The organism is Buchnera aphidicola (Mindarus keteleerifoliae) (genome assembly GCF_039392895.1).
GTDB classification, from domain to species: Bacteria; Pseudomonadota; Gammaproteobacteria; order Enterobacterales; family Enterobacteriaceae; genus Buchnera_A; species Buchnera_A aphidicola_A.
In genome coordinates, this window is record NZ_CP135027.1 from 1 (window position 1) to 115,343 (window position 115,343).

Genomic DNA, 115,343 nt, shown 5'->3' on the forward strand with positions numbered 1-115,343 from the left:
TTGTTTTTAAAAAAATATGACGTTATTGTTATTGGCGGAGGACATGCAGGCACTGAAGCGTCTTCAGCTTCTGCTAGAATGGGTAGAAAAACTTTGTTAGTAACACAAAATAAAAATTCTATAGGATTTTTATCTTGTAATCCAGCTATTGGAGGTATTGGAAAAGGGCATTTAGTTAAAGAAATAGATGCTTTAGGTGGATTGATGGCGAAAATTTCCGATAGATCAGGAATTCAGTTTAGAATCCTTAATTCAAAAAAAGGCCCAGCTGTTCGTTCTACTCGAGCTCAGATAGATCGGAATTTATATGGAATAGAAACAAAAAAAATTTTGAAAAATCAAAAAAATTTATTTATTATGGAAGGTGAGGTAACTGATATTCTGATTAAAAATGAAATTGTTATTGGAATTAATGTAAATTTAAAAGATATTTTTTATGCTAAATCTGTTATTTTAACTACTGGGACATTTTTAGGTGGAAAAATTTTTGTAGGTGAAAAATATTCTGAAGGAGGAAGAATGAATTCTTTTTCTTCCAAATTTTTAAGCGATAAATTAAAAGAATTTTCTAAATTTCATGGCAGACTAAAAACAGGAACACCTCCTAGATTAGATTTAAAATCAATAAATCTTTCAAAATTACAGATTCAAAAAGGAGACATTCCAGTCCCTTTTTTTTCTTTCATAAATGAAAAAACTGAACATCCTCGGCAAATTTTATGTCACATTACACATACAAATGAAAAAACGCATTCTATAATTAGATCAAATATTTCAAAAAGTTCAATGTATAATGGATTGATTAAAGGAATAGGACCACAGTATTGTCCTTCAATAGAAGATAAAGTAGTGAAATTTGCTCATAGAACTAGTCATCAAATATTTTTAGAACCCGAGAGTTTATCAACAACTACTATTTATCCTAATGGAATTTCCACGAGCTTTCCCTTGTCCATTCAAAAAAAAATTGTTACTTCAATATATGGATTAGAAAAAGCAAAAATTTTAGTTCCTGGATATGCTGTCGAATATGATTTTTTTGATCCTAGAAATTTAAAGCTTACATTAGAAAGTAAAGTTATTAAAGGTCTATTTTTTGCAGGTCAAATAAATGGAACAACTGGATATGAAGAAGCTGCTTCTCAAGGTCTACTTGCAGGATTAAATGCAGCACTATATGCTGTTGATTTAGATGGTTGGTTTCCTAGAAGAGATCAAGCTTATTTAGGAGTTCTGGTAGATGATCTTTGTACTAAAGGTGTTACAGAACCTTACAGAATGTTTACTTCTCGAGCTGAATATAGATTGCTTTTAAGAGAAGATAATGCTGATATTAGATTAACAAAAATTGGAAAGAAATTAGGACTTATTGATTTAGTTCGATGGAAAAAGTACAATGAAAAAATGTTATTGATTGATTTTGAAAAAAATCGACTAAAAAATATAGTTATTAATTCGGATTCTAAAGAATCTGCTGATTTGGAGAAAATTTTAAATAAAAAATTAAAAAAAAATAGTACAGGAATAGATTTGCTAAAAAGACAAGAAATAAATTACGAGTTATTAACTTCATTAAAATATTTTTCTCCAAACATACAAAATAAAAAAGTTTCAGAACAAATTGAGATTCAATTGAAATATCAGGGCTATATTAAACGTCAACAAAAAGAAATTTCCAAACAATTATATTATGAAACAATGTCTTTACCAATAAATTTTGACTATAAAAAAATTCGTAGTCTTTCAAATGAAGTAATTGATAAATTAAATAGACGAAAACCAATGACTCTTGGACAAGCGTCTCGAATCTCTGGAATTACTCCTGCAGCAATATCTATTTTATTAATAAATTTTAAAAGGTATATATAATTTAAATAAGAAAATTATTAACTAGTAGTTTTATTTACAAATAGAAAAAATGTTTTTTTTTGTACATAAATATTTAAAGTTTAGTAAATTTATTTTTTTTTTTAAATACGTTTTGTTTAAATTTTTTCAAGAACAGAAAATTCAAAAAATATATATATTTAAAAAAATTTTTTTATAAGGTAAAAGTTTAAAAATGAATTTAGAAAAAATAATTACTCCTAAAGATTATATTTTGCATCATTTACATCATTTACAAATAGATATACGTACATTAAAATTAATTGATCCTAAAAATGTTCCTTCTGCTTGTTGGATAATGAACATTGATACAATATTTTTTTCATTTTTTTTAGGTTTATTTTTTTTAAGTATTTTTTATCAAGGTAGGAAAGATGCTAAAAAAGTACCAACTCGAATGCAAATTTTGATTGAATTTGTAGTTAATTTCGTTAATAAAAATATAAGTGATGTTTACTGTTTTAAAAATAAAATAGTAGCACCGTTATCTTTAACAGTTTTTGTTTGGGTTTTTTTAATGAATTTAATGGATTTAATTCCTGTTGATTTTTTTCCTTTTATAAGTAAATTATTTTTGGGAATTCCTAATTGTAGAATTGTACCTTCAGCAGATATCAATGTGACATTATCAATGTCATTTGGAATATTTTTGCTTGTAATTTTTTATAGTTTAAAAGAAAAAGGCGTAATTGGTTTTTCTAAAGAATTATTTATGCAACCTTTTAAACATCCTTTGTTTTTCTTATTGAATTTTATTTTAGAAAGTATTAGTTTACTTTCAAAACCTATTTCGTTAGCATTGCGGTTGTTTGGAAATATGTATGCAGGAGAAATAGTTTTTATTTTAATTTCAGCTTTAATTCCTTGGTGGTTTCAATGGTTTTTAAGCGTTCCTTGGGCTATTTTCCATATTTTAATAATTTTATTACAATCTTTCATTTTCATGGTTTTGACAATAGTATATTTGTCTATGGCTTTTAAAAAACATTAAAATTTTTTTTTAAGATTTAATCTTAACGTACAGGAGAAAAAAATGGAACATATAAACGTAGAAATATTATATTTTTCTGCAGCAATAATGATGGGTTTAGCTGCCATTGGAGCTGCAATAGGAATTGGAATACTTGGAGGAAAATTTCTAGAAGGAGCAGCTAGGCAGCCAGACTTAATTCCTTTGTTAAGAACACAATTTTTTGTTGTTATGGGTCTGGTAGATGCTATTCCAATGATTGCTGTAGGTATAGGACTATATTTATTATTTTCAGTAGCGTAAGAATCAATATTTAAAAAAATGATTTATTCGATTTGGAAAAAATTATGAGTTATAAAAAAAATAATTTTGGAAAATAAAGAGGAAAATAAAATGGACTTAAATGCAACGATTTTAGGTCAAACTATTTCATTTATTTTTTTTGTTTGGTTCTGTATGAAATACATATGGCCTCCAATTATTGAAACAATAGAAGAAAGAAAAAAAGAAATTCAAAATGGTTTAATATATTCAAAAGAAGCAAAAAAAAAGTTATTAGCAATTAAAGAAAACAAAAAAAAGAAAATTTTTCTTGCTCAAGAAAAGGCAAATATTATTTTGAAAAAAGCCAATGAAGAATATAGAAAAATTTTAGAATTTGCTAAAAAAAAAGCAGAAAAAGAAAAACAGAAAATTATTAAAGAAGCTTCTTTAACAATAGAAATAAAACAAAAAAAAATTTGCGAAGAATTAAAAAATAATGCAAGTACATTAGCTATTACTATAGCAGAAAAGATAATTAGGAAATCTATGAATGAATCTAAAAACAATATTTTCATAAAAAAATATATTTCAAATTTAAAAGGAGAGTAGAAATAATATATGGTTAATGGAGATACTATTTCTAGACCTTATGCAAAAGCAATTTTTGAATTTTCTGTTGAATCAAATCAAATTGATTATTGGGAAAAGAAATTGTTTTTTTTTTCAAAAGTATCGGAATCGAAAATAATAAAAAAGATTCTTTTAAGCGGATATTCATATAAGTATATAATAAAAGTATTTTCTATTGCTTGTGAAAAAAAATTGGGAAAAATTGAAAAAAAAATAATTTATTTATTAGCTATCAATAAACGGTTGATTTATTTAAAAAATATTTTTTCTTTTTTTTTAAAATATAAAAATCAACATAATAACATTATTAAAGTTGATTTAATTTCTCCTTTCAATTTATCTAATAGCAATATGAATAATATTTCGAATTTTCTTAAAAAAAAATTTTCTAAAAATATTACTTTAAATTTAATTGTAGATATCTCTATCATTGGAGGGATAATAATTAAAGTAGATGATCTTGTTATAGATAATTCTTTGCAAACGTATTTAAAGCAATTAAAACATATTTTACATGCTTAATTAATATTTAAGAGAAAAATAGTATATGGAATTGAATTCTACTGAAATCAGCGAATTAATTAAAAAAAGAATAACTAATTTTGAAATCAGCAATATCACTCAAAATGAAGGCACAATAATTTCTGTAAGTGATGGGATAATTCAAATTTATGGTTTATCTAATGTTATGCAAGGGGAGATGATAGAAATAGCCAATTGTCAATATGCCATAGCTTTGAATTTAGAAAGGGATACTGTTGGAGCAGTTGTATTAGGTAGTTATTTAGAAATTACTGAAGGAATGAAAGTTAAAAGCATAGGAAAATCATTAGAAGTGCCCGTAGGGGAAAATTTTTTAGGAAGAGTTGTTGATGCTTTGGGAAATCCGATAGATGGGAAAGGGAAAATTTCTTTTTCTTCTTTTTTACCTGTAGAAGCTAACGCACCAGGAGTAATCGATAGAGAATTTATCAATCAACCTATACAAACAGGATATAAGTCGATCGATACCATGGTTCCTATTGGACGTGGACAAAGAGAATTAATTATTGGAGATAGACAGACAGGAAAAACAACATTAGCTATAGATACGATAATTAATCAAAAAAAATCAGGTGTTAAATGTATTTATGTAGCGATAGGGCAAAAATTTTCAACAATAGTTAATGTTGTAAGTAAATTAAAAAAATATGATGTGTTAAAAAATACTATTATTGTGGTAGCTTCTGCTTCAGAATCTCCTGCCCTACAATATTTATCACCTTATTCAGGATGTGCAATGGGTGAATATTTTAGAAACAAAGGAGAAGATGCATTAATAATTTACGATGATCTTTCAAAACATGCTGTTGCTTATCGTCAAATTTCTTTGTTATTAAAACGTCCTCCAGGTAGAGAAGCATTTCCAGGAGATATATTTTATTTGCATTCAAGATTATTAGAAAGATCTGCTAGAGTTAATATTAATTTTGTAAAAAAAATGACTTTAGGAAAAGTTAAAGATAAAACAGGATCTTTAACTGCTTTACCAATTATTGAAACTCAAGCAGGAGATGTTTCTTCTTTCGTTCCTACTAATGTAATTTCTATTACAGATGGACAAATATTTTTAGAAACTAATTTATTTAATAACGGTATTAGACCAGCGGTAGATCCAGGTATATCTGTTTCTCGTGTTGGAGGTTCTGCTCAAACGGAAATTATAAAAAAATTATCTTCTGGAATAAGAACTTCATTAGCTCAATATAGAGAGTTATCTTCTTTTTCGCAATTTTCTTCGGATTTAGATGAAATAACTCGAAATCAATTAATATATGGACAAAAATTAACAGAATTATTGAAACAGGATCAACATAATCCAATGTCAATTGCTGAACAATCTTTAATTATTTTTTCAGCGGAATTTCATTATTTTGATGATATTTCATTAGAAAAAATTTCTTCTTTTGAAAAATCTTTATTAGATTATTTTAATAAATTTCATTTTAAATTAATTGTTGAAATTAATAAGACTGGAATTTACAACGAAAAAATAAAAAATATGTTCATAGATATAATACAAAACTATAAATGCAAAAGGATTGATTTATCTTAGGTAAGCACAATATTATTAGTAGAGATTATTAAATGGCTTGTAAAAACGAAATACGTCAAAAAATAGATAGTATTAAGAATACTAAAAAAATTACTCAGGCTATGCAAATGGTTTCTTTTGCTAAAATGAAAAAATCTAAAGAAAAAATGTACGCTAGCAGACCATATTTACGAATTTTATCTCAAATTATAAATAATATTTTAGAAAGTTCTTTAGAATATCAGCATTCATATTTTAGTGATAGAAAAACCAGAAATATTGGATGGATTATCGTATCTACTGATAGAGGTTTGTGTGGGAGTTTAAATACTAATTTATTCAAAAAAATTTTAATTAAAATGAAAAAGTATTCTGACAGGAAAATTTTTTCTAATATTTGTATATTTGGATCTAAAGCGCTTTCTTTTTTTAAATTTTTCAACGAAAAAATAATCTCAAAAATTATAAATTTAGAAGAGAAATCTATAAATGTTCAATTTATTGAACCTCTTAAAAGAATGTTGCAAGAATATCAAGAAGGTAAAATAGATAAGCTTTATTTAGCTTTTAACTTATTTAAAAATAGTATGTTTCAAATTCCTACTGTACTTAAATTGTTACCCTTAAATTTTAAAAAAAATAATAATCAAAAAATAAGCAAATGGGATTATTTATATGAACCAGATCCTATGTTTTTATTAAATATATTATTAGATAGATATATTGAATTTCAAGTGTATCAAGCTATATTAGAAAATATAGCTAGTGAGCAAGCAGCTAGAATGCTAGCGATGAAAACAGCTACAGAAAATAGCGATGATTTGATCAATGAATTGCAATTATTATATAACAAAGTTCGTCAAAGTAGTATTACACAGGAATTAACTGAAATTATTTCTGGAGCTTCTTCAGTTTCATTAAATTAAAAAAGTTAGAGATCTAACGATGACTATTGGAAAAATTATTCAAATTATAGGTGCTGTAGTTGATGTAGAATTTTTACATAATGAAACTCCTAAAATCTATCATGCTTTAGAAGTAAAAAATAATAATAATATTTTGGTATTAGAAGTTCAACAACAGTTAGGAGGGGGAGTTGTTAGAACTATTGCAATGGGGAATTCGAATGGGTTAAAGAGAGGTGCTTTAGTTAAAAATTTAAAGCATTATATTAGAGTACCTGTAGGAAAATTAACTTTAGGAAGAATACTAAATGTCTTAGGAGAACCTATAGATGAACAGGGGCCTTTGAATAAAAATAAAGATGATTTTGTAGAATATTGGGATATTCATCGAATGCCTCCTTCTTATGTAGAACAATTAAATTCTAAGGAAATATTAGAAACAGGAATTAAAGTTATTGATTTAATATGTCCTTTTGCTAAAGGAGGTAAAGTTGGGTTATTTGGAGGTGCAGGAGTTGGAAAAACTGTAAATATGATGGAGTTAATTCGAAATATTGCTATAGAACATTCTGGATATTCAGTGTTTACAGGTGTAGGAGAAAGAACCAGGGAAGGTAATGATTTTTACAATGAAATGAAAGAATCTAAGGTTTTAAACAAAGTGTCTTTAGTTTATGGTCAAATGAATGAGCCACCTGGAAATAGATTAAGAGTTGCTTTTACGGGATTAACATTAGCTGAAAAGTTTAGAGATGAAGGAAAAGATGTATTATTGTTCATAGATAATATTTATAGATATACCTTAGCAGGTACCGAAGTATCGGCTTTATTAGGAAGAATTCCATCAGCTGTCGGATATCAACCAACATTATCTGAAGAAATGGGAAAATTACAAGAACGAATTACGTCAACAAAAAAAGGTTCTATTACATCGGTTCAAGCTATCTATATTCCCGCAGATGATCTCACAGATCCTTCTCCAGCTATTACATTTTCGCATTTAGATTCTACGATTACGTTAAGTCGACAAATAGCTTCTTTAGGAATATATCCTGCTGTTGATCCACTAAATTCAACTAGTCGTCAATTAGATCCTAATATAGTAGGAAAAGAACATTATAATGTTGCTCGTTCTGTTCAAAAAATGTTACAAAGATATCAAGAATTAAAGGATATAATTTCTATTCTTGGAATGGATGAATTGTCAGAAGAAGACAAACTTTTAGTAACAAGAGCAAGAAAAATTCAAAGATTTTTATCGCAACCTTTCTTTGTAGCTGAAATTTTTACTGGATTTTCTGGAAAATATGTTTCTTTGAAAGAGAATATTTTAGGATTTAAAGAAATAATAGAAGGTAAATATGATCATATTCCTGAGCAAGCTTTTTATATGGTAGGATCCATTAAAGAAGTACTTAATAAAGCAAAAAAATTTAAATAATTTTTTTAAAAAAAATAATTTTTGGATTTTTATCATGGATTGTCAATTAGAAGTAGTAAATATTAAAAAAATAGTTTTTTCTGGATTTATTAAAAAAGTTAAAGTTTGTGGAATAGAGGGAAATTTATGCATTTATCCTAATCATGCTCAACTATTAACTTTTATAAAACCAGGTTTATTATCAATCACTGATATAGATAACAAGATAGAAAATTTATACATATCAGGTGGAATTTTAGAAATTCAACCAAAAAAAATATCAATTTTAGCAGATTCTATTATTCGAGCTGTTGATTTAGATCGTCAAAATATATTAAAAAATAAAGAAAGATTGGAAAGAAATATTAATTTTAGTGAGAATATAAAGAAACAATCAAAAATTATAAAAAAATTGTCAAAAGAAATAGCAAAATTAAAAATAATTGAAATGATGGAGAAATCTAATTTATAAAATTTAATTGATATATTTATCGGCAGGTTTTTCCCTGCCGTATTATAAAAAATATATTTTTTAAAAGATGAAAAAATTGAGTTTAAAAATCCACTTTATTAGCATACATAGCATTTTGTTCTATAAAATTTCTTCTCGGTTCAACTGAATCTCCCATAAGAGTATTGAATGTTAAATTTGCTTTTTCAGAATCATTTATTAAAATTTTGGACATATTTCTTGTTTTAGGATTCATAGTTGTATTCCATAGCTGTTCAGGATTCATTTCTCCTAATCCTTTATATCGCTGTACAAACATACGTTGTTTATTTTTTAAAAGTAAAAATTTCCAGTTCTTTTCAAAGTTTGAAAAAAAATACTTTTCTTTTTCTTTTAAAATATAGCTTTTTCTTTTAATTAAAGAGTTAAAAATCTTTCCTAAATTACTAATATTTTGATATTCATAGTTTTTAAAAAAATCTTCTTCAAGAGTGAAATCAAAAGAATTTTCTTTTAAACTATATTTAACTGTTAGAAAAAAATTTTTTATTTTTGATTGAGCATTGAATTCTATCAAAGAATATTTTTCTTTTAAATTTTTATTTAATTTTTTTATTAAATTAGAAATCCAGATTTTAATATTTTTTTTGTTTTTAAAATCAGATAAAATTGGATGATAAATTAACTCATTTAAAAAATTTTTAGGATATTTATCTTGAATTTTTTTAATAGATTCTTTAACTTGATAGTATAAAAGAATTATTTTTTTTAAAGTTTTAAAGCTTGATAGATTTTTTTTGTAAATTAAGGTATTTTTTTTATTATTTTTTATTTTTTCTTGTGTAAATAATTCCATATCTTTTAAAGTTGTTAGTATTTGGTAATTGAACATTTCTTCTTCATCTTTTATGTAAGATTCTTTTTTTCCTTTTATAATCCTATATAGGGGAGGTTGAGCGATATATAAATGTCCTCTAGTAATTAATTCAGGCATTTGACGAAAAAAGAAGGTCAATAATAAAGTACGAATATGAGAACCGTCAACATCTGCGTCTGTCATTATGATGATTCTGTGATATCTTAGTTTATCAGGATTAAATTCGTTTTTTCCTATTCCACATCCCAAAGCAGTGATAATAGTAGCTATTTCTTGAGAAGCGAGCATTTTGTCAAATCTAGCTTTTTCAACATTTAATATTTTTCCTTTTAATGGTAAAATAGCTTGGTTTTTTCTGTTTCTACCTTGTTTTGCTGACCCCCCTGCTGAATCGCCTTCGACTAGGTAAATTTCAGATAAAGAAGGATCTCTTTCTTGACAATCTGCTAATTTTCCTGGCAAATCAGCAATTTCTAAAGCACCTTTTCTTCGAGTCATTTCCCTTGCTCGTTTTGCGGCGTTTCTTGCTCTTGCAGCATCTATTATTTTGTTTACTATTGATTTTGAATCAATAGGATTTTCTAATAAGTATTCTATTAAGTGTTCATTCATTAACGATTCTACAACTGATTTTACTTCTGAGGAAACCAATTTATTTTTTGTTTGAGAAGAAAATTTTGGATCTGGAACTTTAACTGAAATAATAGCCATTAGTCCTTCTCTAACATCTTCTCCTGTAGTATGAATTTTACTTTTTTTTACGTATCCTTCTTTATCTATGTACGAGTTTAAGGTTCTTGTGATAGCTGCACGAAATCCAGCTAAATGAGTACCTCCTTCTTGTTGAGGAATATTATTGGTAAAACAATATATATTTTCTTTTATTCCGTTATTCCATTGCATGGCAACTTCTAAAATAATTTTTTCCTTTTCCGAAGAAAAGTAAAATATTTTTTGATGTATTGGTTTTTTGGAAAAATTTAGCAGTTTAATAAAAGCTTTTATTCCACCTTTGTATTGATATAAATCTTTAATATTTTTTCGATTATCATTTAAAACTATCGTAATTCCTGAATTCAAAAAAGAAAGTTCTTGCAATCGTTTAGATAGAATTTCATATTTAAAAATAATAATATTGCTAAATATTTTGTGACTTGGCCAAAATCTAATACAAGTTCCACTATCTTTAGTTTTACCTACAGAAATTAATTTTTTTATAGGTATACCATTAGAATATGTTTGTTTATAAATTTTTTTATTTCTGTAAATTGTTAGTTCTAGTTTTTCCGAAAGTGCATTTACTACAGATATTCCTACTCCATGTAATCCCCCTGAGATTTTATATGAATAACTATCAAATTTACCCCCTGCATGTAACATCGTCATAATAACTTCTGCAGCTGAAATTTTTTCTTCAGGATGAATATCTACTGGAATTCCCCTTCCATCATCTTTAATTGAAACAGAGTTATCTGAATGAATAGTAACTATAATTTTTTTACAGTAACCAGCGAGAGCTTCATCTATAGCGTTGTCTACAGCTTCAAAAACCATATGATGAAGCCCTGTTCCATCATCTGTATTACCAATGTACATACCTGGTCTTTTTTTAACGGCATCTAAACCCTTTAAGATTTTAATGTTTGACGAATCGTAATTATTTTTTTTCATTAATTTTCCTCATAAATTTAATAGATATAGAACTTCTTTTATAAAAAACATAAATTATGAGAAGTTATACAGGATGATTTTAAATTAATTTAAAGATTCATAATTATATAAATTTCATAATCGTAATGGCATTATTATATAGTGAATTGAAAACTCATCTTTTTCTTTAATTTGAAGATTGGTGACTGGATTAGCAAATAGAAGAAAAATATATTTTTTTTGTATAACATTTAAAATATCTAACAAAAAATTTATATTAATAGAAATTTTTATGTTATCTGATTGATAATCAGTATTAATTTCAGTTTTTGCTGATTCATCTTCTTGATTACTGGTTGTTAGTTTTATTTTTCCTGCTGAAATGTATAGAGTTACATTATAAAGTTTTTCATGAGAAAGAATAGAAACTCTTGATAATGCTTCTTTTAATGAGAAAACATTAACTTTTACTTTATTTTTATTTTTCTTAAATAGTACATTTTTATAATTTGGGAAATCTCCTTCGACTGTTTTCGTTATAAATATAGTATCTTCTAATTTCATCAAAATATTTTTTTTTCCAATAAAAATTTTTAGATTTGATTCTATATCATTAAGTAATCGTATTAATTCAATTATTCCCTTTCTAGGAATTATTTTTGAAAAATTTATAGATTCAGGTAATTTTTCTATAATAAAACTTGAAGCAATTGCCATACGATAACCATCGGTAGCTATTGTTTCGATTACTTTTTCATTAACTTTTAATAAAATTCCATTTAGATAATATCTAATATCTTGATTTCCCATACTAAAATAAATATGCAATAACATTTTTTTAAATATTTTTTTAGAAATTAATATTTTTGAAGTACATTTAAAACTTAAAATTTTTGGAAAATTTTTTGTTGATGCGGTAGATAATATAAAAGAGCAATCATTAGTAACAATGTACATTTTTTCTTTAAACAAAGAAAAAGTAATTAAAGTTTCTTTTGAAATTTTTCGGCAAATGTTTAATATTTTTTTTCCTGAAATAAGTATTTCTCCTTTTTTAAAAATTTTAACTTTGTTAATTTTAATTGTAATTTCAATTTCTAAATTAGTTGCTGTTAATGAAAGAATATTTTTTTCGTTAATACTAATTAAAATATTTGAAATGATTGGAAAAGACATATTTTTAGTTAATATTCCATTTATTTTTTGTAACGGTATGATTAAATTTTTTTGGTTTATAGAAAATTTCATAGTTCTGATGAAGATAAAAGTTTTATTAAGTTAGAATAGTCTTCCTTTATAGAATTTGTATTTTTTTGAAGTTGATATATTTTTCGACAAGCATGTAATACGGTGGTATGATCTCTTCCACCAAATGCTTCTCCAATTTCAGGAAGACTGTGATTAGTTAATTTTTTAGCAATTATCATTGCCATCTGTCTCGGTCTAGTTATTGATCTAGAACGCTTTCGAGAGAAAATATCAGATATTTTTATTTTATAATACTTAGCAACTGTTTTTTGAATATTTTCTATAGTGATAACTTTTTTTTGTAGTGATAAAAGATGTTTTAAGGCATCTTTAGCAAATTCAACTGTAATTTTTTTGTTGCTAAAATTAGCATTAACAATAATTGTATTTAAGGCTCCTTCTAATTCTCTAATATTAGTTTTTAATTTTTTAGCTATAAAAAAAGCTACTTCATTTGGTAAATAAATATTTTTTTCTTCAGCTTTTTGCATAAGAATTGCCACTCTTGTTTCTAATTCTGGTGGTTCAATCAAAATTGTTAAACCCCAACTAAATCTTGATTTTAATCTATCTTCAACTCCATTAATTTCTTTAGGGTAACGATCTGAAGTTAATATAATTTGTTGATTTTTATCAAAAAGAGCATTGAAAGTATGGAAAAGTTCTTCTTGAGAACGTTCTTTATTAGCAAAAAATTGAATATCGTCTATTAATAAAGTGTTAACAGAACGATAATATGCTTTGAATGTTTCTATTTCGTTATTTTTTAAAGCTTTAACCATATTTTGAACAAAAGATTCGGAGTGCATATAAATTACTTTAGCATCGCAAGTTGTATTTATAATCCTATTTCCAACTGCATGTAAAAGATGAGTTTTTCCTAATCCTGTTTTTCCATATAAAAAAAGGGGATTATAAGATTTTCCTGGGTTTTTGGCAATTTGAAATGCTGCTGCTCTTGCTAATTGGTTAGATTTTCCTTCTATAAAATTTTTAAAATTATATTTAGTATTAATTTTACAAGTTTTTAAAAAAGAATGAAAAGAGGAATAAATATCCCATTTTTTATGGAAAAAAAAGTTTTCTTCTTTATTTATTTTTTTTTTTTAATGTTATTGTAACGTTTTTTGGAGTTATCTTGAAGTTTAATATAGGAGAATTGCTTTTAGAAAAATTATTTAATAGTTGATACAAAACTTTTAGATATTTATCTTTTACCCAATCTAATACGAATTTGTTAGGAGCATAAAGTTCCAGAATATTATTTTTTAATTTAGCTTTTAAAGGACGTATCCACATACTAAATTCTGTAGGAGATAATTCATTCTGTAATTGAGTAAGGCATTTTTTCCAGATTAAAAGAGACATAAAGTAAGTTACTCGTATATAAAATAAAATAGAAAGGTTTAAATATTAAAAAACATTTTTGAAAATTTTTTTATGAATAAAAATATTTTATGTTTTAAAAAAGTTGATTTTTTCATCTTGTATAAAAAGAAATACATAGATGATTAATATCGTTAAGTTGTTTATTTTCATAATAAATATATTTTTACAATTAATTAATTTAAAAATTGTTAAAAGATAATTGACTCTATATTTTAGAATTATTATTCTTTATATATGAAGTTGGGTTTTTAACCTATAGTATATACAATTATATTTATAATTTTAAAAAAGGATTAATTATGAAAAGAACTTTTCAGCCTTCTGTAATTAAGCGAAATAGATCTCATGGTTTTCGTTTTAGAATGAGTACAAAAAATGGACGTCATATTTTATCTCGTAGACGATCTAAGTTAAGAACTCGTTTAACTATTTCTTCAAAATAAAAAAACAAGTGACTAAGTATTTTTTCAACAAAGAAATGAAGTTATTAAATTCGTTTCAATTTAAAAATGTTTTTCGAAAACCTTTTTATAGAGTTGAGATTTCAAAAATAACGGTATTTAGTTGTTTAAATTTTTTAATAGTTCCTAGGTTAGGAATTAGTATAGCACGGAAACAAATAAAATTATCTCATGAAAGAATTAGAATTAAAAGATTGGTTAGAGAAACGTTTCGTATGTCACAACATAAATTAGTAAAAATGGATTTTGTCGTTGTAGTAAAAAAAGAAGTTATGTTTTTAAAAAATGATCTATTAAATAAAATTTTAAGGAATTTATGGTATCGTCATTATCAATAATTTCTAGGATCTTGATATATATCATATATTTTTACCAACATTTTGTTAGTAGTTTGATGTTTCCATCATGTCGATTTTATCCAACTTGTTCAGAGTATGCGAAAATTGCAATATATCGATTTGGATTAATTAAATCTATTTTTTTAATTATAAAAAGAATTTTAAAATGTCATCCTTTTCATGTTGGTGGTTTTGATAGAGTTCCAATTTATCATAAGGAAGTAAAAAAAAATCATGGATCTAAAACGTAATTTTTTTGTGTTTTTATTTTTTATTTTTTCATTTTTTGTTTGGAAAGAATATAAGAAAGAAACTTTTACACAATTAGATATGAGTAAAGAAAAAACAAATGTTTCTAATTTAATTGAATATAGAAATAGTTTTTCTAAAAACATCTTAGTTAAAACAGATGTTTTATCTTTAAAAATTAATATGAGAGGAGGAGATATAATTGAAGCTAATCTGAACAATTATAAAAAAGATTTAAATTCTAAAAAACCAGTTCGATTGTTAGATACTAAACCATCATTTTTATATCATGCTAAAAGTGGCTTAATAGGGAAAGATGGATCTGATAATTTTTATTATAATAAAAGACCTATATATCAAACAAATAAAACTTTTTTTCAATTAAAAAAGAATGAAAAAGTACTAAAAGTACCAATGTGGTGGTTTTCAAAAAAAAATATTTTATACAAAAAAACTTTTATATTTAAAAAAGGACAATATGATATTTATGTCGAATATGATGTTTCAAATTTAAGTAAAAAGAAGTTAGAAGTGCAGTTGTTAAATGAATTACAGCAAAATGCAAATGAACTTAAAATTCAGAAAAGTAAGTATAAACATAATTTTATGCTTCATACTTTTAGAGGTAGTGCTTATTCTTCAATTCAAAATAGATTTAAAAAACATAAATTCGAAGATATAGATAATAATAAGCAGATAAAAATAAGTACTAAAAATGGATGGATAGCTATGGTTCAGCAGTATTTCAGCACTGCTTGGATTCCTAAAGAGAAAAATATTATTAATTATATTTACACTTCTAAATCAGAAAGAAATTTAGTTAATATAGCTTACATTTCAAAAAAAATATTTATTAATCCAAACTCTCATAAGAAAATTAGATCTGTATTGTGGATCGGTCCAAAAATTCAAGAAAAAATGAAATTAGTTGCACCTAATTTGGATTTAACAGTAGATTACGGTTGGTTATGGTTTATTTCTCAACCATTATTTAAATTATTGAAATATATATATCAGTTAGTTGGAAATTGGGGTTTTTCTATTGTATTAATCACTTTAATTATTAAATTGTTGATGTATCCTTTAACTCGAGCCCAATATAAATCTATGATTAAAATGAAAAGTTTTCAACCTAAAATTGATATGATAAAAGAAAAATTTAATGATGATAAAAAGAGATTAAGTCAAGAAATTATGATGTTATATCAAAAAGAGAAGATTAATCCTTTTGGAGGATGTTTACCAGTTTTGATACAAATGCCAATTTTTTTAGGTTTATATTATATGTTAATGTCTTCTATAGAATTAAGACATGCACCTTTTTTATTATGGATAGTTGATCTATCTTCTTATGACCCTTATTACATTTTACCAATATTGATGGGTTTATCAATGTTTTTAATTCAAAAAACATCTTTGAATGATATTTCAGATCCAATTCAGAAAAAAGTAATGTATTTTTTACCCTTTATATTTGTTTTCTTTTTTTTATGGTTTCCATCAGGATTGGTTCTTTATTACATTTCTAGTAATTTGATCACTGTAATTCAACAAAAGTTTACTTTTAAAAATTAATTTTAAGAAATATGTTTCAAGAGAAAATTTTATATGTTTATAGAAGATGATACCATTGTTTCACAAATTACTCCAAGAGGCACATCGGCAGTTGGGATTATACGTGTTTCTGGAATCAAAACAAAAAGCATAATTTTAAAGGTGTTAAAAAGAGAAATTAAGCCTAGATATGTTTATCATTTAGATTTTTTTGGAGAAAAAAATGTTATTTTAGATAGTGGTGTAGCAATATGGTTTTTGGGACCAAGTTCATTTACAGGAGAAGATGTATTGGAGTTACAGGGTCATGGAAATCAGATAATATTAAACTCTATTGTTCAAAGAATACTTTCGATAAAAGGAGTTAGAATAGCAGAACCTGGTGAATTCTCTAAAAGAGCATTTTTAAATGGTAAAATTGATTTAATTCAAGCTGAGGCAATTTCAGATTTAATTAGTTCTAATTCTCAATATGCTATTCAAGCATCATTAAATTCTTTGAAAGGCATTTTTTCAAAATATCTTCAAAAAGTATTAAAGTTGATATTAGAATTATGTGTTCATATAGAAACAGAAATTAATTTTTCTGAAGAAGAAAATATAATTTTTGATTCAAAAATTGATTCTAAATTAAAAGATATATCTTTAAATTTTTTAAAGTTTGATAAATTTTCTTTAAAAAATAACTTTGACAGAGAAGGAATAAGGGTAGTGATAGCTGGTCATCCAAATGCCGGAAAATCTAGTCTATTTAATTTGTTAACTCTTCGGGATCGATCTATAGTAACTAATATTAAAGGGACTACCAGAGACGTAGTATATGAAAATATATTGATAAAAGGAACAAATATTAAACTTGTTGATACAGCTGGAATTCACAATACTAGAAACAAAATTGAAAAAATTGGTATCAAAAAAGCATGGGAAGAAATTAAATTAGCAGAACACATATTTTTTGTTATAGATGCAAGTTTGGAAATAAAAAAACAAAAAAAATATTTTAAAAATTTTATCTCCTTTTTTTCAAAAAGCACTAAAAATATTTCTATAATTTTAAATAAAATTGATCTTGTTAAAAATGAACAGAATTTCTTTGCTTTTAAAAATTTTAAAATATTAAAAATATCGGTTAAAAAAGAAATAGGTATAGAATCTATTTGGAAAATATTTAAAGAAAATATTTTTTTTAACGAAAATATTGAAAATAAATTTTTAGCTCGTTCACGTCATTTAGATGCTTTAGAAAAAGCTAATAAACAACTTTTGTTAGGAATTAAAAATTGGAAAAGAAAAAAAAACATTGAACTGTTAGCAGAAGATTTAAAATTAATTCAAAACACATTAAACAAAATTACTGGAAATGTGACATCTGATGATGTTTTAAAAAAAATATTTTCTGATTTTTGTATTGGAAAATAATTTTTTTAAAAAAGTAAAATGTTTTTAAAATTTATTAATTATCAAAACACTTCTTATTTCAAAGAATTAATAATAGTAATCTTTAGATTTGCCCGAAGGCGGAATTGAACCACCGACACGGGGATTTTCAGTCCCCTGCTCTACCGACTGAGCTATTCGGGCTATCCTCTCTATTTAAGCATTATTTAGATGCTGATGTCAAATTTTTTATTTATAGTTAATTTATTACTAGATGTCATTTAGAATAAGATTTAAAAATGTTAAAAAATATTTTAAAATAAACGTCAATATCCCCCTTGAAAGTTTACTTATTCATCCCTATATCAAATATAGGAAACTTATTAAAAATTTTAATTTTTTTATTAAAAGTTAATTTTTTAAAATTTTGAAGGAGAAGTTAAAGAAATGAAAATTCGTCCATTACATGATCGTGTAATAATAAAACGAAATGAAGTTGAAACAAAATCAGCGGGTGGAATCGTTTTAACTGGTTCTGCAGCCGGAAAATCTACTAGAGGGACTATCACTGCTGTAGGTAATGGAAGAGTGTTAGAAAATGGAAAAATTAAACCTTTAGATGTAAAGGTAGGTGATGTTGTAATTTTTAATGAAGGATATGGAGCAAAAACTGAGAAAATCGATAATACGGAATTATTAATTTTGACAGAAAGTGATATTTTAGCAGTTGTTGAAGAGTAAAATTAACCAGAGTATTTACTGATAAAACACTTTACTTGAGGGAAATTTCTAATGGCAGCTAAAGATGTACGATTTGGTAACGAAGCTAGAGTAAAAATGCTTCGCGGAGTCAATGTATTAGCAGATGCAGTAAAAGTAACGTTGGGACCAAAGGGTAGAAATGTAGTTTTGGATAAATCTTTTGGAGCACCTAGTATAACTAAAGATGGTGTTTCTGTTGCTCGAGAAATTGAATTAGAAGATAAATTCGAAAACATGGGCGCTCAGATGGTAAAAGAAGTAGCTTCAAAGGCTAATGATGTAGCAGGCGATGGTACAACAACAGCAACTTTATTAGCTCAAGCAATAGTTAATGAAGGTTTAAAGGCTGTTGCAGCTGGAATGAATCCTATGGATTTAAAAAGAGGAATTGATAAAGCGGTCATTAGTGCTGTTCATGAACTAAAAAAAATGTCAGTACCTTGTTCCGATGCTAAAGCGATTACTCAAGTAGGGACAATTTCAGCTAATGCGGATGAAAAAGTTGGTTCATTAATTTCTGATGCTATGGAAAAAGTAGGTAATGACGGTGTAATCACTGTAGAAGAAGGAACAGGATTACAAGACGAACTAGAAGTAGTAAAAGGAATGCAATTTGATCGAGGATATTTATCTCCTTATTTTATAAATAAGACTGAAACAGGAATAGTAGAATTAGATAATCCTTATATTTTAATGGCAGACAAAAAAATATCTAATATCAGAGAATTGTTACCTTTGTTAGAAGCTGTAGCTAAATCTGGAAAACCAATGTTAATTATTTCCGAAGATTTAGAAGGAGAAGCATTAGCTACATTAGTGGTAAATTCGATGAGAGGAATTGTAAAAGTTGCTGCTGTTAAGGCTCCTGGTTTTGGTGATCGAAGAAAATCCATGTTGCAGGATATTGCAATATTAACAGGTGGAACAGTAATATCTGAAGAATTAGCAATGGATTTGGAAAAATCAAGTTTAGAAGATTTAGGTCAAGCTAAACGAGTAGTTATTAGCAAAGATACTACTACGATTATAGGCGGTATTGGTAAAAAAGAATCAATAAAAAATAGAATTAATCAAATTAGACAAGAAATTTTTGAATCTACTTCTGATTATGATAAAGAAAAATTAAATGAAAGATTAGCTAAATTATCAGGTGGTGTTGCAGTATTGAAAGTAGGCGCAGCAACAGAAGTTGAAATGAAAGAGAAAAAAGCACGTGTAGAAGATGCTTTACATGCTACTAGAGCAGCTGTAGAAGAAGGAGTTGTTGCAGGTGGAGGGGTAGCATTAGTAAGAGTTGCAGAAAAGATTTCTGGAATGTTAGGTCAAAATGAAGATCAAAATGTAGGGATTAGAGTTGCTTTAAGAGCTATGGAAGCTCCATTGCGTCAAATTGTTTCTAATTCAGGAGAAGAACCATCTGTTGTAACAAATAATGTAAAAGATGGAAAAGGAAATTATGGATATAATGCAGCAACAGATGAATATGGTGATATGATTCAATTTGGAATATTAGATCCAACAAAAGTAACTCGTTCAGCATTACAATATGCTTCTTCAGTAGCTGGTTTAATGATTACTACAGAATGTATGGTAACTGATTTACCAAAAGAAGAAAAATCTGATTTAGGTGGTGGAGCACCTGCAGGTGGAATGGGTGGTATGGGCGGAATGATGTAATTTTTCGAATTAATTTTATTTTCCCTAAATATAAAATATTTAGGGAAAATTTTAAAGGTTTAAATCAATTAAAGTTTTACTTTGTTCATTAGATTTTTCTAAAACTAATTTAGGAACTAAAAATCCAGAAATTTTTTTTGTTAGTTTTCTCATTATTTTTTTTGCTTTTGATTTTTTAACATAGAAGTGTTTTGTTCCATAAACTGGGTCTAACATGTGTAAATAATAAGGTAGAATATTAGCTTCGAATAATTTATTACTTAAATTTAATAAGTCGGTATAAGTATCATTTACACCACGTAGTAAAACACTCTGATTTAATAAAAAAATTCCTGTTTTTTTTAGTAAATTCATACTGTTTTTAACTTCTTTATTTATTTCTTGAGCATGATTTATATGTGTAACAAGTAAAATTTTTATTTTTATTGATTTAAAAATTTTACAAAGTTTTTCTGTTATTCTAGAAGGTATTACTACAGGTAATCTACTATGAATTCTAATTCTTTTAATGTGCTTAATCTTCTGAATTTTTTTAAGCAACCAATTTATTTCTTTGTCTTTTGCCATTAAAGGGTCACCTCCCGATAAGATTATTTCTTTTAATTGTTGATTTTCTTTTATATAATTTAGAGAATTGTGCCAATTTTTTTTGTTTCCTAAATTATTTTTGTAAGGAAAAAATTTTCTGAAACAGTACCTACAGTTAATTGCACAATTAGTTTTTACTAATAATAAAACTCGATCAGAATATTTTTTTATCAAACCTGGAAAAATAATATTTTTTTCCTCTTTTAAAGGATCTTTGTTAAACCCTAAAAAATTAAAAATTTCTTGTTTTTTTATTAAAATTTGCAATAATAAAGGGTCTTTTAAATTATTTTTTTTCATTCTTTCAACAAATTTTAAAGGTACTCGTAACGGAAATGATTTTAATATTTTATTTTTAGTGTAAAAGTCAGTGACATCTTTAATATTTAACAAATTGAATAATTTTTTAACAGAAGTAACATTTTTTGAAAGTTCATTCATCCATAATTCATTTTTTTCATTTTTCATTTTTTAATTCTTTTTAAAAGGAAACTATGACTATATATAATAGCAATTATTTTAGATCAGGATTAAAAATTATTTTTGACAAAGAACCATATGTAATTGAAAGTAGTCAATTTATTAAACCTGGAAAAGGACAATCTTTTGTTAGAGTAAAATTAAGAAGATTATTAACAGGAAAGTTGATAGATAAAACTTTTAAAGCTACTGAAACGTTGCAAAGTGCTGATATTATAGAAGTAGCTGCTTCTTATTTATATAACAATAGAAAATTTTGGTTTTTTATTAATAAAAAGACATTTGAAGAAATTTCCGCGAAAGAAGAAGTATTGAAAGATGTTAAAAAATGGTTAGTAGATCTAACAAATTGTACCTTAATGTTATGGAACAACGAAGTGATATCAGTAACATTAAGTAATTTTGTAGAATTGAAAGTAATTGAAACAAGTCCTAGTTTAAAAGGAGATAGCATAGGAACTACTACAAAAAAAGCAAAATTAATTACTGGAGCTTCAATAAGAGTTCCTCTTTTTATAAAAGAAGGCGAAATAATTAAAGTTGATACTAGATCAGGAGAATATGTAGCACGAGTGCGATAATATTTTCAAACATAGTTTAATACTCATTTCCTTTAACGTTTTTTCTGTAACTATTCCATTCAAAAGTTAACCATAAACTTTTACCTAATTTCATTCTATCTATGACTCTTTCTCCTAATAATAATTTCATTCCTCTATGATCTAAATTTGATAACATTCCAGTTGATTTTTTAGAAGAAGATCTTCTATCTACAATTTGATTAATAATGACTTTTTCGTATCTAGATTCTGTTTGCATACCTATTTCATCTATCATCAGTAAATCAACTGAACTTAATTCGTTTAGTAAACGTTCTTCTGTCATGATGTTATTGGTGTTGAATGTACTTTTTATATTTGACATTAAATCTGCTACAGTGACAATAAGAACACTGTTTCCATTTAAAATTAAATAGTTTCCAATTGCTGAAGCAAGATGATTTTTTCCTGTTCCAGGTCTTCCTGAAAAAATGAAACTAGCTATATTAGAATGAAATTCTTCAGCATATTTTCGGGTTGCTTTAAGAACTTTCCGATGTCCTTCATGTTCGATTTTATAATTATCAAAAGAACAATTTATATATAATTCCTTAATTCCGGATCTTCCTAAAATTTTTTGCATTTTCATTGCTTTGTTTTTTCTAATTATTGATTCAGAATCAATTTTTCCTTGTTCTTGATTCCAATTTAGCAAGTCTATTTCATTTTCAAATTTAGGTTGAATATGATCGGGTATTAATTTTTTTATTCTTTTAAAAATACCAGTATAATTTTTCATAACTATCTCAACAATTTATTTTTTAAAAAAAATTAAAAATTTTTTTATGATTCTATTTAAAAGGAATAATTATTTTTTATGTAAAAAATAATTTTTAAATCATATTAGAAAATATTTTATGAAGATATATTCTATCATTTTTTATAAAAAGTTAATAAGATAATTTAAACAAATAAACTTTATTTCAGTTTAATGAAGATTAAATATTTATTTTTTTACATAAAGAAAATATTCGTTTTTCTTATTTTCTGCATATTTTTTTAACATCCAATTTTTTGGTATATTTAAAGTATTAAATTTTTTTGATTTTTCTATGTAAATAATAGAACTATTTCTTATCCAGTTATTTTTTTTCAATAAAAAAATTGTTTTTTGCAACAAATTAAGTTTAAAAGGAGGATCTAAAAATATGATATCAAAAGGATTTCCTTTTTTTTTTAACCATAATAAAGCATTAGTATTAATAATGAATATATTGGGTACATTAGATATGTTTTTATATAAATAAGGAATTATTAATTTATTTATTTCTAATAATAAAGATTTTTTAGCTCCTCTGGATATAGATTCTATTCCTAAAGCCCCGGTCCCTGCAAAACAATCAAGACAATTGGAATTTTTGATATCATGTTTTAGCCATTCAAACAAAGTTTCTCTTTTTTTGTTAGTTGTCGGTCTATTATGTAAAGAATTTTTTACATTTAAAATTTTATTTTTTAAAAATCCTCCAATAATTTTAATTTTTCTTTGTGTATTTTTTTTCATACTTAAAGTAGACTATTTGGTTTAAGTTTATGTCGATTATTAATAAAAGACATTGTTTACTTACAATGCATAATAATATAAAGTTATAATAACAAGATATTGAAGAAATTAAAAATTTTTATCTGGTTAATTTATGTCAAACAGAAAAGAAAATAGATTTTTTTCTTGGTTTAAGAAAAAAGAAAACAATAAAGATGCAGTTACTTTAATTAAAAATGATAAAGAAAATAAAAAAAAAAGTCTTTTAAGTCCTAAAAATAAAGACATGACAAAAATTATTATTAATAAAAAAGAAATAAAAACTTCTATTTTAGGATCTCTTAGAAATTGTTTTAATAAAACTAAAATAAGTTTTAGAAACAAAATCAAAAGTATTTTTTTTAGAAAAAAAAATGTTTTTAATCTTGAAGAATTAGAAGAACAATTATTGTTATCTGATGTAGGGTTAAAAACTACAGATCAAATTATTAATGAAATAAGAAAAGAAACAAATTACTTAAATCAAAATAATAATATATTTTTATATAATTTATTAAAAGAAAAAATGTTGAATATTTTAAAAGTAGTAGAAAAACCGTTGGATATTAATGTTGACAAACTTTTTGTCATGTTAATAGTTGGAGTAAATGGAGTAGGAAAAACTACTACAGTTGGAAAATTAGCTTATTTTTACAAAAGTATAGGAAAATCAGTAAGTGTGGTGGCAGCAGATACTTTTAGAGCTGCAGCTATAGAACAACTACAAGAGATAAGTAGTAAACATTCTATTCCTATAAGTTTTGACTCGTATAAGACAGATCCAGCTTCTTTAGTTTTTAAAGCCATTCATGAAGCTAAAAAAAGTAAAATAAATATTTTAATCATTGATACTGCCGGAAGATTACATAATAAAGTTCCTTTGATGGAAGAATTAAAAAAAATTAAAAGAGTAATAAAAAAAATAGAAGGCATCATTTTTAATGAAACAATTGTAGTAATCGATGCTTCTATAGGACAAAATAGTATAAATCAAGTGAAATTATTTAATGAATATTTGGGATTAAGCGGTATTATATTAACCAAATTAGATGGTACATCAAAAGGTGGAATTATTTTTAATTTAGCTAATAAATTTAAAATTCCAGTACAATATGTAGGAACAGGTGAAAAAATAACAGATTTATCTTATTTTAAAAGTTCAGATTTTGTTAAAGAAATTTTTTGATTTTTTAAAATATTTTAGTCTTTGATTTTTTTTAATAATTGAAGTAGTATATTATTAATTCAAGTAATTTAATATTTAACGAAAAAATATATCTGGATTTACATGATAAGTAAGGTTCAAATTTTATCTATTACTCCTTTAGGAAATTTAGATGCTTACATTAGAAAAGTGAATTCTTGGCCTATGTTGTCAAGTAAAGAAGAAAAATTTCTTTCTGAAAAATTATACTATCATGGAGATCTAGAAGCTGCTAGAATATTAATTCTATCGCATTTAAGATTTGTCATTCATATTTCAAGAAACTATTCTGGTTATGGTCTATTACAAGCTGATTTGATTCAAGAAGGTAATATAGGATTAATGAAATCAGTTCGTAGATTTAATCCTAATTTAAATGTGCGTCTTGTTTCATTTGCAGTTCATTGGATTAAGTCTGAAATACATGAATATGTATTGCGAAATTGGAGAATAGTAAAAGTAGCCACAACTAAATCTCAGAGAAAATTATTTTTTAATCTTAGAAAAAATAAGCAGAGATTAGGATGGTTTAATAATCAAGAAATTGAAACGGTTGCTAAAGAACTTGGAGTAAGTGTTTCAGATGTAAGAGAAATGGAATCAAGAATGTCTGCACAAGATGTAGCATTTAATTTATCATCTGAAGATGATTCTACTAATGGAGAAGGAAAATTTTTCAAAGTAAAGCCTTATTTAAAAGATCAATCTTCTAATTTTGCAAATCTTTTAGAAGAAGCAAATTGGGAAAAACATGCAACAAACAAATTAAGTAATGCTTTATTAAAACTAGATGAAAGGAGTAGACATATTATTAATCTTAGATGGTTGAATGAAAATAATAAAATTACTTTGCAAGAAATAGCAAATAATTATGGAATTTCTGCTGAAAGAGTTAGGCAATTAGAAAAAAATGCTATGAAAAAGTTAAGAGTTGCAATTGAATCATAATGCAATAGTTAAAAAAAAAATTTTTTGGTAGTTTTAAAAGAAATTCATTATTATTGCAACAATATGTAAAAAATATATATTTTAAAATAAAAGCTAATTTTATTTTAGTTAATTTTCTTTAGGATTTTGTTTTATGAATTATACAGTTATTTCTGATTTAGATGGAACATTACTGAATGATGATTATCGGTTTTCTAAATTTACCAAATTGGTAATAAGAAGATTAATTAACATGAAAATAAGATTTATAATAGCAACTGGCAGGCATTATATTGATGTTATAAAATTTCAAAAAAAGTTAGATATTAATTGTATTTGTATTACTTCAAACGGATCAAGAATTTACGATTCTTTAGGAAATTTAATTTTTAATCAAAACTTTTCATCTGATATTTCTAAAGAATTACAAAATATAAGAGCTTTTGATAAAGATATTTTTACGCATGTATATAAAGATGATCGTTGGTATGTTAATGGTATTTTAGTTAAAGAAAAAAATAATATAAAAAACATTTCTACTTTCTTTGATTTTAAAAAAAGAAAAATTTTATCTTCTAATATAAGCAAGGTGTATTTTACCTCTACAAGTAAAAAAAAAATACTAATTTTAGAAAAAGATATTTTAAATAATTTTAAAAATCACGTAATAACAACTTATTCTTCTCCTTTTTGTTTAGAAATTATGCCAAATAAAATATCTAAGGGTTTTGCATTGAAATTTTTGTCTAGTTATTTTAAATTTCATTTAAAAAAATGTATATCTTTCGGAAATTCTATGAATGATAAAGAGATGTTAGATATTTCTGGTAGAGCATATATGGTAAATAATGCTGATAAAGATTTAAAGCAATCTTTACCAAATTTGAGTTTTATAAAAAATAATTCTGAAGATGGAGTTGCAAAGTTTTTAGTTAACTTTTTTAATATTTAATTCAAAATTATTTAAAAAAAAATTAAATAGCTGATTTTGAGTTTAAATTTACACAAATATTTTTCAAAGATGTATTTTTTTTAAAAAATTTTACAAAGATTATATTTTTTAAAATTTTAAATAAGGTTTATTTTATGAAAATTTTTAATCACATACTTGGATTTCCAAGAATTGGATCAAATCGAGAATTAAAAAAAGCTCAGGAAGATTATTGGTCTGGAAAGATAACAAGAAATGAATTGTTATTAGTAGGTAAAAGATTACGAAAGGAAAATTGGAAACAACAAAAAAAATATGGAATTGATTTTTTACCAGTAGGTGATTTTGCCTGGTATGATCATGTGTTATCAACCAGTATGTTATTAGGAAATATACCTGATCGACATAAAAATATTGATTCTTCTATTGATATAGATACAATGTTTAGAATTGCACGTGGTTCAGCTCCAAAGGGAAAGCCGGTTTTTGCTTCTGAAATGACAAAATGGTTTAATACTAATTATCATTACATTGTTCCTGAATTTTGTAGAAATCAAGAATTTTCTTATTCTTGGAATCAATTATTAGAAGAAGTAGATGAAGCATTGTTGTTAGGATATAAAATAAAGCCAATTTTATTAGGACCATTAACTTATCTTTGGTTAGGCAAAATTAAAGGTGATTATTTTAATAAAATTGATTTATTGCATAAAATGTTACCAATTTATAATTATGTTTTAAAAGAATTATCTAATCGAGGAATTAAATGGGTTCAAATAGATGAACCAATTTTAGGTTTAGAACTTCCAAATAAATGGAAAGAAGGGTTTAAATTTGCTTATCGTTATTTAGGTAATAATAAAAATTTATTATTAACAACTTATTTTGAAGATATACATCTTAATTTAGAAACAATAGTGCAGTTACCTGTTTCTGGAATACATATAGATTTATTATCTGGAAAGTATAATTTGTCTGAATTAAATTTGAATATACCAAAAGATTGGTTATTATCTCTGGGAATAATAAATGGAAGAAATGTTTGGAAAACAGATTTAGTTTATTGGTTTGATAAAATTCGTCCTATAATAAATAAGAGAAAAAATATTTGGATTGGGTCATCGTGTTCCTTATTACATTCTCCTATTGATTTAAATCTTGAAAAAAATCTAAATCAAGAAATAAAAAATTGGTTTTCTTTTGCTTTGCAAAAGTGTTTTGAGCTTTCTATGTTTACTCAAGCCTTGAATAATGATGATAAGAAAGATATTAAAGATTGGAGTAATTTTATTCATATTCGAAATAATTCAAAATTAGTTCATAATAGAAAAGTCCAAAATAGATTAAAGAAATTTAATTTTCAAAATTTAGATAGAAAAAGTTCATATTCAGTTCGATTTGATCAGCAAAAAAGAAAATTGAAGTTACCGATACTTCCGACTACAACAATAGGATCATTTCCTCAAACTAAAGATATTAGAAAAGTAAGAAGAGATTTCAAGAATGGACTATTGTCAATAGAAGATTATAACAAACATATTGAAGATAACATAAAAAAAGTAATTTTGGAACAGGAATCGTTAGGATTAGATGTGTTAGTTCATGGAGAAGTAGAACGTAATGATATGGTTGAATATTTCGGGGAAAATTTAAATGGTTTTGTTTTCACTGATTATGGTTGGGTTCAAAGTTATGGTTCTCGTTGTGTAAAACCTCCTATAATTATAGGGGATATTTATAGATCAAAAAATATTACTGTTAAATGGTCTAAATACGCTCAGTCTTTAACTAATAAGTTAGTTAAAGGAATGTTAACAGGACCAATAACCATTTTATGTTGGTCTTTTATTAGGGAAGATATTTCAAAAGAGTTAATAGCTAAGCAAATTGGTTTAGCTTTAAGAGATGAAGTGTTAGATTTAGAATCTTCAGGTATTAAAATTATTCAAATTGATGAACCTGCTTTAAGAGAAGGGTTGCCATTAAGAGAAAAAGATTGGGATAATTATTTATTTTGGGCTGTTCAAGCGTTTAAATTGACTTGTTTTGGTGTAAAAAATACTACTCAAATTCATACTCATATGTGTTATTGTGAATTTGAAGATATAATGAATGCAATTGTAAAATTAGATGCAGATGTTATTACAATTGAAACATCTCGTTCCGATATGCAGTTATTAGAATTTTTTAAAAATTTTAAATATCCTAATGGTATCGGACCTGGAGTATATGATATACATTCTCCTAATGTCCCAGAAATTGAAAACATTAAAAATTTATTAAATAAAGCTTTAACTTATATTTCTAAAGAAAATTTATGGGTTAATCCAGATTGTGGTTTAAAAACAAGAACTTGGATTGAAACAAGAAGAGCCTTGAAGAATATGGTGATTGCTACCAAGCAAATTCGATTGAATGTAGGAGCATCGTAGTCTTTTTTGTCAGGTGGATGGGAAGGAATGGTCAAAAAGAAGGCGCTTTTTTTAAAAAAGCGCCTTCTTTTTGACCATTCCTTCCCATCCACCTGACAAAAAAGACTACGATGCTCCTACATTCAATCGAATTTGCTTGGTAGCAATCACCATATTCTTCAAGGCTCTTCTTGTTTCAATCCAAGTTCTTGTTTTTAAATTAAACTAAAATATTTACTTTATATAAAAAATAACAATTTTTAATGTTTGAAATGACGGTAATTAGTAAAAATTATTGACATCTGATATTTTTCTGCTTCTTTTATTACTTTAGAATCCCTAATAGATCCCCCGGGCTGTATGATCGTTGTTATATTTGATTTGTTAGCTTCTTTAATTGAATCAGAAAAAGGTAAAAAAGCATCAGAAGCCATAACTATATTCTTATATGATTTTCTATTTTTATTTGACAATTTTTTATTAGCTATTTCTATTGAAGATAATCGATTGGGTTGCCCAGATCCTATAGCAATAGTTACTGAATCATTTACATAAACAATTCCATTTGACTTAACGAATTTAACAACTTTCCAAGCAAAAATAGCATCTTCTTTTTCTTTTTTAGTTGGATTTCTTTGAGTTACTATTTTCCAATTTTTACTATTAATTAAAATTTGATCTTTTTCCTGTATTAAAAGCCCATTACTTACAGATTTAAAATCTAGAGATTTTTTTTCATCTTCAAAGTGACCAACGGAAAGTAATCGTACATTTGGTTTATTTTTAAAAACTTTTATAGCATCTAAAGTAATATCTGGAAAAACAACAACTTCTACAAATTGTTTTTTTATTATTTCTGAAGCTGTTTCAAAATCTAAAATTTTATTAAAAGCAATGATTCCTCCAAAAGCAGAAATAGAATCACTTTCATAAGCTAATATATAAGCTTTTCGTAAATTTTTATTAGTAGCTACTCCACAAGGAGTACCATGCTTAACTATTACACAAGTAGGTTGATCGAATTCTTTAACACATTCTATAGCTATATCTGCATCATAAATATTATTTAATGATAGTTTTTTTCCTTGTATCTTTTTTATATTTGCAATAGATCCTGAAAGAATTTTTTTTTCAGTATAAAATGCTCCTTTTTGATGTTTATTTTCTCCATATAAAAAATCATTTTTCTTAAAAAATTGCATATTTAATATTTTCGGAAATTTTTTTTTTGTTTTGTTTAGGTTATTAACTCTTTCATTAAAAAAATTAAATATTTTTTGTTCATATGAGAAAGTATATTTAAAAGCTTTCATAGCTAATCGCATTCTTTCATTAAAAGATAACTTATTATCATTTAAATTTTTAACAAAAGAAGAATAATCTTTACTATCAACTAGTATCGAAACATACTTAAAGTTTTTTGCAGCAGCTCGAACTATTGCAGGTCCTCCTATATCAATATAATTTAATACATTTTCAATATCTCTATCCTTTACATTTTCTTTTTTAGAAAAAGGATAAAAGTTAGCTACTACTAAATCGAAAGGAATAATAGAATAACGTTTTAAAATGGAGTCGTCTATTCCTTTTTTATATAAAACTCCTGCGTAAATTTGATAATGCAAAGTTTTTAATCGACCTTCCATTATTTCAGGAAAGTTAATATAATTAGATATGTTATAAACTTTTATTTTATTTTTTTTTAATAGATTTGCTGTTCCTTCAGTAGAAAATAATTTAATATTGTTTTTAACTAATTCCCGAGCAAATTCAACAATTCCTGATTTTTCAAAAACACTAATTAAAGCTGTTTTAATATTTTTTAATTCCATAATTTTTACTCTTATAAACGGTTTCAAAAAAATCAATAAAAGAAAAATATTTCTATAAAATAAGAGGGCTAAATGCCCTCATTTTTTATTAATTATTTAACTGCTTCTTTCAAACTTTTCCCTGAAACAAAACTTGGTATTTTTGTTGCAGAAATTTTAATTTCTTCTCCAGTTTGAGGATTTCTACCTATTCTCTCTGATCTATAATTGACTTTAAACGTTCCAAATCCGACTAATTGTACGATTTCTCCTTTTTGAAGAGATTTTGTAATTGTTGATAAAGTAGTTTCAAGAAAATTTTTGGTAGTAGTTTTAGGCAAATTGGTGATTTCAGAAACAATATCAATTAATTGAGCTTTGTTCATTTTTTTTCCTTAATTAAATATATTATTTTAAAAATTAAAATTTTAATACTCCTTTAATTAACATTATATTTCATAAAGTAAATTTTTAATTAAATATAGATAAAAGTGAGATGTAAAGTATATATTTTTTGTATGTTTATTTTTTAAATAATTTAGAAATTTTAAAGAAAATATTTTTATAAAAAATCAAACGTTAAATTTTTGATAAATTTATTAAAATTGTTGAAGAAAACAAAAAATTATTAACTCGTAAGAAGTTTATTAAATTTTTTATTTTTTTATAGAAATAAATTATTAATATTTTAAAAAAATGTAAAAAAATATAATTTGCTGTATAATTAACACTCTATACTAAAATTTTTTTTAAAAGTTAATATTCATATTATTTTGCGTAGTAATCAAAAACCTATCATAGTATAATTATATTAACTTTAAAAGTTTTAAAAAAATAATAATTTAATTAATTTTAATTTTTTATGAAAAAAAATAGAGAAAAAAATGGATATTATTAAAAACAGAAAACGATATTTTGCCAGAAAAGAAGCAAAAAAATTTATTGATAAAATCAAAATTATTAATTTTCCAAATTCTGAAAAAATTTATCTTTCTGATAATGAAAAAAAAATATTTGTTCCAATGAAAAAAATTAATTTGAATATAAGTCCTAATGAAAAAAAATTAAACAAAAAAGGTAAACTAAAAAAAGAAGAAAACTATGTTTTAATTTATGATACTTCAGGCCCATATGGAGATCAAAAAGAAAAAATTGACATATATAAAGGAATAAAAAAAATAAGAGAGAAATGGATTTTTGATAGAAACGATAGTACTTTACATAACAAAGAAGTTATTAAGAACTGCATAAATAAAAAAACAGAAATTTTTGCTACATTGAATTCTAATACCTACAAAAAAGTAAAACCAAAAAAAAAATTAACTCAAATGTATTATGCTAAAAAAGGAATGATTACATCAGAAATGAAATTTGTTGCTATTAGAGAAAATTTAAATCAACAAAAAATATTTGATAAAAATTTAAAAAAACAACATTTAGGTGATAATTTTGAAAATAAAAGGTATAAGAAAATAACACCTGAATTTGTCCGAGATCAAGTTGCTCAAGGGAGAGCTATCATTCCTGCTAATATTAATCATCCTGAATGTGAACCTATGATCATAGGACGAGATTTTTTAGTTAAGATAAATGCAAATATAGGAAATTCTTCACTTTCCTCTTCTATTGAAGAAGAAATTGAAAAATTAGTATGGGCAACTGTTTGGGGTGCTGATACAGTGATGGATTTATCAACAGGAAGATACATAAAAGAAATAAGAGAATATATACTAAGAAATAGTCCGGTTCCTATAGGTACAGTTCCTATATATGAAGCTTTAGAACGTGTTAATGGAGTACCGGAAAATTTAACTTGGAAAATATTTAAAGAAACTATAATCAATCAAGCAAAACAGGGTGTTGATTATTTTACAATTCATGCAGGATTAAAATTAAATCATATAGCCATGACAGCTGATAGACTAACTGGAATAGTATCTAGAGGGGGTTCAATCATTGCTAAATGGTGTTTATTTCATCAAAAAGAAAATTTTTTATTCACTAATTTTGATGAAATATGTGAAATATGTTCAGAATATGACGTTTCTATTTCTTTAGGAGATGGTTTAAGACCGGGTTCAATTCATGATGCTAATGATCAAGCACAATTTTCTGAATTAAAAGAGTTAGGTAACTTAGCTAAAATAGCTTGGACTAGAGATGTTCAAGTAATGATTGAAGGTCCTGGACACGTACCTATTCAGATGATCAAAGAAAATATGTTAAAACAAATTAAATACTGTCAAAATGCTCCTTTTTATACATTAGGTCCGTTGGTAACAGATATTGCTCCAGGTTATGATCATATTACTTCAGGAATTGGAGCAGCTTTGATAGCTTGGTACGGTTGTGCAATGCTTTGCTACGTTACTCCTAAAGAACATTTAGGTTTACCTAATAAAGAGGATGTAAAAGCAGGATTAATAGCGTATAAGATAGCAGCCCATTCAGCTGATTTAGCTAAAGGACATCCTGGAGCTCAAATTCGAGATAACTTTTTATCAAAAGCACGTTTTGAATTTCGATGGGAAGATCAATTTAATTTATCTATTGATCCTAATACAGCTAAAGCTTTTCATGATGAAAACATACCTAATAAATCAGGAAAAACAGCTCATTTTTGCTCTATGTGTGGACCTAAGTTTTGTTCTATGAAAATTAGTCAAGAAATTAGGAGTGGTAGTATCAAAAAAACTAATTTAAATAGTTAATATTAACTATTTTTTTAATGTAATAATAATTATTAATTCATTTGGAATAAAATATTGAAAAACTTTCCAAAAATCAAAAAGAAAATAGGGTTATATCCTATAGTAGACAGTATAGATTGGATTAAAAAATTATCTAAATTTAATATTCGAAATATTCAACTTAGAATCAAAAAAAAGCTTGATATTTATGTAGAAAAAGATATAAAAAAAGCAATAAAAATTTCTAAATTAAATAATTTTAATTTATATATTAATGATCATTGGGAATTAGCTATAAAATATAAATCATATGGAGTTCATTTGGGTCAAGAAGATTTAAAAAAAGCTGATCTCAAATTAATTTTAGATTCAGGTATAAAACTTGGTATTTCAACAAAAAATCAATTTGAATTTAATCAAGCCAAATTACTTCAACCTTCTTATATAGCAATAGGACATATTTTCCCTACTTTTAGTAAAAGAATGAAAGATATGCCTCAAGGATTAAAAAAAGTTGAAAAATATATACAAGAAAAAGATAATTTTCCAATAGTAGCAATTGGTGGAATTACATTAAGAAGATTACCATTAATATTAAATTTTGATATAGATGGAATCTCTTTAATTAGCGCTATAACAAAATCAAAAAATTGGAAAATTAGTGTTTTAAAATTTTTAAAAATGATTAAAAAACATTGGAAATAACATGCATGTTAAATAGTAATGATTTTTTACGTTATAGCCGTCATTTTTTGTTGAAAGAAGTAGGCATTAAAGGACAAAAAAAAATTCGGAAAAGTAAAATTTTAATCATTGGATTAGGAGGATTAGGTTCTATCGCTTCGATATATCTCTTTTCCTCTGGAGTAAATACAATTATTGTTGCTGATGGAGATATTGTAGAACTGAGTGATTTGCAAAGACAAATTATATATAATTTAAATCAATTAGGTGAATTAAAAGCTAAATTGGTGAAAAATTACTTAAAATTAATAAATCCTGATTCTCAAATTACAGCAGTATCTAAATATCTTGATAAAAACAATATGTTTCCTTTTATTAAAAAGGTAGATATTGTTTTAGATTGTACTGATAATTTAAAGTCAAGAAGAATAATTAATGAACTTTGTATAAAAGCAAACAAACCTTTAGTTATTGCTTCAGCAATAGGATTTAAAGGTCAAATAATAGTTATTAAACCACCTTGGAAGTTCGGATGTTATTCATGTTTATGGTCTACTGATGTTGTAGAAAATCATAATTGCGAATCATTAGGAATATTTTCTCCTATTACTGGAATAATAGGAACGTTTCAAGCATTAGAAACATTAAAATTAATCTTGTATGGAAAATCCTCAATAAATGGAAAAATACTGTTATTCAATGGTTTTAATTTTTTAATTAATCAAATAAATTTAAAAAAAAATACATTTTGTTTAGTTTGTGGAGAAAAAAATGAAAATAACAGTAAATGAAAAAGAACAGTTTATTGAATCTTCATCATCCCTTTTGAAGTTAATTAAGAAATTCCCAATTTATTCTAAAAACTCAGCTGTATCTATTAATAATAATATAATTCCTAAAGAAACTTGGGAAAAACATATTTTAAAAAAAGGCGATAAAGTTATTTTTTTTCATATTATAGCAGGCGGTTAAAAAAATGTTTAAATTATCAAATAAAAAGTTCCAATCAAGACTAATTTTAGGTACAGGGAAATTTTCCAGTTCATCTATGATGTTAAAATCAATTGAGAGTTCTAAAACAGAAATGGTAACATTAGCTATAGCTAGAATTGATTTTAATAAAAAACAGGAAAACTTTTTAGATCCTTTAAAAAAATTGAATGTAAAATTTTTACCTAATACTTCTGGAGCAAAAAATGCCGAAGAAGCAGTTTTTGCTGCTTCTTTAGCCAAAGAAGCACTAAATACTAATTGGATTAAATTAGAAATTCATCCTGATACCAATTATTTAATGCCAGATCCAATAGAAACATTAAAAGCAGCTGAAATATTAGTAAAAAAAAAATTTATAGTAATGCCTTACTGCAGTGCTGATTTAGTTTTATGTAAACGATTAGAAGAAGTCGGTTGTGCGGCTGTTATGCCATTTGGGTCTCCAATTGGAAGTAATAAAGGATTAAAAACTATTGAAATGCTGAAAATTATTATTGAACAATCTAACATTCCAGTAATAATTGATGCAGGAATAGGTGCTCCTAGTGATGCAACTAAAGCAATTGAAATTGGAGCAGATGCAGTACTAGTTAACACGGCCATTGCTGTTTCTAATGATCCTATTACTATGGCTAAAGCTTTTTATTTTTCAGTTAAAGCTGGAATATTAGCTAGAAAGGCTAAATTAGCCGAACAAAAAAAATATGCTGAACTAACAAGTCCTCTAACTTCTTTTTTAACGAACAAGAGATTGTAATTTATGAAAAATAATTTTGTTCAAGAATTTGAAAAATATAATTGGGAAAAAATAGTCAATCAAATTCAATCTAAAAAAGATTTAGATATTAAAGAAGCATTGTTTTCTTCAAAAGTTAATTCTAACAATTTTATGTCTTTATTATCCCCAACTGCTAATAATTATGTTGAAGAAATTGCTCAAAAAGCAAAAAAAATAACTCGTCAAAGATTTGGAAATACAGTTTCATTGTATATACCTTTATATCTTTCCAATTTATGTTCTAATGTTTGTACTTATTGCGGGTTTTCTGCTAACAACAAAATTAAAAGAAAATTTTTAACTACTAAAGAAATAATAAAAGAATGTAAAACTATCAAAAAATTAGGATTTGAAAAAATATTATTAGTTAGTGGAGAACATGAAAAAAAAGTTGGTATGAATTATTTTCGAAAAAACATACCTTTAATTAGAAATAATTTTAGTACTCTTACAATAGAGTTTCAACCATTATATACAGAAAATTATAAAGAATTAAAAAAAATAGGTGTAGATGGAGTTTTAATATATCAAGAAACATATGATTATAAATCATATTTAAAACATCATCTTAAAGGGAAAAAAAAAGATTTTTTTTTTCGATTAGCTGCTTTAGAAAGAGTAGGAGAATCTAAAATAAGCAATATGGGATTAGGAGTTTTATTAGGCTTGTCAGAAAATTGGAGAGCGGATTGTTATCTTATGGCTATGCATCTTTTATTCCTTAAAAAAAAATACTGGAGGAGTAATTTTTCTGTTTCATTTCCTAGAATACAGCCTTGTGTAGGAGGAATCAAATCATCTAATTTTATCAATGACCAAGAACTATTTCAACTAATTTGTGCATTTAGATTATTTTTTCCTGATGTAGAATTTTCTCTTTCTACAAGAGAAAGCTCTTTCTTTAGAGATAAACTAATTCCTGTTGCAATAAATTCTATTAGTGCTTATTCTAAAACATATCCTGGTGGATATTCAAAAGAAGAAAATAAAGAAAAAAAAGAAAAAAAATTGAAACAATTTGAAACGAAAGATGTTAGAACTCCAAAAGAAATAGAAAAAACATTAAAAAAATTGGGGCTAAATCCGATCTGGAAAGATTGGGATTCTTATTTAGGAAGAACACTGTGATGTCCAAAACTTTACGTAAAATTTTTTTCAAGAATATCTACTATTCTAGATATTCTTGAATATTTCATAAATTTTTAATGCTAATTTATTCTTGATGCAGAATTCAACAGTTCTGAAAGATTGGCAGAAGCTTCTTCAACACTAATCTTAGATTGATGAGAAGTATCTGTTTTTTCAGTAGATTCTTTTCGATTAGTTCTGTTTTTGTGGTAAGCGTATCCAGTTCCAGCTGGAATTAATCGACCAACTATAACGTTTTCTTTTAAACCTCTTAATTCATCTCGTTTCCCTGCTACTGCTGCTTCAGTTAATACTCTAGTGGTTTCTTGAAAGGAAGCAGCTGAAATAAAGGATTCTGTTGCTAAAGATGCTTTAGTAATCCCTAATAAATCTCTCAAAAAGGTAGCAGGTTCTTTTCCTTTTAAGGTTAATTCGTCATTAATTTTTTTAACTTTAGAGTATTCTACTTGTTCTCCTGTTAAAAAGTTTGAATCTCCGGAATTTAAAATTGTTGCTTTTCTAAGCATTTGACGTATTATAACCTCAATGTGTTTGTCATTTATTTTAACACCCTGAAGACGATAAACATCTTGTACTTCATTGACAATATATCGAGTAACTGATTGTACCCCTCTTAATCTAAGAATATCATGAGGAGATTCGGGCCCATCCGATATAACGTCTCCTTTTTCTACTTTTTCTCCTTCAAAGACGTTTAGCTGTCTCCATTTAGGAATCATTTCTTCATATAAATTTTCATCGTTCATAGGGTTAATTATTAATCTTCTTTTTCCCTTTGTCTCTTTTCCAAAAGAAACTAATCCACTAATTTCTGCTAGAATAGCTAATTCTTTTGGTTTTCTGGCTTCAAAAAGATCAGCAACTCTAGGAAGTCCTCCAGTAATATCTTTTGTTCCGCCTGACTCTTGAGGAATTCTTGCTAATGTATCTCCGGAACTAATTTTTGCTAAATTCTCGAGTTGGATTATAGCTTTTCCAGGTAAAAAATATTGTGCTGGAACATCTGTTCCTGGAATTAGAATATCATTTCCATTTAAGTCAATGATTTTTAAAGAAGGTCTTAAATCTTTTCCTAAGGCAATTCTTTCAGATATGTCTAATACAACTATAGAAGAAAGACCAGTTAGTTCATCAGTTTGTCTGATAATACTTTGACCTTCTATCATGTCAACAAATTGAACAAATCCCTGAACCTCACTTATTACCGGAATTGTATGGGGATCCCATATAGCAACAGTTTCTCCTCCTTTTACCTTTTTTTCATTTCCTTTAGTAAGAATAGTTCCATAAGGAACTTTATAACTTTCTTTAGTTCGACCATAAGAATCGATCATATTTAGTTCAACATTTCTTGATAAAATAACAATTTGTCCTTTAGAATTTATAATAGATTTTGCATTATTTAGTCGAATAGTTCCTTTATTTTTTACTTGAATACTAGATTCAGCGGCAACTCTGGAAGCAGCTCCTCCGATATGAAAAGTTCTCATGGTTAGTTGAGTACCCGGTTCTCCTATAGATTGAGCTGCAATTACTCCTATAGCTTCTCCTTTGTTTACTAAATTTCCTCTAGCAAGATCTCTACCGTAACAATATGCACATACTCCAAAACTAGTGTTACAGTTAACAACCGATCTAACTTTAACATTATCTATAGAATTTTGCTCTAAAACATTACACCATTTTTCATTTAATAAAGTGTTTCTAGAAATTAAAATACTAGCTGTATTAGGTTTTAAAACATTTTCTGCTGTCACTCTACCTAAAACTCTTTCTCTTAAAGGTTCTTTTACGTCTCCACCTTCTATAACAGGAGTCATAATTATTCCTTCATTGGTATTGCAATCATTCTCTGTAACTACTAAATCTTGAGCAACGTCTACTAAACGACGAGTTAAATATCCAGAATTTGCTGTTTTTAAAGCAGTATCTGCTAGTCCTTTTCTTGCACCATGCGTTGAAATAAAATATTGTAATACATTTAATCCTTCTCGAAAATTAGCAGTTATCGGAGTTTCAATTATAGATCCGTCTGGTTTTGCCATTAAACCTCTCATTCCTGCTAATTGTCTAATTTGTGCTGGTGATCCTCTTGCTCCTGAATCTGCCATCATAAATATGCTATTAAAAGATTTTTGAATCTTTTTTTCTCCTTTTTTATTCCATACGAATTCAGCAGATAAATTTTTCATCATTGCTTTTGAAACCCGTTCATTAGCAATAGCCCATATGTCAATAACTTTGTTATATCTTTCTCCTGCTGTTACTAATCCAGATTGAAATTGTTCTTGAATTTCTACAACTTCTGTTTCTGCTGCTGTAATAATTTCTGTTTTTTCTTTAGGTATAACCATATCGTCAATTCCGACTGATACACCAGATCTAGCGGCGTAGGAAAATCCTGTATACATAATTTGATCAGCAAAATTAACAGTATCTTTTATACCTAAAATTCGATAGCATGTATTTAACATTTCAGAAACACTTTTTTTTCCTAATGTTTTGTTCACTATATCAAAAGAAAGTCCTTTAGGAACTATCATCCATAAAATAGATCTTCCAATGGTTGTATTTACGATCTTTTTGCTTTTAATAAATTCATTATCTTTAATTTTTTTATATTCTGAAATTCTTATTTTTATCGAAGAATGTAAATCAACTAGTCCTAAATGATAAATTCTTTCTGCTTCTTTAGGATTACTTAATAACATACCCTCTCCTTTTCCGTTAACAGTTTTTCTTGTCATATAGTACAGTCCTAAAACTACATCTTGAGAAGGAACTATAATAGGGTCTCCATTAGCGGGGGAAAGAATATTATTAGTAGACATCATTAATGCTTTTGCTTCTAGTTGTGCTTCCAAAGTTAAAGGAACATGCACAGCCATTTGATCTCCGTCAAAGTCTGCATTATAAGCAGCACAAACTAAGGGATGTAGTTGAATTGCTTTTCCTTCAATTAACATAGGTTCAAATGCTTGAATACCTAATCTATGTAAGGTAGGGGCTCGATTTAGTAAAACAGGATGTTCTTTAATGACTTCATCTAAAATGTCCCAAACGACAGATTCTTCTCGTTCAACCATTTTTTTTGCTGATTTTATCGTAGTAGCTAATCCTCTAACTTCTAATTTTCCATAAATAAATGGTTTAAATAATTCTAATGCCATTTTTTTAGGTAAACCACATTGATGCAAATGAAGGTATGGACCAACAGTAATTACAGATCTTCCAGAATAATCTACTCTTTTCCCTAATAAATTTTGTCTGAATCTACCTTGTTTTCCTTTAATCATATCAGCTAATGATTTGAGAGGTCTTTTATTTGAACCAGTTATAGCTCTACCTCTTCTTCCATTATCTAATAAAGCATCAACAGCTTCCTGCAGCATTCTTTTTTCATTTCTTACTATAATGTCTGGAGCAGATAATTCTAATAGTCTTTTTAATCGATTATTCCTATTAATAACTCGACGATATAAATCATTTAAATCAGAAGTAGCGAATCTTCCTCCATCTAAAGGAACTAATGGGCGAAGGTCAGGAGGTAATACAGGAAGAACTGTTAGAATCATCCATTCTGGTTTATTATTAGATTGTATAAAAGATTCTATCAACTTAATTCTTTTTGTGATTTTTTTTCTTTTTGTTTCAGAATTTGTTTCTTTTAACTCTTTTCTTAAATTTTTACATTCTTCTTTTAAATTCATATTAATTAAAAGTTGTTGTATAGCTTCTGCACCCATTTTTGCATTAAATTCATCTCCAAATTCTTCTAAAGAATCCAAATACTGATCTTCTGTTAAAATTTGTTTTTTTTCAAGAGACGTCATTCCTCCATTAATTACTACATAAGACTCGAAATATAAAACTCTTTCTATATCTCTTAAAGGCATATCCAATAGAAGACCTATTCTAGAAGGAAGTGATTTCAAAAACCAAATGTGAGCGGTTGGAGACGATAATTCGATATGTCCCATTCTATCTCTACGAACTTTGCTTTGAGTAACCTCTACACCACATTTTTCACAGATAACTCCTCTATGTTTTAATCGTTTATATTTTCCACATAAACATTCATAATCTTTAACAGGACCAAAAATTCTAGCACAAAATAATCCATCTCTTTCTGGCTTAAAGGTTCGATAATTTATCGTTTCGGGTTTTTTAACTTCTCCGAAAGACCAAGAACGAATCATATCAGGTGCTGCTAAAGCAATTTTTATTGCATTAAATTCTTCTGTTTTAGTTTGTGATTTTAAAAATTTTAATAAATCTTTCACGGATTGATTCCCGTTGAGGTAAAGAGTTGCAATGTTAGTAACTAATATTTTTTTATTTTTCTTCTAATTCTATATTAATTGCTAATGATCTTATCTCTTTTAATAATACATTAAAAGATTCCGGCATCCCAGGTTCCATTTGATGATTGCCATCAACAATATTTTTGTACATTTTAGTTCTTCCATTTACATCATCTGATTTTACAGTTAACATTTCTTGAAGAGTATAAGAAGCACCATAAGCTTCTAATGCCCACACTTCCATTTCTCCAAAACGTTGTCCTCCAAATTGCGCTTTTCCTCCTAAGGGTTGTTGAGTTATCAAACTATAAGATCCAGTGGATCGAGCATGCATTTTATCATCAACTAAATGATTTAATTTAAGCATGTACATATAACCAACTGTTACGGGTCTTTCAAATTTTTCTCCAGTTTTTCCATCAAAAAGACTAATTTGTCCGGAGGAAGGTAAATCAGCTAGTGATAATAATGCTTTTATTTCTGTTTCTTTAGCTCCATCAAAAACTGGTGTAGCAATTGGCATTCCTTTTTTTAAATTATTAGCTAGAGTTAATATTTCTTTTTCTGTAAATTTATTAAGGTTTACTTTTTGTCTAACATTATCACCTAAATCAAATACTTTTTGCAGAAAAATTTTTATTTTTTCTACTTTTTTTTTGGTTTTTATCATGTGATTGATTTTATCTCCTATTCCTTTAGCTGCCATTCCTAAATGAGTTTCTAATATTTGTCCAATATTCATTCTAGATGGTACCCCTAAAGGATTTAAAACAATATCCACTGGAATTCCATTTTTATCGTAAGGCATATCTTCAATGGGATTAATTTTAGAAATTACTCCTTTATTTCCGTGTCTTCCAGCCATTTTATCCCCAGGTTGTATTTGTCGTTTAACGGCTAGATATACTTTTACTATTTTTAAAATTCCAGGAGCTAAATCATCTCCTTGGGTAATTTTTTTTCTTTTTTCTTCCATTTTTTTATCAAATTTTATTTTTAGTTCGTAATATTGATTTGATAAATTTTCAAATTGTTTCTTTTTTTCTTTTATTGAAACATTTAAGAGTTCTTCGTAAGATAGTGTAAAAATTTTTTCTTTTTTGAATCCAACTGATAATAGCAAATTTTTTATTCGGCTAAATAATCCGAATTCAAAAATTTTAAACTCTTCGGTTAAATCCTTTTTAACTTTTTCCAAATGCATTTCTTCAATTTCTAATGTTCTTTTATCTTTTTTGATTCCGTCTCTGGTAAAAATTTGAACGTCAATAATTGTTCCTGAAATTCCATTAGGAACTCTTAATGAAGAATCCTTTACATCAGAAGCTTTTTCTCCAAAAATAGCTCGTAACAATTTTTCTTCTGGTGTAAGTTGAGTTTCTCCTTTAGGCGTAACTTTTCCAACTAAAATATCTCCTTCTGCTACTTCAGCTCCGATATATACTATTCCAGATTCATCTAATTTAGATAAAGCAGATTCTCCAACGTTCGGTATATCAGAAGTGATTTCTTCTACACCTAGTTTTGTGTCTCTTGATATACAAGATAACTCTTGGATATGAATGGTAGTAAACCGTTCGTCTTGAACAACTTTTTCTGATATTAAAATAGAATCTTCAAAGTTGTATCCATTCCAAGGCATAAAAGCAACACGCATATTTTGACCTAATGCCAATTCTCCTAAATCCGTTGAAGGTCCATCAGCCAATACGTCTTTTTTTTTCACAATTTCTTTAGGTTGAACACAAGGTAATTGATTAATACAAGTGTTTTGATTTGAACGAGTATATTTAGTTAAGTTATAAATATCTATTCCTGCTTCATCTAAAAGTGTTTCTGAATCATTTACTTTTACTACAATTCTAGATGCATCCACATATTCAACTATTCCTCCTCTTTTAGCAATTACCGTTACACCAGAGTCTACAGCAACAGCTCTTTCCATACCAGTTCCTACTAAAGGTTTATCTGATTTTAATGTTGGAATAGCTTGTCGTTGCATGTTAGCTCCCATTAAAGCTCTATTAGCATCATCATGTTCTAGAAAAGGAATTAAAGATGCACCAACTGAAACAATTTGTTGAGTAGAAACATCCATATAGTTAACTTTGCTTTTATGAAATAAACCAGATTCTCCTTTATTTCTACAAGTAACTAATTCTTCCAAAAAATTTCCATTTTTGTCTAAATTAGTATTTGCTTGTGCAATGATAAAATTTCCTTCTTCAATAGCTGATAAATATTGAATTTCGTTGGTTACGATAGAATCTTGAACTTTTCGATAAGGTGTTTCTAAAAACCCGTATTCATTAGCACTAGCATATACAGATAATGAATTAATTAAGCCTATATTAGGCCCTTCAGGAGTTTCTATAGGACAAACTCTCCCATAATGAGTAGGATGAACATCTCTGACCTCAAAGCCTGCTCTTTCTCTAGTTAATCCTCCTACTCCTAAAGCTGAAATTCTTCTTTTATGAGTAATTTCTGATAAAGGATTATTTTGATCCATAAATTGAGATAGTTGGCTTGATCCAAAAAATTCTTTTACGGCAGCAGAAATTGGTTTGGCATTGATAATGTCTTGCGGCATTAGTGTTTCTAAATCTCCGAGCGAAAGTCTTTCTTTAACTGCTCTCTCTACTCTAACTAAACCTATTCTAAATTGATTTTCAGCCATTTCTCCTATAGATCGAATTCTTCTGTTACCTAAATGATCTATATCATCTACTTCACCCTTTCCGTTTCGGATATCAATTAGCTTTTTAATAACATCTATAATGTCTAATTTTTCTAAAATATTTTTCCCAGATATTTTTTTTCTTCCTAAAGATCTATTAAATTTCATTCTTCCTACAGAAGATAGATCATATCTGTCTTCTGAAAAAAATAAATTTAGAAATAAATTTTCTGAAGCTTCTTTGGTAGGAGGTTCTCCTGGACGCATCATTCTATAAATTTCTATTAAAGCATTATTTTTATCTATCGTAGAATCGATTTTTAAAGTTTCGGATATGTATGGTCCGTGATCTAAATCATTGGTAAATAGTGTTTTAATTTTAGAAAATCCTGCATTTTTAATTTTTTCAAATAGTTCAAAGGTTATTTCTGTATTAGCTAAAGCAATGATTTCTCCGCTTATAGTATCAAAATAATCTTTTGATAAAATTTTTCCGATAATATATTCAATAGGAACTACTAAATTTTTAACTTTATTATTTATTAATTTTTTTATATGTCTAGCGTTGATTCTTCTTCCTTTTTCGACGTATAAAATATTTTTTTTACATTTTAAGTTGAATGAAGCCGTTTCTCCTCTCAGTCTTTCTGCAATTAATTGCATTTCAATTTTTTTGTTTTTAATTAAAAATGTATTAGTTTTAAAAAATGTATTTAAGATGTCTTTAGAAGAATAATTTAATGCTTTTAGTAAAATAGTTACAGGTAACTTTCTTCTTCTGTCAATTCGAAAAAATAAATGATCTTTAGGATCAAATTCGAAATCTAACCAGGATCCTCTATAGGGAATTATTCTTGCATTGTATAAAACTTTTCCAGAAGAATGAGTTTTTCCTTTATCACTGTCAAAAAAAACTCCAGGACTTCTATGTAATTGAGAAACAATAACTCTTTCAGTTCCATTTATAATAAAAGTTCCATTTTCTGTCATTAATGGAATTTCTCCCATATAGACTTCTTGTTCTTTTATATCTTTAACAATCGATTTGAAAGCATCTTTTTCATAGATTATTAATCGTAATTTTACTCGTAGAGGTGCTGAATATGTCGTTCCACGAATATGACATTCTTTAACATCAAAAATAATTTTTCCTAGTCGATATCCAACATATTGAAGTTCAGCATTTCCATTGTAACCTTTAATTGGAAAAATTGATCGAAATGCTGCTTCTAGTCCATAAATTCCTTTTTTGTCCTTTTTAATAAATTTTTTAAAAGAGTTTATTTGTATAGAAAGAAGATAAGGTATATCTAATACTTTCGGACGTTTCCCAAAATCTTTTCGAATTCTTTTTTTTTCGGTATAAGAGTAAACCATGGAATTCCTCAACTAACCAATGATCAAGTTTTTTCTCATTAATAAAAATTATTATTTTTTATACTTTTGTATTTATAAAAATATGTCATCATAAGAAAAAATTTTTTGTAAAAAACGTTAGTTTAACTCAAAAAGCTGGTGATTAGTAAATCACCAGCTTAAACATTAATTTAATTATCATTAAAAACATTTGTTGATATTTTATAATAAAATTTATATTTATTTAATTTCAACTTCAGCACCAGCATCTTCCAAAGCTTTTTTAAGAGATGAGGAATCGTTCTTATTGAGATTTTCTTTAATTATGACAGGCGCAGATTCTACTAAATCTTTTGCTTCTTTTAGGCCTAATCCAGTAGCACTTCTAGCAGCCTTAATAACAGCAATTTTATTTTTTCCTATAGATTTTAGAAAGACAGTAAATTCTGTTTTTTCTTCTATATTAGGTGAATTTTGATTGTTTCCAGAGTTACTTTGAACTGCAGCGGAAACATTAAATTTTTTTTCCATATCAGAAATGAGATCAATTACATTTGTAACTGTCATGTTAGAAATTGCTTCTATAATTTGTTCTTTTGTAATAGGCATGAAAATTTTTCCTGAAATAAATTTAGAAACTGTTCATAGAATATTCAACATTAGCTGAATTTATTTGTAAAAATATTTTTTTAGAAATTATTTATTTTTTATAGCTATTAAAATTCGAAGAAGTTTACCTAAAGTTATTTCCTTCATAATTGTAATTATTTGAATTATACTTTCTTTATAAGTTGGCATAGCTGCAAGTAGATCAATTTTAGAAGAAGATAAAGATTGAGAATTTAACGCGGCTCCAATTATTTTAAATTTTTTATTTTTTAGAGAAAAGTTTTTAAAAATTCTAGCAGCACTTCCTGGATGTTCCATGGAATAAGCAATTATTATAGGTCCTGATAATTTTTTTTTTAAACATTCAAATTGAGTATTTTTAAAAGCTAATTTAAGTAAATTATTTCGAACTACATTAATAATAACTCCATTCTTTCTTGATTTTTTTCTAAGATAATTAATTTTATTAGCAATTATTCCCCTAGAATCTGCAATTATTGCTGATAATGCTAAATTAGCCATTTTATGCATGTTAGTAACAATTGTTTTTTTTTGTTGAAGGTTTAATCCCATTTGTTTTATACTCCTATATTTTTAATATTAAAATAATTTAATTTAGAGTTTTTTAAACTAAAAGGATGATAAATATATTTTTTTGATTCTTATTTTTTTATAGAAACAAACGAATAAAAAATGCTTTATTTTTAAAAAAATATTTAATGTAAGTATTAGCATTATTATTTATTAAAGTTTAGTTAATAAAATTAATTCACTTAAAAGTATAAAGATAAAAAGTATTTAGGATTAACATTATAGAATTATTTATTAATCGATAATTTCTTTTAAACTAGATAGATCTATTGTTAATCCTCCTCCCATGGTACTTGACAAAGTAATTTTTTTAAAAAATGTTCCTTTAGATTGTCTTGGTTTCAATTTTTTTACTGCCTCTAAAAGTTTAAATAAATTTTCTTTTAAATTAATAATAGAAAAATTAATTTTTCCGATTGAGGCATGTAAAATTCCATTTTTATCATTTCTAAAACGAACTTGACCTTTTTTTGCATTTTTTACCGCATTAAATATATCATCTGTAATAGTACCTAATTTAGGATTAGGCATTAATCCTTTAGGTCCTAAGATCGATCCAATTGAAGTTAATTTCCCCATACTTTCAGGAGTAGCAATAGAGACATCAAAATTTGGTCCTTCTTTTTTTATTTTTTGAATTAAGCTATTTAAACCAATAAAATCTGCTCCTGCTAATTTTGCTTGTTCAACATGAGAACCTTGAGCGAATACTGCTACTTTAATTAATTTTCCAATTCCATGAGGTAGAATTACGGAACCCCGTATGTTTTGATCAGTTTTTTTTGGATTTATATTTAAGTTGATAGCGATTTCTACAGTTTCTAAAAATTTAACTGTTGACAGTTCTTTCAACTGTTGAATAGCAAAATCTATTTTAAAAGTATTTTTTTTATTAATTTTATCCTTGATTTTTTTAATTCTTTTACTAATAAACATTTGTTCCTTACTCCGTAATTACTAAACCCATTGATTTTGCTGTTCCTTCAATTGACCTACTAAGTTTTTCGATGTTAGAACCAGTCATGTCAACTTTTTTAATTTTTGCAATTTCTTTAATTTGTATTTTACTAATATTTCCTACCATTTCAGTTTTCGTTTTTCCTGATCCAGATTTAATGCCAGAAAATTTTTTTAATAATATAGAAGCAGGCGGAGTTTTAGTAATAAAAGTAAAAGATCGATCTGAATACACTGAAACAATAACAGGTATAGGAATTCCTTTTTCCATATTTTTTGTTTTTTCATTAAATAATTTACAAAATTCCATAATGTTAACTCCTTTTTGTCCTAAAGCAGGACCTATAGGAGGACTAGGTGTAGCAGATCCAGCAGATACTTGAAGTTTTATATAAGATTGTATTTTTTTTGTCATTGTTTTTCTCACGGTAGTTATATAAATATACTTTATTAAGTAAAACTGCAATTTTGGATAAAAATTAATTTTTTTCAACTTGTGAAAAGTCTAATTCTACTGGGGTAGCTCTTCCAAAAATTGATACTGAAACTTTTAATCTATTTTTATCATAATCCACAGTTTCTACTACTCCATTAAAATCTGAAAATGGTCCGTTTTTTACTCTTACTGTTTCCCCTGGATCAAAAATTATTTTAGGTCTAGGTTTATTTTCAACTTTTTTTACTCTTTCGATTATAATTTGAACTTCTTTATCGCTAATAGGGGAAGGTTTTTCAGAAGTTCCTCCTACAAAACCCATAACTCGAGGAACATTTTTTATCAAATGCCAACTCAAGCTAGTCATTTTCATATGTATAAGTATATATCCTGGAAAAAATTTATGTTCACTTTTTTTTCTTTTTCCTTTTTTTATTTCTACTACTTCTTCTGAAGGAACCATGATTTTATCAAATAAATTTTCCATTTTCTTTAATTCAATATGTTCTTTAATAGAGTTTACGACTTTAGATTCAAAACCTGAAAATGTTTGTAGTACGTACCACTTTTTGTTTTTATCCATTTCATATTCTTAGTTTAGTAATCGTTGAAATTATATAAAATAAGATATTATCTAATCCCCACACTAAAATGGAAGTTAAGAAAGTAACTAGAACTATAACGAGAGTCATGTAAAAAGTTTCTTTTTTTTTTGGAAAGATAATTTTATTAAATTCTGTTTTAGCTTCTTTTATTAAAAGAAATATTTTTTTTCCTTTTTTTGTAGATTGAATAAGTAAAAATATTATTGTTATTGAGGTAATAAAATTTATAAAGTAGTTAAATATCGATGTCTTTTTAAAAATAAAATTATTTAAAACAAATGAAAATAATACAAATAACATTACGATCCATTTTATATATTTTATAATAAAAAAACATTTTTTAAATCGATTTACTTTTTTCATAAAGCATCTCAGAAAAAGTTTATTAAAATCTTTTAATTTTAATATAAATTATGAAAATTTGTTTTACTGTATTTTAAGTTCGGTTTCTATTATAAAATTTTAATTTTTGTCAGAAGTATTTTTTGGAAAATAATTTTTTTATAAACAAGATTTTTTTAATTTAAAAGATATGTATCTTAATAATGCTTATATGGGTTGTATCAGAAATGATTATTAAAAATATTTTATTTTAAATTTTTTATGATTTTTACAAAAATACTATATTTGCTGATACCCAGAATTGAACTGGGGACCTCACCCTTACCAAGGGTGCGCTCTACCGACTGAGCCATACCAGCTCTTTTTTTTTGAGCGGACATCGGGAATTGAACCCGAATCTTCAGCTTGGAAGGCTGAGGTAATAACCTTTATACCATGTCCGCTTTTAAAAGTTACAATTTTGTAATATTAAAAATATTTATTCTTTTGGTGGGAGAAGGATTCGAACCTTCGAAGTCAATGACGGCAGATTTACAGTCTGCTCCCTTTAACCACTCGGGAATCCCACCTAGTAATGTATCTATTATGCCGGCTACCGGAATCGAACTGGTGACCTACTGATTACAAGTCAGTCGCTCTACCTACTGAGCTAAGCCGGCCAATACATAGTATATAATACGGATAGAATTGTTCTTATGCAATAAAAAATTTTAAATTTGTTGACAAATTTTTAATTTTTAAAATATATAAAAATGTTTTCGATAATTTTAATCTAGGCAAATATAAAAAATTTTTTCTTTAACATTAATTAATTAATTTAAAATTTTTTTTAAATTAATAAATTTTACTTCTGTTTTTGAATCAATATCAATTTTGATTGAACAGAAAAATATATTTTTTTTACTAATTTGAGTATATCATTTTAAATTAGTTTTATTTTTATTTATTAAAATAAGTAAATTTTTTTATATAAAGCAGTGTCGTTAGAGCTTTAATGTTGTAATTTACATTTTTTAATTAGTTATCAAGTTAAAATTTCTATATTTCTATTTTTTTTAATTGTAATAAAAAGCATTATTATTTTTTAATAAAGATTTTTTTGAATTTTAGATATTAAGCATGGAATTTTTAAAAAAAATATCTGTATTCGTTATTTTTTAAGATTTGGTATTTTATTTTTTCCAATGTTATGTATTAGAAAAAACGTTTTTTACTGTAACACTTTTAGGATTGATATGATTCAAACATCCATAGGATAATTTTGGTTTTCATATTTTTGATATTATCATTGTAATAGAAAGAATAAAACATTCATGTTGATGTTTCTTTTTTTGAAAAATATTGATTTTATAGTCGAATTGATAATTTGTTTTATTTAATCTAATTTTTTTATTTCTTGTTGAGGTTTTGTTAGAGTATGAATAGAAATTTTTGTTTCTATATCATATATTCTAATATTTTAGATAGGAGTAATACCTACTAATCCAGCAATAAAGGTTAGATTGTCAAGTCTCAATAATCTATTTTTTACAGAACATTTTACTAATTTATGTTATTTTTTACTTTATTTTATATGTAAAATCCATTTTTTAAAGTTTTTTTTAATTTTTATTTCTTATCTGATTAAAAATGATTATTTTCCTATAATTATTTAAAAAAAAATATCATTAGCTTTTCTTAAAATCATTGTATTAAAAGATGAATTTTTGTAATTTTTCAAGTTTTAATTATATTTTTTAAAGTATAAGTAAAGTTTTTTTAGTTTAAACATTTAGTTTCTAACTATATGAGTTTTTTAAGGAAGCAGTATTATTTTTTGTTTGGTTTTTTTAATTTTTATCATTTAAGATTTTAAGTATGTAAAAAAATAAAAATAATATTTAATTTTATTAAAATGTAAATATTCAGTGTACAATATTTTTTGTATTTTAGAAAATTCAAACTTTTTCCGGATAAAATCTATGAATAATTTAATGCTATATAAAAAAAATATTTTTCTTGAGAAATTTTCAAAGATAGCGAAAGATATTCAAATTTCGTTTGAATTATTTCCACCTAAAAAAAGTTTTTTAGAAGAAAAATTATTGAATGTTGTTAAAAATTTCAAGTTATTTAAACCAAAATTTTTTTCAGTTACGCATGGAGCAAATAGCGGTAAGGAAAATTTAACTTATAGTTTAGTTAAAAAAATAAAGAAAAAAACTGGTATTAATACAGCTCCTCATCTGACATGTTCAGATTTTACTAAATTTGAATTGAAAAATATTGCTAAAAAGTATTGGAATAATAAAATTTATCATATTGTTGCATTGAGAGGAGATGAATTTAATAATAGCAGTCGATCAAAAATGGGTGCTATTGATTTAGTATATTTGTTAAAAAAAATTGCTAACTTTGATATTTCAGTAGCTGCTTATCCAGAAGTTCATCCTAAAGCTGAAAGTGCTTACAAAGACTTAATGAATTTAAAGAACAAAATGGATGCAGGTGCTAATCGTGCTATCACTCAATTTTTTTTTAAAATAGAACATTATTTACGCTTTCGAGATAAGTGTTTTTCAATAGGAATTAAGAAAGATATAGTACCAGGAATACTACCTATATACAGTTATGATCAACTAATTCGATTTTCTAAATTAGGTAAGGTAGCTATTCCTAAATGGATAAAAAATACTTTTAAAAATTTTAAAAATGATGTAGACATTTGTAAAATTATAGGTTCAAATATAATGCTAGAAATGGTTTATGGATTATATCGAGAAGGAGTTAGAAATTTTCATTTTTATACTTTGAATCGTCTAGAGATCGTTTATTCTATTTGTTGCATATTAAATCAAACATCATTTTAAATAATTAAAAAAAATATTTTTTTATTAGCAAAGTTAGATTTTTAAGTCTAATTAAATGAATAGTTTAATCTAACCAAAAGTTATTTAAATTTATTAAATTCCTAAAAAATAAATAATATTATTAAACTTTTTGATTTTTCGTTAAAAATATTTTTAAAGAGTTTTGAAGATATTAAATATAAAAAATAATTTTTTAAAATTATTGTTCTTTTTAATAGATAAACTATAAAAAAATTTAAAAGATTATTGATATTTACGTATCAGATTTTTTTTAAAATTTTCAACTTTTATTTTTTTATAGATTTTTTGGAATTTTTTTTGAATAAAATGTTGAGTTATTAAAATGAATAAAAATCCTTTGGTAATAAAATTGGGTGGGTTGTTATTAGATAGTGAAGAAGCAATGAATCGTTTGTTTAAAATTTTTGTTTCGTATCGAAATTTGTGTAATAGAAAAATAATAATTGTACATGGAGGTGGAGGAAGTATAGACAATTTAATGAAACGATTATCTCTTCCTATAAAAAAAAAACAAGGATTAAGAATTACTCCAATTGACCATATTAAAATCATTACCGGAGTACTAAGTGGAACAGTTAATAAAATGTTATTAGCTTGGACCAAAAAGTATAATATAGACGCTGTAGGTTTATGTTTAACAGATGGAAATAGTACATATGTAACTCAACTAAGTTCTTCTCTTGGATATGTAGGTACTGCTAAACCAAGATCTTCTAAATTTTTAAAGCTTATATTATCTCAAAATATGATTCCTATTATTAGTTCAATAGGAATTACCGAAGATGGAATTTTAATGAATGTTAACTCAGATATTGCTGCTACGGCTATATCTTTGGTTTTGGATGCTGACTTAATATTACTTTCTGATATAAGTTCTATTATAGATGGAAAAGGAAAACCAATTACTAAAATTGATTTTAATTTAGCTCATAAATTAATTAATAGAGGAATTATTACCGATGGAATGATTGTTAAAGTTAAAGCTGCTTTGGAAGCTGCTCAAACTTTAAACAAAATTGTTGATATAGCAAGTTGGCAAAATGAAAAAGAATTAAAATTATTATTTAAAGGTAAATCAATAGGAACACAAGTCTTACCTAATTAACATAAAAGGATTGAAGTATGAAAGTAAACGAAGTTAAAACAGTAGTTTTAGCATATTCTGGTGGAGTTGATACTTCTGCTATTATTCCATGGATAATAGAAAAATATGGGTATAAAGTAATAGCCTTTGTAGCAGATGTAGGACAATCTCGTGAAGACTTAAAAGGTATCGAAAAAAAGGCAATGCAGTCAGGAGCTAAAAAATGTTATGTTTTTGATTTAAGAAAAAAATTTGTAGAAAATTATGTTTATCCCATGGTCAGGATGGGAGCGATGTATGAATGGAATTATTTGTTAGGTACAGCAATAGCTAGACCTATTATAGCAAAAGCTCAAGTTGATTTAGCTACTGATTTAAAAGCCTATGCTCTTTGTCACGGAGCAACAGGAAAAGGAAATGATCAAGTAAGATTTGAGATGGCATATGCTGCTTTAGCTCCTAATTTGAAGGTGATTTCTCCTTGGAGAGAGTGGAAATTTAGATCAAGAGAAGAATTAATTACATATTTAAATAAAAAAAATATTCCTGTTACTGCGACAAAGAAAAAAATTTATAGTCGAGACGAAAATTTATGGCATCTTTCAACAGAAGGAGGAGATTTAGAATGTCCATGGAATAAAGCAAAAGAAGATTGCTGGATTTGGACTATAGATCCAAAATTAGCTCCTGAAATTCCCGAAAAGCTTTCTGTTTTAGTTAAAGAAGGAAATGTAGTTCAAGTTAATGGAAAGAATTTAACTCCCGTAGAATGTTTAAACTTGTTAAATAAAATAGCTTCCCGTCATGGAATTGGTCGAGTAGATATGGTTGAAAATCGATTAGTAGGGATTAAGTCAAGAGGATGTTATGAAACTCCTGGTGGAACATTAATGATGCATTCTATAAGAGCAGTAGAGGAACTAGTATTAGATAATGATTGCTTTAAATGGAAACAAAAATTATCTTTAAAAATGGCGTCTATAATATATGAAGGAAAATGGTTTACGCCTCTTAGAAAATCTTTGCAAGAAGCTAATAATGTTTTATCAAAGGATGTAACAGGAGAAGTAGTATTAGAATTATATAAAGGAACTGTTAGAGTACTACAAAAAAAATCAATTAATTCCTTATATTCTATAGAATATGCGACTTTTGGGAAAGATCAAGTTTACGATCAAACAGATGCTAAAGGATTTATAAATTTATATTCTTTATCTTCTAAAATTAGAATGATAAAAAAGTCTTTTAATAAAAAATCTTAAATTAAAGCTATTTAAAAAAAAATGAAATATACCTTTAAATTTTAAATTTATTTGTTAAATAAGGTAACATTATGTCTCTTTGGGGTGGAAGATTTACTCAAAAATCTAATAAGTTTTTTGAAAAATTTAATAAATCAATAAATGTTGATTATAAATTAGTGAAAGAAGATATTTTTTCTTCAATTCAATGGTCTAAAGCTTTAAAAAAAATTGATGTTTTAACGTCAGAAGAACAAAAAAATATTGAAGAGGCATTAAAAAATATATTAAAAGAAGTAGAAACAAATCCTAAGGTAATGTTTTTGAGCAAAGAAGAAGATATTCATAGTTGGATAGAAAAAAAATTAATTATTTCATTGGGTTCATTAGGAAAAAAATTGCATACAGGTAGAAGTAGAAATGACCAGGTAACAACTGATTTAAAATTATGGTGTAAACGAAAAATTAAAAATATTTTGAATAAAATTTATTTTTTTAAAAGACAACTAATAAAAGTTGCTGAAAGAAATCAAAAATCTATCATGCCAGGATATACTCATTTACAACGTGCTCAACCTATAACATTTGCTTATTGGTGTCTTGCTTATTTAGAAATGTTTAAAAGAGACGAATTAAGATTAAAAGATGCTTTATATCGATTAGATCAAAATCCTTTAGGTTCTGGTGCTTTAGCAGGAACGGCTTGGGAGATAAACAGAGAATTTTTGTCTGTTCAATTAGGATTTAGAACTGCTACTAAAAATGCTTTAGATAGTGTTTCTGACAGAGATTATGTTATGGAATTACTCTCTGTTGCTTCAATTAGTATGATTCATTTATCTAGATTTTCTGAAGATTTAATTTTTTTTAATTCAGGAGAAGTTGATTTTATAGAACTATCTGATTCGATCACCTCTGGATCTTCTTTAATGCCTCAAAAAAAAAATCCTGATGCTTTAGAGTTAATTAGAGCTAAATGTGGAAAAGTTTGTGGAAATTTAATTAGTAGCATGATGTTATTAAAAGGGTTACCATTATCGTATAATAAAGACATGCAAGAAGATAAAAAAAGTTTATTTGAAACGATAGAAATTTGGAATGATTGTTTAAAAATGTCTATTTTAGTTTTGAAAAATATTTCTATTAATGTTAAAAATTGTAAAAATTCAGCTCAAAAAGGATATACGAATTCTACCGAAATAGCTGATTATCTGGTTAAAAAAGGAATTCCTTTTAGAGATGCTCATCATATTACAGGAAAGATTATTTTGTATGCCAGTAAATCAAATTTATCTTTAGAACAGATACAATTAAACACTTTTAAAAAATATAGTAATTTTATTGAAAAAGACATATATGAACATATTAGTTTAGAATCTTCGTTAAAAAAAAGAAATTCTTTGGGAGGAGTTTCTTTTTCGAAAGTATCTGAAATGATAAAGTTAGAAAAAAATGTTTTGAATATGTGATATTTTAAAGAATTAATGTTTAATTTCAGGTTTTATAAAAAAATAAAATAAATATTTAAATATTAATTTAAGTATTTATTTTATAAGTTTTTTATGAAGATATATTCTGTATCTATTTTTTTAAAAGTAATAAATTTTGTAAATATTGGAATCAGGAGGAAAAATTTTGTATAGAAAAATAGATAAAGTATGGAAAAAAATAAGATATGAAGCAACTAAGGTAATTAAAAAAGAACCTTTTTTATATAAATATTACTATTTTTATTTATTGAAACATAATTCTTTTCAATCAGCTTTATCAACCATTTTATCTAATAAGATAAAAAGTTCTTTTTTTTCAAGTAAAGAAATTTCGAATGTAATTAACAAAGTTTACGATTCTAATTTTTTTATTGTAAAAGATGCAATTAAAGACATTCAAGCAATATATTCAACTGATCCAGTTGTAGATTTTTTATCTATTCCATTATTATATTTTAAAGGATTCCATGCATTACAGTTATATAGAATTTCTCATTTTTTTTGGAATTCTTCTCAAAAACTATTAGCATTTTTTTTTCAAAATAAAATTTCTACGATTTTTTCAGTAGATATACATCCTGCTGCAAAAATTGGATCTGGAGTTATTTTAGATCATGCTACAGGTATTGTAATTGGCGAAACAGCGATTATTGAGAATAATGTTCAAATTTTGCATTCAGTAACATTAGGTAGCGTAGGTTTAACAAAAGGAGATAGACATCCTAAAATAAAAAGTGGAGCTATGATAGGAGCTGGAGCTAAAATATTAGGAAACATTGAAATAGGAAACAATTCAAAAGTAGGAGCTAATGCAGTAATTTTAAGATCCATACCTTCAAATTCTACAGTTGTAGGTATTCCAGGAAAAGTTGTTTAGTCAGATATTTTATTTAGAAAAATTTATTAGCGTATTTATTAAACTTTATTAGAGTTAAAGTCATCAAAATTGGACTTACAAGTCTAATAAATACACTATATTTTAGATTTTTTTTAAAAAATATTACTGTAAAATCAATAACATAAAAAGTTAATCATCCAAAAAGCTTCGAAGAACTTCCGATCTGCTAGGATGTCTTAATTTTCGCAAAGCCTTGGCTTCTATTTGTCGAATTCTTTCTCTAGTAACATCAAATTGTTTTCCTACTTCTTCTAAAGTATGATCAGTATTCATATCAATACCAAATCGCATTCTTAAAACTTTTGCTTCCCTAGGAGTTAATCCTGATAAAATATCATGGGTTACGGAACGAAGACTTTCAGAAGTAGCTGATTCTAATGGAAGTTCCAGAGTAGTGTCTTCTATAAAGTCTCCTAAATGAGAATCATCATCGTCTCCAATTGGAGTTTCCATTGAAATAGGTTCTTTGGCTATTTTTAAAACTTTTCTAATTTTATCTTCTGGAATGAGCATTTTTTCTGATAATTCTTCTGGTGTAGGTTCTCTTCCCATTTCTTGTAACATATTTCTAGAAATTCTGTTAAGTTTGTTGATAGTTTCAATCATATGAACAGGAATTCTAATAGTTCTCGCTTGATCAGCTATTGATCGAGTAATAGCTTGCCTTATCCACCAAGTTGCATATGTTGAAAATTTATATCCTCTTCGATATTCAAATTTATCGACTGCTTTCATTAATCCTATATTTCCTTCTTGAATTAAATCTAAGAATTGCAATCCTCTATTAGTATATTTTTTAGCAATTGAAATGACTAATCTTAAATTAGCTTCTACCATTTCTTTTTTAGCTCGTTTTGCTTTTGCTTCTCCTATAGACATTCTTCTATTTATATCTTTAACTTGCTTTATAGTTAAACCAGTTTCTTTTTCAATTTTTTGTAGTATTTTTAATATAGATAATATTTTTTCTTTTATTTTACAAAGATTCTTAGACCAAGGTTGGTTCATTTTTTTTGCTTTATGAAACCAATTTAAAGTTGTTTCTTGTCCAACAAATAGATTAACAAATTTTTTTTTAGGCATTTTACATTTTTCAACACATAATTGCATAATGATACGTTCTTGAGTACGTATTTTTTTCATCATATTTCTCATATTATTAACTAAATAATCAAATTGTTTAGGAGCTAATCTAAATTGTTTAAATATTTCAGATAAATTATTTATTTCTGCAATAGTGTCTTTATGGCTTCTTTTTTTTGATTTTATAGTATAATAAGTTATTAAGTATTGATTTTGTAAAGCAAAAAATTTTTCTTTTGCTACTTCTGGATCAATAGAGTTATCTTCTTCGGTTTCGTTTTCTCTATCTATGTTATTTTCTTCATGGTGAAGTTCTTCTTCAGTGTTATTTGGAATAGAAGAAACATAATCTTCTATATTGGGATCAACAAATCCTATAATTAAATCAGATAGTCTCATTTTTTTATTTTTTACATGTTCATATTGTTTTAATAAATAAGTAATTGCTTCTGGGTATTCTGCAACAGAAGATTGAACTTGATTTATTCCCTCCTCTATTCTTTTAGCTATATCTATTTCACCTTCTCTTGTAAGTAATTCAACAGTTCCCATTTCACGCATATACATGCGAACAGGATCAGTCGTACGACCTAATTCTGACTCAACATTAGATAACACTTGTGCTGCAGCTTCTACAGCATCTTCATCTGTATCTGTTTGTGTTTCATTTAACATAAGTTCATCAGCATCTGGGGCTTTTTCCACCACTTGTATTCCCATATCGTTAATCATTTGAATGATATCTTGAATTTGATCTGAATCAACAATATCATTTGGTAAATGATCATGAATTTCAGAATAAGTCAAGTAGCCTTGTTCTTTCCCATATGTAATTAGTAGCTTGAGCTGAAACTGCGGATTTCGCTGCATAATACTGTATCCATACTTCAGTTGATTAAATTTATCGTTTGATATAATTATTATTTACCAATAAATATTTTAAATAGGTCAAAAATTAATTTTGATAATACATTTTTAAATTATAACATTTTAATTACATTGTAAAAATTCTTTATTTTGTTATTTTTTATTTGAAAGTTATATTTCAAAATTTTTATATATTTCTTACATATTACAAAAATAGAATAATCTAGTTAATTAACAAGTTCTTTATTTATTAACCATAATTCTTTTTTTTCGGAAACATTTAAATTTTTAATTCGATCTTTTAGAATTAATAACTCCTGTCTATTTCTTAGAGCAGTATTATATAGATTAATTAAATTATCCAAAAATACATTTTTTATTTCTTTTTTAATAATCATATTATCCCATTGGATTAACTTTAATAAAATATTCTTTTTCTTCGAATTTCTATATAATTCTATTAATTGTCCAGTATTTATATTTTTATTTTTTTTGCAATTATAAAGAATATCCAGAAATAGAGATATTCCAGGTAATTTAATTAACTTTAATTCAGATAAATTAGGAATTATTTGACTTATTGCAGGGTTTTGGATTAATAAAGAAATTAACATTCTCATTGTAGTTTTTTTAATTTTTTTTATTTCTTTTTTTTGTTTTTGAAAGATTGGAACTATTTTTTCTAATTGGTACTCTTCTATAATTCCAATTTTTTCCCCTAACTTTTTTCTTAAATAAATTTTTGTAATTTGACCAGGAATTTTATCAATTAGAACTTTCGATCGAATACAAAATTTTATTTTTTCTTCCATTGAAATAATTTTTTTATTATTAAGTAATTTTTGGAATAAATATTTTGATATGCTTAAAGCATTTTTAATTCTTTTTTTGAATTTTTTTTCTCCTTCTTTTCTAATGATAGAATCAGGATCTTCATTTTCTGGAAGCAAAATAAATTTTACAGTTTTTTCGTCTGTTAAATAAGGTAAAGTTAACATTAGGGCCTTCCATATTGCTTCTTGTCCTGCTTTATCACCATCAAAACAATAAATAATTTTTTTTGTTACTTCAAAAAGATTTGTAATTTGAAAATTAGAAATAGCAGTTCCCAATAAAGAAATTGAATAATTAATATTGAATTGAGATAACATAATTACATCCATATAACCTTCAACAACAAGAACATACTTTGGATTTTTTGTTTTTTTGTATATTTGATATATACCATACAAATTATTTTTTTTATGAAAAACACTTGTTTCAGGAGAATTAATGTATTTGGGAAAATTGTTAAAGATATTTCTTCCTCCAAACCCATTTATTTTTCCTTTTTTATCTTGAATAGGAAATGTAATTCTTCTATAAAATCGGTCATACATTTTTTCTTTAGATTCAATAATCATTCCTGAAGGTGTTAAATATTCTTCATATTGTTTAAAATGTTCTGATAGAAAGCATTTTTTATTACCGGCATAACCAATAGAAAAACGCTTTATCGTTTTTTTACTTAATCCTCGGTTTAAAAGGTAATTATAAATATTTTTAAATTGAGTGAGAAATATATTTTTTTTGTACAAAAAAGAGATTTTTTCTAATACAAAATGTATGTTTTTTTTTAATAAATAGGATTTATCAAAAAAAATTTTTTTTCTTTGAAAGGGTAATTTCAATCCATTTTTTTCAGATAATTCTTTTATACTTTCTATAAAACTTAATTTTTCATAATTCATCAAAAAGTCGATAACGTTTCCATTTTCTTTACATCCAAAACAATAAAAAAATTGTTTTTTAACGTTAACAGAAAAAGAAGGAGTTTTTTCATCATGAAATGGACAGAGAGAATAATAATTCTCTCCTTTTTTTTCTAATTTTATTCGGCTATTAATAAGTTCTACTATATTTGTTCGAATAATTAGTTCTTGGATAAAATCTTGAGGAATTCTAGTATTCATATAGTATTTTTTATTTACGATATAATTTTGACCGAACAGTTATGAACGGTCTTTTTTAAAAAATGTAGATGTTAATTTTTAAGTTATTTGAGATGTAATTAGTATAATCTTATTTTTTTTAAATTTTCTCTAGATAATTTTTTTGAAAGTCGTTTTACAGCAGAAGATTTAGCTCTTTTTCTTTCTGTAGTTGGTTTTTCATAAAATTCTCTTCTTCGAATTTCAGCTAAAATCCCAGCTTTTTCACAAGATCGTTTAAATCTTCTTAAAGCTATATCAAATGGTTCGTTGTCTCTAACTTTTATTATTGGCATAATTTAAACCTCATAATATACTTATCTCTATAATTTAGTTAAAATCGGTAGTTTTGAATTGACGATTTTTAATCGTACCTTAATGAAGGTAAGTTTGTAAAGAATCATTTTTTAAAAATAAAAATAGGAAAATATGAAAATATTAGGAATTGAAACATCATGTGATGAAACTGGAATAGCAATATACGATACAAAATTAGGATTAATTGTAAATAAATTGCATTCTCAAAGCAAGATGCATTCTAAATATGGAGGAGTAGTTCCAGAATTAGCAGCTAGAGAGCATAGTTTAAAAATTATTTCTTTAATTAAAGATGCATTGAAGGAGATAAATGGAAGAAATAGTAATTTTATTGATGCAATAGCATATACAGCAGGACCGGGTTTAGTAGGTTCACTATTAGTTGGAACTAGTGTTGCAACTAGCTTAGCTTATGCTTGGAAAATACCTAGAATATCTATAAATCATATGGAAGGACATCTTTTATCTCCTATGCTAAATAATTGTTTTATAAAATTCCCAGTTTTAGCTTTGTTAGTTTCTGGAGGACATACGCAAATAGTTCAATGTAACGAAATAGGAAAATATACGATTTTAGGAAACTCATTAGATGATGCAGTTGGAGAAGCATTTGATAAAGTTTCTAAATTGTTAGGTTTAGGATATCCGGGTGGGAAAAAAATATCTGATTTAGCTAAAAATGGAAAAATTAGACATTTTTCTTTTCCTAGACCTATGACTAATGTTCCAGGATTGGATTTTAGTTTCTCTGGACTAAAAACTTTTACATCAAATGTTTATTTTCGTTCTTCTAAAGATTATCAAGCTAAAGCAGATGTAGCTAAAGCGTTTGAAGAAGCTGTAATTGATACATTAATTATTAAATGTAAAAGGGCTATAGAGCTTACCGGTATAAGAAAATTAATTATAGCAGGTGGTGTTAGTGCAAATACAAAGTTAAAGCAAGAAGCAAAAAAGATGATAAATTTTTATAAAGGATCTCTATATGTTCCATTAAAAAAATATGCCACTGATAACGCAGCTATGATTGCATACGTTGGTTCATTAAGATATAGAAAGTTTAAAGATTTCTCTTTGGATGTTTCAGTGAATTCTAATTGGTCAATTTCAGAATTAAATAGCATTTAGTTTAAAAACTTTTTTTAAATAAATTAAGTTACTTAGCTAAGTAACTTAAAATAAAAAAAAATTAAAAATATAGTTTAGAATTAATTGTTTCTAATTTAAAAAAACTCAAATTTTTTGTTTAAATAGGAGATATAAAGTTAATTATATCTTTGATAGTAAGAACTTTTATGTTTTTTTTCTTAGAAAAATTTATAATGTCAGGAATTTTTGCCATGGATCCATCTTTGTTAGTTAGTTCTGATAAAACAGCAGTTGGATTAAATCCAGCTAATTTAATTAATTCAATAGAAGCTTCAGTATGCCCATTTCTACCTGATAAACCATCTTTGTGAGCACATAAAGGAAAAACATGTCCAGGTCGATTTAAATCTTCAGGTTGTGCTTTTTTTGATATCGCAGTTTTAATGGTTGTAATTCTATCTTTTGCTGATACTCCAGTAGATACACCTTTAGCTGCTTCAATGGATACGGTAAATCTGGTTCCGTAAGAACTAGTGTTATTTTTAACCATCATAGGTAAATGTAATTTTTTTCTTTTTTTTTCTGTGATACATAAACAAACAATTCCACTTCCATATCTAATAGATAAAGCCATTTGTTCAACGGTCATCATTTCACCTGAAAATACTAAGTCACCTTCATTTTCTCTATTTTCATTATCTAGTAAAATAATTCCATTTCCATTTTTCAGTTCTTTGATGGCGTTTAAAACTCTATTTCTAGAATTTCCGAATGCTTTTAGTAGATTTTTTTTCATAAGTTCTCCTGTTTTTTTAAAAAAAATAGAAAAAAATTTATTCTTTAGTAGTAAAAACTATTTTATTTAGTATTAGTTATATTTTATAAAATAATGTTTTTTACAAAATGTTTAATTACTATTGTTATTATAAAATGTTTGAGAATTTTATGTAGAATTAAATTCTCGTATAAATTTAGATATTCTACTGGAATTATTTAATGATAGAACTCATTTTAACATTTTTAAAAGATTTAATTTTTTTAAGGAGTTCTTTTTGACCAACAGTTGCAGTACCTAGTTTTTTAACAACTATGCTTGCAGCTACATTGGCATATAAACAAGCTGTTTTAAAAGATTTTTTTAATGATAATATAAGACCTATCATTGATACAACAGTATCTCCTGCCCCTGTTGGATCATTTACATTTTTAGATAAAGCTTGAAAATGAATGGGATTTTTTTTGTTTTGTATTAATGTCATACCTGATTCGGCTTGTGTAATTAGTAAAGCGGATAATTTTAATTTAGAGATTAAATTTTTTCCTTTTTTAATTAAATCTAATTTATTTTTACATTTTCCAACTATACTTTGAAATTCTTCTAAATTAGGTGTTAATAATGTTGCTCCGAGATATTTTAAAATGTTTTCTTTTTTAGGATCAATTATCACTGGAATAGATAGTTTTTTTGCAATTTTAATTATAGATGAAGTTTCTTCTAGAGTTCCCTTGTTATAATCTGATATTATAATTACATCATAATTTTTGATTATATTAAAAGTAATATCCAGTATTTTTCTTTTATTTTTAATAAAATATTTTTCTTCTAAATCTAATCGGATTAATTGTTTTTTTTCAGAGATAATTCTTATTTTTTTTATTGTCGTTGCATTGGAATTAATAATTAAATTATGTTTGATATTGTTATCATTTATTAAATTTTTTACTATAGATCCTTCTAGATCATTTCCTATAATGCCTATTAAATGAACATTTCCTCCCATTTTAGAAATGTTTTTTGCAACGTTAGCGGCGCCTCCTGCTCGATTTTCTATTTTTTTTATATTTTTAATAGGCGCAGATTTTTCAAATTTTTTTTTTTGATTTTTAACATACCAATATTGGTCTAAAATAATATCTCCAATAATTAATATGTTTGATTTTTTAAAATTAGAAATTATATTATCCATGATATACCTAAAATTTAAGATGTATAATTAGTTCTTTATATCATATATTTTTTGAGCATAAAAAAATATTTTTTTTTAAAAAATCAAATTTTTTAAAAGAATTGATTTATATTAATTTAATTAATAAGTTTAATTTTTTATTTAAAATTGATAGTTTTGTTAAATTAATTAATAAAAACTTTTTTTGGAATTTTTTATGAAAATATATTTGGTAGGAGGAGCAGTAAGAGATAAATTGTTAAATCTACCTATAAAAGATAAAGATTGGGTAGTTGTTGGAGCTACTCCTGAAATTTTGTTAAAAAAAAAATATCAACAAGTAGGAAAAAGTTTTCCAGTTTTTTTACATCCAGAAACTAGCGAAGAATATGCATTAGCAAGAGTGGAAAAAAAAGAAGGATTAGGATATTCGGGATTTAGTACATTTTTTTCTCCTAATATTTCATTGAAACAAGATTTAAAAAGAAGAGATTTAACGATTAATGCTATAGCACAAGATATAAAAGGAAATTTGATTGATCCTTTTAATGGTATTAAGGATTTAAAAAATAGATTGTTAAAACATGTATCTTCTGCTTTTTGTGAAGATCCTTTACGGATATTAAGAGTTGCAAGGTTTGCTGCAAATTTAGCGCATTTAGGTTTTATAGTTTCAGAAGATACTATGAAAATTATGTCAAAAATGGTTGATAGTAAAGAGTTGATGTATTTAAGTTCAGAAAGAATTTGGATTGAAACAAAAAAGGCATTGAAAACAAAAAATCCTCATGTTTTTTTTGAAATTTTAAAAAAATGTAAGGCACTTTCAATTATTTTTCCAGAAATAGATAAGGTGGCTAAAATTCATTATTTTTTTTCGAGTGTTTTAGTTAAAAACTATCAATTTAATTTATTATTAATTTTAGCGAAAATTTCAAAAAATACAAAAGATATTTCTATTAAGTTTTCTTGTATTTTTTCATTGTTAAATAATATTATTTATTCAGAAAATTTATTTTTTTTTCAAAAATTTGATTTTTTTTCAGCTACATTAACTAAAAAAATGTGCGATCGATTAAAGATTCCAAAATATATTCAGGATTTTTCAGTATTAATTTCTGGTTTTTTTGGGTTTTTAAGAAATTTAAACTTACAAAAAGAAGAAAAAATAATTTATTTTTTAAATCGAATGGATGTTTGGAGAAAACCAATTCGAATAAAACAAATTTCATTTTTGATTAAAAGTGGTTTTATTTTTTTTGAGTTAAATAATTTTAAAAGCAATAATTATTGTTTTTTTTTAAGTAAATATTTATATGAAATATTTATTATTTCTTCAAAAGTATCAGTAAAATCAATAATAGAAAAAGGAATTACTGGTTCAGATATTAGTATTGAATTGAATCGATTGAGAATTGCTAAAATTAAAAAATGGAAAAAAAAGAATTATCAGAAATATTTTTTCTAATCTTATATAATATAAAGAAGAAGCTGACATTGAATTATTAGCGAAAAAACAATGAATTAATTTTTTTTTAAATTTATTCAAAAAAATTTTATGTTTATATAAGTAATTAAGAAAGTTATGAAAAATTCAATCATTAAAATAGGTATGATAGTATAAAAAATAAGATTAAAATTTTTTGTTAAGTTCAATAGAGAAGCGTTTGTGATAACAATAGAATCTATGAAAATAAAAAATAATAAAAGAGTTTTTTAGGAATTTTTATAAACATAGTTTCAGAAATATTTAAACTTAATTTAGAAAACTTGTTTTATAAAGATAAACATTGAGAAATATTAATGATTAATAATTTTATTACAGTTATTTTTTTTTTAAAAAATTTATTTTTGTTGTTATTAACAGTGTAATACTGCTTATTAATGAGGGAAACATGGTAAATTTTACAGAGAAAAACTCTTTTATATTCTTGTAAAGAATTAATCCAATTGTTGAATTTAGAAAATTTTTGAAAATAATGCTTTTAATGAAAAATTTTTTCTTTAAAAAAAATGCGTAAAAATATATTTCGCTATTTTTTTTTGAAATAAAATAGATAAACTTGAACTTATTTAGGTGATTAGTTAGAATAAATTCGGTTATTTCTTATCATAATATGTTAAATAATCTGTTAATATTATAGATCCAGTTGAAGAAAATCGAAATATTTTAGTTGTACTTTAAACAGTAAAAAAAATTGTTTTTATATAAAGTTCGTATAAATTTATTAAACTTTTTTCCTTATTTTAAAATATGTTATAGAATCTAAACCTTACAGTTTAAACGGTAAAAATTTCCGTTCAAACTGTAAAGAACTATTTTGTTATAGTCATAATTTTTGTTTTTCCTGCAATAATTTTTCCTGAAAATTTTTTTATTTTATGTATTTCTTCCATATTAGAAATAATTATTGGAGTTATTGTTGAAACTGCGTTTTTTTTTAAAAATAGCAGATCTAAACCGATAATTGGTTCTCCTACTTTAACCCTGGTTTTTTTTTTAATTAAACGGTTAAACCCTTTTCCTTTTAGTTTTACCGTATCAATACCAAAATGTACAAATAACTCTATATTTTCATCAGATTTTATAGAAAAAGCATGTAGTGTTTTAAATATTTTTCCAATAGTTCCAGAAAAAGGAGCAACTAGTTGATTTCCTGATGGTTTGATGGCTACACCATCCCCAACTATTTTTTTTGAGAAAACTTCATCAGGTACTTTTTCAAGTTCTATTATTGTTCCTGACAAAGGTGCGAAAATATCAATTTTTGTATGTTTTTTTTTAAATAGTTTAGAAAAAAAATTCATTTTTTCCTCTTTAGCTTGATCAGTTTAACAATTTTTTTGAGCATTTTTAATTAAATTGTTGAATTATTTCTAAAATTTCTTTGGATGTGGATTTTTTCAATGCCAAATTAGCAATTTCAGAAGATTTTTTAAAGGTTGTTTTTCTGATAATGTTTTTAACATAAGGAATTGAAGTAGAGCTCATACTAAATTCATTTATACCCATACCAATTAATAAAACTGTTGCATTTTTATCTGCTGCTAATTCTCCGCAAATTCCAGTCCATTTTCCTTCTGAATGAGAAGCATCAGTAACTCTTTTTATTAAATTTAAAACTGATGGACTCATAGGGTCATATAAATGTGAAATTAAATCATTTCCTCTATCAACTGCTAAAGTATATTGAGTTAAATCATTAGATCCTATGCTGAAGAAATCAACTTCTTTTGATAAGTGATTGGCTATTATTGCAGCAGCAGGTGTTTCAATCATAATTCCAATTTTTATTTTTTCATCAAATTTATATTTTTCTTTTTGTAGTTTATTTTTGACAAATTCCAATTCTTTTTTAAGAAATTTTATTTCTTCTACAGAAATAATCATAGGAAACATAATTTTTATTTTTCCAAATGCCGAAGCTCTTAATAATGCTCTTAATTGAGTATGTAAAATATCTTTTCTATCAATTAAAATTCTAATTGCTCTCCATCCTAAAAATGGATTTTCTTCTTTAGGAAGATTCATATAAGGAATATTTTTATCTCCTCCAATATCTAAAGTTCTAATAATAACAAATTTTCCTTTCATAGATTTTGCTACAGATTTATAAGCAGAAAATTGTTCTTCTTCAGAAGGAAGTGAGTTTCTTTCCATAAATAGAAATTCTGTTCTATATAATCCTATGCATTCGGCTCCATACTTTTTAGCATTGTAGATATCTCTTATGCTGCTAATGTTAGCACCAATTTCTATTTTGTGATTATCTAATGTGATAGCCGGATATTTTTTTAGTTTGAGTAATTTGTTTTTTTCTAATAAAAAAATTCTTTTTTTCTTTTTGAATTTTTTTATTAATAAAGAATCGGGATTAATAAAAATTTGATTATTAATACTATCTAAAATTAAAAAATCTCCATTTTTAACTTTTTTAGTAATATTAGTTGTTCCAACAATAGCTGGTAATTCTAAAGATCTAGCTATGATGGATGAATGCGATGTTTTACCTCCTAAATCAGTAATAAATCCTATTATTTTTTTTATGTTAATTTGTGTTGTTTCTGAAGGTGTTAAATCTTTAGCAATTAGAATTACTTGATCTGATATATTTTTTAAATCAACAATCTTAAATTTTAAAATATTTTTTAATAATCTATTACTAATATCTTTGATATCGATAGCTCTATTTTTTAAATATTCGTCATTTAAATTCTCTAGTTCATCTACTTGTTTTTTAAAAATTGTATAAACTGAAAATTCAGCAGAAGCATTATTCCGTTTTATATAAGAAACGATTTCTTTAGTTAATTCTTCATCTTGAAGTAACATAATGTGACCTTCAAAAATAGATTCTTTTTCTTTTCCAAGATTTAATGCTGTTTGTAACTTTATTTGCTCTAATTGTTTTATTGATTTTTTTTTAGCAATAATGAATTTTTCTATCTCTTTGTTTAATTCATTTAGAGAAATTTTTTTTTGATTAATAACAATAGGTTCTTCTTTGATTAGTAATGCTTTACCAAAAGCGATACCTGGAGATGCTATGATACCAGAAATCATAATATTACCTTAAATATAATGATAGCTTATTTTGGGGAAATTGAACTTTAATATTTTAATATTCTTTTTTTTAAAAAGAAAATTTATTCTTTCAGTTCAGAAATTAATTTAACTAAAGATTCAACAGCTTTTTTTTCATCTTCTCCTTCTGCGGATATATTAATTTTAGAACCTTTGATTAAGCCTAATGTTTGTAGTTTAAACAAACTTTTTGCGTTTACAATTTTTTTATCTTTTTCTACAGTAATGTAGGATTTAAATTTTTTTGCTTCCTTTACAAACTGAGCTGCTGGTCGGATATGTAATCCATTGGATAACTTTATTTCTACTATTTTTTGAAACATAATTGTTTCCTTAAAAGAATTAATGATTGATTTTTTATCAAAGCTAATTTTTATTTTAAACACAAAAATTTTTGAAACTATTTTAAAAAATTAAGCAAATAAAGCAGTGCTTAAATATCTTTCTCCTGAAGAAGGTAAAATTACCACTATTTTTTTTTCTTTAAATAAAGGGTTTTGATTAATTTTTACAGCAGCAGCTACAGCAGCTCCTGAAGAAATACCAGCTAAAATTCCTTCTTTTTTCATTAATTTTCGAGCGAATTTTATTGCTTCTTCATCGCTAATTAATACGATCTTATCGATTAAATTTAAGTCTAAATTTTTTGGAATAAATCCTGCTCCAATTCCTTGAATTTTATGAGAAGTAATAGGATAATTTTTATTATATTTTACATTGGTAATTATAGGAGAATTTTTTGGTTCTACAGCTATACTTAATATTTTTTTGTTTGTTTTTTTATTAAAAAATCGATTTACCCCTGTAATGGTACCTCCAGTTCCAACACCTGAAACAAAAATATCTATTTTTCCCTTCATATCTTTCCAAATTTCAGGTCCTGTAGTTTTTTCATGTATTTTAGGATTGTCAGGATTTTCAAATTGTTTTGTATGAAAGTATTTTTTAGGATTTAATGAAATGATTTCTTTTAATTTTTTAATAGCTCCTTTCATACCTTGTTTTCCATTAGTTAAAATTAAATTAGCTCCTAACATTTTAAGTAAATTTATTCTTTCTTTTGACATAGTTTCAGGCATAGTCAGAGTTATTTTGTAATTTTTTGAAGCCGCAACACAAGCTAAAGAAATTCCTATATTTCCGCTGGTTGCTTCTATTAAATGGTGATTTTTTTTAAGTTTTCCTCGTTTTTCTGCATTTTTGATTATATTTTCGCTAACTCTACATTTTACACTAAAACCAGGATTTCTAGATTCTATTTTTGCAAAAATATTTCCATTTCCTATATGATTTAATTTAACAATAGGAGTTTTTCCGATAGTTAAAGAGTTATTTTCGTATGTTTCGTACATAATTTTTCGTTTATCTTTAATATTTATTTGAAATGCGTAATTTTACCGTTTTTTTTTAAAAAAGAATGCAAATTAGCAAATTTTCTTTCAAAATTTTTATAAAAATATTTATTTGATTTAGTTAAAAAAAATTTAATAATTTTTTTTAAAAGAAATTATTATTTTTATAAATAAAATTTTATAAGTATTTGTTTTTTAAAAAATGTTTAATAAAAATTTTTTTATAAAATTAAATTTTATGACATTTTTTTTGATAAAAATTAGGGCTTTTTAAAAAATTTTTTATATTTAAAATTTTTTAATTGAAAGAGTATGTTAACATTAAAATAATAGAAAACAAGCGATCTAACGTATAAAAGTTAGAATTAATATATCAATTAAAAAAAATTAATGTTTAAAATTTCTTTTAAACATTAATTTTTTTAATATATTTCAAGTAAGGATATTTATGAAAAAAATTAGAGAAGAAATTTCTATGTTAAAAAAAAAATTACCTTTTATAATTATAGATATCATACATTAAATGAATCAGTTATATCTGACGTAAAGTATGATTTTTTAGTAAAAAAATTGTGCTTTTTAGAAAAAAAGTATAATTTTTTAAAAGATAAAGAGAGTGTAACTTCAAAAATAGGAGGCCCGTTATTATCAACTTTTAAACCTATTAGACATATTTTTCCAATGCTTTCATTGGAAAATGTTTATAATAAGAAGGAATTTTTATCGTTTATACAGAAAATAAAAAGTATAGATACAAAATATTTAAATAGAAAAGATTTTTTTTGTTGTGAGTTAAAATTAGATGGTTTAGCATTAAATATAATGTATGAGAATGGTGTTCTCAAATGGGCAACTACGAGAGGAAATGGAACATATGGAGAAGATGTTACACAAAATGCGAAAAAGATTAAGTCTATACCTAAAAAATTGTCGGGAAAAAACATACCTAAAAGAATAGAAATAAGAGGGGAGGTTTTTATTCCTTTAAAAAGTTTTTTAGAATTGAATAAAAAAATGTTATTAAACAATCAAAAAATTTTTTCTAATCCAAGGAATGCCGCAGCAGGTTCTTTAAGACAACTCAGTTCTTCTGTTATTACAGAAAGAAATTTGACGTTTTTGTGTCATGGATATGGTGTTTACAAAGGAGAAAAAGAAACCAAAACTCATTATGAAAGATTAAATTTGTTCAAAATTTGGGGAATACCTATTAATGAAATGAAATTATGTTCTACGATTTCAGAAATTTTTTCTTATTATGATTTTAATAATAAAAATAGAAAACTATTAGATTTTGGTGTTGATGGAATCGTAATAAAAATTAATTCATTATCTTTTCAGAATTTGTTAGGAAATACAAGAAAGTTTCCAAAATGGGCTATAGCATTTAAATTTCCAGCAGAAGAGCAAAATACTACATTAATTGGTGTTGATTTCAAAGTAGGAAGAACGGGAGTGATTACACCTGTAGCAAAAATAAAACCTATATATCTTTCAAATGTGTTGATTAAAAATGTTTCTTTATATAATGAAAATCAAATTAAAAAATTTGATTTACATATAAATGATCAAATAACCGTTTGTCGTTCAGGGGATGTAATTCCTAAAATAGTAAATGTGTTGTTTAAATGTAGAACAAAAAATTGTAAAAAAATAATTTTTCCTAAAAATTGTCCTATTTGCGATGCAAAAATTAGAAAATTAAATAAACAAGGTTTATCTTATTGCATTGGAGGGATGAAATGTTTAGCACAATTTAAGAAATCAGTTTTTCATTTTTTTTCAAAAGATGCATTGAATGTTACTGGATTAGGATATCGGACCATAGATATTCTTTTTAATTCCGAAATTATTAAAAATATTTCGGATTTCTTTTTTTTGGATGTTAATATTTTATCGAAAATAAAAAATTTTGGAAAAAGATCTGCAAATAAACTTATTTTGAGTATTTCAAAATCTAAAAAAACAACCTTATCTCGTTTTTTGTATGGTTTAGGAATTTTTGATGTGGGAATAGTAACAGCTAAAAGAGTTTCTTTTCATTTTAAATCTATAAAAAAAATTCTGATTTCTAGTTTAGAAGATTTCAAATTCATAAAAAATATAGGTTTAGAAATTTCTTTAAATATATATAGTTTTATGCAAAATCAAGCAAATAGAAATTTGATTTTTAGTTTACTAGAACATTTATCATTCGTAAAAGAAGAGAGTCTTATAGATATAAGTAATAAAAGTTTTAAGGGTTCTATTTTTTTTAATAAGAAAATTGTTCTTACTGGTAAATTCAAATTATACAAAAGAATTTGGATAGAAAATAAATTAATTCTTTTAGGCGCTAAGGTAAATAAATGTTTGTCAAAGAAAACCGATTTTTTAATTTTTGGAAAAAAACCAGGTAGGAAAATAGTTCAATCTGAAATCATGAATATTAAAAGAATTGATGAAAATGAGTTGTATTTGGAGTTGAAAAAATATTTTTAATAATTTTATATTTTTTGGGTCGTGCAGGATTTGAACCTGCGACCAATTGATTAAAAGTCAACTGCTCTACCAACTGAGCTAACGACCCATTTTTAATAAGTTGATATTTTAATTGTTAATTTAATAATAGGTGATGACAGATTCGAACTGCCGACATCCTCCGTGTAAAGGAGGCGCTCTACCAACTGAGCTAATCACCCAATAAGACTATTATAAATGCAAAAAAAAATGAGTCAATGATTATTTTAGATATAGTAATTTTATATATGTACATACTTTTTAAAATGATGTAAATTTTTTAAAAAATGTAGAAAAATTTTTTATATTTTGTTTTTTTTGAGGATAGTATTATGAAAATAAGAACAAGGTTTGCTCCTAGCCCGACAGGACTTTTACATATTGGAGGAGCTAGAACAGCGTTGTATTCTTGGCTGTTTGCTAAAAGACATAAAGGATCCTTTATTTTAAGAATAGAAGATACAGATGTTAAAAGATCATCGTCAAAAGCAATTAAGTCCATTACAGAAGGTTTAATTTGGTTAGGTATAAAATGGGATGAAGGTCCATTTTTTCAAGTTGATAAATTGTCTTATTATCAAAGAATTATAAAATCAATGATTTTAAATAAAATGGCATACAAATGTTATTGTTCAAAGGAAAGATTAGAAGTTCTTAGAAAATCTAAAATGTTAAAAAAAGAAAAACCTAAATATGATCGAAGATGCAGAAAAATAAAACAATTATATGAAGATAATCGATCATATGTTGTTAGATTTTGTAATCCATTAGAAGGTTCTGTAATAGTTGATGATCAAATAAAAGGAAAAATAATATTTCAAAATAAGGAGTTGGATGATCTTATTATTCAGCGTGTAGATGGTATGCCAACATATAATTTTTGTGTCGTTATAGATGATCGAGACATGAAAATCTCTCATATAATTAGAGGAGAAGATCATATTAATAATACTCCTCGACAAATAAATATTCTAAAATCTTTAGGAGCCGATATCCCTGTTTATGCGCATTTACCCCTAATAGTTGATAAAAAAGGGAAAAAAATTTCAAAAAGAGATAATTTGATAGATATCATAGAGTATAATAAGAAAGGGTTTTTACCTGATTCATTAGTAAATTATATGCTTAGATTAGGTTGGTCTAATGGAGATAAAGAAATTTTTTCTATAGAAGAGGTGAAAAAAATTTTTAATTTAAAGGATATTAGTACTTCATCTAGTACATTTGATATAGAAAAATTATCTTGGTATAATCGTTTTTATATAAGAAATGCGTCGGTAGATTATTTGGAAGATATTTTAAAAAAACAATTTTCAATTATGAAAGTAAATTTAGATAATAATCCTCGTTTGAAAGATTTAATTCAATTTTTAAGATTTAGATTTGATACAATAAAAGATATGGCTTTAGCCTGTAGTTTTTTTTATGAAGAGCACATTGTTATTAAAAATATATATAAGAAATATTTTTTTGTAAATACGAAAGAAATTTTACTTTATTTTTTCAAAAAAATAAATTCTGTTAAAAAATGGAATGTTAAAGAAATTTCTTTGATTTCAAAAAAAATCTTAGAAAAATTTAAAATAAATTTTAAAGATTTAGCTATTCCTTTAAGAATAATTTTAATAGGAAAAGATAGTTCTTTTCCTATAAATGTAATAGTTTTTCTTTTAGGAAGAAAAAAAGTGTCATTAAGAATTAAAAAAGGATTAGAATTAATAAATTGAAATAATCATTATTACTTTTAATATTATTTATATTTGATTTCATAAAAAAGGGACTATAGCTCAATTGGTTAGAGCATTTGCATGGCATGCAAAAGGTTGCTGGTTCGATTCCAGTTAGTTCCAAAATAAAATTAATTATAATTATTTTTAATACAGTAGTTAAACTACTTGATAAAAAAAATTTTTAATTAACAATTTATAATTGTAAATTCATAATTTCTTGATAAATTAAGATTAATTTGTTGGCAATTCTCATTGCTGCTTCAGTAGAAATTTCAGATTTTTCTAATTTAATAATAGAATCATTAAAAGATAACTTTTCTTTTTTCTTTTTTATAAAATTGGATTTATTTTTTTCATTAATATTAATTTTTTTATTTTTTTCTTGAGGAAAGGTGATAAATTTTTTAAATTTGATAGTTTCTTTTATTTTTAGATTTTTTATTTTATCAGTGTAAAGTGATTCACAATTGTTATTTGTTGTAATCAACATTGTTTTTTGAAATTATTTTTTAGTTTATTCAAGATTATAATTTGTAAGAAAAATTTTTCAACTTTTTTTTGGTAAATGATAAGAAAAATTTTCTTGATTCTAAAAAATAAATCGAATAAATAAAAAAAATAGTTTAGTTATAGGGTGATTTTTATGAAAATAAATCATATTCAAGATATGTACCAAAAAATTAGACAAAAAATAAATTTTATTACAAAAAATTTAATTAATGACTATAGGATTTTATTTTTTATTGCTTTTTTAATATTATCAGGAATGATCATTTTTTTTTTGTGGAATAATTCTTCTAAATATTCTGTAATATATTCAAATTTGTCTAATGAAGAAAAACAAGTTTTCATAAATAAGTTGGAAGATTCTAAAATTCCGTATAGATTTTCAAAAGATTCTAATAGTTTATTAGTTCCTACAGAAAAACTAGAAAACACGAAAAATTTTTTGTTTAAAAACTCTTCTTCTGAAAAAAAAGAAGTAGGATTTGAATTATTAGATAATCAAAAATTTGGAATTAGTCAATTTAATGAAAGAATTAATTATGAACGCGCCTTGGAAGGAGAACTCTCTAAAACTATTCAAAAATTAATTTTGGTTAATAATGCTCGAGTTCATATAGCTTGGCCTAAATCTTCTTTATTTATGGAAGAAAAAAAAGAACCTTCAGCATCAGTTTTTTTAGAACTTAAACCAAACTTTTCATTGAATTTAGAACAAATAAATGCTATTAAAAATTTAGTTTCGAATAGTATAACAGGGTTATCTGTCAAAAAAGTTATGATATTAGATCAGTTTGGAAGATTATTAGATGATTCAAATGCACAGCTAAGTTTTTTTGATGATTTTAAAAATAAATATATTTCAAATATAGAATCTAAATATAAAAAAAAAATAAAGTCTCTTTTGATTCCTATTTTTGGGTCTAAAAATATACAAGTTGAAGTTACAGCACAAATAGATTTTAATGAAAAAGAAAGAACAAACGAAAGTTATTCCCCAAATTTGGAAAAAGGTCATCAATCAATTAGATCAGAAGAAAATTCTATTGACGAAAAAGTCATTTCAAAATATCTTGAAGCATTAAAAGAATTAATTTTATCAACAAGAAAACTTTCGTTACATAATTCTGAAAAAGATGTATTTAGTCGAAAAGAATTAGAAAAAAATGTTATTTTTCAGAAAAAAAACAATATTGATTTTTTAAATTTTTTAAATGTTCGTGATTTTAATAATAAAATTATTAATTATGAATTAAATCGTTCAATATCACATATTAGAGTAAGCACTGGAAAAATTAAGAAATTATCAATAGGAGTAGTTATTAATTATTTAAAAAATGGACTTAATAAAAAAAAATCAATCTCTGATTCTGATTTAAATAAAATAAAAAAATTAATTTCTGGTGCTGTAGGATATTCCTTGAAAAGAGGCGATCAGATTAATATCGTTAGTGCTTTATTTTCAAATAATGATTTAAAAGAATCTAAAATAACGGTCCATCCTTTAAATGGATTTAATTTTTTTTTAGAATATAAGAGTATAGGATATATATTTCTTTTTTTACTTTGTTTAATTTTATTAAATTTATGTTTTCTTATAAGAAAAAGATCATAATTTTTTTTAAAAAAATGCTAAAAGAATTTTTTTTTAAATTATTAATAAAAAAAGAAATAAATTTTTAGTATTTGATTTTCAACAACGATTTTATAACTTTATTTTTTTTTAAAATTAAATTTAAATTAAAGAAAATATTTTTTTATTGAATGGGTTTTTTTACATTTGAATTTTTCATAATATTAAGAAGTTGAGTTCAACATAAATTTTACTTCTTTCAGTTTTTGATTAGAATAAAAATTATTAAAAATTTTTTTTAAATATAACGTTAAACATATTTATTGAATAAAATATTTAGAGATATAATTTTAAGATTTTCATAAAAATGTTTTCATAAATTCAGTATTTTTTTAAAAAAGTTTTAAGTAAGTTAAATTTTTTAAAGCATTATTTTAATCAAAAAACATTAATAAATTAGTTATTTAACATAATAAAAGATGAAGATAATAGATTGTTAGAAAGATTAATATATAAAATTTTTTCACTTAAAAAATTATGATTTTTAAATTAAAAATCATCTTTTAAAAAAAGAGTTATTGAATAAATAATTAAAAAAATTAATTTTTTTTTGAAATTTATATTTAAATTAGGTAAGTTATTCATGCAAAAAATAATACATTCATTAGAAAATTATTTGTTTTTTCAAAACAAGATTATTCAACCTAAAGATTTTTTATTATTAATAGTACTAATGCTTTTAGCAATGATAATTTTTTTATTTTTGTTGAAAATTAAAAATATACTTAAATTTAAAAATAATAAACATATTCAAATTATTGCTAAAACTTTTATAGGACCAAGTGAATATATATTAATAATTAAATATAATCAAATATTATTAATATTAGGTATAACCAAAAAAAGTATTACTTGTTTACATAAAATTTTACCTCAATATCGAATATGTAATAAGAAATCATTTCTTCAAGGTGATAAAAATGCTAAAAAAAAATAATTATTTTTTTTTTAAAAAAACTAATATTTTCCAATTATTTTGTTTTTTTCCTTGTTTTATTTCATCAACAGCTTATGGAAATACCCAAAGTTCATTTTTTAATGATATATTGAATAATAAGTATGAATATTTTCCGTCTTCTCTTAAAACATTCATATTGATAGCTTTATTAACATTTTTACCGGCATTTTTATTAATGATGACTAGTTTTACAAGAATTATCATAGTTTTCAGTTTATTAAGAAATGCTTTAGGAATACCAAATTCTCCTTCTAATCAAATAATAGTAGGTCTTTCACTTTTTTTAACTTTTTTTATTATGTCTCCGGTTTTGAATGAATCTTATAAAATAGGGTACGTTCCTTTTTCAGAAAATAAAATCACAATAAAGGAAACTATAGAAAAAAGTATAAATCCTTTTAAAAAATTTATGTTAAATCAAGTGAAAGAATCTGATCTTATTGCTTTTTCTAATCTTTCTCATGAATTTACTTTTCAAAAAAAAATAGATGTTCCTATGAATATTTTATTACCTTCTTTTATTATAAGTGAATTAAAAGCTGCTTTTCAAATTGGGTTTACTATTTTTATTCCTTTTTTAATAGTAGATTTAGTAGTAGCTAGTGTTCTAATGTCATTAGGCATGATGATGGTTCCTCCATCAACTATTTCCCTACCATTGAAATTAATGTTATTTGTTTTAGTTGATGGTTGGCAATTGTTAGTTTTTTCATTATCAAATAGTTTTCATATTTAATTTTTACTATATTTTTAATGCAAAATTTTTACAAAATAAAATTATTAAAAAAAGGAATTATATGTCTTCTGAATATGTTGTAACAATTTTTAAAGAAGCTTTAAAAGTAACATTAATGTTATCTTTACCGTTATTATTAGTATCGTTAATAACGGGTTTGGTAGTTGGGGTTTTTCAAGCTGTAACTCAAATTAATGAACAAACGTTATCTTTTATACCTAAGATGATTTCGGTTATTATAACTTTATTTTTTTTAGGACCTTGGATGTTAAGAATAATTAAAGAATTTTTTTATTTTTTGTTCAATGGTTTTCAGTTGAATAATTAAAAATGTTAGATGACAATTTATATAATTTTTTACAAGATCTAAATTTTTATATTTATTCTGTAATTAGAATTTATTCATTTATTATGACTGTTTCAGTATTGAATAATAGAATTATAAGTTATAAAACTAAATTTTTGTTTTCAATATTAACTAGTTTTATCTTGAAATCAGGCCAATTTTCTGAAGATATTGTTTTTTTTTCGTTAAAAAGTTTTTTAATTATATTAGAACAAATTGTCATAGGAATGATGATAAGTCATGTTTTAAATTTAATTTTTTCAGTTTCTAAAATAGCAGGAGAAATCATAAGTATACAAATGGGACTATCTTTCTCTGCTATGTTTGATTTTAATTCAAACTTAAATAGTTTGGTTATTTCAAGATTTATGAATTTATTTACAAGTTTTTTATTTTTTTCATTTAATGGTCATATTATAATAATAAATTTAATTGTTAAAAGTTTTCAGTTTTTTCCTATACAAAACATTTTTTTTTCAAAAAGAATATTTTTTAATTTAGTTGTTTTTTTTAATGCAATTTTGTTAGAAAGTTTAATGTTTATTTTTCCAATAGTAATATGTTTATTATTAGTAAATATAATAATTTCTATTTTAAATCGTATTTGTTATCAGTTATCTGTTTTTTCAATTGGAATTCCTATCATATTATTAGTAGGTATTTTAATGATATATTATATTGTATCTATAATGTCATTTAAATTTAACGAATATTTTTTTAATTTATTGAATCAGCTATAATTTCTAGCAAAAAAATTATTTTTTTATTTTTTTTTCAGTATATAAGACATGTTTTTTTATTTTTGGATCATATTTTTTTAATTCTAATTTTGTTAATTTTGATCTTTTATTTTTAGTTGTGGTATAGTAATGTCCAGAACCGCTAGAAGAAACTAATTTTATTTTTTCTCTAATTTTTTTAGCCATGATTTTCTCCAATTTTTTATTTTAATGATTTATAAAAAGTTTTATATCTTTTTATTTTTGTTAAGAAAAAATTGTATACCTTTTTTGTCAATTAAACGAATAGCTTTTGTTGAAATTTTTAGTTTTATAAATTTTTTTTCTTTACTAATCCAGAATCTGTGAGATTGTAAATTAGGTAAAAATTTTCTTTTGGTAGCATTCATAGAATGAGACCGGTTATTTCCAGACATTGGTTTTTTTCCTGTTATTTTGCAAATTTTAGACATTTCGGTTTTACCTTAATAAAAATATAAAAATATTGAAAATAGTTAAGAATTAAAAAAAAATTCTATTATTTAGTTTTTAATTTAAGAAAAAATTTTTATTTTAAACAAAATAGGATTTCTTTTTTTGCTTCTTTTTGATTACACCATTGAATATTTTTTACCCATTTTCCTGGTTCAAGATCTTTATAATGTAAAAAAAAATGTGTAATTTTTGATTTTAAATCTTTAGAAATATCATCTACGTCTTTTATATTGTTATAAATATCTGTGATATGTTCATGAGGAACAGCTATAATTTTATTATCTTTTCCGTTTTCATCTATCATTTTAAGCAACCCTACAGGACGACACAAAATAACCGAACCTTCTAAAATTGGGTAAGGTGAAGGTATTAAAACGTCTAAAGGGTCTCCATCTTCGGATTTTGTTTTATTGATATATCCATAATTACATGGATAAAACATTGGAGTTGGAATAAATCGATCTACAAAAAGAACTCCTGTTTTTTTATTTACTTCATATTTTATAGGGTTTGAATTAGAAGATATTTCAATAATAACATAAATGTTTTCAGGAATTTTTTTTCCGGATGGAATTATATTTAAATTCATAATTTTTCTTAATCTTTATTTAATTTTTATATGTGTTTAAATTATTATTTATAATAACAAAAAAAATGAAAAAAAAACAATTTTTTTATTTTTTGATTCTTAAACTAAATAAATTTTTTTATTTAATAAAAAATTAATTTTGAAATTAAAGAATTAAAATTCTAGCATCGATAAAAAATATTTGTTAAAGTTTTTTAAAAGAACAAAAAATTCTAAAAATGAATTATTTTAATTATTTTTAATAAAAGGAATTCTTTATGAATATTTTTCATTCAACAAAAGTAGAAGAATCGTTATTTAAAAACAGAATAAGAACAATTTTAAATCTTGTTAGAAATAGAATAGATGGTTCTGAAATAACAATTTTAAAAAGTACTGGTATTACTATGAATTTAAGATTTGGAAAAATAGAAAACATAGAATTTCATAATGGATCAAGTTTAACTGTTACGGTTTTTAATAATAATAAAACAGGGACTGCTTCTTCTTCTGATTTAAGTATGAATGGAATAAAAAAGATTATTGAAGGTGCGATTAGCATTTCAAAGAATACAAATTCAGATCCTTTTTCTAGTTTACCTGAAATAGAGTTATTAGCGTTTAAAATGGAAAAGATAGATTTATTTTATCCTTGGATTTTTGAATTAGATAAAGTAAAAAATTTTTTAAAATTAGCCGAAGAAGCAGCTTTCAATTTTGATAAAAGAATTATAAATACAGAAGGAATTTCTTTCAATGCTTGTATTACTACAAAAGTATTTGGTAATACGCACAATATGATTCAAGCGTATCATACAAGTCAATATTCTTTATCTAGTTGCGTGGTTGCAAAAGACAAATTTGATATGCAAAGAGATTATGAATATTCTTATGTTCGAGATATGAAAGAAATTCAAAATCCAATTTGGATAGGTAAAAAAAGTGCAGAAAAGGCTTTATCTAGATTATCCCCTATCAAAATCAAAACAATAAAATCTTCGGTTATATTGAATCCTGATGTAGCAGCTAGTATTTTTTTTCATTTTTCTGAGGCAATTAAAGGAATAAATGTATATAAAAATTCAACGTTTTTGTTAAATTATTTAGGAAAAAAAATATTTCCTCATTGGTTAAATATTCAAGAAGATCCAAATTTAAAAAAAGGAATTGCATCTAAACCGTTTGATGATGAGGGGGTAAAAACTAAATTTCAGTATATTATTGAAAATGGAATATTAAATACATGGTTATTAAATAGTTATTCAGGAAGAAGATTAGGAAAATTAAGTACTGGAAATTCGGGAGGAATTCATAATTGGAAAATTTGTTCAACTTTAAAATTAAATTTTAAAGAATTACTCAAAATGATGAATTCAGGACTTTTAATAACTGAATTATTAGGAAGCGGAACCAATTTGATAACAGGAGATTTCTCTTATGGTGCTGTAGGATTTTGGGTTTCAAATGGTGAGATTCAATATCCTGTAAATGAAATTACTATTTCTGGAAATTTAAAAAATTTATTTCTTAATATAGAAGGAATAAGTAACGACGATATTGATAAACGAAATAGCATACAATGTGGTTCGGTTCTTGTATCAAACATTCAAATATCAGGAAGTTAATAGAAATGTTTTGTGTTTATCTTCATTTATAACATGATTATTTAAATTATAGAAGTTGACCTATAAGCCGGGTTTTGTTTTAAATAGTCATTTATCTAGACTAATAATCACTTATTAGTTCGAGCAGCTTACCCAGGTTTTTAAGTAAGGGCTAAAATAATTATTTACCTTGTTTAGCTTTGCTCCAAGTGGAGTTTACACTGCCAAAATTATTACTAATCTTGCGGTAAGCTCTTACCTCACCTTTTCACCCTTCCCAAATTTTTAACATTTAAAAAAATTGGAGGTTTTTTTCTGTTGCACTATTCGTAGGTTTACACCTCCCAGGCGTTACCTGGCACTTTTAGCCCTTTTGGAGCCCGGACTTTCCTCTCCTGATCATTTAAATTAAATCAGCAGCGACTATTCAGTCAACTTCTTTTTAAAAAATATGTTTATTACAAATTTGGTTTTTACTAGTTAGTTTTAAGCTTAAGATTTTTTTATAAAATAAGAAGTATAAAGATTTATTTAAAGAATTTAATTCTATCATAAACAATTAAAAATTAATATTTTTGAATTGATTTTATTTTTTAAAATAGCTTTTCTATTTAAAGGAATAAAAAGATAATTTTAAGTAAAATTAGGGTATTTTGAATGTATATATAATTTTTTTTAATTTTATGCATAAAAGTATTTTTTTTATAAGTATTTTAAATTATAAAATAATTTAAAAGTTTTTATAAAAAAACTTTAAAATACTCATTTATTTTTTTGATTATGTATAGACATATATTTACTATAAGGTATATTTTACGTGAAAAGAGTTGTTATTACGGGGTTAGGTATTATTTCTAGTATAGGAAATAATAGTAAAGATGTATTGATTTCGTTAAAAAAACAAAGTTCAGGCATAGTATTTTCTAATTTTATGAAAAAAATAGGTGCTCAAAGTCAAATCTTCGGTAATATAAAAAATAATATGGATATTTTAAGTAAAATTTGTAATAAAAAAATTCGATTTATGAATTTTTCTTCAGCATATGCTTATTTAACAATGTTGGAAGCTATTAAAGATGCTAACTTAAAAGAAAATGTTTTTCAACGAAATCCTCGTGTAGGAATTATTGTAGGTTCTTCTATAAATTTTTTTTCTAAATTTAATTTATTCAAAAATAAAAAAATAACAAAACAAAAAAAAAAATTTAGTACTTATTCTTTAATACAAACAATGACATCGAATATTTCTTCTTGTCTTTCTACTTTTTTTAATATTTATGGAATCAGTTATTCGATCAGTTCTGCTTGTGCTAGTTCAGCTCATTGTATAGGAAACGCTTATGAATTGATTAAATGTGGTAAGCAAGATATTATTTTTTCGGGTGGATCAGAGTCATTAAATAAAGAATTGATATTAAAATTTGATGCAATGAGAGTGCTATCTAAAAAAAGAAACCATAATCCTAAAGAAGCTTCTAGAGCTTATGATTTTGACAGAGATGGTTTTGTTATATCTGAAGGGTCTGGTATTTTAGTGCTAGAAGAATTAAATCATGCTATATCTAGAAATGCAAAAATATATGCTGAAATAGTAGGGTATGGTTTTAGTTCAGATGGAAAAAATATGGTGAAACCTTCAGTTAAAGGAATTTTTCAATGTATGAAACTAGCATTAAATGAAATAAATTATCCAATAGATTATTTAAATACACACGCTACTTCTACTAAAGTAGGAGATATATCTGAACTAATTGCTATCGAGCAAATATTTAAAAAAAAAATTCCATTTATTTCCTCTACAAAGAGTTTAACTGGTCATTCATTGGGATCTTCAGGTGTACATGAATTAATTTATTCTATTTTAATGTTAAAATACGGATTTATTGTACCAAGTATTAATATTTTTAACTTGGATCCTAATGCTAAAAAATTTCCGATAGTACAAAATTTTATAAATTCTAGAGTTAATACTATTATGTCAAATAGCTTTGGATTTGGAGGTACTAACGCATCATTAATTATAAAAAATTTTTTTCTTAATCTTTAAAAAAATTAAATGAAACTAAATACTAAAAAATATTTAATAAAATTCATTATTTTTTTAAATTTATATTTAATTCTAAAAGAGGTTTTTATTCATAATGAATCAATTACGAAGTTTAAAAAAAATTACAACTGTTGTAGCAGATACAGGAGATATTAAATTTATTAAAAAATATCAACCTAAAGATGCAACTACTAATCCAACTCTTATTTTACGAGCAATTAATTTACATGCTTATCAACATCTTATTATTTCAGCTTTGAAATATGCTAAATTAAAAGGAGGAAATTATCAAAAGAAAGTTGTTAATGCTAGTGAAAAAATTTCAGTTTTAATAGGTGCTGAAATATTAAAATATATACCTGGAAAAATTTCGACTGAAATAGATGCTAGATTATCTTTTAATAAAGATCAATGTATTGAAAAAGCACATTCGATTATAAGAATGTATGAAGAAGAAGGTATCGAACGATCTAAAATTTTAATTAAAGTAGCAGCTACTTGGGAATGTATTTGTGCTGCTAAAGAACTAAAGAAAGATAATATTAATTGTAATTTAACTTTATTATTTTCATTTGCTCAAGCTAGAGCATGTGCAGAAGCTGAAGTATTTTTAATTTCTCCTTTTGTAGGAAGAATCTACGATTGGTATCAATCAAAATTTCCTACTAAAACATATTTAGTTGAAAATGATCCAGGAGTAAAGTCTGTTAAAAAAATTTATAAATATTATAAAGAAAATAATTATAAAACAATCGTTATGGGAGCTAGTTTCAGAAGAATCGAACAGATATTAGCGTTAGCAGGATGCGATTGTTTGACGATTTCCCCTGAATTGTTAAAAGAATTAGAAATTAAACCAGGGAATGTTGAACAAATTTTGAAAGATGAAAAAAAATACTGTAAAGATAGTAGTATTCTATCAGAATCTGAGTTTAGATGGGATCATAATGAAGACCCTATGGCTGTTGAAAAATTGTCTGAGGGAATTCGAAAATTTTCGGAAGATCAAGAAAAATTAGAAAAAACATTTTCCAAAAAGTTTTAGTTAAAAAAAATATTTTTTTCAAGATTTATTTCGATTATTAAATTTATTTATAAGGATTATTATGTATTCAAGAAAAGAATTAGCTAATTCACTTCGAGCGTTAAGTATAGACGCTATAGAGCAAGCTAACTCCGGACATCCTGGTGCTCCAATGGGAATGGCAGATATAATGGAAGTATTATGGAGAGATTTTTTCAAACATAATCCATTAAATCCTAAGTGGCCTAATCGGGATCGATTTGTTCTTTCTAACGGACATGCCTCAGCTTTATTATATAGTATTTTACATCTTACCGGTTATAACTTATCTATGGATGAATTAAAAAATTTTAGAAAATTAGGTTCAAAAACACCAGGACATCCTGAATTAGGTTCTACAGAAGGAATCGATGTAACAACCGGTCCTTTAGGACAAGGATTAGCCAATGCAGTTGGAATAGCTATTGCTGAACGTACTTTAGGAGCATATTTTAATCGACAAGATTATTCTATAGTAGATCATTATACATGGGCCTTTGTTGGCGACGGTTGTTTAATGGAAGGAATTTCGCATGAATCTTGTTCATTAGCTGGAACTTTAGAATTAGGAAAATTAATAGTTTTTTATGATAGCAATAAAATATCTATTGATGGTCCAGTAGTTAATTGGTTTAGTGAGAATATAAAAAAACGATTTGAAGCATATAATTGGCATGTAGTTGAAAATGTAGATGGGCATAATTCTAAATCGATTTTTAATGCGATTTTAGAAGCAAAAAAAAATGTTAAAAAGCCTTCAATAATCATTTGTAAAACGATTATAGGTTTTGGTTCTCCGAACAAATCTAATCGAGAAATTGTTCATGGTGCTCCTTTAGGAAAAGTGGAATCAAATTTAACAAAAAAAAATATAGGTTGGAAATATCCAGAGTTTTTTATTCCTGAAGATATGTATAACGTTTGGAATGCCCAGAAAAAAGGTCAAGTATTAGAAAAAAAATGGAAAGATATTCTAAAAAATTATAAAAAGGAATATCCAAAATTATCGTTGGAATATAAAAGAAGAATTTGTAATTTATTACCTGAAAATTGGAATAAAAAAATGAATTTTTTTATTAATGAATTACAAAACAATCCTGAAATTATTGCAACAAGGCAGTCTTCCCAAAAAATTTTGTCATTTATTGGAAAAATTTTACCAGAATTAATCGGAGGTTCTGCTGATTTATCTCCTAGTAATTTAACTATGCATAGTAATTCTGTTTCGATAAAAAATAATCATAATGGAAATTACATACATTATGGAGTTAGAGAGTTTGGAATGACAGCAATTTCTAATGGAATTTCCGTATATGGAGGATTTATACCTTATTCAGCGACTTTTTTAGTTTTTTCAGAATATGCAAAAAATGCGATTAGGATGGCTGCATTAATGAAAATTCAACAAATTTTTATTTATACTCATGATTCTATAGGATTAGGAGAAGATGGTCCTACCCATCAACCAATCGAACAATTATCTCATTTGAGATTAACACCTAACTTAAGTGTATGGAGGCCTAGTGATCAAGTTGAAACAGCAGTAGCTTGGAAATTCGCTATAGAAAGAAAAAAAGGTCCAACTGCATTAATTTTATCTAGGCAAAATTTAAAACAATTTAAAAGGACAAACAAAGAGTTAGAGAATGTTTCTAAAGGTGCGTATATTATTAAAGAGGCTGAAAAATGTCAACCTAATTTAATTTTAATTTCTACAGGTTCTGAATTATTTTTAACTTTAAAAGTATCTAAAAAAATAGATGCATTAGGGTATTCTTGCAGAGTGATTTCAATGCCATCTTCTGATAAATTTGAAGAACAGAGTAAAGAATATAAACAATATCTTTTTCCTAAAAAAATTAAAAAAAGAATAGCTATCGAAGCTGGAATAACAGATTTCTGGCATAAGTATGTTGGTTTAGAAGGAAAAATAATAGGGATTAATCGATATGGAGATTCTGCTTCTGGAGAAGTTTTATTTTCTAAATTTGGATTTACGGTAGAGCATATAGTTAAAAAAATTAAGTTATTTTTAAATTGTTAATAATATAGTTTATTAAGTTTAAAAAATAAAAAATGAGAATTATATTCTTATATACAAAAAATAAACAAAAATATTTGAATTATTATTTTTTTAAAGGCGTTGTATGAAGAATTTTCCTATTGTTAAATTGGCTAGAAAATTAATCTCTATACCTTCCATAAGTCCATTAGATTTGGGTTGTCAAGAAATTATAGCAAATAGATTGAGATCTATTGGGTTTACGATTAAACATATAAATATTAACAACACTTCTAATATTTGGGCTTTTCGAGGTAAAGGAAAAACTTTGACATTTGCTGGACACACTGATGTAGTGCCTGCAGGTAAAAAAAAACTTTGGAAATTTCCTCCGTTTGATGCGGTAATTGAAAAAAATATTCTTTTTGGAAGAGGTGCTATTGATATGAAAGGAGCTCTAGCAGCTATGATAATAGCTGCTGAAAAATTTGTTTATTTAAATCCTAATCATAAAAATCGAATATCTTTTCTAATAACTTCTGATGAAGAATCAAATGCTATTGATGGTACTAAAGCAGTAATTGAGAATTTAATTTCTCAGAAAGAAAAAATAGATTATTGTATTTTAGGCGAACCATCTAGTACTAAAGTGATTGGAGACTTTATAAAAAATGGACGTAGAGGCTCAATAACAGCACATTTAAAAGTTTTTGGAATTCAAGGTCATGTTGCTTATCCGAAATCTTTTGATAATTCTATACATAAAACTATACCTTTTTTATTTCGATTAATAAATCATGAATTTGATACTGGAAATAATTTTTTCCCTTCTACAAGCATACAAATAGTTAAGATTAGATCTGATTCAAATTCAGAAAATGTTGTTCCAGACGAATTATCTATGGTATTTAATATACGATTCAGTCCTGTTATTAATGTAAATGAAATAAAACATTTTGTTGAAAAAATACTGTTCAAATATAGAATAAAATATTCTATTAAATGGAAAGTTTCAGGTTATCCTTTTTTTACTTCACCAGGTGTACTAACTAAAACAGTTACCGAGGCTGTTCAATTTGTTAATAAAATAAAATCAAGATTATCGACTTCTGGAGGAACTTCAGATGGTCGATTTATTTCATTAATAGGTGCAGAAATAGTTGAACTTGGTTTAATAAATAAAACTATACATCAAGTCAATGAGCAAGTAAAAATCGAAGATTTGTCTATTTTAAGTCAAATTTATCAAAGAATAATGGATAAATTATTAATTTAATTTCTTAAAATTGTAGAGCATCATTAAGATGCTCTAGATTAAATTTTTACCTTAAAATTTAAGAAATAAGTTTGTTTATTTTAAATTTGTATTTTTTTAAATTTAATTAATTTCATTTAATTTAAAAAATCATTTAAAAAGTTTAATTCAAATAAATATTTCACGTTTTTTAAATTTTTTTAAAGGTAAAAAAATTTTAATTTGTTGTTTTTTAATATGATAATTTTATTTTATTTAAAATATTTTCTAAAATAATTTTAGTAGATTTAGAAATTGATATCATAGGAAGTCTAAGGGTATCACTTGAAATTAAATTTAGTTTTTTAGCTGCCCATTTGATAGGCATTGGATTTGGTTCAACAAATAATATTTCATGTAAATCCATTAATTTTTCGTTGATTTTTCTGGCAGAAAAAAAATTTTTATTTAAAGCTAAATTGCACATTTTAGACATTTCTTTTGCTGCAATATTTGCAGTGACTGAAATTACTCCATTTCCTCCTAATTGAATAAAATCAAGAGCAGTTGCATCATCTCCGCTAAATAATAAAAAATTTTGAGAAACGTATTGTTTGATGTTGTTTACTCTAGATAAATCTCCCGAGGCTTCTTTTATACCTATAATGTTTTTAAGTTTAGATAATTTAATTACAGTTTTTGGCAATAAATCACAACCTGTTCGAGAAGGTACATTATAAAGAATTTGAGGAATTTTAGTACTTTCTGAAATTAATTTAAAGTGCTGATACAGTCCTTTTTGAGTAGGACGATTATAATAAGGGGTAACACTTAAACAACCAGAAATTCCAGAATTTTCTAATTTTTGAGTTAATAGAATTGCTTCTGATGTAGCATTAGCTCCAGTTCCTGCAATTATAGGAATTTTCCCATTAGCTATTTCTACAGTATGCATAATTAAGTTACTATGTTCATTTTGATTTAAAGTTGCCGATTCTCCTGTTGTTCCTACAGATACTATAGCATTTGTTCCAGATTCAATATGGTAATTAATTAATCGTTTTAAACTATTTTTACAAATGTTTCCTTTTTCATCCATTGGCGTAATAAGAGCTACAATACTTCCTTTAAACATTTTTAGTTTTTCCCAAAAATAAATTTTATATAGTACGTTTGAAAGGTATGTAAAAAGCAAATAGAAGATTGTATGCTTAACACATGATTAATTTTGCAAGATTTTAAATAATTTTAAAAGTAAAATTAAAAAATTATTTTTTCATTAAGTAATTTAATATTTTTTATTTTTAGAATTGTAAAGTATTCATATTTTATCTCGAGAAATTTGAATAGTAGTTTTATGATACATAAAATTTAAATTTTTAGAAAGATATAATCATAATATCAATGTTATTGTTTTTTTATATGTTTTTACTATATAAAGAATAAAGAGTTAGAAATTTTATACTTGAATTTAGAACTTTTTAGAAAAAATAAAATTTGATGCACAAAGAATTTATTCAAAAATTTAGTTTTTACAAAATTATTATAGGTAAGGTTATAAGTAATTTTGATATTTAATTATAGTATAAACGTCGCTAAACGATTGATTTAGCGATGTTTATACATTTAAATTTCGAAATAAATAATAATATATATGTTTAATGTAAAAATATTAAATATACATTTTTTTTATTATTTTTTTATAGAATTAAATATTATTACATTGTGCTTTATATCTTAATAAATGATCCATCAAAATAATTGCAGTCATCGCTTCAGCAATTGGAACTGCTCTTATTCCAACACAGGGATCGTGTCTTCCTTTAGTAGAAATTAAAGTATTTTCTCCATTAACATTAACAGTTTTTCCAGGAATTCTTATGCTAGAAGTAGGTTTTAATGCTATTTTAGTAATAATTGGTTCTCCATTACTAATTCCTCCAAGTATTCCTCCAGAATGGTTACTCATAAATTTTTTATTGTTCATCTCATCTCTATGTTGAGAACCTTTTTGATTAATTACAGAGAATCCATCTCCTATTTCTACACCTTTTACTGCATTGATACTCATTAAAGCATGTGCTAAATCAGCATCTAATCGATCAAATACAGGCTCTCCTAATCCAATTGGAACGTTTTCTGAAACTATAATTATTTTTGCTCCTATAGAGTTTCCTTCTTTTTTAAGTTTTCGAATAATTAATTTAAGTTGATCTATTTTTTCGATATCAGCACAAAAAAATGGATTTTTATTAGTTTCTTCCCAAGATTTTAAATGACAAATAATATTTCCTAATTGAGCTAAATATCCTCTAATAATAATATTATGTTTTTCAAATAAATATTTTTTTGCTATTGCTCCTGCTGCTACTCTCATTGCTGTTTCTCTAGCAGAAGAACGACCTCCACCTCTATAGTCTCTAATTCCGTATTTTTTATAGTAAGTATAATCAGCATGTCCTGGTCGAAACAAAGTTTCATGATTTTTATAATCTTTGGTTCTTTGATCAGTATTATGTATTATTAATCCAATACTAGTACCTGTAGTAATATTGTTAAATACTCCTGAAAGTATTTTTACTTTATCAGCTTCTTTTCTTGGAGAGGTATAAATAGAATTTCCTGGTTTTCTTCTATTAAGTTCTTTTTGTAGATCTTGATTACTTAATTTTAACCCAGGGGGAACTCCATCAATGATACAACCTAATGATTCTCCATGAGATTCACCATAAGTGGTAACACAAAAATTTTTTCCAATAGAGTTTCCAGCCATTTTTTTTTAATCCTTATTTTTTAAAATAGTAGTATATTATTTTTTTAATTTAAAAATTAAATTTTTGCTATAATATAAAAATATTTAGTTATAATAAAATTATTATTCATTTAATTATTTATAATATAAAAGTTTTAAAAATCATTTAATTTTAACAATATTTTATACAAAAGATGTTATGGTAATTAAAAAAAATATGCAAAATAATAAAACATTTTTATTTAATGATTTTTCTTCATTTCGAGAATCTTTTAAAGACATTAGTAAAATTAAACAAGACACTATTTTTCATTATAAAAATTGTTATGAAAAAAGTTCCTTTTTTTCAAAACGAAAAATGTTTGAATACGATCTTAATTCTCATTTATTATCTAGTAATAATTCAAACTATGATATTAAATACGATCCTATTTCGTATATTCGAAATAAAAGCGATAAAGATGAATTAAGAAAAATTAAAATAGGAGAATATATTCCGGAAATCACTCTTGATTTACATGGATTGAATCAATTACAAGCTAAAAAAGAATTAGGGGTGTTAATTTCTGTTTGTCTTGAAGAAAACATTTTTTGTGCTTCTATAGTACATGGGCATGGAAAAAATATTCTTAAAAAACAGACGTCATTTTGGTTGTCTCAACATCCAGATATTATTGCATTTCGTCAAGCGCCTAAAAGTTTGGGTGATGCAGCTGCCTTAATTGTATTAATTGATTGTTCAGTTTAAATATTTCAATATTTTCATTGTTAAGAATAATTTTTGTAAAATTATTTTTTGTTTTGAATATTAATTTCTAATTTTAAATGGGTTTTTTTTTAAGTAAATTATAGAAATGTTTTTTATTTTTAATAGATATGTTCTTCTAACAATTTGTTCAATTTTTAGATGAGGTAAAAAATAATGCTAAAAAAAAATCATCGCGTTAGAATTGCGATGCAAAAATCAGGTAGATTGAGTGATGATTCTAAGGAATTATTAACTCGTTGTGGTATCAAAATTAATTTACAGCAGAAAGGTTTAATTTTTTTTGCTGAGAATATGCCTATTGATGTTATGTATGTTAGAGATGATGATATTCCTGGACTGGTAGTTGAGGGAGTAGTAGATTTAGGTATTGTAGGAAAAAATGTATTAAAAGAAATTTTTTTAGAACAAAAAGAGAAATTCAAAAAAAGTTTGTTAAAAGTTCTATGCAACCTTGATTTCGGAACGTGTAGATTATCATTATCAATACCATTGAATATCGAGTATAGTGGATTAGATTACTTTCAAAATAAACGTATTGCTACTTCATATCCTAATTTATTAAAAAATTTTTTGGACAAGAAAAAAATTCAATTTAAGTTATGTTCTTTAAATGGGTCGGTAGAAGTTGCTCCAAGATTGAATTTAGCAGATGCGATATGTGACTTAGTTTCTACAGGAGCTACTCTTAAAGAAAATAGTTTATATGAAGTAGAAACTGTATATGTATCTTCTGCATGTCTAATTAGCGGACTACAGGAAATATCAATTTTTAAAAAAAATATAATTGATAAATTAATCACTCGTATTCAAGGAGTTATCAAAGCAAAGGAGTCTAAATATATTATGTTACATGTTCCTATTTCTAAATTAGAAGAAGTAACTTCTTTATTACACGGAGCTGAAAATCCAACAATTTTAAAATTGGCAAATGATCAAACAAAAGTTGCTATGCATGTTGTAAGTAGTGAAACTATATTTTGGGAAACAATGGAAAAATTAAAAATATTAGGAGCTAGTTCTATATTAGTTTTACCAATCGAGAAAATGATGGAGTAAATAATATGATAAAAAAAAATATTGTTTTTTGGGATAAATTAAATTTAGAAGAAAAAAATAAAATTTTAATTAGACCTTATTTAAAAAATTCAAATTCAGTTAGTAAAATTGTTTCGGAAATTATTAATAATGTTTATCAATTTAGAGATAAAGCAATAAATAAATATTCAAAAATATTTGATAAGATTGAAGTTAAAGATTTTTCTTTAAATCTGAAAAAAATTTCATTGAATTCATTAAATATAAGTCGTGATGTTGAAGATTCAATATTAATTGCTTTTAAAAATATAAAATTGTTTCATAAATTAAAACGAAAGTTAGATTACGAAGTTGAAATACAACCAGGTATTAAATGTTCTCAATTGGTGTTGCCTATTGAATCAGTTGGATTGTATGTTCCTGGAGGATCTACATCGTTATTTTCCACTGCTTTAATGTTAGCAATACCAGCTAATATTGCTGGTTGTAAAAATATTGTTATTTGTTCTCCACCTCCGATTTCTAAAGAATTGCTATATGTATCTAAATTATGTGGGGTAAATAAAATATTTCAGGTAGGTGGAGCACAGGCTATAGCGGGATTAAGTTTCGGTACTAAAATTATGCCTAAGGTTGATAAAATATTTGGACCTGGAAATGTATATGTTACCGAAGCAAAATTGCAAGTAAGTAAATCTTTTTGTAATGTTGATATTGATATGATAGCTGGTCCTTCAGAACTTTTAGTGCTTTCAGATCATACCGCTAATCCTGAATTTATAGTTTCTGATTTATGTTCTCAAGCAGAACATGGTTCTTCTTCTCAAGTTTTTTTAGTTACTTCATGTAAAAAAATGGCCATTTCTACTTTATCAATTTTATTAAAAAAAATGAATTCTATTTGTAATTCGAACAGAATTAAAGAATCTATTATGAATAGTAAAATAATTTATTCAAAAAACATGTCAGAATGTATTAATATAGTGAATAGATATGGTCCTGAACATTTAATAATTCAAACCCGTTCTCCTGAAAAAGAATTGAAAGAAATTGTTAATGCAGGTTCAATTTTTCTAGGAAAATGGTCTCCTGTTTCTGTTGGAGATTATGCATCAGGAACTAATCATGTTTTACCTACTTCTGGTTCGGTAAATACTCGTTCTGGTTTATCTGTATTAGATTTTCAAAAAAGAATCAATGTTCAAAAACTTAATAAGAGAGGATTAAAAAATTTAGCCTTTACTGTTCAAACTTTAGCGAAAAAAGAAAAAATGATGGAACATTATAATGCAGTAAAAGTTAGAATAGACTATTTAAATTCATTAAAGGAAAGATATGATATTTAACATTGAAAAGTTAGTTCGACCTCACTTGCTTAATTTTACTCCTTATCAGTCAGCAAGAAGAATAGGTGGAAAAGGAAATATATGGTTAAATGCAAATGAATCTCCTATTTCTATTAAATATAAATTTAAAAATAGCAATTTGAATAGATATCCTGAGTCTCAACCTAAAAACATGATATTAAGATATGCAAATTATTCTAAGATAAATCCTGAAAATGTATTAGCAACTAGGGGTTCTGATGAAGGAATAGATTTATTAAGTAGGATGTTTTGTATTCCTGAAAAAGATGCAATTATGATTTTTCCTCCTACTTATGATATGTACTCAATTGTTGCTAATATAATGAACGTTGATGTAAAGGAGATTCCATTGTTGAAAGATTGGAATCTTGATTTGTTAAATTTAAAATTACATATGAATAATGTAAAGATAATTTATTTATGTAGACCTAATAATCCCACTGGAAATTGTTTTAGTGAAAAAGTTATTAAAAAAATATTAAAAATAGCATATAAAAAAGCAATAGTCGTAGTTGATGAAGCGTATATTGAATTTTGTTATGATAAGAATATTTCATCTTGGTTATGTAATTATTCTCATTTAGTTATATTACGGACATTATCGAAAGCATTTTCATTAGCTGGTTTAAGATGCGGATTTTTGTTGAGTAATGAAAAAATAATTAAAATGTTATCTAGTATTATTCCTCCTTATCCTATATCAGTGTCTACTTCAGACATAGTAGAAGAAGCATTAAATAAAAAAAATATTTATAATATAAAAAAAAATGTTGTTCTATTAAACAAAAATAAAAATTGGTTAGTAAAAAAATTAAAAAGTAATATTTTAGTAAAAAGAATACATGATAGTGATGCTAATTATATTTTAGCGGAGTTTTATCATTCTGACAAAGTTTTTAATTTTTTATGGAATAAAGGAATTATAATTCGAGATCAAAGTAAAAAAATGAATTTAGAAGGACATCTTAGAATTTCTATTGGAACTAGAAGTGAGTGTGAAGAATTAATTGAATCTTTAAATTTTTTAAAATTTTAATTTTATTAAATTTATTATAATAGAGAATGAATATGTCTAAAAAAATTTTATTTATTGATAGAGATGGAACATTAGTTTCTGAACCTACAGATAATTTTCAAATTGATAAATTAAATAAAGTCAAATTAGAAAAAAATGTTATTCCTTCTTTAATTTTATTGCAGAAAAAAAAATATAAACTGGTTATGGTTACAAATCAGGATGGCTTGGGGAGTTCTTCATTTTCTTTAAAAGATTTTAATTTAACTCATGATTTTATAATTAATATTTTTTTTTCGCAAGGTATTTTTTTTGAAAAAGTATTAATTTGTCCTCATAATGAAAAAGATAATTGTAAATGCAGAAAACCTAAAACGAAGCTAGTAGATTCCTTTATACTAGATCAAAAAGTATTGTTTAAAAGAAGTTACGTTATTGGAGATCGAAAAAGTGATATGGAATTTGCAAAAAATATAGGGGTTAAAGGTTTACATTATGATCAAAATAAATTTGGCTGGGACCAAATAGTAGAAAAAATTTTGAGTAAAGAAAAAGGTAGAGTATTTAAAATAGAAAGAAAAACAAAAGAAACAAAAGTTAAAGTAGAAATTTGGTTAGATGAGAAAAAAGATAATAATATCAGTACAGGAGTTAACTTTTTTGATCATATGTTAGAACAAGTGATGGTTCATGCTGGAATTTCGGCTGAAATAAAAGTAATTGGAGATACGAAAGTAGATGATCATCATACTGTAGAAGATACTGGAATAGTATTAGGAATAGCGTTAAAAAAAGCTTTAAGAGATAAAAAAGGTATAAATAGATTTGGATCATATGTACCTATGGATGAAAGTTTGTCTTCTTGTGTTATAGACATTTCAGGACGTCCTTATTTGAATTTCAAATCGAGTTTTTCTTATCAATATATAGGTGATTTAAGTAGTCAAATGATTAAACATTTTTTTTATTCTTTATCATATTCCATGAATATAACATTACATTTAAACGCTAAAGGAACAAATGATCATCATATTGCAGAGAGTATATTTAAATCATTTGGATGTTCTTTAAAGCAAGCTATTCAAATTAATAAAAGAGAAAGTATACCTAGTTCAAAAGGAGTTTTGTAATGAAAAAAGTTATGATATTAGATACTGGATGTGCCAATTTAGCATCCTTAGAGCATTCTGTTAAAAAATTAGGTTTTGATGTCAATATTAGTTCAAGTATCGATGATTTATTAAAATCTAATAAACTGCTTATACCAGGAGTAGGCACTCCAATAGCTGCAATGAAAAGAATTAGATTAAATAACTTATCTTCTTTCATTAGAAATTATCAAGGGTTTATTTTAGGAATTTGTTTAGGAATGCAATTGTTATGTTCTTTTAGCGAAGAGTGTAAGGATGTAGAAATGTTAAATATATTTAAAATTCGAGTTAATCGAATAAACGTAAAAAATCTCCCCTTACCACATAATGGTTGGAATACTATTTGTTGGGGAAAAGAAAATATTTTATTTAAAAATATTAATAGAGAAGAAAAATTTTATTTTTTGCATAGTTATGCTGCACCTGTTAATAAATATACAATTTGTAAATCAAATTACGGAATTAATTTTTCTGCAGCTATACAAAAAAAGAATTTTTTTGGAGTGCAATTTCACCCAGAAAAATCTGGTTTAGCAGGATCAAAACTAATCAAAAATTTCTTAGAGATATAATATGATTATTCCATCTATTGATATAATAAAAGGAAAAGTAGTACGTTTGTATCAAGGAAAATATAGTCAAATAAAAAAATATAGCGAAACTGTTGAACATTATATTGAACAGTATTTAATTAGTAATGCAGAAATGATTCATTTAGTGGATCTTGATGGTGCTAAAAATTATGAAAAAAGACAGACATCTTTTTTTAAAACTTTATTATTGAAAAAACCTAATTTTTTTCAAATAGGAGGGGGCGTTAAAAATGAAAAAGATATAGAAATATTATTATCATTCGGAGTAAAAAGGGTGGTAATAGGATCATCAGCATTAAAAAATACAGATAAAGTAAAAAAGTGGTTAAAAAATTATGGACCTGAAAGGATTGCTTTAGCCATTGATATATACATTCATAAAAATTCTTTTAAGGAGGTTGTTATTTCTGGTTGGAAGGAAAGAACTGGAAAAAGTTTTGAGAACATAATTTCTGAATTTTCTTCTTCAGGATTAAAACATGTATTATGTACAGATGTATCCAGAGATGGAACGTTATCTGGTCCAAACTTTTTTTTATATAAAGAAATTTCAGAAAAATATCAAGACATTGAATTTCAAGCTTCTGGAGGAGTATCTTCATTAAAGGATATTTCTATTCTTAAAAAGAATAAAATTAAGAGTATTATTATAGGGAAAGCATTATTAGAAAATAAATTCACATTATTAGAGGCAAAAAAATGTTATCAAAAAGAATAATTCCTTGTTTAGATATAAAGGACAACTTAGTTGTTAAAGGAGTTCAATTTTTGAATCATGAAGTAATTGGAGATATTTTATCTTTAATAAAAAGGTATGTGGATGAAGGAGCTGATGAATTAGTTTTTTACGATATAGAAGCATCTGTAAAAAATAGATCCGTAGATAGAAGTTGGATAACTAAAATTGCAAAGGTAATAAATATTCCTTTTTGTGTTGCAGGAGGAATAACAAATTTAAATAGTGCTGTAGAAATTCTTTCTTTAGGAGCAGATAAAATATCTATAAATACTCCTGCGATAGAGAATGCTAATTTAATTAACGAAATAGCAGAACATTGTGGAGTTCAATGTGTAGTAGTAGGAGTAGATTCTTGGTTTGATGAAATTGATCAGGTATATCGAGTTAAGAAGTATACAGGAGATCCAAATAAATCAGAAATTACTAATTTAAAAACCATAAATTGGATTCGGGAAGTGCAAAGTAGAGGTGCTGGAGAAATTGTATTAAATGTAATGAATCAAGATGGAATGATGCAAGGATACGATATAAAACAATTATCAAAAGTTAGAGAAATATGTAAAGTTCCTTTAATCGCTTCAGGAGGGGCTGGAAAAATGGAGGATTTTTATAAAGTTTTTAACTATTCTAACGTAGACGGTGCTTTAGCAGCATCTGTATTTCACAAAAAGGTTATTAAGATAAGCGATCTTAAAAAATTTTTATTTAGCAGAGGCATAGAAATTAGAAAATGTTAAAAAATAAAGATTTAATCCTTAAAATAGATTGGAAAAAAGTTAATTATTTAGTTCCGGCAATAATTCAGAATCAATATTCTGGAACTGTATTAATGCAAGGGTATATGAATAAAGAGGCATTATTGAAAACTCAAGAAAAAAAGTTAGTTACTTTTTATTCTCGTACTAAAAAAAGATTATGGACTAAAGGAGAAGTTTCAAAAAATTTTTTAATTGTAAAAAAAATATTTTTAGATTGTGATTCAGATTCTCTTCTAATACTTGTTTCAAGTTCAGTGAATACATGTCATTTAGCTAAAGAAAGTTGTTTTAATGTAAAGCATACTTATTTTTCTTTTTTGTATAATTTAGAACAAATTTTAGAAAGTAAAAAAAAATTAGATGTAGGTGATAAATCATATACAAATAGATTGTATCAAAAAGGAATTGAAAGAATTTCTCAAAAAGTTGGAGAAGAAGCTATAGAAGTAATAATTGCTTTTATTTCTCAAAATAAAAAAGAAATGGTTAATGAGTCTTCTGATTTAATTTACCATTTGTTAGTTTTGTTAAAAAAAAGCAATTTAACTTTTAATGCTATTATTAAAAACTTGATAAGTAGATCTAAAAAAAATTTTTCTGAAAGTTATTTCAAATAAATGATAATAACTTATTAAATGATTTATAAGCAAATAACTGATTTTATTATTAATGAAAGTTAATTTAGTTTTTTGGGGAAAATATTATGTCAAAAAAACAAGTTGGTGTAATAGGTATGTCAGTAATGGGAAAAAATTTGGCACTAAATTTAGAAAGTAAGGGATATTCAGTATCTATTTTAAATAGAAGTAAAGAAAAAACTAAAAAAGTAATTTTAGAAAATAAAGGAAAAATGTTATTTCCTTATTTTAATTTTTCTAAATTTGTTAATTCTTTAAATGAACCTAAATGTATTTTTTTAATGGTTCAATCTGGAAAAGCTACAGATGAAACTATTTCTAGTATTGTACCTTTGTTAAAAAAAGGAGACATTTTGATAGATGGAGGTAATACTTTTTATAAAGATACAGTTCGAAGATTCAATGAAATTTCAAAAATAGGTATTAATTTTGTTGGAGCTGGAATATCTGGTGGAGAAGAAGGGGCTTTAAAGGGTCCTTCTATTATGCCAGGAGGTTCTAAAGAAACTTATGATTTAATTTCTCCTATGTTGAAAAAAGTTTCAGCAAAGTTTGAGAATGAACCTTGTGTAACCTATATAGGTCCAAATGGAGCAGGTCATTATGTTAAAATGATCCATAACGGAATTGAATATGGAGATATGCAATTAATCGCTGAATCATATTTTTTATTAAAGTTTATTTTGAAGTTAAATAATAAAGAAATGGCTGACGTTTTTTCTGAATGGAATAAAGGAGAACTTAATAGTTATTTAATAGATATTACTAAATATATTTTCTTAAAAAAAGATAATAAAGGAAATTATTTGATTGATATGATATGTGATAATGCAGAAAACAAAGGTACTGGAAAATGGGTAGCTATAGATGCATTAAATCTTGAAGAACCGCTTTCTTTAATTACAAGTTCTGTTTTTTCTCGTTATTTATCTTCTTTAAAAGATCAACGTATGGAAGCTTCAAAAATATTAAAAGGACCAAAACAAAAATTTAGTTTAGTAAATAAAAAAAAAGAGTTCATTGAAAAGATTAGAAAAGCATTATATTTAGGTAAAATTATTTCATATGCACAAGGTTTTTCACAGTTGAAAAAAGCATCTGAAAAATATAATTGGGAATTAAATTTTGGAAAAATAGCTAAAATTTTTCGAGCAGGATGCATTATTAGAGCAGAATTTTTAAAAAAAATAACTAACGCTTATTCAGAAAACAAGAATGTTTCAAATTTACTTTTAACATCTTATTTTAAAAACATTGCTAATGATTATCAAGTTTGTTTAAGAGAAGTAGTTTCTTTTTCTATCAAGAATGGTATAGCAATTCCAGCTTTTTCTTCAGCCATATCATATTATGATACTTATCGTTCAGAATTTTTACCGGCTAATTTAATTCAAGCACAAAGAGATTTTTTTGGAGCACATACCTATAAACGTATTGATAAAAAAGGAATTTTTCATACTAATTGGTTAACGTAGTTATTTTTTTTTAGTATAAAAAATATTTTTTTGCATAAAAGATTTTATATGAAAATATATTTTTCTTTAAGATTCCAGAGACTATATCTCTGGTAATTTTAAAGAAATATGTTTTTAGAAAAACAAAAGTATTTTGTATTTATAAAAAATTTTATTTTTTATATTTTTTTAAAAAAAGAGTTAGATCTAAAAGATATAGGAATACAGTTATGCGTTTATGTGATAAAGAAATAAATATTTGGTTAAAGAAAAAAAAATTAATTATAACTCCTATGCCAAGCAAATCTTCAATAACAGGTATAACAGTTGATGTTCGATTGGGAAATAAGTTTCGGACATTTAATAATGAAAAAAAATCATTTATTGATTTAAGTGCTGATAAAGAAAATATTGCTTTAGAGATAAAAAAAAATATGAGTCGAGAAATTTTTGTTAATAATGACAATGTATTTTTTATATCTCCGAAAGAGCTAATTTTAGCTACTACTTTGGAAAAATTTAGTATTCCTGATAATTTAGTAGGTTGGTTAGATGGAAGATCCTCATTGGCTAGATTAGGATTAATGATTCATGCAACTTCTCATAGAGTTGATCCAGGCTGGAAGGGTAATATTGTTTTGGAATGTTTTAATTCAGGAAATATAAAACTGGCATTAAGGCCTGGGATGTTTATAGCAGCGTTAAGTTTTGAAACTTTATCACAGTCGGTATCGCATCCATATAGTTCTAGGAATGAAGCAAAGTATCGCAATCAGAAAAGTGTGATAATAAGTCGAATTAATCAAGATTAAATAATGAATAATTTTAGCTAATTATTCATTATTTAAAGAAAATTTGTTCACCACCATTTATAAAAGTGATTAATTGGTCCTCTTCCAGTTCCAACATTTAAATTATTAGAATTAATAATAGCTCCTTGTAACCATTTTTTAGCTTTTTTAATAGGATCAATCCAATTTTTATAATTTGGTTTTATTGTAGCTAATGCAGAAGATAAACAACATCCCGTCCCATGAGTATTAAGTGTATTAATTTTTTTCATAGAAAATCTTTTTTCAATTTTTTCAGTAAAAAGCCAATCAGGAGAGTAAGTATTGTTTAAATGTCCTCCTTTCAACAAAACAGCTTTACTTCCTAATTTTAATAATTCTCTTCCTTGAAATTGCATATCTTCTTCAGATTTTGCTATTTTACAATTTAATAAAATAGATGCTTCTAATAAGTTAGGAGTAATTATAGAAGAAATAGGAAACAAGTATTTAATTAACGTTTTAATTGAATTTTTTGATAGTAAAGAAAATCCGTTTTTTGTATACATAACAGTATCAAGTACTATACATGGAAGATCAACTTCTTTTAATTTATTGGAAATACATTTAATAATTTTTGAATTTCCAACCATTCCTATTTTACAACTATTTATTTTTACATCGTTTAAGACAGAGTTTAATTGTGATAAAACTAATTTGCTATCTAAAGAAAAAATTGATTGAACAGAATAAGTATTCTGTGCAACAATTGCTGTAATGACGCTAGTACTATAAGCTTTTAAAGCAGAAATAGTTTTTATATCTGCTTGTATTCCGGCACCTCCGGTAGGATCTGTTCCAGCAATTGTAAGTATATTAATAGGTTTCATATATTTGATATTTTTCGTATAATAATTTTTATTATATAAAATATATTAAATATCTCAAATATTTTGCATTTTAAATTTTATAGGAAATTTTTAACGGTGAAAAATGGTCAATAAAATAAAAAAAATTCTAGTTACTTGCGCATTTCCATATGCAAATGGACCTATACATTTAGGTCATATGTTAGAACATATTCAGGCGGATATTTGGGTAAGATATCATAGGATGCAAGGTAAAGAAATATGGTTTATTTCAGCTGACGACAGTCATGGAACAGCTACAATGCTAAGGGCAAAAAAACTTAACATTAGTCCTGAAGAATTAACTTTAAAAAGCTATAAAAGACATAAATTAGATTTACTAAATTTTAATATTTCGTATGATAATTATTATTTGACACATAGCGAAGAAAACTATTTTTTTTTAAAAAAAATATTTCATGAATTAAATCAAAAAAAAATGATAGAAAAAAAGGTAGTTTATCAATTATATGATTCTGTTAAAAAAATGTTTTTACCTGATCGATTTATTAAAGGAACTTGCCCAATTTGTTTTTCTGATGATCAGTATGGAGATAATTGCGAAAAATGTGGTTCTATCTACTCAGCAATAGATATGATCAACCCAAAATCAGTTATTTCTGATGCAATTCCAATCGTTAAAGAATCTACTCATTTGTTTTTCAAATTAGAAAAACTTACTAAAATGCTTGAAGTTTGGATAAGGTCAGGAACTTTACAAAAATCAGTGGTAAATAAAACTAAAGAATGGTTTAAGAATGGTTTAAAAAATTGGAATATTTCAAGAGATGCTCCTTATTTTGGTTTTAAAATACCAAATTTTTTAAATAAATATTTTTATGTTTGGTTAGATGCACCTATAGGGTACATTAGTACTTTTAAAAATTTATGTAATCAAAATAAAAACATTGATTTTGATGAATTTTGGAAAAAAAATTCCAATTGCGAATTATATCACTTTATAGGAAAAGATATCATTTATTTTCACAGTTTATTTTGGCCAGCAATATTAGAAAGCAGTTCTTTTAGAAAACCAACAAAAATTTTTGTTCATGGGTATTTGACTAATAATGGAAAAAAATTATCAAAATCTAAAAATTCTTTTATTAAAGCTTCTGATTGGACTAAATATTTTAATACGGATAGCATTAGATACTATTATGCTAGTAAGTTATCTTCTACTATAGAAGATATAGAATTTAATTTAAGTGATTTAGTACAGAAATTTAATTCTGAAATAATTAATAAAGTCATTAATTTAGCATCTAGAAGTGCTAGATTTATTAATCTTAATTTTAATAATTTGTTATCTTCTAGTATTGATGAAGAAGAATTATTTCTTTTATTTTGTAAAGAATCAGATACAATTGGAAATTTTTTTAAAAAAAGAGAATATTTTTTAGCTATTAAAAAAATTATGTTTTTTGCTGATTTAGCAAATAAATATATGACAGAAAAATCACCTTGGATAATAGCTAAAAAAAATTCTAAAAGTTTAGTAATACAATCAATATGTTCTATGGGAATTAATTTATTTAGAATAATAATAATTTGGTTATCACCTGTTATGCCTGAATTATTTTTAAAAGTCGAAAAATTTTTAAATACAAAATTGTTCTGGAAAGAAATTTCTATTCCTTTGGTTAATCACAAAATTTTGTTATTTAAACCTTTATATAATCGTTTAAATATTCCAAATGTTGATTTATTTTCAGATACTAAAAATTAATATTATGAATATGAAGTTAATTATATAAAAAAGATTTTTTTTGTTTAGAAGTTTTTATCAAACTATACCAAGAAATATTATAACTTAAGTTATTTTTAAAATATTTATTTTTAAGAACAAATAAACCTAAAATTCCAATCAATTTATTTTTATAATAAAAAATGGGAATTTTATTTCTTAGCCAAGGGGGAATATTATACATTTGCCATATTTTTTTAATGGTCATTGATTTCTTTTTTTTTGAAAAATAGATTTTTTCGCTTTTTTTAACATGAAAACGAATGTGTATATTTTTTTTTTTAGTAGGGAAAAAAAATTTCATTCCTAAATCATTGATACTTATCTTTTCAAAATTATCTGAAAGATATATTGATTTTTTTAAATCTTTCCAGAAAAAAATTTTTTTAGTAGATAAGTTTTTTTTAGTCCAATATAAAATATTTTTATATTTTTGTATTTCAAAATTATTTAAACATATTTTTATATTCTCTTTTTTTTTATTGAATATAATTTGTTTAAATATTTGATTTATAAAATTGCTGCTAGGTGAAATTAAGCTATTTTTTTTAATCCAAATACGTATGATTATTTTTTGAATTAATTTATTTTCTTTTTTAAATTGAACAATGTTTAATCCGTTATCAACTGAAGATAGATTTTTAATTTTTTCAATTATTAGTTTATTTACTATTAATTCTTGCTCTTGTAAAATACGCATACTTTTATAACAATTTTTTAAAAAAAAAGGCCACTTTTTTTTTAATTTTGGAATAATTTTCTTTCTTAAAAAATTTCTTTCAAACTGAATATTGTTATTGCTAGGATCTTCAATCCATAAAAGTTTATTTTTGATAGCTATCTCTTTTAATTGAGATTTTTTTATTTCTAAAAAAGGACGAATTATTTTGTTTCTATTAAGATTAATAATTTTTGATATTCCAGAAAGACCTTTTGTGCCACTCCCTCTTTTTAAACGTAAAAAAAAAGTTTCTATGTGATCATCTAAATGATGACCAGTAAGAATTATTTCATCAAGAAAAGCATGTTGAATAATAGTTTCATATCTTAATTTTCTAGCTGCTGATTCTATCCCGGTCTTTTTAGGTAAAAATATTTTTTTAATACTTAAAGGTATATTAAATTTTTTGCATTCTTTTTTGCAAAAATCTGACCAATAATTTGAAAGAATATGCAAATTATGATTTATATGAATAGCTCTTAATTTTATAAATGAATATTGAGTTTTTAGTTTAAACAATTTGTATAATAATACGGAAGAATCTAATCCACCACTATATGCGACTAAAAATTTTTGATTTTTTTTAATTTTTTTTTCGATAGTTTTCATTTTTAGTTAAAAATTAATAATTTATAATTTTTAAATTTTATGCGTTTAAGTGGATTTGAACCACTGGCCTTCTTCATGTCATAAAGATGCTCTAACCAAGCTGAGCTATAAACGCAATTTTTTTGTTTTCATATTATCATTGATTATGTTTAAATCAAAATAAAAAACATTTAAATAAATTTATTTATTAAAAATTTTAAAAGGAAAAAATATGTTTTCTGGAATTGTTCAGGGATATACTCAATTAGTAAATATAAAGAAAAAAAATAAATATTTAACTTATGTTTTTAAATTTAAAGAAGATCAAGTAAAAAATTTAAATTTAGGGAATTCAATTTCACATAATGGATGTTGTCTTACAGTTTCTAATATAAATAAAAATTTTATTAGTTTCGATATAATTAGTGAAACATTAAATTTTACTAATTTAAAATTTTTAAAAATAGGGGAATATACAAATTTTGAAAGAGCTTCAAAATTTAATGATGAAATAGGAGGACATATAGTTTCTGGACATATTATGACTATGGTTAAGATTAAAAAAGTTATTAATGATGAAAAAGAATATGCAATTTGGGTAACAGTATTAAATTCTAAAGTTATGCAGTTCATTTTACATAAAGGTTTTATTTGTCTAGATGGAATGAGTTTAACTATAGCAAAAATTAAAAAAAATGATTTTTGTGTACATATAATTCCTGAAACTTTAAGATTAACAACTATAGGAAGTAAAAAGAAAGATGACTTTTTAAATTTAGAAGTGGATTATTTTACTCAAATTGTAATTACTACAATAAGTAGGTTTAAAAAACAGAAAAATTTATAAAATATTAAAGTATTTAACAGAATTAAATTCTTTATAATTAAAATGTTTTAAAAAATTTTTTTAGGTAGATGATTATGAAAGAATATTTTTGGTTTTTTATTAGTAACATTTTAATTGATAATTTGATTTTATCAAAATTTTTAGGAATGTGTCCATTTATGGGAATTTCTCAAAAAATGAAAAATTCTATTGGAATAGGATATGCAACGATCTTCGTAATTACATTGACTTCGATTCTTTCATGGTTAATTAATTTTTTTGTTTTAAAGCCATTTGATTTAATGTATTTAAATACAATATTTTATATATTATTGATTGCTGTCAGTGTTCAGTTATTAGAAATAATAATTCGTTCATTGAGTTTTAAAATGTATAATTCATTAGGAATTTTTTTACCTTTAATTACGACTAATTGTGCTGTTTTAGCAATTCCTTTGGTTAATTTAAGGTTAAATTCATCATTTTTAGAAAGTTTTTTGCGAGGATTAAGTTCTTCAATTGGATTTTTTATAGTTATAACTATATTTTCTAGTTTACGAAATAGCATTTCTAAAAAAAATATCTCATATTTTTTTAAAGGAGCTCCTGTTTCTCTTATAACTGCTGCTATAGTTTCCGTAGCATTTATGGGATTTAACGGATTGGTAAAATTTTGATTTATAATATATTAAAAGCAGTATTTTTTTTTACAATCATTAGTATAATATTAGCTATATTTCTAAGTTTTTTTTCTTTTTTTTTATCAGTAAAAAAAGAAAAAATTATTAAAAAAATAGATAATTTGTTACCTCAAACACAGTGCGGACAATGCGGATACCCAGGATGCTATCCTTATGCTAAATCTATTTTTCAAAACAAGGAAAATATTGATAGATGTGTTCCAGGAGGAAAAAAGACTTACTTAAAAATAGCAAAAATTTTAAAAGTTAGTGTTGATTACAATTGCTTAAAACATAAAAAATTTAATTTTAAAGATATAAATTATACAATATATATTGATGAATTGAATTGTATAGGATGTTCAAAGTGTTTAGATTCTTGTCCTGTGGATGCAATTGTTGGTTCATTTGGATATATGCATACAATCTTGCAAAAATTTTGCACAAGTTGTGAAATATGTATTTCGGTATGTCCAATGAATTGCATTAAAAAAAAAGAAAAATAATCATGAATATTATTTCGACAATAAGAAAAAAATTTTTAAATATAAATTTCATTCGTTCTTTTTTTTTAAAAAGAAAATTTTTAGTTTCAGGAATTTTTCTTTCTTTAAAGAAAAACAAATGTATAAATTTTTCTTTAAAAAAAATTTTTATGCCAATGCATTTTAAAATAAAATTACAAAATACAATGATTCATAAAAGTAGAATAATTATCAAATCAGGTGAGTGTGTTTTAAGAGGACAGGTTTTAATTAAAGGAAATTATTTTGAAATACCAATTATATCTCCTACTTCAGGATATATAAAAATAATTTATTTTTCAAACAATTTTAAGTTTTCTCCTTTTAAAAAGATAAAAAAAATAATTATTTATCCTGATGGAAAAGATTCTTGGAAAAAATTTAAATCTTTATATGATTATTACAAGCATTCTTCTTTAACATTGATAAATCGAATTTATGAAGCAGGTATTTTAGGATTAGGAGGGGGGTCATTTCCAACATTTGTAAAATTTCGTTCTGCTATGAAATTTAATGTTAAAACATTAGTTATTAATGGTATTGAAAGCGATCCTTTTACATCTTCAGATAGCATTTTGATATCAGAAAAAATTGATGAAATTATTTTAGGATGTAAGATTATTTCTCATATTTTAAATTTAAAAAAAATATTTTTTTCTGTTACTAAAGATAATGTAGTATGCATTAACGTTTTAAAAGAAAAAATTTTAAATTTACCTATTTTCAAATTATTTATTGCACCTCCATTGTATCCTTTAGGAAGTTCAAAAATATTAATAAAAAAAATTTTTGGAAAAGAAATTCCTATAGGTTTTCGATCATTCAATATAGGTATTATCGTACATAATGTTGGAACAATTTATGCAATTAAAAGAGCCATAATAGATGGAGAAGGATTTACAGAACGTGTTATAACGATAACAAAAATTTTTTCTTCTATACAAAAAGAAAATATATGGGGAAGGATAGGTACTCCTATTGAACATATTTTAAATATATATGATATTGATCATGATAAAGATTCAAAAAATATTTTAATTAACGGATCTATTATGGGATCTAAAATAAAAAATGTTTTTTCCCATTATGTTTCTTCAAAAACAAATTGTATTGTAGCAATATCTAATGTTAAAAATAATGTTTTTCATTCAGAAAAAGAGTGTATTTTTTGCTCTAAATGTTCTGATGTATGTCCTGTAAATTTATTACCTCAAAAATTATATTGGTATATCAAAGAAAAAAATCATATTAAAACAAAAGAGTATCAGATTGCTTCGTGTATTGAATGTAAAAATTGTGAATTAGTTTGTCCAAGTAATATACCATTAGTGAGTTATTATAAAAAAGAAAAGAAGATAATAAAAAAGAAAGAGATCAACTTTTCATTAAAAAAGGATTTAAAAATTCGCTTTGAAAGACATAAATATAGAATGCAGATTAAAAATCAAGATAGTGTTTTTTTTGCTTTGAATAAATCAAAACTTAAAAGTAATAAAAAAAAATCTTTAAAAGAAACTAATCTTTTAGAGACAAAAAAAGATAAGAAAAAGTATATTCAAGATGCTATTTTACGGGTAAAGCTAAAAAGAAAAATATGATTTTTTTTATGTTTTAAAATAATTACATTTTAAATTTATATTTTATTTTTTATGCATTATAAATTAATATTTTTTAATTTAAATAAAGTGATTAATATGTTTACTTTTCCTTATATTTATAAGAAATATGATACAAATCAGATTATGATATATGTCATCATAGCTATGTTTCCTGGAATTTTGGTGAAATCTTATTATGATCATTTCAGTACATTAATACAGTTAACAATATCTTTAGTTTCTGTTTCAATTTTAGAGATATTAATCTTAAAATTAAAGAAAAAAAAAATAAAAAATATTCTTCAAGATTTTTCTTTTATTATTACAGGAATTTTAATAGGTATTAGTATACCTTCTTTTTCGTCTTGGTGGATTAATGTACTAGGTATTTTTTTTTCCATTGTTTTTGCTAAAGAAATATATGGAGGATTAGGAAAAAATATATTTAATCCTGCAATGGTAGGATATGCAATGTTATTAATTTCTTTTCCGGATTTTATGAGTTATTCTATAATACCCTATAAATATATTTCTGAAGATATTCATTTTTCAAATATAATAAGTAGTATTTTTTCAAATGATTCTATTGATTTTTGGAAGCGTTTTGAACAGTCTATTGGAAAAATTGATTTTGTAACCCAGCCTACTCCTTTAAATTATTTAAAAACTTATGGTAATCAAGATCAAAGTTTTTTTTTAGACTATTTAATAAAAAAAAATAAATATTGTTTTTTAAATTTTTTAATTTCCAAGAAAATTAATATAGCTTTTTTTTTAGGAGGTTTATTTTTAATTTATAAAAAAATTATAAATTGGAGAATTCCTTTTTCGTTTTTAATTACAATTACTATGATATCTGGAATCAATTGGTTTTTTTTTCAAGAAAAATTAATATCTCCTTACGTTCATTTATTTTCTGGATCAACAATGTTAGGAGCTTTTTTTGTGGCAACTGATCCTGTAACTACATGTTGTACTAATTTTGGAAAAATTGTCTTTGGTGTAATAATTGGTCTTTTAGAATGGATGATACGTACGTTTGGTGGATATTCTGATGCAATTGCTTTTTCAGTGTTAATTGCTAATATGTTGGTACCTTTATTAGAGCATTATGTTCGATGTAATGTTTATGGAGTAAAAAATGATTAAAAATGTTAATAAAAATATTTAGAAATATAGCAATAATCGGGTTTTTTTCAATAATTTTTTCCGGATTAACAGCTTTTGTGCATGAAAATACAAAATATATTATTAATAGTAATATCGAAAAAAAAGAAAAAGAAAATTTAAGAAAAATAATGAATTATAATAAATATGACAATAATATAAATAAAAATTGCTATATTATTTCTAATAAATTATTAGGAGATAATAAAATTCATCATGTTTGGTTGATTAAAAGAAAAAATAAATCGTATGGAATGATAGTAGAATCTGTTGCATTAAATGGATATTCAGGTTCAATTAAAATGATGGTAGGAAGTGATTTTTTAGGAAAAATTTTTGGAGTTAGAATTCTTGAACATCATGAAACTCCTGGATTAGGAGATAAAATCGAATTAAAAATTTCAAATTGGATAACTTTTTTTTCTGGAATGAATTTTTTTGATTTAGATACAAAGGGAAAGTTTGCTTTAAAAAAAGATGGAGGTATAATAGATCAGTTTACTGGAGCAAGTATAACACCTAGAGCAGTAATTAATCAGATTAAAAATTCTGTAATATTTATATCAAATCAAAAAAATATCCAATATTTACAAACTTGTAAAAATAGAAAAGAATAAACAAATGAAGATTAAAATCTTTTATCAAATTTGGATTAAAAATGTTACTTTAGATAAATTATTAGGGCTGTGTCCTGTTTTAGCTGTTACAACTAGTGCATCAAATGCACTAGGATTAGGCTTTTCTACAATAATAGTTTTAGTGTTAACAAACGGAATAATATCAATTATAAAAAATTGGATACCTAATGATCTTCGAATTCCTATTTATATGATAGTTATTTCTTCTGTCGTAACATGTATAGATTTATTATTATGTTCTTATGCTTTTAATTTACATGAATCATTAGGAATTTTTATTTCCTTAATTATAACTAATTGTGTTATTTTGAATTCTGCTGAAGAAATAAAAAAAAAGGAAAAAACAAGTGTTTCGTTAATTAATGGATTTTTAATTGGAATAGGTGCAACCTTTTCCATGTTAATTTTAGGAATTTTCAGAGAAATATTAGGAAAAGGTACAGTATTTGTTGATATAGATAATTTATTAGGTTCTAATTTTAATTTTCTTTATTATAAATTTATAGATTCATCTTCATTTTTTAGATTAGCTAGTTTACCTCCTGGTGCTTTATTCATTTTAAGTTTGTTATTAGTTATTAAAAGACTAATAAAAAATAAGAGTGTTAAAAAAATAGATTGTATTATAAATTATAAATAATTTTATATACGGTTTTTTGCTTTTAATTATTAAAAAATAAATAAATTATGAATAATAAAAAAAGATATAAAATATTATTATTATTTAAAAAAAATAATCCAAATCCTAAAATGGAACTTATTTTTTCTTCAACGTTCGAATTGTTAATTTCTGTGATTTTATCAGCGAGAACAAAAGATAGTCAAGTTAATGAAGCAACTAGGAAATTATATTCGGTAGCTAATACGCCAAAAAAAATTATTAATTTAGGAATAAAAAAAATTAAATATTACATTAAAAATATCGGTTTATTTAATGTTAAGAGTAATTATTTAATTCAGTCTTCTATTTTAATAGAAAACAAATATAATGGATTAGTTCCAAGGACTAGAAAAAAATTAATGACATTACCAGGAGTGGGAAGAAAAACCGCTAATATTATTTTAAATGTAGCATTTAAAAAAAATACTATTGCAGTGGATACACATGTTTTTAGAGTAGTTAATCGTATTAATTTTGTTTCAGGAAAAAATGTTTCTACAATAGAAAAAAAATTAATTAGATTAATTCCATTAGAGTTTAAATATTATGCTCATTCTTGGTTTGTATTACATGGTAGATATATTTGTTTAAATAGAAAACCAAAATGTGATATATGCATAATTTTTAAATTTTGTGAATTTTTTAAAAAAAATGATTATCTTTCATTTAAAAATTAAGCATTTTTTTATGTTTTTGTATTTTTAAAATATATTTAAAATTAGATAAAAATTTATTAAGTATTATTTTTAATAAACAGAATAAGGAAAATGCAATGAGTGTCGATTTAATTTCTAAATTAAAAAGTAGGGGTTTAATTGAAAATATAACTAAAGTTAAAGAACTTTCGAAAATTCTTTTAGAAAAAAAAATAAAAGTATATTGCGGATTTGATCCAACAGCAGATAGTTTGCATGTAGGACATTTATTGCCTTTAATTTGCTTAAAAAGGTTTTTAAAGAATGGGCATAAATTATTTATTTTAATAGGAGAAGGTACTGGTTTAATTGGAGATCCAAGTTTTAAAAGAAAAGAAAGAAAACCGAATTCTGTTTCTTATTTAAATGCTTGTAGTAAAAAAATTGAAAATCAACTTTTTAATTTTTTTAAAAAAGATAAAAAATTTTCTAATTTTAAAATCGTGAATAATTTAAATTGGTATAAAAATTTATATTTATTAGATTTTTTATCTAATATAGGGAAATCTTTTTCTGTTAATTCAATGATTAATAAAGAATTCGTAAAAAAAAGAATTAAAAGAGTTGATCAAGGAATATCATTTTCCGAATTTTCTTATAATATTTTACAAGCTTACGATTATTTGTATTTACATCAAAGAAAAGGAACAGTTTTGCAAATAGGAGGATCGGATCAGTGGGGGAATATTTCTTCTGGAATTAATTTGATTAAAAAAATTACTAAAAAAACAGTTTTTGGTTTAACTCTTCCTTTATTGGTGTCTTCTAATGGATTAAAATTTGGAAAAACAGAAAATGGAACGATATGGTTAGATTCAAAAAAAACAAGTTCATATAAATTTTATCAGTTTTGGATAAATACATCCGATCATAATTTATATGATTTTCTTCGAAAATTTACTTTTTTGAAAAGTACAGAAATTGACGATTTTGAAAATAAAAAAAATTTTAAAAAATATATTTTTTTAGCGAAAAAAAAATTAGCAGAAAATGTTACGATGCTAGTACATGGGAAAGAAAAATGCGATTCTGCTAAAAGAATTACTCATTCTATTTTCTTTGATAACCTAGAGAAAATGACAGAATTTGATTTTTCTCAATTAAAACAAGATGGTTTACCTACGGTAAAATTGTCTAAGTCTGATGATTTACAGCAAGCTTTAGTTAAGTCAGGATTATCCTCTTCTAGGGGACAAGCTAGGAATATGATTTTATCAAATGCTGTATATGTTAATCATATAAAAGAAAAAAATGTAAAATACAAATTTTTTTGTAAAGATAAAATCTTTGGTAAATATGCTTTATTAAGAAGAGGTAAAAAAAGTTATTGTCTACTCTGTTGGAAATAAATTATGCTTTAAATACGTTAAAAATGATTTATTATTAACTTTAATTTATTTTTATATATTGAAACTTTCTCCACAGCCGCAAAATTCTTTTATTTTAGAACTTTTAAATTTAAAGACCCAATTAACACCCTTTTTTATAAAATCTATTTTTGTATCAATAAGAAATGGAATTATTTTTATAGGTACGAATATATTAAAACCATTTTTTAAAAAAAATATTTCTTTTTCATCCTTTTTTATACACTTATCTTTAATAATTTCTAGAGTATATTTAAAACCAGCACAACCTGTTTTTTTTAAATTAATTCTAATTCCTATTCCCGAAGAACTTTTTTTTATTAAAAATTTTATTTGTTTTTCTGCTGCTTTAGTAATATAAATTTTTTTGCATTGTTTAAGAAATTCTATTTTTTTTTCAATAGTTAGATCAATCATAAAAATTTCCTTTTTTATATTTTGATTTTTTAAGAAAGCATTTTAAATTAATTTCAAAGTAATATTATGGTATAATTAGTTACAGTACATTCTTGACTTATAAACTTGATTTATGTGTTTTATTGAAAAAATATACGATTTTTTTTTTATTTTTCAATCTTATTTTAATAAAATAAAAAAACTATTAAAAGAAAACAACCACTTTAATCATAATTTAAATTATATGATGTGTAAAGTATAGTTTTTTATATAAAAGACAATTTGAACACAATTGAGGTATGATTGTTTATATGCAAAATACAGAAGAAGGTATGGATTCACCGAAGTCTGTTTTTTCTTTAATGTTTATAGGTTTAATGATATTAGTTAGTTTTTGGGTTCTTCGCCCTTTTTTATTAAGTTTCTTATGGGCTAGTATGATTGTTATAGCTACTTGGCCTCTTATGTTAAAAATTCAGGAACTCGTAGCTGGAAGACGATTTTTTGCAGTTAGTACCATGATAATAGGATTATTACTTTTATTTTTTGTTCCTTTAACGTGTATAATAAATAGTCTGATTAACGGTAGTATTCCTTTTATTAATTGTTTTATATCTGGAAATTTTGATTTTCCAAATTTGATTTGGTTGCAAGATATACCAATTATAGGAAAAAAAATGTTTTTTACTTATCATAAATTATTGAAAGGAGGAGGAGGATTATTAATCAGTCAAGTTCAACCTTATATAGGAAAAACAACTTATTTTTTTGTCACTCAAGCAGAAAATGTAGGTCATTGCATTATACATTTTATTTTCACAGTAGTATTTAGCACTTTTCTTTATTGGAAAGGTGAAAAAATAGCGCATATTATACGATATTTTGCCTTTAGGTTAGCTGATCAATCAGGAGACGCAGTTGTTTTATTAGCAGGACAAGCGGTTAGGGCTGTTGCTTTAGGAGTAGTAGTAACAGCATTTATTCAAGGAATGTTAGCAGGGGTAGGATTAATAATTTCAGGTATTCCTTATTCTGCTTTACTAATGTTATTAATTTTTTTGTTATGTTTAATACAACTAGGTCCTCTACCTGTATTGGTTCCAGCAATTATTTGGTTATTTTGGAGAAATAATGTTACTTGGGGTACTATTCTTTTATTTTGGAGTTTTTTTTTATTCGTATTAGATAATATTTTACGTCCTATGCTTATAAGAATTGGTGCTGATTTACCTACAATATTAATTTTGTCTGGTGTGGTAGGGGGATTATTAGCATTTGGAACAATAGGAATATTTGTAGGCCCCGTTGTTTTATTAATTTCATACAGATTAATTACATCTTGGATGAACGAAACTTCATACTCAGGATCAATATCTAAAAAAGTAATATATCAATTAAAGAAAAATGTTTATAAAAAAAACATATAGGAAGATATTTTTAATTTTTCAAAATAATTATTTTTATTATTTGAGAATTAAATTTAGGTAAAATTTAAACATTTATTTTTATATAGTAAATGTTAAAATTACATTTTTAAATATAAAATTTGTTTTTTTTAAACTAACTTGTATGAAGCATATAATTCAAAATTTTTTTATTAAATACTTTTTAAATTGTTTCAATATATAAAATATGATTATTAATATATAAATATAATTTTATATTCAATTAAGCAAACTTTTACAATATATAAAAATGTAAAAAATGTGTGAAATTTAATTAAATGCATAACAAATATATAAAAATCATTAAAAATATAAAAATATTTTATTAAAAAAATTTTTTCTTCATTTTCTTTTGAAAAGAATTTGTATGATTTTAAAGAAAGTATATATATTTTTATAACTTATATAATTTTTTTACATAAAAGGTATCTTTTATTATTAATAATTATTAATAAATAATTTATTATAACTTATTATTCTTTTCAGAATAAAAAACTCATTTAGAGAAAAAAATGAAAAAAACAGATGAATTACGAACAATAAGAATAGATCCATTAATTACTCCTTCAGAATTGGCTAA

At 24.8% G+C, this 115,343-nt stretch carries 102 protein-coding genes, 9 tRNA genes, 1 other RNA gene and 1 pseudogene (1 of these 113 running past the window's edge); 70 read left to right on the forward strand and 43 right to left on the reverse strand.

Annotated elements, in window-relative coordinates; genetic code table 11:
* The 9 genes from mnmG to atpC all read left to right on the forward strand — a co-directional run bounded on the left by mnmG (position 1) and on the right by atpC (position 8,622).
* Positions 1–1,869 carry a tRNA uridine-5-carboxymethylaminomethyl(34) synthesis enzyme MnmG gene (mnmG, locus tag RJT62_RS00005; protein WP_343153664.1) on the forward strand — a complete coding sequence of 623 codons (1,869 nt, stop codon included), beginning with the start codon at positions 1–3 and terminating at the stop codon, positions 1,867–1,869.
* 193 nt (positions 1,870–2,062) lie between these two features.
* Positions 2,063–2,878 (forward strand): F0F1 ATP synthase subunit A, encoded by an 816-nt coding sequence (atpB, locus tag RJT62_RS00010; RefSeq protein ID WP_343153666.1) that lies wholly within the window; start codon positions 2,063–2,065, stop codon positions 2,876–2,878.
* Between the two features lie 42 nt (positions 2,879–2,920).
* Positions 2,921–3,160 (forward strand): F0F1 ATP synthase subunit C, encoded by a 240-nt coding sequence (gene atpE, locus RJT62_RS00015; RefSeq protein ID WP_343153668.1) that lies wholly within the window; start codon positions 2,921–2,923, stop codon positions 3,158–3,160.
* A gap of 90 nt (positions 3,161–3,250) precedes the next feature.
* Complete coding sequence (locus tag RJT62_RS00020) at positions 3,251–3,730, forward strand: F0F1 ATP synthase subunit B (protein ID WP_343153670.1); 480 nt, start codon at positions 3,251–3,253, stop codon at positions 3,728–3,730.
* A 9-nt stretch (positions 3,731–3,739) separates the two neighbouring features.
* Positions 3,740–4,273: a F0F1 ATP synthase subunit delta gene (locus RJT62_RS00025; protein ID WP_343153673.1), complete on the forward strand. Its 534-nt coding sequence runs from the start codon at positions 3,740–3,742 to the stop codon at positions 4,271–4,273.
* Between the two features lie 25 nt (positions 4,274–4,298).
* Positions 4,299–5,846 carry a F0F1 ATP synthase subunit alpha gene (gene atpA, locus RJT62_RS00030; protein ID WP_343153675.1) on the forward strand — a complete coding sequence of 516 codons (1,548 nt, stop codon included), beginning with the start codon at positions 4,299–4,301 and terminating at the stop codon, positions 5,844–5,846.
* Positions 5,847–5,878: 32 nt separating this feature from the next.
* Positions 5,879–6,751: a F0F1 ATP synthase subunit gamma gene (gene atpG / locus RJT62_RS00035; RefSeq protein WP_343153677.1), complete on the forward strand. Its 873-nt coding sequence runs from the start codon at positions 5,879–5,881 to the stop codon at positions 6,749–6,751.
* Positions 6,752–6,770: 19 nt separating this feature from the next.
* Positions 6,771–8,171, forward strand: coding sequence for a F0F1 ATP synthase subunit beta (atpD, locus tag RJT62_RS00040; RefSeq protein ID WP_343153679.1), 1,401 nt, complete (start codon positions 6,771–6,773; stop codon positions 8,169–8,171).
* Between the two features lie 34 nt (positions 8,172–8,205).
* Entirely contained in the window at positions 8,206–8,622 is a 417-nt protein-coding gene (gene atpC, locus RJT62_RS00045; RefSeq protein ID WP_343153681.1) for an ATP synthase F1 subunit epsilon, read from the forward strand.
* Positions 8,623–8,704: 82 nt separating this feature from the next.
* On the opposite strand, the gene gyrB is transcribed toward atpC, so the two are convergent.
* The 3 genes and pseudogenes from gyrB to dnaA form a co-directional block, all read right to left on the reverse strand.
* The gene (gene gyrB / locus RJT62_RS00050) at positions 8,705–11,149 is read right to left on the reverse strand and encodes a DNA topoisomerase (ATP-hydrolyzing) subunit B (RefSeq protein WP_343153682.1); all 2,445 of its coding nucleotides are present in this window, start codon (positions 11,147–11,149) and stop codon (positions 8,705–8,707) included.
* A gap of 114 nt (positions 11,150–11,263) precedes the next feature.
* Positions 11,264–12,376 carry a DNA polymerase III subunit beta gene (dnaN, locus tag RJT62_RS00055; protein WP_343153684.1) on the reverse strand — a complete coding sequence of 371 codons (1,113 nt, stop codon included), beginning with the start codon at positions 12,374–12,376 and terminating at the stop codon, positions 11,264–11,266.
* Positions 12,373–13,744 (reverse strand): annotated as a pseudogene (gene dnaA, locus RJT62_RS00060) (chromosomal replication initiator protein DnaA). Before dnaA ends, dnaN begins: the two are co-directional and overlap by 4 nt.
* Before the next feature lie 320 nt (positions 13,745–14,064).
* On the opposite strand from dnaA, the gene rpmH reads away from it, so the two are divergent.
* Genes rpmH through mnmE form a run of 5 tightly spaced genes read left to right on the forward strand, consistent with a single transcriptional unit; the run spans position 14,065 to position 17,786 of the window.
* Positions 14,065–14,208, forward strand: a complete 144-nt coding sequence (gene rpmH, locus RJT62_RS00065; protein WP_343153687.1) for a 50S ribosomal protein L34 — start codon at positions 14,065–14,067, stop codon at positions 14,206–14,208.
* 35 nt (positions 14,209–14,243) lie between these two features.
* A complete protein-coding gene (gene rnpA, locus RJT62_RS00070; protein ID WP_343153689.1) occupies positions 14,244–14,564 on the forward strand; it encodes a ribonuclease P protein component in 321 nt (106 codons plus the stop codon).
* A complete protein-coding gene (gene yidD / locus RJT62_RS00075) occupies positions 14,543–14,815 on the forward strand; it encodes a membrane protein insertion efficiency factor YidD (RefSeq protein WP_343153692.1) in 273 nt (90 codons plus the stop codon). Before rnpA ends, yidD begins: the two co-directional genes overlap by 22 nt.
* Positions 14,799–16,388, forward strand: a complete 1,590-nt coding sequence (gene yidC / locus RJT62_RS00080; RefSeq protein ID WP_343153694.1) for a membrane protein insertase YidC — start codon at positions 14,799–14,801, stop codon at positions 16,386–16,388. The genes yidD and yidC overlap by 17 nt, the downstream gene beginning before the upstream one ends.
* Positions 16,389–16,421: 33 nt before the next feature.
* Positions 16,422–17,786 carry a tRNA uridine-5-carboxymethylaminomethyl(34) synthesis GTPase MnmE gene (gene mnmE, locus RJT62_RS00085; RefSeq protein ID WP_343153696.1) on the forward strand — a complete coding sequence of 455 codons (1,365 nt, stop codon included), beginning with the start codon at positions 16,422–16,424 and terminating at the stop codon, positions 17,784–17,786.
* An 89-nt stretch (positions 17,787–17,875) separates the two neighbouring features.
* Here mnmE and RJT62_RS00090 read toward each other — a convergent pair.
* Positions 17,876–17,948: transfer RNA gene (locus RJT62_RS00090), tRNA-Phe, on the reverse strand.
* A gap of 243 nt (positions 17,949–18,191) precedes the next feature.
* Between RJT62_RS00090 and RJT62_RS00095 the strand changes: the two genes are divergently transcribed.
* Positions 18,192–18,485: a co-chaperone GroES gene (locus tag RJT62_RS00095; RefSeq protein ID WP_343153697.1), complete on the forward strand. Its 294-nt coding sequence runs from the start codon at positions 18,192–18,194 to the stop codon at positions 18,483–18,485.
* A 51-nt stretch (positions 18,486–18,536) separates the two neighbouring features.
* Positions 18,537–20,183 carry a chaperonin GroEL gene (groL, locus tag RJT62_RS00100; RefSeq protein WP_343153699.1) on the forward strand — a complete coding sequence of 549 codons (1,647 nt, stop codon included), beginning with the start codon at positions 18,537–18,539 and terminating at the stop codon, positions 20,181–20,183.
* 51 nt (positions 20,184–20,234) lie between these two features.
* On the opposite strand, the gene epmB is transcribed toward groL, so the two are convergent.
* A complete protein-coding gene (gene epmB, locus RJT62_RS00105) occupies positions 20,235–21,239 on the reverse strand; it encodes an EF-P beta-lysylation protein EpmB (protein ID WP_343153702.1) in 1,005 nt (334 codons plus the stop codon).
* Between the two features lie 26 nt (positions 21,240–21,265).
* Here epmB and efp point away from each other — a divergent pair, with 26 nt between their 5' ends.
* A complete protein-coding gene (gene efp, locus RJT62_RS00110) occupies positions 21,266–21,832 on the forward strand; it encodes an elongation factor P (protein WP_343153704.1) in 567 nt (188 codons plus the stop codon).
* Between the two features lie 16 nt (positions 21,833–21,848).
* Here efp and dnaC read toward each other — a convergent pair whose 3' ends face one another.
* Together dnaC and rsmD are read right to left on the reverse strand one after the other, a co-directional pair.
* Positions 21,849–22,589 carry a DNA replication protein DnaC gene (dnaC, locus tag RJT62_RS00115; protein WP_343153706.1) on the reverse strand — a complete coding sequence of 247 codons (741 nt, stop codon included), beginning with the start codon at positions 22,587–22,589 and terminating at the stop codon, positions 21,849–21,851.
* A gap of 207 nt (positions 22,590–22,796) precedes the next feature.
* Entirely contained in the window at positions 22,797–23,354 is a 558-nt protein-coding gene (gene rsmD / locus RJT62_RS00120; RefSeq protein WP_343153707.1) for a 16S rRNA (guanine(966)-N(2))-methyltransferase RsmD, read from the reverse strand.
* A 133-nt stretch (positions 23,355–23,487) separates the two neighbouring features.
* Between rsmD and ftsY the strand changes: the two genes are divergently transcribed.
* The 4 genes from ftsY (at position 23,488) to metE (ending at position 28,866) form a co-directional block, all read left to right on the forward strand.
* Positions 23,488–24,558 carry a signal recognition particle-docking protein FtsY gene (gene ftsY / locus RJT62_RS00125; protein WP_343153710.1) on the forward strand — a complete coding sequence of 357 codons (1,071 nt, stop codon included), beginning with the start codon at positions 23,488–23,490 and terminating at the stop codon, positions 24,556–24,558.
* A 102-nt stretch (positions 24,559–24,660) separates the two neighbouring features.
* Positions 24,661–25,524, forward strand: a complete 864-nt coding sequence (rpoH, locus tag RJT62_RS00130) for an RNA polymerase sigma factor RpoH (RefSeq protein WP_343153712.1) — start codon at positions 24,661–24,663, stop codon at positions 25,522–25,524.
* A gap of 133 nt (positions 25,525–25,657) precedes the next feature.
* Complete coding sequence (locus tag RJT62_RS00135) at positions 25,658–26,455, forward strand: Cof-type HAD-IIB family hydrolase (RefSeq protein WP_343153713.1); 798 nt, start codon at positions 25,658–25,660, stop codon at positions 26,453–26,455.
* Between the two features lie 134 nt (positions 26,456–26,589).
* Positions 26,590–28,866: a 5-methyltetrahydropteroyltriglutamate--homocysteine S-methyltransferase gene (gene metE, locus RJT62_RS00140; RefSeq protein WP_343153715.1), complete on the forward strand. Its 2,277-nt coding sequence runs from the start codon at positions 26,590–26,592 to the stop codon at positions 28,864–28,866.
* A 239-nt stretch (positions 28,867–29,105) separates the two neighbouring features.
* On the opposite strand, the gene purH is transcribed toward metE, so the two are convergent.
* Together purH and RJT62_RS00150 are read right to left on the reverse strand one after the other, a co-directional pair.
* A complete protein-coding gene (purH, locus tag RJT62_RS00145) occupies positions 29,106–30,677 on the reverse strand; it encodes a bifunctional phosphoribosylaminoimidazolecarboxamide formyltransferase/IMP cyclohydrolase (RefSeq protein ID WP_343153717.1) in 1,572 nt (523 codons plus the stop codon).
* Positions 30,678–30,769: 92 nt separating this feature from the next.
* Positions 30,770–31,042, reverse strand: a complete 273-nt coding sequence (locus RJT62_RS00150; protein ID WP_343153719.1) for an HU family DNA-binding protein — start codon at positions 31,040–31,042, stop codon at positions 30,770–30,772.
* Between the two features lie 498 nt (positions 31,043–31,540).
* Here RJT62_RS00150 and thiC point away from each other — a divergent pair, with 498 nt between their 5' ends.
* From thiC to thiH, 6 genes are read left to right on the forward strand one after another with little or no spacing between them, the layout of a single operon-like run.
* Positions 31,541–33,367, forward strand: coding sequence for a phosphomethylpyrimidine synthase ThiC (gene thiC / locus RJT62_RS00155; protein WP_343153721.1), 1,827 nt, complete (start codon positions 31,541–31,543; stop codon positions 33,365–33,367).
* Between the two features lie 54 nt (positions 33,368–33,421).
* A complete protein-coding gene (gene thiE, locus RJT62_RS00160) occupies positions 33,422–34,051 on the forward strand; it encodes a thiamine phosphate synthase (RefSeq protein ID WP_343153723.1) in 630 nt (209 codons plus the stop codon).
* Positions 34,052–34,056: 5 nt separating this feature from the next.
* Entirely contained in the window at positions 34,057–34,821 is a 765-nt protein-coding gene (locus tag RJT62_RS00165; protein WP_343153724.1) for a HesA/MoeB/ThiF family protein, read from the forward strand.
* Positions 34,802–35,002, forward strand: a complete 201-nt coding sequence (gene thiS / locus RJT62_RS00170) for a sulfur carrier protein ThiS (protein WP_343153725.1) — start codon at positions 34,802–34,804, stop codon at positions 35,000–35,002. The genes RJT62_RS00165 and thiS overlap by 20 nt, the downstream gene beginning before the upstream one ends.
* A gap of 4 nt (positions 35,003–35,006) precedes the next feature.
* On the forward strand, positions 35,007–35,780 hold the full coding sequence (locus tag RJT62_RS00175) for a thiazole synthase (RefSeq protein WP_343153726.1): 774 nt from the start codon (positions 35,007–35,009) through the stop codon (positions 35,778–35,780).
* A 3-nt stretch (positions 35,781–35,783) separates the two neighbouring features.
* The gene (thiH, locus tag RJT62_RS00180; RefSeq protein WP_343153727.1) at positions 35,784–36,929 is read left to right on the forward strand and encodes a 2-iminoacetate synthase ThiH; all 1,146 of its coding nucleotides are present in this window, start codon (positions 35,784–35,786) and stop codon (positions 36,927–36,929) included.
* Positions 36,930–37,009: 80 nt separating this feature from the next.
* Here thiH and rpoC read toward each other — a convergent pair whose 3' ends face one another.
* From rpoC to RJT62_RS00240, 12 genes are all read right to left on the reverse strand, one after another.
* Entirely contained in the window at positions 37,010–41,233 is a 4,224-nt protein-coding gene (gene rpoC / locus RJT62_RS00185) for a DNA-directed RNA polymerase subunit beta' (RefSeq protein WP_343153729.1), read from the reverse strand.
* Positions 41,234–41,285: 52 nt separating this feature from the next.
* On the reverse strand, positions 41,286–45,311 hold the full coding sequence (gene rpoB, locus RJT62_RS00190; RefSeq protein WP_343153731.1) for a DNA-directed RNA polymerase subunit beta: 4,026 nt from the start codon (positions 45,309–45,311) through the stop codon (positions 41,286–41,288).
* A 219-nt stretch (positions 45,312–45,530) separates the two neighbouring features.
* On the reverse strand, positions 45,531–45,899 hold the full coding sequence (gene rplL, locus RJT62_RS00195) for a 50S ribosomal protein L7/L12 (protein WP_343153732.1): 369 nt from the start codon (positions 45,897–45,899) through the stop codon (positions 45,531–45,533).
* 87 nt (positions 45,900–45,986) lie between these two features.
* Positions 45,987–46,472 (reverse strand): 50S ribosomal protein L10, encoded by a 486-nt coding sequence (gene rplJ, locus RJT62_RS00200; RefSeq protein WP_343153734.1) that lies wholly within the window; start codon positions 46,470–46,472, stop codon positions 45,987–45,989.
* 252 nt (positions 46,473–46,724) lie between these two features.
* Positions 46,725–47,426, reverse strand: coding sequence for a 50S ribosomal protein L1 (gene rplA, locus RJT62_RS00205; RefSeq protein ID WP_343153736.1), 702 nt, complete (start codon positions 47,424–47,426; stop codon positions 46,725–46,727).
* A gap of 7 nt (positions 47,427–47,433) precedes the next feature.
* Positions 47,434–47,862, reverse strand: coding sequence for a 50S ribosomal protein L11 (gene rplK / locus RJT62_RS00210; protein WP_343153738.1), 429 nt, complete (start codon positions 47,860–47,862; stop codon positions 47,434–47,436).
* A 64-nt stretch (positions 47,863–47,926) separates the two neighbouring features.
* A complete protein-coding gene (gene nusG, locus RJT62_RS00215) occupies positions 47,927–48,466 on the reverse strand; it encodes a transcription termination/antitermination protein NusG (protein WP_343153740.1) in 540 nt (179 codons plus the stop codon).
* Between the two features lies 1 nt (position 48,467).
* Positions 48,468–48,851, reverse strand: coding sequence for a preprotein translocase subunit SecE (secE, locus tag RJT62_RS00220; RefSeq protein WP_343153742.1), 384 nt, complete (start codon positions 48,849–48,851; stop codon positions 48,468–48,470).
* A gap of 265 nt (positions 48,852–49,116) precedes the next feature.
* A tRNA-Thr gene (locus RJT62_RS00225) sits at positions 49,117–49,189 on the reverse strand.
* A 12-nt stretch (positions 49,190–49,201) separates the two neighbouring features.
* Positions 49,202–49,273 (reverse strand) — tRNA-Gly (locus tag RJT62_RS00230).
* A 44-nt stretch (positions 49,274–49,317) separates the two neighbouring features.
* Positions 49,318–49,399: transfer RNA gene (locus RJT62_RS00235), tRNA-Tyr, on the reverse strand.
* Between the two features lie 17 nt (positions 49,400–49,416).
* Positions 49,417–49,489: transfer RNA gene (locus RJT62_RS00240), tRNA-Thr, on the reverse strand.
* A gap of 1,302 nt (positions 49,490–50,791) precedes the next feature.
* Between RJT62_RS00240 and metF the strand changes: the two genes are divergently transcribed.
* From metF to cysE, 5 genes are all read left to right on the forward strand, one after another.
* Entirely contained in the window at positions 50,792–51,679 is an 888-nt protein-coding gene (gene metF / locus RJT62_RS00245) for a methylenetetrahydrofolate reductase (protein WP_343153743.1), read from the forward strand.
* A 343-nt stretch (positions 51,680–52,022) separates the two neighbouring features.
* Positions 52,023–52,805 carry an acetylglutamate kinase gene (gene argB / locus RJT62_RS00250; RefSeq protein WP_343153745.1) on the forward strand — a complete coding sequence of 261 codons (783 nt, stop codon included), beginning with the start codon at positions 52,023–52,025 and terminating at the stop codon, positions 52,803–52,805.
* 17 nt (positions 52,806–52,822) lie between these two features.
* Positions 52,823–54,046, forward strand: a complete 1,224-nt coding sequence (locus tag RJT62_RS00255) for an argininosuccinate synthase (RefSeq protein ID WP_343153748.1) — start codon at positions 52,823–52,825, stop codon at positions 54,044–54,046.
* A gap of 71 nt (positions 54,047–54,117) precedes the next feature.
* Positions 54,118–55,494 (forward strand): argininosuccinate lyase, encoded by a 1,377-nt coding sequence (argH, locus tag RJT62_RS00260; RefSeq protein WP_343153749.1) that lies wholly within the window; start codon positions 54,118–54,120, stop codon positions 55,492–55,494.
* A 166-nt stretch (positions 55,495–55,660) separates the two neighbouring features.
* The gene (cysE, locus tag RJT62_RS00265) at positions 55,661–56,392 is read left to right on the forward strand and encodes a serine O-acetyltransferase (RefSeq protein WP_343153751.1); all 732 of its coding nucleotides are present in this window, start codon (positions 55,661–55,663) and stop codon (positions 56,390–56,392) included.
* Between the two features lie 150 nt (positions 56,393–56,542).
* Here the strand turns inward: cysE and rpoD are convergent, their stop codons facing one another.
* From rpoD to rpsU, 3 genes are all read right to left on the reverse strand, one after another.
* Positions 56,543–58,366 (reverse strand): RNA polymerase sigma factor RpoD, encoded by a 1,824-nt coding sequence (rpoD, locus tag RJT62_RS00270; protein WP_343153753.1) that lies wholly within the window; start codon positions 58,364–58,366, stop codon positions 56,543–56,545.
* Positions 58,367–58,590: 224 nt separating this feature from the next.
* Entirely contained in the window at positions 58,591–60,315 is a 1,725-nt protein-coding gene (dnaG, locus tag RJT62_RS00275; protein WP_343153755.1) for a DNA primase, read from the reverse strand.
* 98 nt (positions 60,316–60,413) lie between these two features.
* Positions 60,414–60,629, reverse strand: a complete 216-nt coding sequence (rpsU, locus tag RJT62_RS00280; RefSeq protein WP_343153757.1) for a 30S ribosomal protein S21 — start codon at positions 60,627–60,629, stop codon at positions 60,414–60,416.
* 133 nt (positions 60,630–60,762) lie between these two features.
* On the opposite strand from rpsU, the gene tsaD reads away from it, so the two are divergent.
* Entirely contained in the window at positions 60,763–61,779 is a 1,017-nt protein-coding gene (tsaD, locus tag RJT62_RS00285; protein WP_343153759.1) for a tRNA (adenosine(37)-N6)-threonylcarbamoyltransferase complex transferase subunit TsaD, read from the forward strand.
* Positions 61,780–61,897: 118 nt separating this feature from the next.
* On the opposite strand, the gene ribB is transcribed toward tsaD, so the two are convergent.
* Positions 61,898–62,536, reverse strand: a complete 639-nt coding sequence (gene ribB / locus RJT62_RS00290; protein ID WP_343153761.1) for a 3,4-dihydroxy-2-butanone-4-phosphate synthase — start codon at positions 62,534–62,536, stop codon at positions 61,898–61,900.
* Positions 62,537–62,729: 193 nt separating this feature from the next.
* Positions 62,730–63,707, reverse strand: a complete 978-nt coding sequence (locus RJT62_RS00295) for a bifunctional heptose 7-phosphate kinase/heptose 1-phosphate adenyltransferase (protein WP_343153764.1) — start codon at positions 63,705–63,707, stop codon at positions 62,730–62,732.
* A gap of 196 nt (positions 63,708–63,903) precedes the next feature.
* Here RJT62_RS00295 and RJT62_RS00300 point away from each other — a divergent pair, with 196 nt between their 5' ends.
* The gene (locus tag RJT62_RS00300; RefSeq protein ID WP_343153766.1) at positions 63,904–65,154 is read left to right on the forward strand and encodes a tRNA CCA-pyrophosphorylase; all 1,251 of its coding nucleotides are present in this window, start codon (positions 63,904–63,906) and stop codon (positions 65,152–65,154) included.
* Between the two features lie 848 nt (positions 65,155–66,002).
* Here the strand turns inward: RJT62_RS00300 and crr are convergent.
* The 4 genes from crr to cysK form a co-directional block, all read right to left on the reverse strand.
* Positions 66,003–66,494, reverse strand: a complete 492-nt coding sequence (gene crr / locus RJT62_RS00305) for a PTS glucose transporter subunit IIA (protein ID WP_343153768.1) — start codon at positions 66,492–66,494, stop codon at positions 66,003–66,005.
* Between the two features lie 46 nt (positions 66,495–66,540).
* Positions 66,541–68,250: a phosphoenolpyruvate-protein phosphotransferase PtsI gene (ptsI, locus tag RJT62_RS00310; protein WP_343153770.1), complete on the reverse strand. Its 1,710-nt coding sequence runs from the start codon at positions 68,248–68,250 to the stop codon at positions 66,541–66,543.
* An 83-nt stretch (positions 68,251–68,333) separates the two neighbouring features.
* The gene (locus RJT62_RS00315) at positions 68,334–68,594 is read right to left on the reverse strand and encodes an HPr family phosphocarrier protein (protein WP_343153772.1); all 261 of its coding nucleotides are present in this window, start codon (positions 68,592–68,594) and stop codon (positions 68,334–68,336) included.
* Between the two features lie 90 nt (positions 68,595–68,684).
* Positions 68,685–69,623, reverse strand: a complete 939-nt coding sequence (gene cysK, locus RJT62_RS00320) for a cysteine synthase A (protein WP_343153774.1) — start codon at positions 69,621–69,623, stop codon at positions 68,685–68,687.
* A 534-nt stretch (positions 69,624–70,157) separates the two neighbouring features.
* Here cysK and ligA point away from each other — a divergent pair.
* Positions 70,158–72,104, forward strand: coding sequence for an NAD-dependent DNA ligase LigA (ligA, locus tag RJT62_RS00325; RefSeq protein WP_343153976.1), 1,947 nt, complete (start codon positions 70,158–70,160; stop codon positions 72,102–72,104).
* Between the two features lie 15 nt (positions 72,105–72,119).
* Here the strand turns inward: ligA and RJT62_RS00330 are convergent.
* A tRNA-Lys gene (locus RJT62_RS00330) sits at positions 72,120–72,192 on the reverse strand.
* 39 nt (positions 72,193–72,231) lie between these two features.
* Positions 72,232–72,304, reverse strand: a tRNA-Val gene (locus RJT62_RS00335).
* A 150-nt stretch (positions 72,305–72,454) separates the two neighbouring features.
* On the opposite strand from RJT62_RS00335, the gene gltX reads away from it, so the two are divergent.
* On the forward strand, positions 72,455–73,849 hold the full coding sequence (gene gltX / locus RJT62_RS00340) for a glutamate--tRNA ligase (protein WP_343153776.1): 1,395 nt from the start codon (positions 72,455–72,457) through the stop codon (positions 73,847–73,849).
* Positions 73,850–73,898: 49 nt separating this feature from the next.
* Positions 73,899–73,972 (forward strand) — tRNA-Ala (locus tag RJT62_RS00345).
* A gap of 73 nt (positions 73,973–74,045) precedes the next feature.
* On the opposite strand, the gene RJT62_RS00350 is transcribed toward RJT62_RS00345, so the two are convergent.
* On the reverse strand, positions 74,046–74,342 hold the full coding sequence (locus RJT62_RS00350; RefSeq protein ID WP_343153778.1) for a flagellar hook-basal body complex protein FliE: 297 nt from the start codon (positions 74,340–74,342) through the stop codon (positions 74,046–74,048).
* Positions 74,343–74,495: 153 nt separating this feature from the next.
* Here RJT62_RS00350 and fliF point away from each other — a divergent pair, with 153 nt between their 5' ends.
* From fliF to RJT62_RS00375, 5 genes are all read left to right on the forward strand, one after another.
* A complete protein-coding gene (gene fliF / locus RJT62_RS00355) occupies positions 74,496–75,971 on the forward strand; it encodes a flagellar basal-body MS-ring/collar protein FliF (protein WP_343153780.1) in 1,476 nt (491 codons plus the stop codon).
* Positions 75,972–76,572: 601 nt separating this feature from the next.
* A complete protein-coding gene (locus RJT62_RS00360) occupies positions 76,573–76,926 on the forward strand; it encodes a flagellar biosynthetic protein FliO (protein ID WP_343153782.1) in 354 nt (117 codons plus the stop codon).
* On the forward strand, positions 76,910–77,683 hold the full coding sequence (gene fliP / locus RJT62_RS00365; protein ID WP_343153784.1) for a flagellar type III secretion system pore protein FliP: 774 nt from the start codon (positions 76,910–76,912) through the stop codon (positions 77,681–77,683). Before RJT62_RS00360 ends, fliP begins: the two co-directional genes overlap by 17 nt.
* Before the next feature lie 61 nt (positions 77,684–77,744).
* A complete protein-coding gene (gene fliQ, locus RJT62_RS00370; protein ID WP_343153786.1) occupies positions 77,745–78,011 on the forward strand; it encodes a flagellar biosynthesis protein FliQ in 267 nt (88 codons plus the stop codon).
* A gap of 2 nt (positions 78,012–78,013) precedes the next feature.
* Positions 78,014–78,769: a flagellar biosynthetic protein FliR gene (locus tag RJT62_RS00375; protein WP_343153788.1), complete on the forward strand. Its 756-nt coding sequence runs from the start codon at positions 78,014–78,016 to the stop codon at positions 78,767–78,769.
* 15 nt (positions 78,770–78,784) lie between these two features.
* On the opposite strand, the gene rpmG is transcribed toward RJT62_RS00375, so the two are convergent.
* The 3 genes from rpmG to ppa all read right to left on the reverse strand — a co-directional run bounded on the left by rpmG (position 78,785) and on the right by ppa (position 79,832).
* On the reverse strand, positions 78,785–78,955 hold the full coding sequence (gene rpmG / locus RJT62_RS00380) for a 50S ribosomal protein L33 (protein WP_343153790.1): 171 nt from the start codon (positions 78,953–78,955) through the stop codon (positions 78,785–78,787).
* A gap of 41 nt (positions 78,956–78,996) precedes the next feature.
* On the reverse strand, positions 78,997–79,221 hold the full coding sequence (gene rpmB, locus RJT62_RS00385; protein ID WP_343153792.1) for a 50S ribosomal protein L28: 225 nt from the start codon (positions 79,219–79,221) through the stop codon (positions 78,997–78,999).
* 95 nt (positions 79,222–79,316) lie between these two features.
* Positions 79,317–79,832: an inorganic diphosphatase gene (ppa, locus tag RJT62_RS00390; protein ID WP_343153794.1), complete on the reverse strand. Its 516-nt coding sequence runs from the start codon at positions 79,830–79,832 to the stop codon at positions 79,317–79,319.
* A 257-nt stretch (positions 79,833–80,089) separates the two neighbouring features.
* Between ppa and pmbA the strand changes: the two genes are divergently transcribed.
* A complete protein-coding gene (gene pmbA / locus RJT62_RS00395) occupies positions 80,090–81,436 on the forward strand; it encodes a metalloprotease PmbA (RefSeq protein ID WP_343153796.1) in 1,347 nt (448 codons plus the stop codon).
* A gap of 47 nt (positions 81,437–81,483) precedes the next feature.
* Here the strand turns inward: pmbA and rnpB are convergent.
* Positions 81,484–81,854: RNase P RNA component class A (gene rnpB / locus RJT62_RS00400), an RNA gene on the reverse strand.
* Positions 81,855–82,232: 378 nt separating this feature from the next.
* On the opposite strand from rnpB, the gene RJT62_RS00405 reads away from it, so the two are divergent.
* The 4 genes from RJT62_RS00405 to dapE all read left to right on the forward strand — a co-directional run bounded on the left by RJT62_RS00405 (position 82,233) and on the right by dapE (position 87,803).
* Positions 82,233–83,462 (forward strand): beta-ketoacyl synthase N-terminal-like domain-containing protein, encoded by a 1,230-nt coding sequence (locus RJT62_RS00405; protein WP_343153798.1) that lies wholly within the window; start codon positions 82,233–82,235, stop codon positions 83,460–83,462.
* 94 nt (positions 83,463–83,556) lie between these two features.
* A complete protein-coding gene (tal, locus tag RJT62_RS00410) occupies positions 83,557–84,507 on the forward strand; it encodes a transaldolase (RefSeq protein ID WP_343153800.1) in 951 nt (316 codons plus the stop codon).
* Positions 84,508–84,568: 61 nt separating this feature from the next.
* The gene (gene tkt, locus RJT62_RS00415) at positions 84,569–86,569 is read left to right on the forward strand and encodes a transketolase (protein WP_343153802.1); all 2,001 of its coding nucleotides are present in this window, start codon (positions 84,569–84,571) and stop codon (positions 86,567–86,569) included.
* 103 nt (positions 86,570–86,672) lie between these two features.
* On the forward strand, positions 86,673–87,803 hold the full coding sequence (gene dapE, locus RJT62_RS00420; protein ID WP_343153805.1) for a succinyl-diaminopimelate desuccinylase: 1,131 nt from the start codon (positions 86,673–86,675) through the stop codon (positions 87,801–87,803).
* A gap of 211 nt (positions 87,804–88,014) precedes the next feature.
* Here the strand turns inward: dapE and dapA are convergent, their stop codons facing one another.
* Both dapA and aroC read right to left on the reverse strand, forming a co-directional pair.
* On the reverse strand, positions 88,015–88,896 hold the full coding sequence (dapA, locus tag RJT62_RS00425; protein WP_343153808.1) for a 4-hydroxy-tetrahydrodipicolinate synthase: 882 nt from the start codon (positions 88,894–88,896) through the stop codon (positions 88,015–88,017).
* Between the two features lie 573 nt (positions 88,897–89,469).
* Positions 89,470–90,534 carry a chorismate synthase gene (gene aroC / locus RJT62_RS00430; protein WP_343153809.1) on the reverse strand — a complete coding sequence of 355 codons (1,065 nt, stop codon included), beginning with the start codon at positions 90,532–90,534 and terminating at the stop codon, positions 89,470–89,472.
* 196 nt (positions 90,535–90,730) lie between these two features.
* On the opposite strand from aroC, the gene smrB reads away from it, so the two are divergent.
* The 11 genes from smrB (at position 90,731) to dcd (ending at position 100,844) form a co-directional block, all read left to right on the forward strand.
* Complete coding sequence (gene smrB / locus RJT62_RS00435; RefSeq protein ID WP_343153810.1) at positions 90,731–91,261, forward strand: endonuclease SmrB; 531 nt, start codon at positions 90,731–90,733, stop codon at positions 91,259–91,261.
* Positions 91,262–91,435: 174 nt separating this feature from the next.
* Positions 91,436–92,338, forward strand: a complete 903-nt coding sequence (gene hisG, locus RJT62_RS00440; protein WP_343153811.1) for an ATP phosphoribosyltransferase — start codon at positions 91,436–91,438, stop codon at positions 92,336–92,338.
* Positions 92,339–92,343: 5 nt separating this feature from the next.
* Complete coding sequence (gene hisD, locus RJT62_RS00445; protein WP_343153812.1) at positions 92,344–93,663, forward strand: histidinol dehydrogenase; 1,320 nt, start codon at positions 92,344–92,346, stop codon at positions 93,661–93,663.
* Positions 93,653–94,720 carry a histidinol-phosphate transaminase gene (gene hisC, locus RJT62_RS00450; protein ID WP_343153813.1) on the forward strand — a complete coding sequence of 356 codons (1,068 nt, stop codon included), beginning with the start codon at positions 93,653–93,655 and terminating at the stop codon, positions 94,718–94,720. The genes hisD and hisC overlap by 11 nt, the downstream gene beginning before the upstream one ends.
* Positions 94,721–94,752: 32 nt before the next feature.
* The gene (hisB, locus tag RJT62_RS00455) at positions 94,753–95,829 is read left to right on the forward strand and encodes a bifunctional histidinol-phosphatase/imidazoleglycerol-phosphate dehydratase HisB (protein WP_343153814.1); all 1,077 of its coding nucleotides are present in this window, start codon (positions 94,753–94,755) and stop codon (positions 95,827–95,829) included.
* On the forward strand, positions 95,829–96,422 hold the full coding sequence (gene hisH / locus RJT62_RS00460; protein ID WP_343153815.1) for an imidazole glycerol phosphate synthase subunit HisH: 594 nt from the start codon (positions 95,829–95,831) through the stop codon (positions 96,420–96,422). Before hisB ends, hisH begins: the two co-directional genes overlap by 1 nt.
* Before the next feature lies 1 nt (position 96,423).
* Positions 96,424–97,161, forward strand: a complete 738-nt coding sequence (hisA, locus tag RJT62_RS00465) for a 1-(5-phosphoribosyl)-5-[(5-phosphoribosylamino)methylideneamino]imidazole-4-carboxamide isomerase (protein ID WP_343153816.1) — start codon at positions 96,424–96,426, stop codon at positions 97,159–97,161.
* Complete coding sequence (hisF, locus tag RJT62_RS00470; RefSeq protein ID WP_343153817.1) at positions 97,143–97,919, forward strand: imidazole glycerol phosphate synthase subunit HisF; 777 nt, start codon at positions 97,143–97,145, stop codon at positions 97,917–97,919. Before hisA ends, hisF begins: the two co-directional genes overlap by 19 nt.
* Positions 97,913–98,557 (forward strand): bifunctional phosphoribosyl-AMP cyclohydrolase/phosphoribosyl-ATP diphosphatase HisIE, encoded by a 645-nt coding sequence (gene hisIE / locus RJT62_RS00475; RefSeq protein WP_343153818.1) that lies wholly within the window; start codon positions 97,913–97,915, stop codon positions 98,555–98,557. The genes hisF and hisIE overlap by 7 nt, the downstream gene beginning before the upstream one ends.
* Before the next feature lie 86 nt (positions 98,558–98,643).
* Entirely contained in the window at positions 98,644–100,053 is a 1,410-nt protein-coding gene (gene gndA / locus RJT62_RS00480; RefSeq protein ID WP_343153819.1) for an NADP-dependent phosphogluconate dehydrogenase, read from the forward strand.
* Positions 100,054–100,262: 209 nt separating this feature from the next.
* Entirely contained in the window at positions 100,263–100,844 is a 582-nt protein-coding gene (dcd, locus tag RJT62_RS00485) for a dCTP deaminase (RefSeq protein WP_343153820.1), read from the forward strand.
* Positions 100,845–100,891: 47 nt separating this feature from the next.
* Here dcd and thiD read toward each other — a convergent pair whose 3' ends face one another.
* On the reverse strand, positions 100,892–101,692 hold the full coding sequence (gene thiD, locus RJT62_RS00490) for a bifunctional hydroxymethylpyrimidine kinase/phosphomethylpyrimidine kinase (RefSeq protein WP_343153821.1): 801 nt from the start codon (positions 101,690–101,692) through the stop codon (positions 100,892–100,894).
* A 103-nt stretch (positions 101,693–101,795) separates the two neighbouring features.
* Between thiD and metG the strand changes: the two genes are divergently transcribed.
* Positions 101,796–103,439: a methionine--tRNA ligase gene (gene metG / locus RJT62_RS00495; RefSeq protein ID WP_343153822.1), complete on the forward strand. Its 1,644-nt coding sequence runs from the start codon at positions 101,796–101,798 to the stop codon at positions 103,437–103,439.
* A 16-nt stretch (positions 103,440–103,455) separates the two neighbouring features.
* Here metG and tilS read toward each other — a convergent pair whose 3' ends face one another.
* On the reverse strand, positions 103,456–104,787 hold the full coding sequence (gene tilS, locus RJT62_RS00500; protein WP_343153823.1) for a tRNA lysidine(34) synthetase TilS: 1,332 nt from the start codon (positions 104,785–104,787) through the stop codon (positions 103,456–103,458).
* Between the two features lie 40 nt (positions 104,788–104,827).
* A tRNA-Ser gene (locus RJT62_RS00505) sits at positions 104,828–104,902 on the reverse strand.
* 96 nt (positions 104,903–104,998) lie between these two features.
* Here RJT62_RS00505 and RJT62_RS00510 point away from each other — a divergent pair.
* From RJT62_RS00510 to tyrS, 9 genes are all read left to right on the forward strand, one after another.
* On the forward strand, positions 104,999–105,613 hold the full coding sequence (locus tag RJT62_RS00510) for a riboflavin synthase subunit alpha (protein WP_343153824.1): 615 nt from the start codon (positions 104,999–105,001) through the stop codon (positions 105,611–105,613).
* Positions 105,614–105,687: 74 nt separating this feature from the next.
* Positions 105,688–106,269 carry an electron transport complex protein RnfA gene (locus RJT62_RS00515; RefSeq protein ID WP_343153825.1) on the forward strand — a complete coding sequence of 194 codons (582 nt, stop codon included), beginning with the start codon at positions 105,688–105,690 and terminating at the stop codon, positions 106,267–106,269.
* Positions 106,266–106,778, forward strand: coding sequence for an RnfABCDGE type electron transport complex subunit B (locus RJT62_RS00520; RefSeq protein WP_343153826.1), 513 nt, complete (start codon positions 106,266–106,268; stop codon positions 106,776–106,778). The genes RJT62_RS00515 and RJT62_RS00520 overlap by 4 nt, the downstream gene beginning before the upstream one ends.
* Before the next feature lie 2 nt (positions 106,779–106,780).
* Positions 106,781–108,394, forward strand: coding sequence for an electron transport complex subunit RsxC (gene rsxC / locus RJT62_RS00525; RefSeq protein WP_343153827.1), 1,614 nt, complete (start codon positions 106,781–106,783; stop codon positions 108,392–108,394).
* A 96-nt stretch (positions 108,395–108,490) separates the two neighbouring features.
* Positions 108,491–109,543: an RnfABCDGE type electron transport complex subunit D gene (locus tag RJT62_RS00530; protein ID WP_343153828.1), complete on the forward strand. Its 1,053-nt coding sequence runs from the start codon at positions 108,491–108,493 to the stop codon at positions 109,541–109,543.
* 2 nt (positions 109,544–109,545) lie between these two features.
* Positions 109,546–110,178 (forward strand): electron transport complex subunit RsxG, encoded by a 633-nt coding sequence (gene rsxG / locus RJT62_RS00535; RefSeq protein ID WP_343153829.1) that lies wholly within the window; start codon positions 109,546–109,548, stop codon positions 110,176–110,178.
* A gap of 4 nt (positions 110,179–110,182) precedes the next feature.
* Positions 110,183–110,839 (forward strand): electron transport complex subunit RsxE, encoded by a 657-nt coding sequence (rsxE, locus tag RJT62_RS00540; protein WP_343153830.1) that lies wholly within the window; start codon positions 110,183–110,185, stop codon positions 110,837–110,839.
* 47 nt (positions 110,840–110,886) lie between these two features.
* Complete coding sequence (gene nth, locus RJT62_RS00545; RefSeq protein ID WP_343153831.1) at positions 110,887–111,537, forward strand: endonuclease III; 651 nt, start codon at positions 110,887–110,889, stop codon at positions 111,535–111,537.
* Positions 111,538–111,632: 95 nt separating this feature from the next.
* The gene (gene tyrS, locus RJT62_RS00550) at positions 111,633–112,904 is read left to right on the forward strand and encodes a tyrosine--tRNA ligase (RefSeq protein WP_343153832.1); all 1,272 of its coding nucleotides are present in this window, start codon (positions 111,633–111,635) and stop codon (positions 112,902–112,904) included.
* A 51-nt stretch (positions 112,905–112,955) separates the two neighbouring features.
* Here tyrS and RJT62_RS00555 read toward each other — a convergent pair whose 3' ends face one another.
* Positions 112,956–113,339: an iron-sulfur cluster assembly accessory protein gene (locus tag RJT62_RS00555; protein ID WP_343153833.1), complete on the reverse strand. Its 384-nt coding sequence runs from the start codon at positions 113,337–113,339 to the stop codon at positions 112,956–112,958.
* A gap of 290 nt (positions 113,340–113,629) precedes the next feature.
* Between RJT62_RS00555 and ydiK the strand changes: the two genes are divergently transcribed.
* Together ydiK and RJT62_RS00565 are read left to right on the forward strand one after the other, a co-directional pair.
* On the forward strand, positions 113,630–114,745 hold the full coding sequence (gene ydiK, locus RJT62_RS00560) for an AI-2E family transporter YdiK (protein WP_343153834.1): 1,116 nt from the start codon (positions 113,630–113,632) through the stop codon (positions 114,743–114,745).
* 530 nt (positions 114,746–115,275) lie between these two features.
* Positions 115,276–115,343 carry the beginning of a 3-deoxy-7-phosphoheptulonate synthase gene (locus RJT62_RS00565; RefSeq protein ID WP_343153835.1) on the forward strand. Its footprint extends 979 nt past the window's final position, so the window shows 68 of its 1,047 coding nt (coding positions 1–68); the start codon lies at positions 115,276–115,278; its stop codon lies beyond the right edge, outside the window.

Bases quoted from the DNA above. Each gene is read 5' to 3' on its own strand.
- atpC (WP_343153681.1), top strand. From the start codon at position 8,206: ATGGATTGTCAATTAGAAGTAGTAAATATTAAAAAAATAGTTTTTTCT.
- dnaC (WP_343153706.1), bottom strand. From the start codon at position 22,589: ATGAAAAATTATACTGGTATTTTTAAAAGAATAAAAAAATTAATACCC.
- ribB (WP_343153761.1), bottom strand. From the start codon at position 62,536: ATGAAAAAAAATCTACTAAAAGCATTCGGAAATTCTAGAAATAGAGTT.
- mnmE (WP_343153696.1), top strand. From the start codon at position 16,422: ATGTTTATAGAAGATGATACCATTGTTTCACAAATTACTCCAAGAGGC.
- RJT62_RS00510 (WP_343153824.1), top strand. From the start codon at position 104,999: ATGTTTTCTGGAATTGTTCAGGGATATACTCAATTAGTAAATATAAAG.
- tilS (WP_343153823.1), bottom strand. From the start codon at position 104,787: ATGAAAACTATCGAAAAAAAAATTAAAAAAAATCAAAAATTTTTAGTC.
- hisB (WP_343153814.1), top strand. From the start codon at position 94,753: ATGTCTAAAAAAATTTTATTTATTGATAGAGATGGAACATTAGTTTCT.
- rpmG (WP_343153790.1), bottom strand. From the start codon at position 78,955: ATGGCTAAAAAAATTAGAGAAAAAATAAAATTAGTTTCTTCTAGCGGT.
- fliQ (WP_343153786.1), top strand. From the start codon at position 77,745: ATGTCTTCTGAATATGTTGTAACAATTTTTAAAGAAGCTTTAAAAGTA.
- rplK (WP_343153738.1), bottom strand. From the start codon at position 47,862: ATGACAAAAAAAATACAATCTTATATAAAACTTCAAGTATCTGCTGGA.
- RJT62_RS00375 (WP_343153788.1), top strand. From the start codon at position 78,014: ATGTTAGATGACAATTTATATAATTTTTTACAAGATCTAAATTTTTAT.
- ftsY (WP_343153710.1), top strand. From the start codon at position 23,488: ATGTCAAACAGAAAAGAAAATAGATTTTTTTCTTGGTTTAAGAAAAAA.
- RJT62_RS00350 (WP_343153778.1), bottom strand. From the start codon at position 74,342: ATGTTGATTACAACAAATAACAATTGTGAATCACTTTACACTGATAAA.
- atpD (WP_343153679.1), top strand. From the start codon at position 6,771: ATGACTATTGGAAAAATTATTCAAATTATAGGTGCTGTAGTTGATGTA.
- atpB (WP_343153666.1), top strand. From the start codon at position 2,063: ATGAATTTAGAAAAAATAATTACTCCTAAAGATTATATTTTGCATCAT.
- RJT62_RS00020 (WP_343153670.1), top strand. From the start codon at position 3,251: ATGGACTTAAATGCAACGATTTTAGGTCAAACTATTTCATTTATTTTT.
- hisF (WP_343153817.1), top strand. From the start codon at position 97,143: ATGTTATCAAAAAGAATAATTCCTTGTTTAGATATAAAGGACAACTTA.
- rsxE (WP_343153830.1), top strand. From the start codon at position 110,183: ATGAAGATTAAAATCTTTTATCAAATTTGGATTAAAAATGTTACTTTA.
- dnaG (WP_343153755.1), bottom strand. From the start codon at position 60,315: ATGAATACTAGAATTCCTCAAGATTTTATCCAAGAACTAATTATTCGA.
- thiS (WP_343153725.1), top strand. From the start codon at position 34,802: ATGAAAATAACAGTAAATGAAAAAGAACAGTTTATTGAATCTTCATCA.
- crr (WP_343153768.1), bottom strand. From the start codon at position 66,494: ATGAATTTTTTTTCTAAACTATTTAAAAAAAAACATACAAAAATTGAT.
- yidC (WP_343153694.1), top strand. From the start codon at position 14,799: ATGGATCTAAAACGTAATTTTTTTGTGTTTTTATTTTTTATTTTTTCA.
- rsxC (WP_343153827.1), top strand. From the start codon at position 106,781: ATGAATATTATTTCGACAATAAGAAAAAAATTTTTAAATATAAATTTC.
- rpoB (WP_343153731.1), bottom strand. From the start codon at position 45,311: ATGGTTTACTCTTATACCGAAAAAAAAAGAATTCGAAAAGATTTTGGG.
- RJT62_RS00360 (WP_343153782.1), top strand. From the start codon at position 76,573: ATGCAAAAAATAATACATTCATTAGAAAATTATTTGTTTTTTCAAAAC.
- rplA (WP_343153736.1), bottom strand. From the start codon at position 47,426: ATGTTTATTAGTAAAAGAATTAAAAAAATCAAGGATAAAATTAATAAA.
- fliF (WP_343153780.1), top strand. From the start codon at position 74,496: ATGAAAATAAATCATATTCAAGATATGTACCAAAAAATTAGACAAAAA.
- tyrS (WP_343153832.1), top strand. From the start codon at position 111,633: ATGAGTGTCGATTTAATTTCTAAATTAAAAAGTAGGGGTTTAATTGAA.
- RJT62_RS00515 (WP_343153825.1), top strand. From the start codon at position 105,688: ATGAAAGAATATTTTTGGTTTTTTATTAGTAACATTTTAATTGATAAT.
- hisH (WP_343153815.1), top strand. From the start codon at position 95,829: ATGAAAAAAGTTATGATATTAGATACTGGATGTGCCAATTTAGCATCC.
- hisC (WP_343153813.1), top strand. From the start codon at position 93,653: ATGATATTTAACATTGAAAAGTTAGTTCGACCTCACTTGCTTAATTTT.
- metE (WP_343153715.1), top strand. From the start codon at position 26,590: ATGAAAATTTTTAATCACATACTTGGATTTCCAAGAATTGGATCAAAT.
- rpmH (WP_343153687.1), top strand. From the start codon at position 14,065: ATGAAAAGAACTTTTCAGCCTTCTGTAATTAAGCGAAATAGATCTCAT.
- RJT62_RS00135 (WP_343153713.1), top strand. From the start codon at position 25,658: ATGAATTATACAGTTATTTCTGATTTAGATGGAACATTACTGAATGAT.
- ppa (WP_343153794.1), bottom strand. From the start codon at position 79,832: ATGAATTTAAATATAATTCCATCCGGAAAAAAAATTCCTGAAAACATT.
- RJT62_RS00095 (WP_343153697.1), top strand. From the start codon at position 18,192: ATGAAAATTCGTCCATTACATGATCGTGTAATAATAAAACGAAATGAA.
- tkt (WP_343153802.1), top strand. From the start codon at position 84,569: ATGTATTCAAGAAAAGAATTAGCTAATTCACTTCGAGCGTTAAGTATA.
- hisIE (WP_343153818.1), top strand. From the start codon at position 97,913: ATGTTAAAAAATAAAGATTTAATCCTTAAAATAGATTGGAAAAAAGTT.
- ydiK (WP_343153834.1), top strand. From the start codon at position 113,630: ATGCAAAATACAGAAGAAGGTATGGATTCACCGAAGTCTGTTTTTTCT.
- RJT62_RS00315 (WP_343153772.1), bottom strand. From the start codon at position 68,594: ATGTTTCAAAAAATAGTAGAAATAAAGTTATCCAATGGATTACATATC.
- nth (WP_343153831.1), top strand. From the start codon at position 110,887: ATGAATAATAAAAAAAGATATAAAATATTATTATTATTTAAAAAAAAT.
- RJT62_RS00530 (WP_343153828.1), top strand. From the start codon at position 108,491: ATGTTTACTTTTCCTTATATTTATAAGAAATATGATACAAATCAGATT.
- hisD (WP_343153812.1), top strand. From the start codon at position 92,344: ATGATAAAAAAAAATATTGTTTTTTGGGATAAATTAAATTTAGAAGAA.
- argB (WP_343153745.1), top strand. From the start codon at position 52,023: ATGAATAAAAATCCTTTGGTAATAAAATTGGGTGGGTTGTTATTAGAT.
- secE (WP_343153742.1), bottom strand. From the start codon at position 48,851: ATGAAAAAAGTAAATCGATTTAAAAAATGTTTTTTTATTATAAAATAT.
- RJT62_RS00555 (WP_343153833.1), bottom strand. From the start codon at position 113,339: ATGATTGATCTAACTATTGAAAAAAAAATAGAATTTCTTAAACAATGC.
- gyrB (WP_343153682.1), bottom strand. From the start codon at position 11,149: ATGAAAAAAAATAATTACGATTCGTCAAACATTAAAATCTTAAAGGGT.
- fliP (WP_343153784.1), top strand. From the start codon at position 76,910: ATGCTAAAAAAAAATAATTATTTTTTTTTTAAAAAAACTAATATTTTC.
- rplL (WP_343153732.1), bottom strand. From the start codon at position 45,899: ATGCCTATTACAAAAGAACAAATTATAGAAGCAATTTCTAACATGACA.
- metG (WP_343153822.1), top strand. From the start codon at position 101,796: ATGGTCAATAAAATAAAAAAAATTCTAGTTACTTGCGCATTTCCATAT.
- gndA (WP_343153819.1), top strand. From the start codon at position 98,644: ATGTCAAAAAAACAAGTTGGTGTAATAGGTATGTCAGTAATGGGAAAA.
- groL (WP_343153699.1), top strand. From the start codon at position 18,537: ATGGCAGCTAAAGATGTACGATTTGGTAACGAAGCTAGAGTAAAAATG.
- dapA (WP_343153808.1), bottom strand. From the start codon at position 88,896: ATGTTTAAAGGAAGTATTGTAGCTCTTATTACGCCAATGGATGAAAAA.
- purH (WP_343153717.1), bottom strand. From the start codon at position 30,677: ATGGAATTAAAAAATATTAAAACAGCTTTAATTAGTGTTTTTGAAAAA.
- rsmD (WP_343153707.1), bottom strand. From the start codon at position 23,354: ATGAAAAAAAATACACAAAGAAAAATTAAAATTATTGGAGGATTTTTA.
- RJT62_RS00025 (WP_343153673.1), top strand. From the start codon at position 3,740: ATGGTTAATGGAGATACTATTTCTAGACCTTATGCAAAAGCAATTTTT.
- dnaN (WP_343153684.1), bottom strand. From the start codon at position 12,376: ATGAAATTTTCTATAAACCAAAAAAATTTAATCATACCGTTACAAAAA.
- RJT62_RS00175 (WP_343153726.1), top strand. From the start codon at position 35,007: ATGTTTAAATTATCAAATAAAAAGTTCCAATCAAGACTAATTTTAGGT.
- RJT62_RS00295 (WP_343153764.1), bottom strand. From the start codon at position 63,707: ATGGATAATATAATTTCTAATTTTAAAAAATCAAACATATTAATTATT.
- thiH (WP_343153727.1), top strand. From the start codon at position 35,784: ATGAAAAATAATTTTGTTCAAGAATTTGAAAAATATAATTGGGAAAAA.
- thiC (WP_343153721.1), top strand. From the start codon at position 31,541: ATGGATATTATTAAAAACAGAAAACGATATTTTGCCAGAAAAGAAGCA.
- ptsI (WP_343153770.1), bottom strand. From the start codon at position 68,250: ATGATTTCTGGTATCATAGCATCTCCAGGTATCGCTTTTGGTAAAGCA.
- aroC (WP_343153809.1), bottom strand. From the start codon at position 90,534: ATGGCTGGAAACTCTATTGGAAAAAATTTTTGTGTTACCACTTATGGT.
- smrB (WP_343153810.1), top strand. From the start codon at position 90,731: ATGCAAAATAATAAAACATTTTTATTTAATGATTTTTCTTCATTTCGA.
- rsxG (WP_343153829.1), top strand. From the start codon at position 109,546: ATGTTAATAAAAATATTTAGAAATATAGCAATAATCGGGTTTTTTTCA.
- rpsU (WP_343153757.1), bottom strand. From the start codon at position 60,629: ATGCCAATAATAAAAGTTAGAGACAACGAACCATTTGATATAGCTTTA.
- rplJ (WP_343153734.1), bottom strand. From the start codon at position 46,472: ATGGGATTAAACCTTCAACAAAAAAAAACAATTGTTACTAACATGCAT.
- rpoD (WP_343153753.1), bottom strand. From the start codon at position 58,366: ATGCAGCGAAATCCGCAGTTTCAGCTCAAGCTACTAATTACATATGGG.
- rnpA (WP_343153689.1), top strand. From the start codon at position 14,244: ATGAAGTTATTAAATTCGTTTCAATTTAAAAATGTTTTTCGAAAACCT.
- tal (WP_343153800.1), top strand. From the start codon at position 83,557: ATGAATCAATTACGAAGTTTAAAAAAAATTACAACTGTTGTAGCAGAT.
- atpE (WP_343153668.1), top strand. From the start codon at position 2,921: ATGGAACATATAAACGTAGAAATATTATATTTTTCTGCAGCAATAATG.
- hisA (WP_343153816.1), top strand. From the start codon at position 96,424: ATGATTATTCCATCTATTGATATAATAAAAGGAAAAGTAGTACGTTTG.
- thiD (WP_343153821.1), bottom strand. From the start codon at position 101,692: ATGAAACCTATTAATATACTTACAATTGCTGGAACAGATCCTACCGGA.
- dapE (WP_343153805.1), top strand. From the start codon at position 86,673: ATGAAGAATTTTCCTATTGTTAAATTGGCTAGAAAATTAATCTCTATA.
- rpoH (WP_343153712.1), top strand. From the start codon at position 24,661: ATGATAAGTAAGGTTCAAATTTTATCTATTACTCCTTTAGGAAATTTA.
- efp (WP_343153704.1), top strand. From the start codon at position 21,266: ATGACTATATATAATAGCAATTATTTTAGATCAGGATTAAAAATTATT.
- tsaD (WP_343153759.1), top strand. From the start codon at position 60,763: ATGAAAATATTAGGAATTGAAACATCATGTGATGAAACTGGAATAGCA.
- epmB (WP_343153702.1), bottom strand. From the start codon at position 21,239: ATGAAAAATGAAAAAAATGAATTATGGATGAATGAACTTTCAAAAAAT.
- yidD (WP_343153692.1), top strand. From the start codon at position 14,543: ATGGTATCGTCATTATCAATAATTTCTAGGATCTTGATATATATCATA.
- gltX (WP_343153776.1), top strand. From the start codon at position 72,455: ATGAAAATAAGAACAAGGTTTGCTCCTAGCCCGACAGGACTTTTACAT.
- metF (WP_343153743.1), top strand. From the start codon at position 50,792: ATGAATAATTTAATGCTATATAAAAAAAATATTTTTCTTGAGAAATTT.
- dcd (WP_343153820.1), top strand. From the start codon at position 100,263: ATGCGTTTATGTGATAAAGAAATAAATATTTGGTTAAAGAAAAAAAAA.
- rpmB (WP_343153792.1), bottom strand. From the start codon at position 79,221: ATGTCTAAAATTTGCAAAATAACAGGAAAAAAACCAATGTCTGGAAAT.
- argH (WP_343153749.1), top strand. From the start codon at position 54,118: ATGTCTCTTTGGGGTGGAAGATTTACTCAAAAATCTAATAAGTTTTTT.
- RJT62_RS00165 (WP_343153724.1), top strand. From the start codon at position 34,057: ATGTTAAATAGTAATGATTTTTTACGTTATAGCCGTCATTTTTTGTTG.
- pmbA (WP_343153796.1), top strand. From the start codon at position 80,090: ATGAATATTTTTCATTCAACAAAAGTAGAAGAATCGTTATTTAAAAAC.
- atpG (WP_343153677.1), top strand. From the start codon at position 5,879: ATGGCTTGTAAAAACGAAATACGTCAAAAAATAGATAGTATTAAGAAT.
- nusG (WP_343153740.1), bottom strand. From the start codon at position 48,466: ATGGATAAAAACAAAAAGTGGTACGTACTACAAACATTTTCAGGTTTT.
- RJT62_RS00255 (WP_343153748.1), top strand. From the start codon at position 52,823: ATGAAAGTAAACGAAGTTAAAACAGTAGTTTTAGCATATTCTGGTGGA.
- RJT62_RS00150 (WP_343153719.1), bottom strand. From the start codon at position 31,042: ATGAACAAAGCTCAATTAATTGATATTGTTTCTGAAATCACCAATTTG.
- hisG (WP_343153811.1), top strand. From the start codon at position 91,436: ATGCTAAAAAAAAATCATCGCGTTAGAATTGCGATGCAAAAATCAGGT.
- cysK (WP_343153774.1), bottom strand. From the start codon at position 69,623: ATGTACGAAACATACGAAAATAACTCTTTAACTATCGGAAAAACTCCT.
- atpA (WP_343153675.1), top strand. From the start codon at position 4,299: ATGGAATTGAATTCTACTGAAATCAGCGAATTAATTAAAAAAAGAATA.
- RJT62_RS00300 (WP_343153766.1), top strand. From the start codon at position 63,904: ATGAAAATATATTTGGTAGGAGGAGCAGTAAGAGATAAATTGTTAAAT.